General features: G+C 40.8%; 109 protein-coding genes, 1 pseudogene, 2 CRISPR repeat arrays and 1 riboswitch (1 of these 113 running past the window's edge). Of the genes and pseudogenes, 33 read left to right on the forward strand and 77 right to left on the reverse strand.

Translation table 11 applies throughout. The features are described 5' to 3' along the window. From ACO1D1_RS06900 to ACO1D1_RS06930, 7 genes are all read right to left on the reverse strand, one after another. Nucleotides 1-153 carry the beginning of a 3-hydroxybutyrate dehydrogenase gene (locus ACO1D1_RS06900; RefSeq protein ID WP_423335378.1) on the reverse strand. It extends 633 nt beyond the left edge of the window, so the window shows 153 of its 786 coding nt (coding positions 1-153); its start codon is at nucleotides 151-153; its stop codon lies off the left edge, out of view. A 31-nt stretch (nucleotides 154-184) separates the two neighbouring features. Then, complete coding sequence (locus ACO1D1_RS06905) at nucleotides 185-1,624, reverse strand: GntP family permease (RefSeq protein WP_423335379.1); 1,440 nt, start codon at nucleotides 1,622-1,624, stop codon at nucleotides 185-187. A gap of 334 nt (nucleotides 1,625-1,958) precedes the next feature. Beyond that, a complete protein-coding gene (locus tag ACO1D1_RS06910) occupies nucleotides 1,959-3,140 on the reverse strand; it encodes an acetyl-CoA C-acetyltransferase (protein WP_423335380.1) in 1,182 nt (393 codons plus the stop codon). Then, nucleotides 3,133-3,807 (reverse strand): 3-oxoacid CoA-transferase subunit B, encoded by a 675-nt coding sequence (locus ACO1D1_RS06915; protein ID WP_423335381.1) that lies wholly within the window; start codon nucleotides 3,805-3,807, stop codon nucleotides 3,133-3,135. The genes ACO1D1_RS06910 and ACO1D1_RS06915 overlap by 8 nt, the downstream gene beginning before the upstream one ends. Next, a complete protein-coding gene (gene atoD, locus ACO1D1_RS06920; protein ID WP_149868510.1) occupies nucleotides 3,804-4,466 on the reverse strand; it encodes an acetate CoA-transferase subunit alpha in 663 nt (220 codons plus the stop codon). Before atoD ends, ACO1D1_RS06915 begins: the two co-directional genes overlap by 4 nt. A 248-nt stretch (nucleotides 4,467-4,714) precedes the next feature. Next, complete coding sequence (locus tag ACO1D1_RS06925; protein WP_423335382.1) at nucleotides 4,715-6,175, reverse strand: substrate-binding domain-containing protein; 1,461 nt, start codon at nucleotides 6,173-6,175, stop codon at nucleotides 4,715-4,717. Nucleotides 6,176-6,353: 178 nt separating this feature from the next. Further along, nucleotides 6,354-7,586, reverse strand: coding sequence for a Zn-dependent hydrolase (locus tag ACO1D1_RS06930; RefSeq protein ID WP_423335383.1), 1,233 nt, complete (start codon nucleotides 7,584-7,586; stop codon nucleotides 6,354-6,356). 394 nt (nucleotides 7,587-7,980) lie between these two features. Between ACO1D1_RS06930 and ACO1D1_RS06935 the strand changes: the two genes are divergently transcribed. The 4 genes from ACO1D1_RS06935 (at nucleotide 7,981) to ACO1D1_RS06950 (ending at nucleotide 11,123) form a co-directional block, all read left to right on the forward strand. Then, nucleotides 7,981-9,042, forward strand: a complete 1,062-nt coding sequence (locus tag ACO1D1_RS06935; protein WP_149868507.1) for a YeiH family protein — start codon at nucleotides 7,981-7,983, stop codon at nucleotides 9,040-9,042. 106 nt (nucleotides 9,043-9,148) lie between these two features. After that, nucleotides 9,149-9,661 carry a hypothetical protein gene (locus ACO1D1_RS06940; protein WP_423335449.1) on the forward strand — a complete coding sequence of 171 codons (513 nt, stop codon included), beginning with the start codon at nucleotides 9,149-9,151 and terminating at the stop codon, nucleotides 9,659-9,661. Nucleotides 9,662-9,757: 96 nt separating this feature from the next. Further along, on the forward strand, nucleotides 9,758-10,342 hold the full coding sequence (locus ACO1D1_RS06945) for an RNA polymerase sigma factor (RefSeq protein WP_423335384.1): 585 nt from the start codon (nucleotides 9,758-9,760) through the stop codon (nucleotides 10,340-10,342). Continuing rightward, nucleotides 10,332-11,123, forward strand: coding sequence for an anti-sigma factor domain-containing protein (locus tag ACO1D1_RS06950; protein ID WP_423335385.1), 792 nt, complete (start codon nucleotides 10,332-10,334; stop codon nucleotides 11,121-11,123). Before ACO1D1_RS06945 ends, ACO1D1_RS06950 begins: the two co-directional genes overlap by 11 nt. Nucleotides 11,124-11,184: 61 nt before the next feature. On the opposite strand, the gene mglC is transcribed toward ACO1D1_RS06950, so the two are convergent. The 19 genes from mglC to ACO1D1_RS07045 form a co-directional block, all read right to left on the reverse strand. Further along, nucleotides 11,185-12,207, reverse strand: a complete 1,023-nt coding sequence (gene mglC, locus ACO1D1_RS06955; protein ID WP_149868504.1) for a galactose/methyl galactoside ABC transporter permease MglC — start codon at nucleotides 12,205-12,207, stop codon at nucleotides 11,185-11,187. 12 nt (nucleotides 12,208-12,219) lie between these two features. Then, the gene (gene mglA / locus ACO1D1_RS06960; RefSeq protein ID WP_149868503.1) at nucleotides 12,220-13,722 is read right to left on the reverse strand and encodes a galactose/methyl galactoside ABC transporter ATP-binding protein MglA; all 1,503 of its coding nucleotides are present in this window, start codon (nucleotides 13,720-13,722) and stop codon (nucleotides 12,220-12,222) included. A 333-nt stretch (nucleotides 13,723-14,055) separates the two neighbouring features. Continuing rightward, complete coding sequence (gene mglB / locus ACO1D1_RS06965; protein WP_423335386.1) at nucleotides 14,056-15,120, reverse strand: galactose/glucose ABC transporter substrate-binding protein MglB; 1,065 nt, start codon at nucleotides 15,118-15,120, stop codon at nucleotides 14,056-14,058. 226 nt (nucleotides 15,121-15,346) lie between these two features. Continuing rightward, on the reverse strand, nucleotides 15,347-16,936 hold the full coding sequence (locus ACO1D1_RS06970; protein ID WP_423335387.1) for a response regulator: 1,590 nt from the start codon (nucleotides 16,934-16,936) through the stop codon (nucleotides 15,347-15,349). Continuing rightward, nucleotides 16,911-18,392 carry a sensor histidine kinase gene (locus ACO1D1_RS06975; RefSeq protein ID WP_423335388.1) on the reverse strand — a complete coding sequence of 494 codons (1,482 nt, stop codon included), beginning with the start codon at nucleotides 18,390-18,392 and terminating at the stop codon, nucleotides 16,911-16,913. The genes ACO1D1_RS06970 and ACO1D1_RS06975 overlap by 26 nt, the downstream gene beginning before the upstream one ends. After that, nucleotides 18,392-19,393: a sugar-binding protein gene (locus tag ACO1D1_RS06980; protein WP_423335389.1), complete on the reverse strand. Its 1,002-nt coding sequence runs from the start codon at nucleotides 19,391-19,393 to the stop codon at nucleotides 18,392-18,394. The genes ACO1D1_RS06975 and ACO1D1_RS06980 overlap by 1 nt, the downstream gene beginning before the upstream one ends. Nucleotides 19,394-19,520: 127 nt before the next feature. After that, nucleotides 19,521-20,510 carry a LacI family DNA-binding transcriptional regulator gene (locus tag ACO1D1_RS06985; RefSeq protein ID WP_423335390.1) on the reverse strand — a complete coding sequence of 330 codons (990 nt, stop codon included), beginning with the start codon at nucleotides 20,508-20,510 and terminating at the stop codon, nucleotides 19,521-19,523. Nucleotides 20,511-20,513: 3 nt separating this feature from the next. Next, complete coding sequence (locus ACO1D1_RS06990; protein ID WP_423335391.1) at nucleotides 20,514-21,572, reverse strand: aldose epimerase family protein; 1,059 nt, start codon at nucleotides 21,570-21,572, stop codon at nucleotides 20,514-20,516. A 193-nt stretch (nucleotides 21,573-21,765) separates the two neighbouring features. Then, complete coding sequence (gene galT, locus ACO1D1_RS06995; protein ID WP_423335392.1) at nucleotides 21,766-23,253, reverse strand: UDP-glucose--hexose-1-phosphate uridylyltransferase; 1,488 nt, start codon at nucleotides 23,251-23,253, stop codon at nucleotides 21,766-21,768. A gap of 21 nt (nucleotides 23,254-23,274) precedes the next feature. Then, nucleotides 23,275-24,444: a galactokinase gene (locus ACO1D1_RS07000; protein WP_423335393.1), complete on the reverse strand. Its 1,170-nt coding sequence runs from the start codon at nucleotides 24,442-24,444 to the stop codon at nucleotides 23,275-23,277. 164 nt (nucleotides 24,445-24,608) lie between these two features. Further along, nucleotides 24,609-25,325 (reverse strand): hypothetical protein, encoded by a 717-nt coding sequence (locus tag ACO1D1_RS07005; RefSeq protein WP_423335394.1) that lies wholly within the window; start codon nucleotides 25,323-25,325, stop codon nucleotides 24,609-24,611. Then, nucleotides 25,322-26,074, reverse strand: a complete 753-nt coding sequence (locus ACO1D1_RS07010) for a hypothetical protein (protein WP_423335395.1) — start codon at nucleotides 26,072-26,074, stop codon at nucleotides 25,322-25,324. Before ACO1D1_RS07010 ends, ACO1D1_RS07005 begins: the two co-directional genes overlap by 4 nt. Further along, complete coding sequence (locus ACO1D1_RS07015) at nucleotides 26,052-26,954, reverse strand: ABC transporter ATP-binding protein (RefSeq protein ID WP_423335396.1); 903 nt, start codon at nucleotides 26,952-26,954, stop codon at nucleotides 26,052-26,054. The genes ACO1D1_RS07010 and ACO1D1_RS07015 overlap by 23 nt, the downstream gene beginning before the upstream one ends. Then, nucleotides 26,951-27,331 (reverse strand): GntR family transcriptional regulator, encoded by a 381-nt coding sequence (locus ACO1D1_RS07020; RefSeq protein WP_423335397.1) that lies wholly within the window; start codon nucleotides 27,329-27,331, stop codon nucleotides 26,951-26,953. Before ACO1D1_RS07020 ends, ACO1D1_RS07015 begins: the two co-directional genes overlap by 4 nt. 228 nt (nucleotides 27,332-27,559) lie before the next feature. Next, nucleotides 27,560-28,030 carry a nucleoside deaminase gene (locus ACO1D1_RS07025; RefSeq protein WP_423335450.1) on the reverse strand — a complete coding sequence of 157 codons (471 nt, stop codon included), beginning with the start codon at nucleotides 28,028-28,030 and terminating at the stop codon, nucleotides 27,560-27,562. A gap of 216 nt (nucleotides 28,031-28,246) precedes the next feature. Next, nucleotides 28,247-29,674, reverse strand: a complete 1,428-nt coding sequence (locus ACO1D1_RS07030; RefSeq protein ID WP_423335398.1) for an alanine/glycine:cation symporter family protein — start codon at nucleotides 29,672-29,674, stop codon at nucleotides 28,247-28,249. Nucleotides 29,675-29,900: 226 nt separating this feature from the next. Next, entirely contained in the window at nucleotides 29,901-30,500 is a 600-nt protein-coding gene (locus ACO1D1_RS07035; protein WP_149868488.1) for a biotin transporter BioY, read from the reverse strand. Nucleotides 30,501-30,577: 77 nt separating this feature from the next. Then, nucleotides 30,578-30,709 (reverse strand): hypothetical protein, encoded by a 132-nt coding sequence (locus ACO1D1_RS07040; RefSeq protein ID WP_423335399.1) that lies wholly within the window; start codon nucleotides 30,707-30,709, stop codon nucleotides 30,578-30,580. 83 nt (nucleotides 30,710-30,792) lie between these two features. Further along, on the reverse strand, nucleotides 30,793-30,960 hold the full coding sequence (locus ACO1D1_RS07045; RefSeq protein ID WP_423335400.1) for a hypothetical protein: 168 nt from the start codon (nucleotides 30,958-30,960) through the stop codon (nucleotides 30,793-30,795). A 382-nt stretch (nucleotides 30,961-31,342) separates the two neighbouring features. On the opposite strand from ACO1D1_RS07045, the gene ACO1D1_RS07050 reads away from it, so the two are divergent. After that, entirely contained in the window at nucleotides 31,343-33,751 is a 2,409-nt protein-coding gene (locus tag ACO1D1_RS07050; RefSeq protein ID WP_223820967.1) for a M14 family metallopeptidase, read from the forward strand. 107 nt (nucleotides 33,752-33,858) lie between these two features. On the opposite strand, the gene ACO1D1_RS07055 is transcribed toward ACO1D1_RS07050, so the two are convergent. After that, nucleotides 33,859-36,237, reverse strand: coding sequence for a M14 family zinc carboxypeptidase (locus ACO1D1_RS07055; protein WP_423335401.1), 2,379 nt, complete (start codon nucleotides 36,235-36,237; stop codon nucleotides 33,859-33,861). Between the two features lie 393 nt (nucleotides 36,238-36,630). Between ACO1D1_RS07055 and ACO1D1_RS07060 the strand changes: the two genes are divergently transcribed. Continuing rightward, nucleotides 36,631-37,167, forward strand: a complete 537-nt coding sequence (locus tag ACO1D1_RS07060) for a ribonuclease H-like YkuK family protein (protein ID WP_149868485.1) — start codon at nucleotides 36,631-36,633, stop codon at nucleotides 37,165-37,167. Between the two features lie 69 nt (nucleotides 37,168-37,236). On the opposite strand, the gene ACO1D1_RS07065 is transcribed toward ACO1D1_RS07060, so the two are convergent. The 5 genes from ACO1D1_RS07065 to ACO1D1_RS07085 form a co-directional block, all read right to left on the reverse strand. Further along, nucleotides 37,237-38,697 carry a PAS domain-containing sensor histidine kinase gene (locus ACO1D1_RS07065; protein WP_423335402.1) on the reverse strand — a complete coding sequence of 487 codons (1,461 nt, stop codon included), beginning with the start codon at nucleotides 38,695-38,697 and terminating at the stop codon, nucleotides 37,237-37,239. 215 nt (nucleotides 38,698-38,912) lie between these two features. Continuing rightward, complete coding sequence (locus ACO1D1_RS07070) at nucleotides 38,913-39,872, reverse strand: siderophore ABC transporter substrate-binding protein (protein ID WP_149868483.1); 960 nt, start codon at nucleotides 39,870-39,872, stop codon at nucleotides 38,913-38,915. Between the two features lie 20 nt (nucleotides 39,873-39,892). Continuing rightward, nucleotides 39,893-40,654: an ABC transporter ATP-binding protein gene (locus tag ACO1D1_RS07075; RefSeq protein WP_423335403.1), complete on the reverse strand. Its 762-nt coding sequence runs from the start codon at nucleotides 40,652-40,654 to the stop codon at nucleotides 39,893-39,895. After that, nucleotides 40,651-41,601, reverse strand: a complete 951-nt coding sequence (locus ACO1D1_RS07080) for an iron chelate uptake ABC transporter family permease subunit (protein ID WP_149868481.1) — start codon at nucleotides 41,599-41,601, stop codon at nucleotides 40,651-40,653. Before ACO1D1_RS07080 ends, ACO1D1_RS07075 begins: the two co-directional genes overlap by 4 nt. After that, nucleotides 41,594-42,544 carry an ABC transporter permease gene (locus tag ACO1D1_RS07085; protein WP_149868480.1) on the reverse strand — a complete coding sequence of 317 codons (951 nt, stop codon included), beginning with the start codon at nucleotides 42,542-42,544 and terminating at the stop codon, nucleotides 41,594-41,596. Before ACO1D1_RS07085 ends, ACO1D1_RS07080 begins: the two co-directional genes overlap by 8 nt. 215 nt (nucleotides 42,545-42,759) lie before the next feature. On the opposite strand from ACO1D1_RS07085, the gene ACO1D1_RS07090 reads away from it, so the two are divergent. Then, nucleotides 42,760-43,242 carry a hypothetical protein gene (locus ACO1D1_RS07090; RefSeq protein WP_423335404.1) on the forward strand — a complete coding sequence of 161 codons (483 nt, stop codon included), beginning with the start codon at nucleotides 42,760-42,762 and terminating at the stop codon, nucleotides 43,240-43,242. 211 nt (nucleotides 43,243-43,453) lie between these two features. On the opposite strand, the gene ACO1D1_RS07095 is transcribed toward ACO1D1_RS07090, so the two are convergent. The 7 genes from ACO1D1_RS07095 to ACO1D1_RS07125 form a co-directional block, all read right to left on the reverse strand. Continuing rightward, on the reverse strand, nucleotides 43,454-44,134 hold the full coding sequence (locus tag ACO1D1_RS07095; protein ID WP_149868478.1) for a DUF2642 domain-containing protein: 681 nt from the start codon (nucleotides 44,132-44,134) through the stop codon (nucleotides 43,454-43,456). A 30-nt stretch (nucleotides 44,135-44,164) separates the two neighbouring features. Further along, on the reverse strand, nucleotides 44,165-45,526 hold the full coding sequence (locus tag ACO1D1_RS07100) for an arsenic transporter (protein ID WP_423335405.1): 1,362 nt from the start codon (nucleotides 45,524-45,526) through the stop codon (nucleotides 44,165-44,167). A gap of 286 nt (nucleotides 45,527-45,812) precedes the next feature. Further along, complete coding sequence (locus ACO1D1_RS07105; protein WP_423335406.1) at nucleotides 45,813-46,838, reverse strand: DUF418 domain-containing protein; 1,026 nt, start codon at nucleotides 46,836-46,838, stop codon at nucleotides 45,813-45,815. Between the two features lie 180 nt (nucleotides 46,839-47,018). After that, nucleotides 47,019-48,533 carry an acetyl-CoA hydrolase/transferase family protein gene (locus ACO1D1_RS07110; protein ID WP_423335407.1) on the reverse strand — a complete coding sequence of 505 codons (1,515 nt, stop codon included), beginning with the start codon at nucleotides 48,531-48,533 and terminating at the stop codon, nucleotides 47,019-47,021. Between the two features lie 131 nt (nucleotides 48,534-48,664). Next, the gene (locus tag ACO1D1_RS07115) at nucleotides 48,665-49,309 is read right to left on the reverse strand and encodes a LytTR family DNA-binding domain-containing protein (protein WP_149868475.1); all 645 of its coding nucleotides are present in this window, start codon (nucleotides 49,307-49,309) and stop codon (nucleotides 48,665-48,667) included. Between the two features lie 30 nt (nucleotides 49,310-49,339). Next, nucleotides 49,340-49,909 carry a hypothetical protein gene (locus ACO1D1_RS07120; protein ID WP_423335408.1) on the reverse strand — a complete coding sequence of 190 codons (570 nt, stop codon included), beginning with the start codon at nucleotides 49,907-49,909 and terminating at the stop codon, nucleotides 49,340-49,342. A 22-nt stretch (nucleotides 49,910-49,931) separates the two neighbouring features. After that, on the reverse strand, nucleotides 49,932-50,549 hold the full coding sequence (locus ACO1D1_RS07125; protein WP_149868473.1) for a methyltransferase: 618 nt from the start codon (nucleotides 50,547-50,549) through the stop codon (nucleotides 49,932-49,934). Nucleotides 50,550-50,789: 240 nt separating this feature from the next. On the opposite strand from ACO1D1_RS07125, the gene ACO1D1_RS07130 reads away from it, so the two are divergent. Further along, complete coding sequence (locus ACO1D1_RS07130) at nucleotides 50,790-51,608, forward strand: PRD domain-containing protein (RefSeq protein WP_423335409.1); 819 nt, start codon at nucleotides 50,790-50,792, stop codon at nucleotides 51,606-51,608. A 51-nt stretch (nucleotides 51,609-51,659) separates the two neighbouring features. Here the strand turns inward: ACO1D1_RS07130 and nagE are convergent, their stop codons facing one another. The 12 genes and pseudogenes from nagE to ACO1D1_RS07190 all read right to left on the reverse strand — a co-directional run bounded on the left by nagE (nucleotide 51,660) and on the right by ACO1D1_RS07190 (nucleotide 63,224). Next, nucleotides 51,660-53,108 (reverse strand): N-acetylglucosamine-specific PTS transporter subunit IIBC, encoded by a 1,449-nt coding sequence (gene nagE / locus ACO1D1_RS07135; RefSeq protein WP_423335410.1) that lies wholly within the window; start codon nucleotides 53,106-53,108, stop codon nucleotides 51,660-51,662. A 226-nt stretch (nucleotides 53,109-53,334) separates the two neighbouring features. Continuing rightward, nucleotides 53,335-53,823: a PTS sugar transporter subunit IIA gene (locus ACO1D1_RS07140; protein WP_223820872.1), complete on the reverse strand. Its 489-nt coding sequence runs from the start codon at nucleotides 53,821-53,823 to the stop codon at nucleotides 53,335-53,337. Nucleotides 53,824-54,091: 268 nt separating this feature from the next. After that, the gene (locus ACO1D1_RS07145; RefSeq protein ID WP_149868469.1) at nucleotides 54,092-55,009 is read right to left on the reverse strand and encodes a Gfo/Idh/MocA family protein; all 918 of its coding nucleotides are present in this window, start codon (nucleotides 55,007-55,009) and stop codon (nucleotides 54,092-54,094) included. Nucleotides 55,010-55,050: 41 nt separating this feature from the next. Continuing rightward, nucleotides 55,051-55,818 carry a TerC family protein gene (locus ACO1D1_RS07150; RefSeq protein WP_423335411.1) on the reverse strand — a complete coding sequence of 256 codons (768 nt, stop codon included), beginning with the start codon at nucleotides 55,816-55,818 and terminating at the stop codon, nucleotides 55,051-55,053. Nucleotides 55,819-55,977: 159 nt separating this feature from the next. Next, nucleotides 55,978-56,148: a twin-arginine translocase TatA/TatE family subunit gene (locus ACO1D1_RS07155; RefSeq protein ID WP_423335412.1), complete on the reverse strand. Its 171-nt coding sequence runs from the start codon at nucleotides 56,146-56,148 to the stop codon at nucleotides 55,978-55,980. A gap of 22 nt (nucleotides 56,149-56,170) precedes the next feature. Further along, on the reverse strand, nucleotides 56,171-57,088 hold the full coding sequence (locus ACO1D1_RS07160; protein ID WP_423335413.1) for a 4Fe-4S dicluster domain-containing protein: 918 nt from the start codon (nucleotides 57,086-57,088) through the stop codon (nucleotides 56,171-56,173). Nucleotides 57,089-57,144: 56 nt separating this feature from the next. Further along, complete coding sequence (locus tag ACO1D1_RS07165) at nucleotides 57,145-57,972, reverse strand: dimethyl sulfoxide reductase anchor subunit family protein (RefSeq protein ID WP_423335414.1); 828 nt, start codon at nucleotides 57,970-57,972, stop codon at nucleotides 57,145-57,147. A gap of 15 nt (nucleotides 57,973-57,987) precedes the next feature. Beyond that, nucleotides 57,988-58,537: pseudogene (locus tag ACO1D1_RS07170) on the reverse strand (DMSO/selenate family reductase complex B subunit). Between the two features lie 30 nt (nucleotides 58,538-58,567). Then, nucleotides 58,568-61,138 (reverse strand): molybdopterin-dependent oxidoreductase, encoded by a 2,571-nt coding sequence (locus tag ACO1D1_RS07175; RefSeq protein ID WP_423335415.1) that lies wholly within the window; start codon nucleotides 61,136-61,138, stop codon nucleotides 58,568-58,570. An 18-nt stretch (nucleotides 61,139-61,156) separates the two neighbouring features. Beyond that, entirely contained in the window at nucleotides 61,157-61,882 is a 726-nt protein-coding gene (locus ACO1D1_RS07180) for a TorD/DmsD family molecular chaperone (RefSeq protein WP_423335416.1), read from the reverse strand. Nucleotides 61,883-61,909: 27 nt separating this feature from the next. Beyond that, nucleotides 61,910-62,692: a hypothetical protein gene (locus ACO1D1_RS07185; RefSeq protein ID WP_423335417.1), complete on the reverse strand. Its 783-nt coding sequence runs from the start codon at nucleotides 62,690-62,692 to the stop codon at nucleotides 61,910-61,912. A gap of 31 nt (nucleotides 62,693-62,723) precedes the next feature. Continuing rightward, on the reverse strand, nucleotides 62,724-63,224 hold the full coding sequence (locus tag ACO1D1_RS07190) for a 4Fe-4S cluster-binding domain-containing protein (RefSeq protein ID WP_423335418.1): 501 nt from the start codon (nucleotides 63,222-63,224) through the stop codon (nucleotides 62,724-62,726). Between the two features lie 341 nt (nucleotides 63,225-63,565). Between ACO1D1_RS07190 and ACO1D1_RS07195 the strand changes: the two genes are divergently transcribed. The 6 genes from ACO1D1_RS07195 to ACO1D1_RS07220 all read left to right on the forward strand — a co-directional run bounded on the left by ACO1D1_RS07195 (nucleotide 63,566) and on the right by ACO1D1_RS07220 (nucleotide 70,559). After that, complete coding sequence (locus ACO1D1_RS07195) at nucleotides 63,566-64,786, forward strand: PucR family transcriptional regulator (RefSeq protein ID WP_423335419.1); 1,221 nt, start codon at nucleotides 63,566-63,568, stop codon at nucleotides 64,784-64,786. Nucleotides 64,787-64,805: 19 nt separating this feature from the next. Then, nucleotides 64,806-66,812 (forward strand): molybdopterin-dependent oxidoreductase, encoded by a 2,007-nt coding sequence (locus ACO1D1_RS07200; protein ID WP_423335420.1) that lies wholly within the window; start codon nucleotides 64,806-64,808, stop codon nucleotides 66,810-66,812. Further along, nucleotides 66,805-67,341 (forward strand): 4Fe-4S dicluster domain-containing protein, encoded by a 537-nt coding sequence (locus tag ACO1D1_RS07205; protein ID WP_149868459.1) that lies wholly within the window; start codon nucleotides 66,805-66,807, stop codon nucleotides 67,339-67,341. Before ACO1D1_RS07200 ends, ACO1D1_RS07205 begins: the two co-directional genes overlap by 8 nt. 146 nt (nucleotides 67,342-67,487) lie before the next feature. Further along, nucleotides 67,488-68,693, forward strand: coding sequence for an efflux RND transporter periplasmic adaptor subunit (locus ACO1D1_RS07210; protein WP_423335421.1), 1,206 nt, complete (start codon nucleotides 67,488-67,490; stop codon nucleotides 68,691-68,693). After that, the gene (locus tag ACO1D1_RS07215) at nucleotides 68,677-69,357 is read left to right on the forward strand and encodes an ABC transporter ATP-binding protein (protein WP_423335422.1); all 681 of its coding nucleotides are present in this window, start codon (nucleotides 68,677-68,679) and stop codon (nucleotides 69,355-69,357) included. Before ACO1D1_RS07210 ends, ACO1D1_RS07215 begins: the two co-directional genes overlap by 17 nt. Further along, the gene (locus ACO1D1_RS07220; RefSeq protein ID WP_423335423.1) at nucleotides 69,354-70,559 is read left to right on the forward strand and encodes an ABC transporter permease; all 1,206 of its coding nucleotides are present in this window, start codon (nucleotides 69,354-69,356) and stop codon (nucleotides 70,557-70,559) included. The genes ACO1D1_RS07215 and ACO1D1_RS07220 overlap by 4 nt, the downstream gene beginning before the upstream one ends. A 54-nt stretch (nucleotides 70,560-70,613) precedes the next feature. On the opposite strand, the gene ACO1D1_RS07225 is transcribed toward ACO1D1_RS07220, so the two are convergent. Continuing rightward, nucleotides 70,614-71,591 carry a Rieske 2Fe-2S domain-containing protein gene (locus tag ACO1D1_RS07225; protein WP_423335424.1) on the reverse strand — a complete coding sequence of 326 codons (978 nt, stop codon included), beginning with the start codon at nucleotides 71,589-71,591 and terminating at the stop codon, nucleotides 70,614-70,616. A gap of 261 nt (nucleotides 71,592-71,852) precedes the next feature. Here ACO1D1_RS07225 and ACO1D1_RS07230 point away from each other — a divergent pair, with 261 nt between their 5' ends. Beyond that, the gene (locus ACO1D1_RS07230) at nucleotides 71,853-73,196 is read left to right on the forward strand and encodes a uracil-xanthine permease family protein (protein WP_149868454.1); all 1,344 of its coding nucleotides are present in this window, start codon (nucleotides 71,853-71,855) and stop codon (nucleotides 73,194-73,196) included. 62 nt (nucleotides 73,197-73,258) lie between these two features. Here ACO1D1_RS07230 and ACO1D1_RS07235 read toward each other — a convergent pair whose 3' ends face one another. The 4 genes from ACO1D1_RS07235 to ACO1D1_RS07250 all read right to left on the reverse strand — a co-directional run bounded on the left by ACO1D1_RS07235 (nucleotide 73,259) and on the right by ACO1D1_RS07250 (nucleotide 75,083). Further along, nucleotides 73,259-73,621 (reverse strand): fluoride efflux transporter FluC, encoded by a 363-nt coding sequence (locus ACO1D1_RS07235; protein ID WP_423335425.1) that lies wholly within the window; start codon nucleotides 73,619-73,621, stop codon nucleotides 73,259-73,261. A gap of 3 nt (nucleotides 73,622-73,624) precedes the next feature. After that, a complete protein-coding gene (gene crcB, locus ACO1D1_RS07240; RefSeq protein WP_423335426.1) occupies nucleotides 73,625-74,002 on the reverse strand; it encodes a fluoride efflux transporter CrcB in 378 nt (125 codons plus the stop codon). Nucleotides 74,003-74,077: 75 nt separating this feature from the next. Beyond that, nucleotides 74,078-74,584 (reverse strand): DUF2680 domain-containing protein, encoded by a 507-nt coding sequence (locus ACO1D1_RS07245; RefSeq protein WP_190284795.1) that lies wholly within the window; start codon nucleotides 74,582-74,584, stop codon nucleotides 74,078-74,080. 139 nt (nucleotides 74,585-74,723) lie between these two features. Further along, complete coding sequence (locus tag ACO1D1_RS07250) at nucleotides 74,724-75,083, reverse strand: PepSY domain-containing protein (protein WP_149868451.1); 360 nt, start codon at nucleotides 75,081-75,083, stop codon at nucleotides 74,724-74,726. Between the two features lie 192 nt (nucleotides 75,084-75,275). Here ACO1D1_RS07250 and ACO1D1_RS07255 point away from each other — a divergent pair, with 192 nt between their 5' ends. Both ACO1D1_RS07255 and ACO1D1_RS07260 read left to right on the forward strand, forming a co-directional pair. Beyond that, the gene (locus ACO1D1_RS07255; RefSeq protein WP_423335427.1) at nucleotides 75,276-75,716 is read left to right on the forward strand and encodes a hypothetical protein; all 441 of its coding nucleotides are present in this window, start codon (nucleotides 75,276-75,278) and stop codon (nucleotides 75,714-75,716) included. 77 nt (nucleotides 75,717-75,793) lie between these two features. Next, nucleotides 75,794-77,119, forward strand: coding sequence for a cation:proton antiporter (locus ACO1D1_RS07260; RefSeq protein WP_423335428.1), 1,326 nt, complete (start codon nucleotides 75,794-75,796; stop codon nucleotides 77,117-77,119). 51 nt (nucleotides 77,120-77,170) lie between these two features. On the opposite strand, the gene ACO1D1_RS07265 is transcribed toward ACO1D1_RS07260, so the two are convergent. Together ACO1D1_RS07265 and ACO1D1_RS07270 are read right to left on the reverse strand one after the other, a co-directional pair. Next, nucleotides 77,171-78,325, reverse strand: a complete 1,155-nt coding sequence (locus tag ACO1D1_RS07265) for an ABC transporter permease (RefSeq protein ID WP_423335429.1) — start codon at nucleotides 78,323-78,325, stop codon at nucleotides 77,171-77,173. Continuing rightward, the gene (locus ACO1D1_RS07270; protein WP_423335430.1) at nucleotides 78,315-79,067 is read right to left on the reverse strand and encodes an ATP-binding cassette domain-containing protein; all 753 of its coding nucleotides are present in this window, start codon (nucleotides 79,065-79,067) and stop codon (nucleotides 78,315-78,317) included. The genes ACO1D1_RS07265 and ACO1D1_RS07270 overlap by 11 nt, the downstream gene beginning before the upstream one ends. A gap of 163 nt (nucleotides 79,068-79,230) precedes the next feature. Between ACO1D1_RS07270 and ACO1D1_RS07275 the strand changes: the two genes are divergently transcribed. Both ACO1D1_RS07275 and ACO1D1_RS07280 read left to right on the forward strand, forming a co-directional pair. Further along, nucleotides 79,231-79,932, forward strand: a complete 702-nt coding sequence (locus ACO1D1_RS07275; protein WP_423335451.1) for a LytR/AlgR family response regulator transcription factor — start codon at nucleotides 79,231-79,233, stop codon at nucleotides 79,930-79,932. A 13-nt stretch (nucleotides 79,933-79,945) separates the two neighbouring features. After that, on the forward strand, nucleotides 79,946-80,926 hold the full coding sequence (locus ACO1D1_RS07280) for a sensor histidine kinase (protein ID WP_423335431.1): 981 nt from the start codon (nucleotides 79,946-79,948) through the stop codon (nucleotides 80,924-80,926). A 203-nt stretch (nucleotides 80,927-81,129) separates the two neighbouring features. Here ACO1D1_RS07280 and ACO1D1_RS07285 read toward each other — a convergent pair whose 3' ends face one another. Next, nucleotides 81,130-82,827: a metallophosphoesterase family protein gene (locus ACO1D1_RS07285; protein WP_423335432.1), complete on the reverse strand. Its 1,698-nt coding sequence runs from the start codon at nucleotides 82,825-82,827 to the stop codon at nucleotides 81,130-81,132. Between the two features lie 291 nt (nucleotides 82,828-83,118). Between ACO1D1_RS07285 and ACO1D1_RS07290 the strand changes: the two genes are divergently transcribed. Continuing rightward, the gene (locus ACO1D1_RS07290; protein ID WP_423335433.1) at nucleotides 83,119-84,294 is read left to right on the forward strand and encodes an acyl-CoA dehydrogenase family protein; all 1,176 of its coding nucleotides are present in this window, start codon (nucleotides 83,119-83,121) and stop codon (nucleotides 84,292-84,294) included. Between the two features lie 52 nt (nucleotides 84,295-84,346). Here ACO1D1_RS07290 and ACO1D1_RS07295 read toward each other — a convergent pair whose 3' ends face one another. The 8 genes from ACO1D1_RS07295 to cas3 all read right to left on the reverse strand — a co-directional run bounded on the left by ACO1D1_RS07295 (nucleotide 84,347) and on the right by cas3 (nucleotide 95,024). Further along, nucleotides 84,347-85,456: a cell division protein FtsZ gene (locus ACO1D1_RS07295; protein WP_149868446.1), complete on the reverse strand. Its 1,110-nt coding sequence runs from the start codon at nucleotides 85,454-85,456 to the stop codon at nucleotides 84,347-84,349. A 93-nt stretch (nucleotides 85,457-85,549) separates the two neighbouring features. Further along, nucleotides 85,550-86,841: direct repeats of the CRISPR family, unit length 32 nt; unit sequence ATTTCAATCCACGCACTCACGAGGAGTGCGAC. A gap of 167 nt (nucleotides 86,842-87,008) precedes the next feature. Then, nucleotides 87,009-87,299 carry a CRISPR-associated endonuclease Cas2 gene (gene cas2, locus ACO1D1_RS07300; protein WP_423335434.1) on the reverse strand — a complete coding sequence of 97 codons (291 nt, stop codon included), beginning with the start codon at nucleotides 87,297-87,299 and terminating at the stop codon, nucleotides 87,009-87,011. A gap of 9 nt (nucleotides 87,300-87,308) precedes the next feature. Next, complete coding sequence (cas1c, locus tag ACO1D1_RS07305; RefSeq protein WP_423335435.1) at nucleotides 87,309-88,340, reverse strand: type I-C CRISPR-associated endonuclease Cas1c; 1,032 nt, start codon at nucleotides 88,338-88,340, stop codon at nucleotides 87,309-87,311. Beyond that, on the reverse strand, nucleotides 88,337-88,996 hold the full coding sequence (cas4, locus tag ACO1D1_RS07310) for a CRISPR-associated protein Cas4 (RefSeq protein ID WP_423335436.1): 660 nt from the start codon (nucleotides 88,994-88,996) through the stop codon (nucleotides 88,337-88,339). The genes cas1c and cas4 overlap by 4 nt, the downstream gene beginning before the upstream one ends. Beyond that, the gene (cas7c, locus tag ACO1D1_RS07315; protein ID WP_423335437.1) at nucleotides 88,986-89,849 is read right to left on the reverse strand and encodes a type I-C CRISPR-associated protein Cas7/Csd2; all 864 of its coding nucleotides are present in this window, start codon (nucleotides 89,847-89,849) and stop codon (nucleotides 88,986-88,988) included. The genes cas4 and cas7c overlap by 11 nt, the downstream gene beginning before the upstream one ends. A gap of 15 nt (nucleotides 89,850-89,864) precedes the next feature. After that, nucleotides 89,865-91,754 carry a type I-C CRISPR-associated protein Cas8c/Csd1 gene (gene cas8c, locus ACO1D1_RS07320; protein ID WP_423335438.1) on the reverse strand — a complete coding sequence of 630 codons (1,890 nt, stop codon included), beginning with the start codon at nucleotides 91,752-91,754 and terminating at the stop codon, nucleotides 89,865-89,867. Nucleotides 91,755-91,765: 11 nt separating this feature from the next. Further along, complete coding sequence (cas5c, locus tag ACO1D1_RS07325; protein ID WP_423335439.1) at nucleotides 91,766-92,470, reverse strand: type I-C CRISPR-associated protein Cas5c; 705 nt, start codon at nucleotides 92,468-92,470, stop codon at nucleotides 91,766-91,768. A gap of 127 nt (nucleotides 92,471-92,597) precedes the next feature. Continuing rightward, nucleotides 92,598-95,024 carry a CRISPR-associated helicase Cas3' gene (gene cas3, locus ACO1D1_RS07330; protein ID WP_423335440.1) on the reverse strand — a complete coding sequence of 809 codons (2,427 nt, stop codon included), beginning with the start codon at nucleotides 95,022-95,024 and terminating at the stop codon, nucleotides 92,598-92,600. 383 nt (nucleotides 95,025-95,407) lie between these two features. Between cas3 and ACO1D1_RS07335 the strand changes: the two genes are divergently transcribed. Further along, nucleotides 95,408-95,584, forward strand: coding sequence for a hypothetical protein (locus ACO1D1_RS07335; protein ID WP_423335441.1), 177 nt, complete (start codon nucleotides 95,408-95,410; stop codon nucleotides 95,582-95,584). 75 nt (nucleotides 95,585-95,659) lie between these two features. Next, a CRISPR array of direct repeats spans nucleotides 95,660-96,087; the repeat unit is 32 nt; unit sequence ATTTCAATCCACACACCCACAAGGGGTGCGAC. A gap of 263 nt (nucleotides 96,088-96,350) precedes the next feature. Here ACO1D1_RS07335 and ACO1D1_RS07340 read toward each other — a convergent pair. The 4 genes from ACO1D1_RS07340 to ACO1D1_RS07355 form a co-directional block, all read right to left on the reverse strand. After that, on the reverse strand, nucleotides 96,351-97,268 hold the full coding sequence (locus ACO1D1_RS07340) for a ketopantoate reductase family protein (protein WP_423335442.1): 918 nt from the start codon (nucleotides 97,266-97,268) through the stop codon (nucleotides 96,351-96,353). A 253-nt stretch (nucleotides 97,269-97,521) separates the two neighbouring features. Continuing rightward, complete coding sequence (locus tag ACO1D1_RS07345) at nucleotides 97,522-98,349, reverse strand: GNAT family N-acetyltransferase (RefSeq protein WP_423335443.1); 828 nt, start codon at nucleotides 98,347-98,349, stop codon at nucleotides 97,522-97,524. 85 nt (nucleotides 98,350-98,434) lie between these two features. Next, nucleotides 98,435-98,659 carry a hypothetical protein gene (locus ACO1D1_RS07350; RefSeq protein ID WP_149868437.1) on the reverse strand — a complete coding sequence of 75 codons (225 nt, stop codon included), beginning with the start codon at nucleotides 98,657-98,659 and terminating at the stop codon, nucleotides 98,435-98,437. 2 nt (nucleotides 98,660-98,661) lie between these two features. Beyond that, complete coding sequence (locus tag ACO1D1_RS07355; protein ID WP_149868436.1) at nucleotides 98,662-98,982, reverse strand: YbjQ family protein; 321 nt, start codon at nucleotides 98,980-98,982, stop codon at nucleotides 98,662-98,664. Between the two features lie 174 nt (nucleotides 98,983-99,156). On the opposite strand from ACO1D1_RS07355, the gene ACO1D1_RS07360 reads away from it, so the two are divergent. Together ACO1D1_RS07360 and ACO1D1_RS07365 are read left to right on the forward strand one after the other, a co-directional pair. Then, nucleotides 99,157-99,345, forward strand: coding sequence for a hypothetical protein (locus tag ACO1D1_RS07360; RefSeq protein ID WP_149868435.1), 189 nt, complete (start codon nucleotides 99,157-99,159; stop codon nucleotides 99,343-99,345). Between the two features lie 89 nt (nucleotides 99,346-99,434). Then, nucleotides 99,435-99,536: riboswitch (SAM riboswitch) on the forward strand. Between the two features lie 80 nt (nucleotides 99,537-99,616). After that, on the forward strand, nucleotides 99,617-100,741 hold the full coding sequence (locus ACO1D1_RS07365; RefSeq protein WP_149868434.1) for a 5-methyltetrahydropteroyltriglutamate--homocysteine S-methyltransferase: 1,125 nt from the start codon (nucleotides 99,617-99,619) through the stop codon (nucleotides 100,739-100,741). A 124-nt stretch (nucleotides 100,742-100,865) separates the two neighbouring features. Here ACO1D1_RS07365 and yidA read toward each other — a convergent pair whose 3' ends face one another. From yidA to ACO1D1_RS07380, 3 genes are all read right to left on the reverse strand, one after another. Next, nucleotides 100,866-101,678 (reverse strand): sugar-phosphatase, encoded by an 813-nt coding sequence (yidA, locus tag ACO1D1_RS07370; protein ID WP_149868433.1) that lies wholly within the window; start codon nucleotides 101,676-101,678, stop codon nucleotides 100,866-100,868. A 79-nt stretch (nucleotides 101,679-101,757) separates the two neighbouring features. Next, a complete protein-coding gene (locus ACO1D1_RS07375; protein WP_423335444.1) occupies nucleotides 101,758-102,846 on the reverse strand; it encodes a PLP-dependent aminotransferase family protein in 1,089 nt (362 codons plus the stop codon). A 109-nt stretch (nucleotides 102,847-102,955) separates the two neighbouring features. Next, entirely contained in the window at nucleotides 102,956-103,135 is a 180-nt protein-coding gene (locus ACO1D1_RS07380) for a hypothetical protein (RefSeq protein ID WP_423335445.1), read from the reverse strand. A 114-nt stretch (nucleotides 103,136-103,249) separates the two neighbouring features. On the opposite strand from ACO1D1_RS07380, the gene ACO1D1_RS07385 reads away from it, so the two are divergent. Both ACO1D1_RS07385 and ACO1D1_RS07390 read left to right on the forward strand, forming a co-directional pair. After that, nucleotides 103,250-103,969: an AzlC family ABC transporter permease gene (locus ACO1D1_RS07385; protein ID WP_149868431.1), complete on the forward strand. Its 720-nt coding sequence runs from the start codon at nucleotides 103,250-103,252 to the stop codon at nucleotides 103,967-103,969. Continuing rightward, entirely contained in the window at nucleotides 103,960-104,286 is a 327-nt protein-coding gene (locus ACO1D1_RS07390) for an AzlD domain-containing protein (protein WP_149868430.1), read from the forward strand. Before ACO1D1_RS07385 ends, ACO1D1_RS07390 begins: the two co-directional genes overlap by 10 nt. A gap of 65 nt (nucleotides 104,287-104,351) precedes the next feature. On the opposite strand, the gene ACO1D1_RS07395 is transcribed toward ACO1D1_RS07390, so the two are convergent. Continuing rightward, complete coding sequence (locus ACO1D1_RS07395) at nucleotides 104,352-105,542, reverse strand: pyridoxal phosphate-dependent aminotransferase (RefSeq protein WP_149868429.1); 1,191 nt, start codon at nucleotides 105,540-105,542, stop codon at nucleotides 104,352-104,354. Nucleotides 105,543-105,673: 131 nt separating this feature from the next. Then, nucleotides 105,674-106,240, reverse strand: a complete 567-nt coding sequence (locus ACO1D1_RS07400; RefSeq protein ID WP_149868428.1) for a TetR/AcrR family transcriptional regulator — start codon at nucleotides 106,238-106,240, stop codon at nucleotides 105,674-105,676. A gap of 194 nt (nucleotides 106,241-106,434) precedes the next feature. Here ACO1D1_RS07400 and ACO1D1_RS07405 point away from each other — a divergent pair, with 194 nt between their 5' ends. The 8 genes from ACO1D1_RS07405 (at nucleotide 106,435) to ACO1D1_RS07440 (ending at nucleotide 114,313) form a co-directional block, all read left to right on the forward strand. After that, a complete protein-coding gene (locus ACO1D1_RS07405) occupies nucleotides 106,435-107,886 on the forward strand; it encodes a DHA2 family efflux MFS transporter permease subunit (protein ID WP_149868427.1) in 1,452 nt (483 codons plus the stop codon). Nucleotides 107,887-108,079: 193 nt separating this feature from the next. After that, complete coding sequence (locus ACO1D1_RS07410) at nucleotides 108,080-108,415, forward strand: L,D-transpeptidase (protein ID WP_149868426.1); 336 nt, start codon at nucleotides 108,080-108,082, stop codon at nucleotides 108,413-108,415. 664 nt (nucleotides 108,416-109,079) lie between these two features. After that, entirely contained in the window at nucleotides 109,080-109,271 is a 192-nt protein-coding gene (locus tag ACO1D1_RS07415) for a hypothetical protein (RefSeq protein ID WP_149868425.1), read from the forward strand. A 53-nt stretch (nucleotides 109,272-109,324) separates the two neighbouring features. Then, nucleotides 109,325-109,849, forward strand: a complete 525-nt coding sequence (locus ACO1D1_RS07420; protein ID WP_149868424.1) for a hypothetical protein — start codon at nucleotides 109,325-109,327, stop codon at nucleotides 109,847-109,849. Between the two features lie 585 nt (nucleotides 109,850-110,434). Further along, a complete protein-coding gene (locus ACO1D1_RS07425) occupies nucleotides 110,435-111,109 on the forward strand; it encodes a response regulator transcription factor (RefSeq protein ID WP_149868423.1) in 675 nt (224 codons plus the stop codon). Continuing rightward, nucleotides 111,106-112,446 carry a sensor histidine kinase gene (locus tag ACO1D1_RS07430; RefSeq protein ID WP_149868422.1) on the forward strand — a complete coding sequence of 447 codons (1,341 nt, stop codon included), beginning with the start codon at nucleotides 111,106-111,108 and terminating at the stop codon, nucleotides 112,444-112,446. Before ACO1D1_RS07425 ends, ACO1D1_RS07430 begins: the two co-directional genes overlap by 4 nt. A gap of 115 nt (nucleotides 112,447-112,561) precedes the next feature. Next, nucleotides 112,562-113,629, forward strand: coding sequence for a hypothetical protein (locus ACO1D1_RS07435; protein ID WP_423335446.1), 1,068 nt, complete (start codon nucleotides 112,562-112,564; stop codon nucleotides 113,627-113,629). A gap of 21 nt (nucleotides 113,630-113,650) precedes the next feature. Then, nucleotides 113,651-114,313, forward strand: a complete 663-nt coding sequence (locus ACO1D1_RS07440) for a DUF3995 domain-containing protein (protein WP_149868420.1) — start codon at nucleotides 113,651-113,653, stop codon at nucleotides 114,311-114,313. Nucleotides 114,314-114,407: 94 nt separating this feature from the next. Here the strand turns inward: ACO1D1_RS07440 and ACO1D1_RS07445 are convergent, their stop codons facing one another. Next, complete coding sequence (locus ACO1D1_RS07445; RefSeq protein ID WP_423335447.1) at nucleotides 114,408-114,773, reverse strand: VOC family protein; 366 nt, start codon at nucleotides 114,771-114,773, stop codon at nucleotides 114,408-114,410. Nucleotides 114,774-114,886: the final 113 nt, after the last annotated feature.

Genomic DNA, 114,886 nt, shown 5'->3' on the forward strand with positions numbered 1-114,886 from the left:
TAATGCAGCCGCTACCTGTTTACTTTTTTCGGCATGTACATCTGAAATCACCACTTTCGCGCCTTCCTGTGCAAAAGTTTTTGCGATTTCCAATCCAATCCCACTTGCAGAACCTGTAATAAATGCTTTTTTTCCTTCTAATGACTTTTTCATACAAGATCCTCCTTAAATGACTAACGGACTTTTAAATAATTCCAAAGATAGAATAAAGCGCGATGACGAAGAAAACAGCTATTGTTTTAATGATGGTAATAGCGAAAATATCGCGGTACGATTGCTTGTGAGTTAATCCTGTAACAGCAAGCAAGGTAATAACGGCCCCGTTATGCGGAAGTGTATCCATTCCACCCGATGCCATCGCGACAACACGGTGCATGACTTCTGGCGGAATATTAGCTGCCGCTATCGCCTGATTGTATTTATCAGCCATCGCCCCTAACGCAATCCCCATTCCACCGGAGGCAGACCCGGTAATACCGGCAAGGGAACTAGTTGTTACAGCACCATTGACAAGCGGATTCGTAAAGGTATTCGAGATACCATCACTAATTTTCGCAAAGCCTGGAAGTGAGGAAATAATCCCGCCAAACCCGTATTCGGCCCCTGTATTCATGGTGGCAAGCAAGGCACCGGCAATACTTAGATTTAGACCTTCTTTAAAATTCACGGTAACGCGCTTCCAATTGTAAGCAAGTGACGAGACAATCCCGACGACTAGCGCCATTTCTATCGCCCAAATCGCTGCAACCGCCGCTACATCTACTGAATAGGCTTTTAAACCGATCGCTGAAAAATCAAAGCCATTCGGATACCATTTTGGTATGTAGGTAATGAATAGTTTATTTGTCACCCCTACGAGAATCAGCGGGACAAATGCCATTATTTGTTTGAAAACAGATTGACTAGAAGTTAAATCAGGGGCAGATTCATCCTTTTCCTTTGATACTGCCAACTCTACGGCTGCAGCAGTCTCTTTATTGAAGCCATAGTACCCTTCTCCTGCTTTTTCCGCCTTTTTCCTTCTCATCTCCAGATATAGCAGTCCAAGACCTAAGACAAAAATAGCCCCGATGATGCCAAGTGTTGGCGCGGCATAAATATTCGTTTTAAAGAAGGCTATTGGAATGACGTTTTGAATTTGCGGCGTTCCCGGTAAAGCATCCATCGTAAAGGTAAAGGCACCAAGTGCTATGGTCCCTGGGATGAGCCGCTTCGGAATATCAGCTTGTTTGAACATTTGTGCAGCAAATGGATAAATGGCAAAAACAGCTACGAATAGACTTACACCGCTGTAGGTTAAAATAGCCCCCAATAACACAATCGTCAGCATGGCGCGTTTTGCACCAAGCATGCGGACAATGGTCTTGGCAATGGACTCAGCAATCCCCGACATTTCCACGACCTTCCCAAAAATGGCGCCTAATAAGAAGACTGGGAAGTAGGATTTAATAAACCCAACCATTTTTTCCATGAACACACCTGAGAAGAACGGTAAAACATGGCTTGGGTCAACAAGCAGTACCGCCAAAAGTGCACAGAGTGGCGCAAATAAGATAACTGAAAAACCCCGGTAGGCAACAAACATCAGCAGTCCAAGTGACAAAAGAATAATAAATAATTGCATGCAAATCCCCCTTTTTTGTTTTTTGTAAGCTTCACATAGCTGTTAATGGGTAAGCGTTTACAAATTGAAACTTACATAATTTTAGTTGCAATTTTCATGCCAACTTTATCACCTTTTCTGAAAAATAAAAGTATTGCCTCTATTATTCAATTAAAATACATATTTCTAAGTTTATAAACATAATTAAATTAAAAAAACCTACCTGTTATTTTGAAATGAAATTCCGCTTTTCCGGAAAATAACCAAGGTGTAATTCCGAAAAAACGGAATTTTCCGCCTTTTCGGAATCGCTTTCTTGCACGCATGACCCCGGCTGTGGTTAGGAACCCCACAATTATTCCATTTCCACAATGGTCGCAATCCCTTGACCGCCACCGATGCAAAGTGCTGCCAGCCCGAAACGTGCATCCCGGCGTTTCATCTCGTGCAGTAAGGTGACAAGTACCCGTGCACCACTGGCACCAATCGGGTGACCTAAGGCAATGGCACCGCCATTGACATTTAGCTTTTCATTTGCAATTTGCAGTTCACGTTCGACTGCCAGCGACTGCGCGGCAAAGGCTTCGTTTGCTTCGACTAAGTCTATCTCCTCCATTGTCAGTCCTGCCTTTTCCAAAGCCTTTTTAGTAGCAGGCACGGGCCCAATGCCCATTATTTTCGGGTCCACTCCAGCCGTGCCATTGCCGCGGATTACCGCCATTGGTTTAATGCCTAGTTCGCTTGCCTTTTCCCTGCTCATTAGGACTAGCGCGGCCGCCCCATCATTTATACCAGAGGCATTTCCAGCTGTAACGGTTCCTTCCTTTTTAAAAGCAGGCTTTAGTTTTGCAAGCTTTTCGGCTGTTACCCCGGCACGTGGAAATTCATCTGTTTCAAAAACGATAGGCTCGCCCTTTCGCTGTGGAATCACGACGGGAACGATCTCATCCTTGAACTTCCCTTCGTTGATTGCTGCTTCTGCCTTTTGCTGGCTCCAAGCAGAAAACGCATCCTGTTCTTCTCGGCTTAAGCCATACTGCTCCGCGATATTTTCTGCTGTCACCCCCATATGGCAGGAATTCAAGGCACATTGCAAACCATCCTGTATCATACTGTCGATGATTTTCCCATCGCCCATCCTGTATCCAGTCCGGCCATCCGTCAATAGGTAAGGTGCTAGACTCATATTTTCCATTCCGCCGGCGACAACAATTTCAGCCTCCCCGGTTTGAATCGCCTGAGTGGCGAGATGCACGGCCTTTAATCCAGAGCCGCAGAGTTTATTGATGGCCATCGAAGAAACCTCTATGGGCAAGCCTGCTTTCATAGCAGCTTGGCGGGCAGGGCCTTGGCCAAGGCCGGCTTGAAGAACATTTCCCATTATCACTTCATCCACTTGGTCGCCTTTTATGCCCGCACGGTTTAACGCTTCCTTGATTACCAGTGCACCTAACTCTACGGCAGGGGTATTACTTAAAGTCCCCATAAAACTGCCAATGGCTGTCCGAACAGCGCTTACAATTACAACATCACGCATGAATCGATTCCTCCTGTATTTTTAATCTGGGACTAACAATAAACGCTGCCTCTGTTTTTTCCCTTACCGTCGCTAAATCAGCACCCTCTTGAAGTTCTTCTAGAACCAAACCTTCGTCAGTTACGCAAAAAACAGCTAATTCCGTGACAATCAAATCGACAACACCTTTTCCGGTAAGGGGCAAACGGCATTGTTCAAGTACTTTTGACGATCCATTTTTGGCCATATGCTCCATCGCGACAATAACTTTCTTCGCCCCTGTGACCAAGTCCATTGCCCCGCCCATGCCGGGAACCATTTTTCCAGGAACCATCCAATTGGCAAGATTTCCTTTTGCATCTACTTCTAATCCGCCTAGAACAGTTACGTCCACATGCCCCCCACGGATTAATTCGAATGAGAAAAGACTGTCGAAAAAAGCACCGCCAGGAAGAATACTGGAAGGCTGTCCGCCGGCATTGACTAAATCGGGGTCAATCTCTCCTTCCAACGGTCCGAGGCCGATATAGCCATTCTCCGATTGAAGGATCACGTTGACGTCCTCTGGCAGAAAGTTCGGCACCATCGTTGGCAAGCCGATTCCCAGGTTGACTACATCCCCGTCCTTCAATTCCTTCGCTACGCGGGCAGCGATTAATTGCTTTGGATTTACGAGCGTGCTGTTCATGATTGACATCCTCCCTGAACAAAAATTTTATCAACTAGGATTCCTGGGGTCATAACCTCATCCGGGTCAATCTCGCCGACTTCCACAAGCTGCTCCACCTGAACAATCACAGTATCAGCAGCCAACGCCATCAACGGATTGAAGTTCCGAGCGGATCGATGATAAATCAAATTTCCCGCTCTATCTGCTTTAAATGCCTTAAGTAGGGCAACTTCTGCACGCAGTGGTTTTTCGAGCAGATACTCCTGTCCATCGACCATAATCTTTTCTTTCCCCTCTTCAACAACCGTTCCAACACCTGTCGGGGTCAATACCCCACCAAGACCGGCCCCCCCGGCACGTACACGTTCCGCAAGTGTTCCCTGGGGAACAAGCTCCACTTCCATTTCACCAGCAATCATTTGCCGGCCTGTTTCCGGGTTCGTTCCGATATGGGAGGCAATTACTTTCTTTACCCGTTTGTTTACAATTAATGGCCCTACGCCGGTTTCGACGAAAGCGGTGTCATTCGCAATCAAAGTAATATCCTTAACCTCTGCTTCAAGCATGGCATTGACAAGTGCCTGTGGTGTACCCACTCCCATAAATCCACCTGCCATAATGGTCATCCCGTCCGAAAACATTGATGAAGCTTCTTCAATTGAAATGATTTTATTCACTTAAAAGCACCTCCTGAAAAATAAATGAAGTTCATTTTCCTCACACCTATTTCTCATGCAAGATATGTGCCAACCAAATACCCAAGCGAATAAATTATTTTAAAAAAGAGGGGAAGCGTATCTCGCTATGAAGCAGTGAAAAATAAAAAGCGAAGAGCCACAAAAACGCTCCTCGCTTTTTCATTTGGAATAACGCATCATCGTGTCCACCTGAGGAGGACAAATGTACTTTAATGGTGCCTGACACCCTACTCAGCAGCTTTAATGTAGCCAATTCTTTCAACTATCTCTTGCCCTTGTGGTCCCTGCATCCACTCTAGGAATGGTTGTATTGTCTGTTTTGGGTTGCCTTTCAAGGTAATTGCGTAGAGGGAGGCGGTGAAGGGGTATTTCCCGCTCGCAATGTTTTCGGGATTTGGTTCCACCCCATTAATGGCCAGCAGTTTAATGTCTGGATTTTCCTTCATCCCAATTGCAAAGAAACGGAATGAAAAGCCAATTGAATTATCATAATTGCGATAATCTGCTACCTGTTCAATAATTCCGCCCATCCCTTCAGGTACATCTTCCTTTAGAGGCTTCATAATTGGTGTATCACCCATAATTTTTTCCAAAAGTGTTTGGCTGCCGGAGTTTTTTGGACGCTGAAAAGCAATAATTTTCTTATTCTTCCCGCCAACCTCGGACCAATTTTTCATTTTGCCAGAGTAAATCTCTTTAATCTCAGAAACCTTTAAGCTACTAACTTGATTACTAGGATTGACAAAGAAGACAAAGGCTTCCTTGCCAATTGGAGTCATGACAAGTTCTTTCCCATCCTTCTTCGCCATTTCCAGCTGCTCTTTCGACGGAACGGCGCCGAAGTAAATATCTACTTCACCGGATAATAGGCGTTCATAGGCATAAATGGTATTGGTAAAACTGACTACCTCTCCCTTCTCCCCCATCACTTTTCCAATATCCTCATAGGCTGCATTGGCAAATGCCGAGTAAACCGGAAAGGCCGCTTCAGCCCCATCTAAAATCGGCATCTCGCTTGGGTTCTTGATTGTAAATGTCGATGCCTCCGTCAGCTTTGGCAGCTTATTATCTGGATTCGTCACTTCATAAGGCGTTAAGTCCGTACTAGAGTAGCCGCCGCCATATTTAAAACCATAGGATGGCAAAACGGTTTGACTGCGCTGCCATTTAACTGCTTCACCGGTACCCATCGCAAGAAAAAACACAGTCAATACCAGCAGCTGCTGCTTTAAATTAAAAATTGGCCGCATCTTGCTCATTATCATTACAGCCAATACCCCTCCAACAAATGCTAACTCATAAGCGAGCGGTGCCCATAGAAATAATCTTCCCTCACCGGAAAACATCGCGATAAAATAGATAGGTGCCAGTGCCAGGTGAAGAAGGCAATAGAAAAGCCAGGTATTTGCCCCGAAAAACCCGCCGCTGATCAGCATAAACACGGCCCATAATACAGCTGTAAAGGCGAGCGGCAAAAGGAAGAGAGTGAAAAGTTCCGGCAATCTGCCAGACTGAGCCCGCTTCTTACTGATGAAATATCCTGCGAGAAAACCGCCGATAATTAGAGGCAAAAGTGCAGCAATCATAATATCATCCAGTCCCGTGGTCATTAAGGTAAATGCAACGATAGACAACACAAAAGGAATTACACCGAAATTAAATAACAAAAGCAAAAATCTTCCTCCCATGATAATCCTCCCTTTCACAGTAAAATGTATGTATCTTCACTTTATATTTTAGTGTAATTTTACACTTTTCCCATCTATTTTACAATAAAAATATTGTAATAGTTTCATAAATAAAAAAAGACTCTTCCGCAAGTAAAAGCGAAAAAGTCTGCTTGATGAATTTGATTCATGTTGCTGCTTATTTTGATAATAATGTTAAGACTGTATCTAACACTACATTTACCCCTTTTTCACAATCTTCCCAGGTCGTAAGTTCTTCTTCACAATGGCTTTTTCCGTTAATACTCGGAACAAACAGCATCGCTGTTGGGACATAGCCGGCAATAAATTGCGCGTCATGACCGGCGCCTGAGACCATTCTTTTATGAGAAAAACCAAGTGACTCTGCTGATTGTTCTAACGTATCACAAATTTCCGGTGCGAACCAAACCGTATCCCGATCCCATAATTTGGTCGTCTTGACCTCGCAGCCCTCGTTAACGCCTAAATGCGGCAGGCTTTGAATGAAATCCTTCACGGCGTTGACGATTTCCATATCCTTGTGTCGTGCTTCAAGTGTAAACACAACCTTATTTGGAATCACTGTATGGATGCTCGGATATACGTTCACTCTGCCAATGGTGAAAACTAATTCTTCGTCCATTGCGCTTAAGTGTTTGCGGATTTCGTTGATTAAGTTATTGGTCGCAAACAGAGCGTCCTTTCTCATGTTCATTGGAGTGGTCCCGGCATGATCCGATTCCCCGGTTACTTCTATTTCATAACAAGCCATCCCGACAACGCATTCCACAACGCCAATAGTAAGGGCTTCTTTTTCTAAAATCGGTCCTTGCTCAATATGCAATTCCAAAAAGGCAGTCGCTTCTTTCAACCGGTTCTCGGCTTCCCCCTCGTACCCGCTCGCCTTCAGTGCCTCCCCAAAGGTAATACCATCTGGATCTGCTTTTTTTACCATGGCATCCTTATCGAACTTGCCGGAAAGGACACCTGAAGCCATCATTGAAGGTTCAAACCTTGCGCCTTCTTCATTTGTAAAATTTACAATTGTAATTGGAATGCGCGGTTTCAGGTTATTTTCAACGATCGTTCGAACCACTTCTAACCCGGTTACAACTCCCAAAACACCATCAAAGCGGCCGCCCTTTTTTACCGTATCCAGATGAGAGCCAATCAAAATCGGCGGTTTATCCTCGGCACCAGCTAGTGTTGCATACATACAGCCCATATCGTCGACCTTGACCGTCATCCCCAATTCTTCGCAGCAACTCCGGAAGTACTCCCTGACACGGCAATCCTCATCTGATAAGGAAAACCTTGTAACCCCATTATGTTTTGTCCTGCCAAAGTCAGCAAACCTTTCCAACTCTTGTTTCAGTCTTTCCCCATTAATCAATAGTTTTTGTTTTTGCATGACTAAACAACTCCCTCGTTAATATGAGATGAAGAACGGTTTTATGTAAGTTTTAAATCTCATGGAGTAAAAGGCGGATTTAAGTTACTGCAACGGCAACGGCCTTTCATAATGCAAGCCGTTCCGTACCCAAGGTAATCTATAAAAGAATTTATAGAAATATTCAGTTATTTTAATTATATAATACACCTGCTAGTTGTCATTAGACAAAACATAAAATTTTTCAGGTAAATGATTTGATAGTTTGTATGACTCCCATCATTTTGCCCTCATTACTAATCATTGGCCTATTTTATTTATATAGTTTTATTATTATCCCTATTATATATCTTTATTTCCCTTATGTACGTATCAGGAGTATTCTGAGGATAGAAACTTAACTGAGGTGATAGAAATGGGGAGTCAGAGTGCAAGAGCTATCTCATTAAACGAACAGGCAGGCCAGCAGCAAAAAAAGCCGCAGCCCAAACCTTCCTTAGCGTTATGGTTAGGAGGAATCGCCTTTACTGTTGTCATCGCGGCAATCGGTTACGTATTAGCAAAAGTTCCCGGCTTTGATCGTGTCGGCCCGCTTGCATGTGCCATTGTGATTGCAGTCATGTATCGGCAATTTTTCGGTTATCCCGAAAAAATTCGAGCGGGGATTCAATTTTCTTCGAAACGCTTTTTACGTTTTGCAATTATTTTATACGGGTTAAAACTGAATATTGATATCGTGCTTCATCAAGGACTTGGTCTGCTTGCACGTGATATTGGTGTGATTGCCTTTGCGATATTATTTACCGTATGGCTGGGAAAATTACTGAAAGCTGAAAACTCTCTTGTCCTGCTCCTTGGGGTCGGAACTGGAGTGTGCGGGGCAGCAGCGATTGCAGCCGTATCACCAATTATCAAAGCAAAGGATGAAGATACCGCTATCGGTATAGGAATTATTGCACTTGTTGGGACGATTTTTTCCATTACCTATACGATTCTAAGGCCTTTTCTCCCGTTATCAGCGATAGATTATGGCATCTGGAGCGGAATCAGCCTCCACGAAATTGCCCATGTCGCTTTAGCTGGAGCTCCGGCAGGTCCGGATGGATTAGCCATTGCCCTTTTGGCAAAATTGGGCCGGGTGCTGTTACTTGTTCCTTTATGCTTTATCTTAATGTATTGGGTAAAAAGAAAAAGTTCAAGCAGTGCTGGAGATTCGAAAATTGAATTTCCTTGGTTCCTGATTGGCTTTATTTTGATGAGTTTGTTTGGAAGCTATGTTCTTGGCAAATCCATTCCATTTTCAAAAACTGCCATGGATGGCGTTGCCAATGCTACGACCTTTATTTTGACAACTGCAATGGTTGGTCTCGGATTGAATGTAAACTTAAAGGACCTGCGGACTAAAGCGGCCCGGCCGTTGATTGCGATGTTGATTACGTCGGTCATCCTCTCCATTGTTACATTTTTTATTGCTTAACCGTATCCGCTTACTAGATTGAAAATAGTTCATTTTTTTATCGAACCGTTTTTACTCCTCCTTCGTTACCTTTATTGAAAAGATCAGTAAAAGGAGGATTTACATGATGAAAAAGTGGAATTGGATTGTCTTATTTCTTTTAACAGGAGTGCTGCTTGTTGGCTGCAGTTCTAAAGAAAAAGCGGAGGATACACAGAAAAATGATCAGGCAGAAGCAGTGTCAAACGAACCAAGTGACAAGAAAACAAAAGAATCCTCTCAAGAAAAGGTGCCTGCACTACAGCTAATGGAAAATGAAAAGACCGGCAAATATCTGACTGATGCTGACGGTAAGGCACTCTACTATTTCAAAAATGATAAGCCAAATACTTCAAACTGCAGCGGTGAATGTCTGCAAAACTGGCCATCCTTCTATAAGGAAAACTTTGAGGTTCCAGAAGGCTTTAATAAAGATGATTTCGGCACCATTACCCGTGAGGATACAGGTGAAAAGCAAACATCCTATAAAGGCTACCCGCTGTATTATTTTGTTAAAGATCAAGCGTCTGGGGATGTAAACGGACAAGGGGTTAAGGACGTTTGGTTCATCATTAGCAGCGAAACAAACTTTACACCATAAGCACGATACGAAAGGACTGCCCTTTTTGGCAGTTCTTTTTCTCTTTACCTTGTCTTATACTTAGTAAAACTTTTTCATAAAGGAGAGAATTTGGCAGTGAAATCAAAAACGGACGAGGAACTGATTGCATTAATTATCCAAAAACATCGACCGGCGCTTGAAGAACTGTATGATCGATATGTAAAGCTCGTCTACAGTTTCTCCTTTAAATTAACTAAAGGTGATAGAGAGAAAACGAAAGAAATTGTCCAGCAAGTCTTTCTCCGAATTTGGACAGTGAAACGGCCCTACAACCCGCTGCAAGGCAAATTTGTAAACTGGCTGCTCACCATTACCCGAAACATTGCCATTGATAGTATACGAAAAGAACAAAAACAGCCTGGGAATGTCCAGCTTGAGCCTAATGAATGGCGGCAAATGGAGGATCAGGAAACAGAAAGTGTACCTCTGCAAGTTTCAAAAAGTCTATTAAAACAGCAAATTCAAGAAGCCAAGCAACATCTTTCCGAACCACAGCAGCGCCTCATCAATTTATTGTACTGGGAAGGCTATTCCTTAAGTGAAATTGCGAAAATGGAACAAAAACCACTTGGTACCATTAAAAGCCGGCTGCATCAAACATTAAAAATACTTCGTAAATATTTCAGTAAAGAAACAGGAGGTGTTCAGCATGGAAGATAAGTGCGAAAACCTGTCTTTATATATTATTAGTGAACTGTCAGTCCATGAAATGGCACAATTCGAACACCATCTAAAAACATGTAAACACTGCCGGAAAGAAGTAAATTCTTTAAAGGAGACATGGCAGATGCTTTCTTATGATGTCGAAGAAATGGATGTCCCAGAATCACTAAAAGCGGAGGTCATGGATTTTATTTTTCAAGAAAATGGGACAGCATCACCAGTTCAAGTGAAGGCAGCTAATCATCAGTCAACTTCACCTGTTGTTGAAGTCGAACGAAAAGAGCACCATTTTCTTGATAGGTTAAAAGGAGTTCTAGAAAGGCACTTTTCAGCTTTATCTGCGGGTATTACAGCAGTTTTACTAGTAGGAGTGATTGGGCTTTACTGGAGTAACCTTCAATTGAAGGAAAACATAACCGCATTGGAAAACAAAACTGGTTCTCAGATGCAAATTGTCCGGACATTTGACTTAAAGGGGATGAATTCAGCTGCTGCGGCAAGCGGAAACGCCTACCTTCTTCAAGAAAGCAGTGACAGCGTACTTGTTATAGAGTTATCTAAGCTCCCAAGTACAAAAGATGAGGAAGTATATCAAGTATGGCTCTTAAAGAATGGCCATCGGCAAAGTGCTGGCACCCTAAAACCTGACCTAAATGGTAAAGGCATAATCACCAGCCGTCTGCCAAAAGACCTCTCCTTTGATGACATCGGAATCACGCTAGAGCCCAATCCAAACAACACACAGCCCCAAGGCCAAAAAGTCATCGGGACATCCTAACATATTCTAAACGACAGTGTCCACCACCCGTGGACACTGTCCACGAATGGTGCCTGACACCCTATTTTTTCTTAGCGTGTTTGCGCATGTCGAAGGCCACTGCAACGATGATAATTAAGCCTTTTACGATGAATTGGATATATGGGCTTACGCCGAGGAATGCGAGGCCATAGTTAATGACTTGGAAAATTAATACCCCTGTGACAACGCCAGGAACGGTTCCAATCCCGCCGGAAAGGGATACGCCGCCGACAACGCAGGCTGCAATAGCATCGAGTTCGTACATGTTACCAGTGTTGTTCGTCGCACTTCCGACACGGCCTGCCTCCAATGTACCTGTTAAGCCATAAAGAAGACCGGCAATCGTATAGATGATAATCAGATTTTTGGCGACGTTAACACCGGAAACCTTAGCGGCTTCCGGGTTGCCGCCGATCGCGTACATATTTTTACCAAGCTGAGTTTTATTCCAAATCACCCAAATAATGAGAGAGACAATAATGGCATACAAAATGAGATAGGGGAATTCATATGACCCTACTTTAATTCCACGCTGTGCAAAAGTGGTAAATTTTTCACTTAAACCCCCGATTGGCTGGGCGCCATATGGCGGACGGTCAAAGTAAATCGAAGTTAGTCCGTATACCCCAATCATCATACCGAGTGTTGCGATAAACGGCGGCACATGAAATTTCGAAACGACTACACCGTTTAATGCAGCAATTAGACCAGTTGCTGCCATCGCAATTATAATCGGTACAAACAGCGGTAATTCAGGCAGGTTAGGATACATTTTATAGGCATAATCCCCAGCCTGGAGCATCGACGCCGAAATAACAGCGGCAAGACCGACCATTCGTCCTGCTGACAAGTCCGTACCTGCAGTAATTAAGATACCGGCAACCCCAAGTGCGATGATGATCCTTGATGAGGATTGTGCCAAAATATTGATTAAGTTGGTCATCGACAAGAAGTCCGGTGAAGCAATGACAATCCCTACAACAAGAAGGACTAACACTACATATATAACATTATCAACAAGCCATTTAGATACATTCGCTTTTTTTGAAGCCTCCGTGTTCATTTCCGTCGCCTCCTAATACAACGCTGCTAATCGCATAATTTCTTCTTGAGAGGTAGAAGACGTCTCTACGATTCCAGCTGCTTTTCCATTACTCATGACTAAAATTCTATCTGTCACCCCTAAAAGCTCCGGCATTTCGGAAGAGATCATGATAATCCCTTTTCCGGACGCTGCTAATTGGTTAATAAGTTGATAGATTTCAAACTTTGCTCCTACATCAATTCCCCGTGTTGGTTCATCCAACAGTAAAATATCCGGTTTCGTCAACAGCCAGCGGCCGATAATCACCTTCTGCTGGTTTCCGCCTGAAAGGCTACCGATGGATGTTTTTTGGGTTGGTGTTTTCACCTTCATGGAGTCAATAACCCACTGCGTGTCTTCCTTCACCTTACTATCTGATAAGAACGGACCTTTACGGTATTGTTCAATGTTGGAAATGATCGAGTTAAAGCTGATGCTTAATTCTGGAAAAATACCTGTGGACCTTCTTTCTTCCGTTACTAAGGCAAAGCCATTTTTGATGGCATGCTGCGGTGAATGATTCTTGACCACTTTCCCATTCAATTCGATCGTCCCGGATTTCAACGATCTCATGCCAAAAATCGACTCCAGCACTTCTGTCCGCTTGGAACCCACGAGGCCGGCAATTCCTAAAATTTCTCCCTGCCTCAGCTTGAAGTTTACATCGGAAAATGAAGGCTGTGTCTCTGCTGTTAAATCAGAGACTTTCAAAATCATTTCCCCCGGTTTATTGATTTTTTCCGGAAAACGCTGTGACAAATCACGGCCAACCATCAGCTTAATGATTTCATCAGTCGTTAATTCCTTCGCACTTTTCGTCGCAATATATTGACCGTCCCTCATGATGGTTACTTCATCAGAAATCTTCAAAATTTCTTCCATTTTGTGTGAAATATAGATAATCGCAACATGATCACTCTGGAGCTTGCGAATGATGGTAAAGAGATGGTTCACTTCATTCTCTGTCAGGGATGATGTTGGTTCATCCATTACGATAATTTTTGAACCGTACGAGACTGCCTTGGCAATTTCCACCATCTGCATCTCCGAAACGGATAAGGTGCTCACTTTGCTGCGCGGGTCAATATTGATATCAAGTCCTTTAAAAATCGCCTTTGTGTCCTCATACATTTTCTTCTCATCAATGAAAACGCCTTTTTTCGGATAACGGCCGAGCCAAATATTATCCATAACATTGCGCTGCCGCACCTGGTTCAATTCCTGGTGTACCATGGAAACACCGTTTTCAAGCGCCTGCTTGGAATTAGCAAATGCTACTTCTTTTCCTTCAAAAAGAATTTTGCCTTCATCCATCGAATAAATCCCAAACAAGCATTTCATTAACGTTGATTTACCTGCCCCGTTTTCACCCATTAAGGCATGTACGGTTCCCGCTTTCACTTTGAGTGAAACACTATTCAGGGCAATCACGCCGGGAAACCGTTTCGTTATATGCTGCATTTCAAGTAAATTGGTTGCACTAGCCTCAGACATAAGCAAACCTCCCCGCTTAACCATTTAAAAAATATGAGACAATCAAAGCGAGTCTCATTTTTATAGAAAAAATGTTTATAAACAAAAGTCCAGTTTGAAAAGAAATAAAACCCCGAACGAAGGAAAAGCAAGATCTTTTCCTTCGTTCGAAGAGCGCCTTAGGGCTGACTACTTCCAGCCCCCGGACTGGCGGCGCTTCCGCTTTTCTTATTGTCTAGCTCCAGCGCCTAGGGGCTCGGGGTCATAAGCCAATCCGTCAAGAAGGCTAAAAAACAGCCTTCTCGCCGGCCCGTCTTATGCCTGTCGCCCCTAATCAAGGCGCTTCCGCTTTTCTTATTTATAAGCGTCTTTACCAACTTGGATATTATCTTTTGTCACTTCAACATAAGGGACACGAACGGCTTTATTATCGTCCAGCTTCCACTCTGTTCCGTCTAACACGTCTTTCCCCTTCGCCGCGTTTGCCGCAATGTCGATGGTGGCTTTCCCTTGGTTTTTCGCATCATTTAATATCGAACCAACCATTTTGCCTTTTTCAATCATTTCAAGTGCTTCCGGAATTGCGTCTACACCAACTACCGGCATATATTTATCACCGGTGAAGAATCCTGCTTTTTCAAGCGAAGCAATTGCACCTAGTGCCATACCGTCATTGTTGGCAATGACAAATTCAATTTTTTCGCTGTATTTTGCTAACCAGGCATCCATTTTTTCAGTTGCCTTTGTTGCATCCCACATTGCAGTATCCATTGCCAGCTCTTCTACTTGGATTCCTTTTTCTTTTACCGTGTCCACCGCAAATTTCGTACGAGCTTCCGCATCGGGATGTCCTGGCTCCCCTTTTAGTAAAACGTACTGCAGTTTACCATCTTTGTTTTTGTCATATTTATCTTTATTTGCTTCCCAAGCCTTAGCGATTAATTCGCCTTGAAGGATACCTGACTCTGAAGAGGTTGTGCCAACATAGTAAGCTTTATCATAGCCTTTTAACACGCTTGCATCCGGCTCCTTATTAAAGAAGATAACCGGAATGTTCTTTGGCTTAGCTTTGTCAATAATCGTTTGGGCAGCTTTTGGATCAACAAGGTTAATCGCCAGTGATTTTGCCCCTTTGGCAATCAGCGTATCCACTTGCTCAATTTGCTTTGCTTGGTCGTTCTGCGAGTCATTCAACATCAGTTTTACCTTATCTTTTGCGGAATCTTCCATTGCACGGCGCACGTAGGACATGAAGTTATCATCAAACTTGTAAATCGTTGCCCCAACCGCAGGAAGACCGCCGCCGTCCTTTCCCTTGCCGGAATCTGTCCCGCCAGTTGAACTACTGCAGCCTGCCGCTAATAGAATACTAGATGCCACTGTTAAAGATAGAATTAACCCTTTTTTCTTCTTACCCATGTGATCATTCTCCTTTTACTTTTTTAACAAAAGACTTCGGCAAGCTATTTAACCTGCTAAACTAAAGTCCCTTGTAAGCCCTTACACCTATGGTAGCATCCAGAGAAATCATGCAATAGTTCAAACCTCTAGCACATATTTGTGAATTTCTAGACTATTTTGCGAACGGCTTAAAAATAAACAGGCCAACCCGTTATATACGAATTGGCCTGTTTATTTTAAAACCTTAACTTACCGTTATTTTCCGATATTCTGTTGGGGACAAGCCTGTTGCCTTTTTAAACACGCGGCTAAAATAGTTGGGGTCCTTATAGCCTACTGAATAGCAGATTTCCTTTAAGCTTTTTCCCGGAGACATAATTTCCGCTTTGGCATGCTTGATTCTTATTTCCGTCAAGTAATCGATAAACGTCAAACCAAACCGGTCTTTAAATAATTTACTAAAATAATAGGGACTAAGCTCGACATATTCGGCAGCTGATTCCAATGAAATCGATTCGGCATAATGCCTTTCGATATATTCCTTTGCCTTTTGGAGCATGCCTTTTGCATGATTATTCCGCCACAACTGAACATGCTGGACGACCGCAAGCAGATGCGCCTTACCTTTTTCAAACATAAAATAGACTTTATCAGACTCGTCGATTGCCGGAATCCGCTCATAATGGATGCCTAGGTCATGAAGCATACGGGAAAGGAGAATAAACAATTCATCGAATGATTTTTTCACCCATGATGGTGTAATGGTCTTGTTCGACTCAAGCCTTGTAATAAACGAATCAAAGATAAACAAGACCTGATTGACGTCTCCCTGCCTGACGGCTTCTAAAAGTTTTTTCTCTACTTCTAATACTCCTGATTCAGCGGGCAGTTCGAAGGCAGCCCCTTGGCGGTCGCAGAATCCATACCTGCGATTAGGCACTTTCATCAGCTGTTCCAAAGCCAAAACCGCTTCATGATAGGACTTATTCAAATCATGGGCATGACTGTAAGGATGGCCAATCCCAATCCTTATATCACCCCTGAAGCTTTCTTTTTTGAAAAAGTGAATCAAGCTCTCAAGAAACGTTTGCGCGTTTGTTCTAAAATACGTTTTTTCCGTGGGTTTTTTACAAAGGAATAAAACGGGCACCTGTGTGTCCGTTACCGGGCCAATCATAACTTCTTGCTTTTTTACGACATCCTTTAGGGTGTCCTTTAACCAGATATACCAGTTTTGCTTTTCGCTTGCAGTAAGGTCAGCGGACGCTGGCTGCAGTAAAGTAAACAGCATGATATATCCCGAGGTAATTTCTACTCCCAGCAGTTCGCTCCATTCATCAAAGGTAATATCCTGCACTTGGTTCACTATTAAGGAGGAAACCCATTCTTTTTGCGCAATCGAAACCGCACGATCCAAATGATCCCGCAAGCTTTTCTGTTCCTCCTGCTGATTTCTTTCCTCAAGGATTTCGCTCGAAACCCGCTCGATCGCCGCGAGAATATCCTGCTTGCTGCTAGGCTTTAATATATACTCCTTAACCCCCTGCTGCATGACTTCCTTGGCGTATTCAAAAGTATTAAAGGCCGAAACCATAATAAAGTGGATACTGGGATAAAGTTGTTTAATTTCCTTTACTGCCTGGACGCCATCGATACCCGGCATTTTTATATCCATAAAGATGAGATCCGGTTTATGCTCGAGAGTCATTTCAATTGCCTTTCTTCCATTTGCAGCCTCACCAACGACCATCACGTCCATTGTCGAGCTGTTAATCATTTTTGTTAAAGCTTTTCGCTCAAGCACTTCATCATCCACAATAAGAATTTTCAACAAGCTCATTTCTCCCCTTTACCACAGTAGGAATCGTTAGTCTAAAATTGGTTCCCTTTCCTAACTCTGATTCGATTTCGACAATGTCGTTTCGCTGGTAAAACAGCTGCAGCCTCCTAATCACATTTTTCACGCCAATACTTGTAGAGTGACCTTTTGATTTTTCGGGTTCATATGACTCGTCCATTTCGGTGCCCTCGATATAGGTGAGGAGTTTATGTTTAATTGCCTCCTCCATCCCATCTCCATTATCAATAACCTCCACGTGAATCCGTTCTTGATGCCGATAAATATGGAGGCGGATTTCTGCATTTTCTTCATACGATTCAACCCCGTGAATAAAGGCATTTTCAACCAAGGGTTGTAGAATTAAGCTTGGTATTTCAATATCTAAACAATTTTCTTCCATTTCCGTAACAAATTGGATGCGTCCCCCAAATCTGGTTTGCTGGATAAAAAAATACTCCTTCACGATTCGTACTTCCTCTCGAAGCGTCGAGGCCTTATTTAAATCACCGAGGTTGTACCGAAGTATGGCCGCTACCGCTTCAATTAGCCGGGAAGTATGTTCTGCTTCTTCTAAATAGGCCATTTTTGAAACTGTATTTAACGTGTTAAACAGAAAATGGGGATTAATTTGATTTTGCAAGCTGCGCAATTCCAATTCTTTTAAAAGCTTATCTAATTCCGACTTTTGTCTAATTTCCATTACATGCTGTCTCAAATTCGTTCTCATTTGATTGAACGTTTCCGTTAATGGCTTTAATTCGTCCTTTGTTGTGATTCTTATATCTTCTCCGGATAAATTCCCTGTTGAAATTTCCTTCGCCGCTTTCGATAACAGACTAATCGGCTTCGTTATCCCTCCTGAAATCCAAAGCGCTAACAAGGTGCTTAAGAAAAACGCCGCTGTAAACAAGGATATCGACATGAGCTTATAATAATGGTTTTGTTGTTCAATTTGATCATAGAACTTTTGATAATCGGTCAATTTATTATTTAACAGTGCCAGTGTACTCTCCTGTAGGAAAGAGGCAATTTTCAGTACTTCATTAAAATGGCTCGAGTAGTGGTTAATATCGTCCTTTTGGAAGGCCCCCACTGTGGCATCACATTCATCTATAAAACTATCGATCATATTTTTATAATTGATGAGGGTAATATCACTCGTATCCATTTCTTGATATAGTCTTTTTTGATCGTTGATCAGCTTTACTTTTTCTTTTCGATAGTCTTCCAGATAGGATTCTTCTTTATCTAATATATACGCATGCAGCTTTTCGGTAATTAAGTTCGTTTTTTGCGAGATATCATTTAACAGCAAAAATCGCTCGAAGCTATCATCATATTCATTGACTAGTTTTTCACTGCTGTTGTAAAAGAACAAGCCGACGGAAGTTAGCAATACAACCAGGACGATGAAATAAAGGAGCAGTTTCGACCTAATTCGAAATAACATTACTGTCTCTCCTCCATTCGATCAGGATGCCCTGGCGGCAAATCTCCTACCCTCAAAATCTTTGTATTTGTATGAATGACGGAAGGCACTTTCTTCCCTTCGATTAAATCGATCATCATTTTCACTGCTTCATAGCCCATTTCATACGGCTCTTGGACAACAGTGGCATTAATCATTCCTTTGCGAATGTACTCAAGTGTTTCCGGTAATGTATCAAATCCCATGATATAGATTTGGTCGTTCTTTTTATATTTCTTCACCACTTGGGCAATCCCAATCCCATCAAGGGCACTTGTCCCATAAAAGGCATTGACCTCAGGGTGAGCCTGGAGAATTTGATAAGCCTTTTCCGCTGCTATAACTCTGCTAATATCTGATTCTTGTATATCAATGATCTTGATGCCTTTTTCTGCTTTTACAGCATCTTCAAAACCCTTTACCCGTTGGATTTGATGATTCTTGTAAAAGCTGCCTGTTATGATCGCCACATTGGCCTTTCCCTTTGTATCGGCAATCAAGGCCCTTCCCGCTAAATAGCCGGAATAATAATTGTCCGTTCCAATATAGGCCATCCGCTTACTATTGGAGGCATCGGTATCGACAGTAATAACAGGAATCCCCTTCTCAATGACTCGATTAATTAATGGGGTAAATTGCTCATCACTTAACCCCTGTGTCATAATGCCGTCTACTTTAGAGGCCACCGACATTTCGATTGTTTTTAAATGATCATCAATATTGGATTGTTTTGGTCCGACATACTCCAGCACAATCCCGTAATCATTGGCCGCAGCCTTTGCCCCTTTTTCTACAAGCCGCCAATACTCATTATCGAGTTCCTCTGGAACAAGCACAAAATGATAGCGATACTTTTCCAGCGAAGTTTTCTCACTTGGCAAGTCATGGGTCACGACCTTAACACCGTAAAAAATGGAAAATGAGAAACTGACAATAAAGAATAAAGCACCAAACGTATACGCCATAATTGAATACCTGCCCATACCCTACCCCCAATCACTAAGCTTGCCAGCCAGTGTAACCGTTACCAATCCAGATACAAACATTATACGGAACATCCTAAAAATCGACAATAGCAAAACCCACCTAAACAGGAAGGTGGGTTTGTGTTTAAAAGCTGCTATTTCGAATCACAAGGCTGGTTGCGATGAAGATTTTTTTGGCGGTCTTTCGGCCTTCGATTCTTTCCAAAAGTGTGTCAACGGCGGTTTCGCCCATTAGTTCCGTATAGACTTTAACCGTGCTTAAGGATGGGAACACATACTTGGAGATGCTGATATCATTTACCCCAATGATGTTCACCCGCTCTGGAACTGAAATTCCTTCCTCCAAGAGAGCCCGCAGTGCACCTACGGCAATAGAGTCATTCCCGGCAAAGAATGCTGTCGGCAAGTTGTCACCATGCTCTTGTATAGCTTGTTTCATTAGAGAATGGCCATCATCAACGGAAAACGAGCCACTGTATATAAACGCTTCGTTTAATAGCCCTTTTTCCCCTAAAAAGCGCTTGAAAGTCAGTTCCCTTTGGTCATCAAGGATGGAGGTTTTGTCTTTGAAGCCCTCTCTCCCGCCGATATAGCCAATTTTCGCATGACCCTTTTCAATCAAATGCTGGAGCACCTTCTCCGTTGCTTTTTCAAAATCAGTCACAATCGAATCAAAGTGATCTTCGTCCGGAGAAGAGTCAACAAAGACAATATTTTTGGTAAGCGATTGAAGCTCTTTAACCTGCTTGCTGCTAAACTTTCCAATTGCGATAAGCCCTTGAATATCAACGTCCTTTAAGTCTTCGTAGTTGTCCTGGAAGTACTTTCCCATGTGAACCCCGAGGTGGCGGCAGCGAGTTTCCACCCCGAGCCGGATGGACATGTAGTATAAGTCCTCTAGTTCTTCCTTTTCGGTATACCACTGCAATAAGGCAATTTTCCCCGTTTCTTGTTTCCTTACTGGTTTCTTCTTATATGAAAGCTCTTCTGCTGCTTCGAAAATCCTTTTCTTCGTATCATCGCCGACAGAAAGCGTTGTGTCATAATTTAACACCCGCGATACCGTGGCAATCGAAACGCCTGCTAATTGGGCAATATCTTTAATGGTAGCCATAAATCAGTCTCCTAATGTGTTTGCAAAAAAACGATACGTCGTTGTGGAATAGTATACTTCCTCTGGCTTTAAAATGGTAGTTGGAAACTCCGGATGATGAATCGCATCAGGCAGCCCCTGTGTTTCAAGGCAAACTCCCAAATAGTTTCTCGCCCGAACACCCATGATCGAATAGGGAGCTTCTAATTGATTCGCTGTATACAGAACCACGCATGGCTGGTTTGTCGTCACCAATAACGTCCGTCCGCTTTCTTCGTCAGTTAAGACAATCTGATTTTCACCCTTATTCGTGAAAATAAGCGGGTGATCATAACCGTTCCCTACAAGGACATTTTGTGGATGTGTCGAACTTCTTCCAGCATTTAAACGGCGGCCGTGCTGAAAGTCAAACGGGGTATTCTTAGTCTTAAGCATTTGACCTGTGGGAATAAGGTCAGGAGCCAACTCTAAAAAACGATCACTTTCAAGTTGAAGAATATGTTCCGTACAATCCCTTTTTAAATTCCCGCTCAAATTAAAATAGGAATGATTGGTTAAATTAACGATGGTTGTTTGATCTGTTTTTCCTTCAAAGGTAATTTTAAATTCATTTTTATTGTTTAAAAGATAGGTAACATTCGTGTCCAAATTACCTGGATATCCCTCTTCACCATTTGGACTTTGATAGAAAAACTTCACACCCACAGCTTGCTCAGTCTCTATTTTCTCCGCTTGCCAAATCACTGAACTAAAGCCTTTTCTACCGCCATGTAAATGGTTGGGATGTTCATTTTCAGCAAGCAGGTATTCTTTTCCATCCAGTTCAAACCCGGCACCCTTAATTCTTCCTGCCACTCTGCCTACTACCGCCCCAAAGTATGGCGACAATTCCAGATAGTCCTCTAACTCATCAAAGCCAAGGACAACATTTTCAAAGTTTCCGTGACGGTCCGGGACAATAATCTCCGTTATCACACAACCGTAATTCAGAAAAGAAACGGTCATTCCGGAATCGTTAACGAGTGAATACTCGATCACAGGTTCACCAGCATACAGGCCGAATACTTTATCTACTAATTTCAATGACTCTCACTCCCTTATTACATGTTTCTGAGTACTTATGACATGTTTTTTAGTATTTAAAACGTATTTTTAGGCACTTACAACCTATTTTTCAAAACTTACGACATTTACTGGATATCAATTAGGAATTCACCTAAACTTAAGTTACTTTTGACATTCACCTACAACAGTCGATAAATATTTGAGAAGAACGTTATGATAAGGCCTGGATAAACCGCTTGAACGCAGCAGTCCCTGCTTCATCCCGCTTAAATACACCGGCATCCTCTAGTACTCTTAGAAACTTTTTCCCAACTTCTTCTCTGACAAACGATTCCACATTGACCACGTTACCAACATCCTGATAGCATCCCTTTAATTCTTCTGCCCAATTCAAATGGTAATCGGCGACCACCGTTGTTTTTCCTAGGATGAAGTTCGCCACCTCATCAAGTTCCACTTTTAGGCGTGCTGGTAATACTGCCAACCCCATTACTTCAATCAAACCGATATTTTCCTTTTTAATATGGTGAACATCGGCATGTGGGTGGAAGATGCCCAGCGGATGCTCTTCGCTTGTCCGGTTATTGCGAAGAACCAAATCCATTTCAAAAAGGTTTCCATTTTTGCGGGCAATCGGCGTGATAGTGTTGTGCGGGGTCTCGGCCGACTTCGCCAAAATGCCAACCGTTTCATCACTGTAATTTTTCCATTTAGCTAAAATGTGAGCACCAGCATCCACAAGCGAGCTAATTTCTCCTGAACGCAGACGAATCACTGACATTGGCCATTTAACAACGGCACATTGCACATTCGGAAATCCCGCGATGGTAAAGCTCCAATCATTCTTCGCCTTCGCCATCGCAAATTGATAATTTCCACCTTGGTAATGTTCATGTGACAAAATTGAGCCGCCGACAATCGGAATATCAGCATTCGATCCCAAAAAGTAATGCGGGAACTGCTCCACGAAGGATAGGAGCCTTGCGAACGTTGATGGGCTGATTTTCATATCCGTATGGTTTTCCGATAACACAATACAATGCTCGTTGTAGTAAACATAGGGAGAATATTGCAGATACCAATTCTCATCCAATAAATTCACTCGAATCATCCGATGATTGGAACGGGCAGGATGGCCGATTCTTCCTGCATATCCCTCATTTTCTATACATAGCAGGCATTTCGGATAGTTTGTTTTTTGGACTGCACGCTCCAGCGCGATACTCTTCGGATCTTTTTCTGGCTTTGATAAATTAATGGTAATGTCCAAATCACCATATTCCATTGCGGCTTTGTACTCAATATTTTGACGGATGCGCTTCATCTGGATGTAGTTGCTATTTTTACTTAAGTCGTAAAAATACTTTGTCGCCACCTGTGGATTCTGTTCATATTTTCTGTAAAAAAGCTGATTCACACTAGACGGTCGGGCGATAAAACAATTCATAATCTTACTTGAAAAAATTTCCTTTTCATCAAATAGGTCCTCAATAATTCCATGCTTGCAAGCGTAGTCAACGATTTGGTCCAGTAAATCAGGGATTTCTTGAGCAATGCTTTCGGAACCTTCAATTTCCCTATACTCGGCTAATTGCAGCAGTGACAGAACTTGATTCCGGGCATAGATTTCGTCCTCCCGTTCGATTAATTGGACAGAAAGTGCTTGGTTTATCAATTGTTGAACTAATTGGTTAATCATACTATCATCCCCTGTGACAATCTAAAGTTCAATTTCTTTTGCTCCGTCCCCAATGCTGGCTACGTAAAAATCAGCCTTATAACCAATCTTACTAAGGTAATCGGCACCCACATTAGCAATAAAATGTTCCACTTCCTCATTGGCCACAATGGCGATCGCACAGCCGCCAAATCCCGCCCCCGTCATACGGGCACCAATCACTCCCGGCTGGTTCCAAGCGGCTTCAACTAAACAATCAAGCTCGATTCCGGTCACTTCGTAATCATCCCTTAATGATTGATGGGATTGATTCATCAATTGGCCAAACGCCTTTAATTTTCCCGCATTCAGTTCCTCTAAAGCCTTCAATGTTCTTATATTCTCATAAACTGCATGCTTCGCCCGTTTCCGAACGGTTTCATTGGTTATTACATGTTGATATTCATCAAACTCTTTTTCAGAAAGCTGCCCAAGGGCTTCAATCTGCAGTCTTTGCTGAAGCTGTGCGAGTGCAGCCTCACATTCTGCTCTTCGCTCATTGTATTTGGAATCTGCCAGCTCCCTGCGCTTGTTTGTATTCATAATGATAATTTTGTGATTTTCCAGCTCTATCGGTGCATATTCATTTTTAAGACTCTGACAATCTAGTAAAATACCTGCATTTTTCTTACCCATCCCAATTGCAAATTGATCCATGATGCCACTGTTGACACCGATAAATTCATTTTCCACCTTTTTTCCAAGCTTAATTAGGTCTAGACGCGGAATGTTTAATTTATACAATCCATCAATAAGAACTCCTATTAATAATTCGATTGAAGCTGAAGAGGAAAGCCCTGCACCATTCGGTATATCTCCGTGAATGACGCAATCAAAGCCTGTTGGAATTTCATACCCGGCTTCTAGAATGTAGCGAATCATCCCCTTTGGATAATTGGCCCAATTATGTTCTTTATCGTAATCTAGCAGGTTTAAATCCATTTCAATAATCCCTTTGTCAGGGAAGTTAACGGAGTACAAGCGGACTGTTCTGTCCTCACGCTTCCTCGCAACCGCATAGGTTCCATATGTTATTGCACATGGAAACACGTGGCCGCCATTATAATCCGTATGTTCACCAATTAAATTAATCCGGCCCGGGGCAAAGAAAACCCTTTCATGTTTAGCCTGAAATAAGTCTTGGAATATTGTTTTTAATGTAGAAATATTCATTATGTTATCCTCCAATTCACCAGGTATCTAGCAATTGTTTACAAACCCATTTTACCTCCCTCGGTAAAATAATTCAATTATTTTACTAAAAAATTTACTAAAAGTAAAAAGAGCAGAATCAAATTCTGCCCTTCTACCTGTATGGATTTTTAAGAGGAACTCCATTACTCAACATAATTCAGATTGATGCCAGTTTTGTCGATTAGTTCTAAGTCTCTGGGAATTCGCATGTACAAGATGCTTTGATCCCCGGAAAACTCGGAGTGATGTGAAAAAAAGTTCTCTCCGGTAAATTGTTTGACAGAAAATACATTTGTAAACTCTGCGAATTCAAATTTACTGATCTTCGGATTTCTAAGAAACAGTTCATCCTTCGCCATCTCCAGACTTGGTGGATTGGTGTAGTCTGTTATCTCCATTCCATTCACACTTGATCTTGTTTGATAGAAGACCGCTTCGATTTTACCATCATTACTTTTCTTCCTTTCCACGAAGACAGATATATTTACGTAATCATCTTCGACCAAGGCCACGTCAAGCTGGGGTCCGTTGTAATCGAAACTCCATTTTTCCCGGAGAAACTTACTGTCCACGTGAGCAATTTCTCCCGCAAGCGCTGCATCGTACAAGTCACTGCTTTCTTTGTCAAGCTCCTCCGTATCAACCTTTTTCCACCCTTCTACTGTGTTTACGGGATGGACAGTGTCCAAAACGACACAGATCAGCAGGACAGCCATATATCCGCTGAATAGAAAGCGAACGCGACGACTGTAGGAATACTTACCTTTCCTGTTCCCATGTCTGTTCATGATCCTAGCTGTTAAAATTGCCAAGGCGATGACGATAATAGCAGTTAGCATTAGTGGCAGCATTGCCATCATGCTCTGACCTCCAATCTATTCGACAATACAAATGTTCCAGAAAATAACAATCCTGCCGCAACAATTATTTTTACAAAAAATAGTGTTAATGATGACTCGGTAAAGAAAAACTCAAATACATATGCGACAGCCCCCGATTTCCCCCTTAGACCATCAAAGATTAATCCCCCGAAAAAAACCGCCGGTAACAAGACAGTGAATGCCTTACTAATCTGGACAAGCGTGCCAACTAAATAACCTAACGCACAAAAAAGGAAGACGTATAGCAATGTAGAGAATATGCCCAAGAGCAATTCCATTGGTGCAGCTAAAACTGCGGAGCTATTTATCGATACATCACTTATAAAATAATAAACAATCACTTTTAATAAATACGACGACAACATCGCGGTGATCCCGCCAATGACACTAGCCGTTAGTAAAAATACTGCATTGGACAGATTGCTGCTGATCCGATTGGTTACAAATACGAAGTCATCGTATCGATATGCCTTTGTGGTAATAAGGATGGCGGTAATAAACCCCCACAGCATCGTAAAGGCCGCAACATAATCAGGCGAAAAATACTTCACTTGTATTTCAACACTCCCACTGCCGGCGCCCATCCCCCCCACACCGTTCAATGAGAAAAAAACGGCTAACAATTGGAGAAACATCAGTGACATAAATACCTGGCTGTAAGCCTTCATCTTATAAACAAATTGCTTTTTTACTATATCGGTCAGACTAACCCTTGTTAAAGACATCATCAATTCCCCCCTTCGTTTTGCTCGTTAAATAGACACATAGGTCACTTGCTGTAACTGGTGTGAGGTCAATCCCGGCATGACTGGCCCGCTGCAAGTCTGTTTCGGAAAAATGATTCCTTACGACAACGTACGACTGGTCAAGGCCGATGCCTTTTGTATAAATAACTTCCTCGTTCTGTGTCCATTCATTGATAATAGCATTTTTCCCTTGGAGCCCAATTGCCCATTCCTTTAAATCGGCAACAGGCATATGAAGAAGTGCTTTCCCCTCTTTTACGAGTAGAATATCTTCGAGTATGTCCTCGATTTCATTTAAGTGGTGGCTGGAAATAATGATGCTGCGTGGATAGGCAATGTAATCCTTCAGTAAGGCGCGGTAGAAATCCTTTCTTACTGCCGCATCCATCCCTGAAGTCGGTTCATCAAAAAGTGTTAACGGTGTCCGAGCAGATAAGCCTACTATCATGTTAAACGTACTCTTCATTCCTTTTGAAAGTCCGTTATAATGCTGCAGTGGATTGAAGGAGAAATAATCAAAAAGGCGGCCTGCCAACTCACGGTCCCAATTGGGATAAAAGCTTGCTGCCGTTTCTAGTAATTCCTTAAGATTTAAGGCAGTCGGTAAATTCATTTGGTCATGAATAAACATGACATTGGCTGAAACTTGCAGACTATTAAAGGGACTTTCGGAAAAAACCTTCAGTTCTCCAGCCGTTTCTTTTACCAAACCAGCGATCATGTTGAGCAGTGTTGTTTTCCCGGCACCATTTCTGCCGATGAGACCGGTCATTTTATTTTCTTCGATTTTGAAGGAAAGATTGTTTACCGCTTTTGTTCCACCATACACTTTCATCAAACCGTTGCATTCGATTACACTCATTTCTCTGCCTCCCCAGTGTCAGCCGCTTTGATCATTTCGATTAATTCCTCTTTACTTACCTGGAGCCGTCCTGCTTCCACAACAATATCACGTACTAGCCTTTTTAAGGTTTGGTTTTTTCGCTTCGTAAGGATTGTGTCTTTCGCATTGCTTGTAATAAACATCCCAAGCCCGCGCTTTTTATATAAAATCTGCTCATCCGCCAAAATATTCAGTCCCTTCGCGGCAGTTGCCGGGTTAATATTAAAAATCTCTGCAAGCTGATACTGGGAGTAAATCTTTTGATCGCTTTCAAAATTACCGTTCAAGATCTCATTTTCCAGCCACTCCGATAGTTGGATATAGATCGGCTTCGTTCCGTCCAGATTAGGAATCAACCCTTTCCCTCCTTCCTCTAACATAGTACATTAGTGTTGTAATGTAGTATATTATATTTGGAAATAAAAAACAATATTAGTTTGACTTTTCAAACATAATTAGGGGCGGACGTTTGAACAAAAAAGGAACAACAGCAAAAAAAGCATTATCCAAAAGGATAACGCTTTTTTACTCCCTGAATGTCCACATGACAAAGACAACTGTCCACAAGTGGTGCCTGACACCCTCTAATAATTCTTCTTATTCGGCCTGCTGATCCAGGCATTGAATGGTGCATACGTATTCGGAGGGAGCATTCGATACATTGGGATGCTTCGCTGATCCGGAGGTATGTTTAGTTGTTTATAGATAAATTGGTCATCAAATCCAATTTTTGCCGCATCTTCATTTGTACAACCATAGTATACTACTTTTAGTCTTGACCAATAGATGGCCCCAAGGCACATTGGGCAGGGTTCACAACTTGTATATAGCTCACAGCCTGTTAATTGATAGCTATTCAATACCTTACATGCGGTCCGAATAGCTTGCATCTCAGCGTGTGCAGTCGGATCATTTATTAGGGTCACCTGGTTTTGTCCAGTACTAATAATCTGCCCGTTTTTAACCACAATGGCCCCGAACGGACCTCCGCCGTTTGTTATTACGTTTTCGTAGGCAATATCCACCGCCATCTTCATATACATTTCTTCCTTCATGAACTGACTCCAATCCGTTTCAGACATATCCTTATCCTAATGATATTATCCTAATGAAGGAAAAAGAATTGTAAAATCATTACAATAATTACACTCATAACATCCACAAAAAAAGCAAGCACCTTTAGAGCACTAGCTTTTTCACCTGATCATATTAGAAAGGGTGTCAGGCACCGCCAGGCGGTGCCTGACACCCTTTCCAATATTTCCACAATATTAGCCTAGTTTTTTCTTTTGAATTGCTTTTGTTGGGGCTTCTTCCCATGCTTCTAAGTTTGTAAGTCCTTCGATATTTGAGGAATAGAATACTGGGTTCTGGCCATTTGCTTTTTGCTTTTTGTAATCTGCAAGCGCGGCAAATGCTATTTTTCCAAGCAGAATTATCGCGATTAAGTTAATTATAGCCATTAATCCCATGAATAAATCGGCAAGGCTCCAGACAAAGCTTAACTCTGCCAACGAACCGAAAGCGACCATACCAACAACAGCGATACGATATAGGTTTAAGACAACCTTGTTATTTTTCATAAATTCAATATTTGATTCACCGTAATAGTAATTCCCCACAACTGAACTGAAGGCAAATAGGAATACGATGAACGCAAGGAAAATACCGGCCCATGACCCTAATGACCCCTCAAGGGCATTTTGCGTCAAGATAATACCGTTCCCCTCTTTAGACGTATACAGACCTGATAAAAGGATGATAAACGCAGTCGAGCTGCAAATTACGAGTGTATCGACAAATACACCAAGGGACTGAATTAAGCCTTGTTTAACAGGATGGCTGACATTTGCTGTCGCTGCAGCGTTCGGTGCGCTACCCATACCTGCTTCGTTTGAAAACAATCCGCGTTTAATTCCGTTCATCATAGCGGCACCAAGTGCTCCACCCGCTGCTTCTTTAAAGCCAAAGGCACTTTCAAAAATTAATTTAAAGACGCCAGGAATTTCAGATAAGTTTGTTACCATTATATATAAAGCAATTAAAATGTAAGCTCCTGCCATGATCGGAACCATCCACTCAGCCACTTTAGCAATCCGTTTAAGACCGCCAAAAATAATGACCGCCGTAATAACGGACAAGACAATGGCAATCACGGTTTTATTGAAGCCAAAAGAATTATTTAACGAGCTAGTAATTGTGTTCGCTTGTACAGAGTTGAAGGCAAGTCCAAAAGTAAGTGAAATTAAAACCGCGAAAGTGATTCCCATCCATCGAGCGTTCAGGGCTTTTTCCATATAATAAGCCGGTCCTCCTCGGAACGTGTCTCCATCTTTCACCTTAAAGATTTGCGCAAGTGTACTTTCCACAAAAGCGGAAGCTGACCCAATCAAAGCGATCAACCACATCCAGAATACGGCTCCCGGGCCGCCAGTTGTGATGGCAATCGCTACACCTGCAAGATTCCCGGTTCCTACGCGTGAAGCCGTACTAATACAAAAGGCTTGGAAGGAGGATATTCCTTTCTTATCCCCGGTTGCCCCTTCACCCATAAGGCGGAACATCTCTCCTACCATTCGAAACTGGACAAACTTTGTACGAAAAGTAAAATAAAGACCGGAACCAATTAATAAAATGATTAGAACATATGACCAAAGTAAAGTATTTGTCCCATTCACAAAACTTTCAATTATTTTCATTTACTCATCTCCTTTTCTACCTCTTTTTTTGATATACTGATATAATTTAACAAATTCTCAGAAATATGACAATGTATGAACTTTCCAGGTAGTAGAACCCCTGAAAAATCTAGTGTCAATGGGGATAAAAAAAAGAAGCGGCAGCGCCGCTTCTTTTTCATGAGAATTCCATTTCGTGTCCACCCTACGTGGAAAGTGTCTTTTTATGGTGCCTGACACCATTAAGTTATGAAGCACGTTTTATATGTTTGAAATGTCCTTTTGAGAGGACGGTTTTTTCTAGGCGGTGGGCCATGATTCCTGCGAAGATGGCTAGGATGATATCCTTTGGCAGTGGGGCTATCATCCAGAGCCATGCCATTTTGTAGGTAAATCCGTCTGGTGCTGCTGCCCAAAGTTTATAGGCATAGTACATCCAGTTTGTACCGAATAAGTAGTTGACCACCATTCCGATTAGTGATGCAATGATAAAGGCAGACATAGTTTTCTTCTTTTCAACTATTTTTCCTATGATAAATGCAGTGAAAATATAGGAAAGAATAAAGCCAAAGGTAGGCCGGAAGATGATAGAGGGCCCTCCGATAAAGCCAGCAAAAACTGGAACCCCTACAAAGCCCACTAACATATAAACTGTCATTGCTATTGACCCTAAGCGGCTGCCCAAAATCGCTCCTGCTAAAATAGCAAAAAAGGTTTGCAGCGTTATTGGCACACCCCCTACCTGTAAAAAAGGAGCGATTGTTGTAATATTGGCTCCAATGGCCATCAGTGCCACAAACATTCCGGCAAGCGTTAAATCAAGTGCCCTAAACTTCTTCATATTCATTCTCCCACCCTAAAATATTATCGATAGTTATAAATCTAAAATAAAGCGTGAAGAGCAAATTGTCAACTAAATTATTATTAGGTTAACAATCGGTTAAAATTAAATGGAACTTGACGATCAAACAAACGTTTTTGATTTATTTTGGTATGAAAGGCAAGAAAATAATAATCTATTTCCATCGGCACATAAAAGGATTGGGCAATCTTCATCGCCCAATCCTTTTATTTATGACGGCAGTTTTTGCAGACTTTGATGGTTTGGTTTGTTTCTGTTTTGTGTGGGTAGAGAAGCTTTATTCCTGTTCGTTCACACAGCGGGCATGTCCCCCGGCCATTTGAAGGCAGGTAGCTGATTGTTTTTCCCCGGTTTCTTTTTGCCATTCCCCATCATCCCTATTCATAATAAAGTGAAACTTCCTTTCTTTATTTAATGTTGGACTGGCACAAAGGTTGATAGGCATTTAATGGTTTTTTATCAATAGATGCCGCAATCCCTATAAAATGTATGACAACTTTCCTTTTACAAAACTACACATAAAGCAACAATATTTAACAAAAAAAACAGCTAATAATCGATATACATTTTGTGGAAATTATTTTGATATATAATATAGCTATTTTATACCCCTAAAATTATTAGATTTTTCGGATAGCACAGTACTTTTTAAATAGGAAAAACAGCCCAAATTTTAATCTTTTGACATAAAGTATTTTATTTTCCCAATAAAACTTTTTGTAGAGCGAATTTTTTACTGCCTCTGATTTTACGACAAGATATTATGAACATTCCATTTACAATAAGCTTGTATTAAAATTCTATGCATTTTGGGGGTGCAGTTTTTGGTGAAAAAGAAAAAACAGAAATGGAAAAGGAATTTAGTAGTAATGACTGCCATTACCGGACTAGGATTCTCCACTTTTTACCCGGGCCTTAGTATTCCGGTTGCAGCAGTCGAACAGGCTGACCAGCCGATTCCTAAGGAAGAGTCAGTCTCTATTGTTCAACTAGAGGTACCGAATCAGAAAGCAAAGGAAAAACTACTTGAGCTGGGTATTGACCTTACCCACAGAGCCCATGAACACAATGGAATTTTTGAAGTGGATGCAGTTGTCACACCAACAGAGATTGCAATGTTGAAAACCTTTGGCATCAAAGTGAAAGACACCATCATTACTGAAAATGAATGGAATCTCAGAACCTCAGAAAGGCAAACAGCTATGCAGTTAACCTCAAATTTGGCCACCGCTGAGGACACAGTAAAAATTCTTCGTGCCAACCATTTTACAAATCAATCGGGCACATTCCTGTATATCGAAGCGAAATCCAGTGCAGGTACAGCAGCGAGTACTGCGCTCACGGCAACTTGGACCGAGAATGGTGTTGAAAAATCCGCAACACTTACTAGATTCGTTGATTACGGTGAATACATGTATCATTATTTGGAATTACCTGTAAACGCCATTCCTACTTCTGTAAAAATAAACAGTAATCTTGGTGGAACAGCTACTGCTGCAGTTACGGAATGGCTCGGTGCGGACAAGCCTGGTAATCCGAAAAAACACTATGTTAAGGATTTTGTAGACCACTACATGGATCCAACCGAATTATATCAACGTGCTGAAAAGCTTGCGAAAGAGTTTCCCGATTTAGTAGAAATTATCGATATGCCTAACAAAACAAATGGCTACAGACGTCTTGCACAAGGAACAGTGGGAGGTACTCAAGCTTCCGCTGTTGTGGTTACCTCCAAAGCATGGGGGCATGAAGGCGGCAATGATGTGTCGGTAGAATTCAAGAATCCAGGGGCCAATAATGCTTCATTGAAAGTTAACCTAGAAGATAAAAAGATTTTAGTAGATTTGACTACCGATTCAACAGGGAAAGTCACTAGTACAGCAAGCCAAGTGGCTGCAGCACTAAATACTCATGCAAGTAATCTTGTGTCTGCGATTACATATCGCACCACTGGCGGAACCGGAATTGTTTCCCCAACAACAACTGCGGTGAAATTAACGGACGACTTAAGTGCACCAGCCACTATTTCTCGTGACCCGTTTACCGTAAAAGCAATTCGAATCGGGAAGCACCGTGACGGTTCAAAGCCCGGTGTCCTTGGATACGCACAAGAGCATGCCCGCGAGTGGGTAACACCACTAGTAACGATTGAAACAGCAGAACGACTACTACGCAATTACGCCCATGATGGCGAAACGAAGCAACTGGTAAACAACCTTGATATTTTCCTTGTGCCGTCAGTAAATCCTGATGGAGCCCATTACAGTTTCTATGATTTCAATGGTCAACGTAAAAATATGACCAATTACTGTGGTCCCACTGAATCCGATCCAGGATATCGAACTTCCTGGGGAGTTGACCTTAACCGCAATCACACTGTCGGTTCAGCTTTTGATGGATATGTGGGTGCATCGACTACACAATGTAGAAGTGGTACCTACGCTGGTCCTGCAGAGAATTCCGAGCCAGAAGCCAGGAATCTAGTATGGCTTGCTGATCAAAATCCAAATATTAAGTTTGCGATGAATATTCATAGCTATGGTGGATACTTTATGTGGTCGCCTGGTTCATACGATCCAAACCGTGTTACTCTCCCTCGTCCATCTGCAGGGGAGGAAGCCTTCTACTGGGCAGCATCTGATAAAATTTTAAATGACATCCAAGACCACCGCGGAACTGTCATTCTTCCTAGCCGCACAGGTCCAATTCCTGATGTGCTGTACTCTGCAGCAGGTAACTCTGCGGACTACCTATGGTATGAAAAGGGAATATATGCCTGGAACTTCGAAGTAGGGGCAGATTTATGGAATAAGGATACGAAAAGATGGCAAGCAGTTGGTTTCCAGCCAGCATTTCAAGAGGGTCATGAAGAGGCCATGGAATTTGCTAACGGTTTGATCGGCTTGATTAAAGTAGCCTATAATCATTCTAAAGATAAACAGCCGCCTTCCACAAAAGCTGTACCGGGTAATGGTAAATTCTCTGGACCAGTTGAGGTTGCATTTGAAACAAGCGAAGCAGCAACGATCTATTATACACTCGACGGCAGCCGCCCTACCTTCCAATCTGCAAAACTCAAATTAAGCGGAACCCGAGAAAATGCAGAGACTTTAAAAATTGGTAAAACGTCCACATTGAACTGGTTCGCTGTTGACGCAGCAGGTAATATTGAGAAAAACTACAATCCTATTAGCAAAGGAAATAATTTTAACACTGTAACACTGACAATCAAGTAATTCTTTTAGCAAGGAGAGTTGGCTCATAGGGGTCAACTCTTTTTTTTACTATAAAAATTTATATAAAGAAGCCCAGTCCATCACTGAACTAGGCTTTTTCATCGTTCTTATTTTTCAAAAATCGCATTGGATAATAGTCTGAATAAGTAATCCGTATGGTCACGGAAGCCTGCTTCTAAACCAATCAATGTCACATCTTTATCCTGCTCTTTAACCATAACAGCCTGCCCTTTCGCACCACTGTTATTTCTCCAATGGCCGGCCACAAAGAAATCGTTACTGTTTGCATAGGTTGCGACTACTTTATCATTTCCAGTATTCGTATACCATGTTGGGCGGTAGACAAACCCTAGATCATCCTGACCATAGCCGGCAGTTAAACCGGTCCCTTCATAGTTGACCTTCACAATTCCGTTACTGTTGGACCCGCCTGTATTTATGGTATCATCCGTTAGTCCGAGAGTTTTCGTAGCCTGGGATGCACTTGACCCGACTCCAATATATTTGCCGCCGTGGGCAATAAAGTCTGTAATGTTCGCTTTCAACTTAGCTTCTTGTGCCCTGTCTTGTAAACCAAATTCCTTGTTGGCAGCACTTAAGTTTGAGGTTATCAAGCTAGCCGTGCCGCTATAAACAAAGGCATCAAAACCAGTAAGACCGTTTTCCGCCACTTCAATCGGTGTCACTTCGGTTACATCAAAGCCAAGTCGCTTCAAGGCTAGCTTTGTACCGCTATGGGACTGAACTTTCCCCATTCCGCCGTCCTTTAAAATCGCTACTTTTAAGGTCGATAAGGCAACCGCATCCACCGGCACTTTAGCCGTGCTTTCCACCTGCAAACCAGATGTTTTTACAGCTGCTGAGATCGTATTGGCTGCTGCTTCTGTGTAAAAATCACCTTTTGTATCACGTTTAACAGCTACACCTTGTTGAAGCAGCGTATTTACTAGCTCGATAGATTTGACAGAACTGTTCGGAATCAGGTATGGACCTTTGCCCTTAACTGAACCTTGTTCATTAATGTTGTTGACCTTTGTTGTTATCACGTCGACAGAACTTTGTGTCGGTATTGCTTCAAAGCCCCAAAGCTCCGGCAAGCTCCATGCTGAAATATCATACATCGCAGCCGTATCGTTTGAGATGTCTTCCCCGTCCCAAAGCATCGTGTTCGCTAATCCAGCCTTTGCCTGGTCCATCTTTACGATGAACGTTCCTTTAGGATATGTTTTTCCATCGACAACAAATGCTTTCGGCGCTTGAACCACATCAATGTCATTATTCATTAAATGATTGACCGCTTTATGCGTGACAGTAGGGTCTTTTTCATCGACTGGAAGGATATAGGCTTTCGGGAAGAAGCCATCCTTGTGGAATGGATGATCAAAATTAATCCCGCGTTTAAACATTTCAATTTGGTCAGTAATCATTGCCTGCTTGTTCTCCGTCGCGAAATTAAGCGCACCCATAATAGCGTTATACATCCAGCGGACGCCATTCCAATCATTCGTTGGCGTTTCTAAGGTATGTCCATATGCACCATGGTACATCGCGTACATCGGGGTGAAGATTGGCGGATAATCATCCCATCCATCAGCGTCATCACGCTGTGGAACGTAGACTCCTTCCATATTTTGATATAGGCTGCTATCCGAGAATTGACCCTTTTCTTTCATTATTTGGGCTTCCATTGCTTCTGCCTGCTGATAAGCCCACTTGTTATATAAATCATACTCGTAGTTCGGATTATGCGGCGGTGTACATGGCTCGATTAATCCCTGTAGGTTTGGCCCATAATTTTTCACATATCCATGCGTATCAAGGAATACCATCGGGTTCCATTCTTTAATAAGCCCAACGGTTTCTTTCGTTTCTGGCTGGGACTGGGTGATGAAGTCACGATTCAAGTCAATTCCTTCCCCGTTAAAACGGGTGGCATCCACACGTCCATCAGGGTTTTGAACGACGTTAAAAATAAGTATATTATTCTCCAAAATATTCTTGGTCTCTTGATCATTTTCGGTTGCGAAGCGTTCAATTAACTGGAGAATGGCATCAGATCCAGCAAATTCCGTGCCATGAATGGAACCATTAATCATAATAGGCACTTTAAAGTCTGGATTGTTAGCAATCCAATCCTGAGCTTTGCCAGGGTTTTTAAACATTTGTTTTCTAAGTGATTGGATTTTACCAAACTTCCCCTGTGCCCCAGGATCAGCAATCGTCACAACATAAAGAGGATGACCATCTGCAGACGTACCTCGAACCTCAACCTTTACACGGTTAGATTGTTTTTCAATGTCTTTCAACTTAGAGCCAATTTGTGAGAATTTTACAAAGTCATAGTTTTCACTATTAAACTTACTACCATCCTGCTCTTCATATACATTAACATTTGTCCATTTTGGTCCCTCAGCAAACCCGACAGTCCATGGCACAGTGGTAAGTAAACTAACAGCTAAAAGGCCTGCAATCTTCTTCTTCTTCATCCTTAACCCCCGATAATAAATTTGAATTTTCACCCATTTTGATGCATTTTTACTTATTTTAATAGCAAAACTATTAAAATACCATCCATCCTTTCTCCCGGAATCAACAACAAAAAGAAACCTGACCAGGAAAAAAGGACCAATAAGTCCACAAAAAGTCATTTCATGAATAAAACTCCACATTATCACATTAGAAATAGAATAAAGGGTGTCAGGCACCACAAAAAAACATTTGTCCACGGACGGTGCCTGACACCCTTTACACCCTTTACACTTTTATTAGCGGACTTATCGTTTCAATGGCTGCACGACTACAAACTACTTTCCATAAGATAGCAATAAGAATTGCGATTTACCTTTTTCAAATAGAAGGGAAAGATGTGGTGCTTATTTATGAAGAATTCCCCGGATTATCCCCATTCGTTTCAAAATCTGCAGGAGAATGGGCTTTCGTTCGAGCAGGTATTTGAACGGATTGTTGCATTCATGAACAGTGACCCTAAAGGGAATTATCGCCTAATGGTGGGCACAGATTCACAGGTTCATAGAACACAGACTATTTTTATCACTGGCATTGTGATTCAAAATGAAGGAAACGGTGTATGGGCATGCATAAGAAAGTTGAGCGTGCCAAGGAGGATGACACAGTTACATGAGCGAATCTCACTAGAATTGTCCTTAACCGAGGAAATCGTATCTATGTTTACCGAGGAAAGGAAAAATGAATTAATAGCAATCGTCCTCCCTCATATTTACCAAGGAGCAACCTTCACAATGGAGGGACATATCGATATCGGGTCAGGCAAACGAAACAAGACAAGTGAATTCGTCAAAGAAATGGTCACACGAATGGAATCCATGGGAGTAGAACCGAAAATCAAACCGAATGCCTTCGTCGCCTCAAGCTATGCGAACAGGTACACCAAATAAGGGTGTCAGGCACCACAAAGGACAAATGGTCCATAGGTGGTGCCTGACACCCTTATTACGTTAGCCATATTAGATATACTTTAATTCGACATTTACGGTGGTGCCTTTACCGAACTCGCTTTCTACTTTCATGGTGCCGTTATGTTCTTGGATGATTTTGTTGCTGACGGTTAGGCCAAGCCCGATTCCTTTATCTTTCGTTGTATAAAATGGTGTTCCCAAATAGCCCATCAGTTCCGAATCAATCCCAATACCTTCATCAGAAAAACGAATGAGTACCTTCTTTCCTTCTTGTTTCAGGACATCGATATGGACTGTTCCACCATTTGGCATAGATTCAATAGCATTTTTCAGAAAATTCACAAAAACCTGTTTCATTTGGTTTGGGTTGCATAGTAATTCAATCTCGTTTGAAATGCAATGGTTGATGATTTGCACATTATGCAGCAATGCCTGTGGATGAAGTATTTTCACTGTGCTTTCCAAGATTGAACCCAGGCTTTCCCGCTCAAATTGAATGGCTTGTGGTTTGGCGAGTGACATAAATTCATTGACAATCATATCGATTCGATCCAATTCATTCGTGATAATTGATAAATAGTCGTCTTGCTTTTCTTTATTACTGGTATTTTTCATAAGTTTGGAAAACCCTTTTAATGAAGTTAATGGGTTTCGAATTTCATGGGCGACTCCAGCAGCTAATTGACCGATGATGGAAAGCCGGTCTAAATTTCGGAGTACATCATCATTTTTTATCCTGTCCGTAATATTTCTGCCAACCGCCACAAAGGATTCGACCTCGCCCTGCTCACTATAAATAGGAGAAATAGTAGTCTCAGAATCAATTACTTCATTTCTCCCAGTTCTTATTTTTATCTGAAACAACTGAGACTCACCTGTTTCAATCATTGCATTGCAAATACGATCAAAGTGCTCCTTTTCCTCTGGTAAAATAAGGTCATAGACGGTTTTACCGATTAATTGCTCCGGCTTATATCCAATTCCTTTTTCATGTGAAGGGGAGGCATAGACAATCTTCTTGTCCATTGAATAAAGTTTGATCATATCTGCGGTATTTTCGGTAATTAAGCGATACAATTCACGGGTTCTTTTTAATTCCCTTTTAATATTTTCACTCTCTGAAATATCACGATAGATAGCGATAATAGCAATAATCTCTCCCATTGAATTTCTAAAAGGAGAATAGGAGACTGCTATATCTATCCGATTTCCATTTTTATGATTACGTTGTGTATTCATATTATGGAAGGCTTTTCCTAGTTTCACTGCTTCTACTATTTGTACCACTTCCACTGGATTGGGAAATTCTAAGAATGTTCTCCCTAAAATATCCTCTTCGGTATAGCCAAAAATCTTGGTATACATTTGATTGATGCGAATAAACCGATTCTCCATATCGACGATACAGATTCCATCGGCCGTACAATCAAGAAAAAGGTCAATTAATTCATCGGGATTATAGACCACAGATTCATTTTCTTTTCTAAAAATCGGGAAACACTTCGCCATAGAAATCTCTCCAAACACATCAAAAGTACTATCAATCTCCATTTTACAGAATTTTTGGGCGAAAGAAAGAAAATTTTTTAAAAGGGTGTCAGGCACCATTAAAAGACACTTTCCACTCCAGGAGGACACGTTAGGAGGACACGTTTGGTAAAAGGTAAAAACGCTTGAGCCCTGGGAGTAGCTTAAGCGTTTCTGTGGTGCTAATTTTCTATTTTTTATAATGCTTCTTCTATTTCTTTTGCCATTGTTTTTACGGATTTTAAGCCGCCGCCGCTTAGGTACCATGAGTCTGCATCGAGGTAGACGATCTTATCATTTTTATAAGCTTCGGTTTTCTTTACTAGCTCATTTTCTACGATTTCCTTCGCGCCAACTTCGCCGCCGACAGCGGTCGCGCGGTCAATGACGAACAGGACATCCGGATTCTTCTCTCTAATGTATTCAAACGTAATACTCTGTCCGTGTGTGGAGACTTCAATATTCTTATCTGCCGCGCCGAAACCAAACACATCGTGAATGAGTCCAAAACGGGAGCTTGGGCCATAGGCACTTACTTTTCCTTCATTCGCTAAGACAATTAATCCTTTTTGATCAAGTGCAGATGCTTTCTTGTTTAATTTTTCGACACTGGACTCAATATTTTTTAATTCACTCGCTACTTTGTCTTCTTTTCCAAAAATTTCGCCAATTAGATTCATATTTTTTTCAAAAGAATCCATGTAATTGCCATAATCAAGTCCAATATATACGGTTGGTGCAATCTCTGCAAATTGATCATATAATTCTGCCTGGCGTGTAGAGATAAAAATAACATCTGGCTTCAGCGCGTGAATCGCTTCAAAATCTGGCTCCTTTAGACTACCGACATTGGTGTATTTTTTATCTGCATATTTCTCCAAATAGGAGGGAACGGTTGCTTGCGGGACTCCCGTAACTACTATACCTAACTCATCTAGGGTATCTAATACACCAAAATCAAACACAACTACTTTCTTCGGGTTTTTTTCCACAATGGCTTCACCATATTGATGCTTGATTGTCATCTTCTCTTCCGTTACTACCTTATTGGAAGATGCCGTTTTCGCTTTGCCCTCCTCTTTTGATTCCCCTCCACATGCAGCTAAAACCAAGAACATAGTAAAAACTAATCCTAGAAAACTCCATTTTTTAAACATCTGCCATTCTCTCCTTTACATCATGAATTAAAATACACACAGATCCTGCAGTTGTTCATCTCCTGAATGGGAATATCCATATCGTAAATTTCACTCAAAGCTTCCGACTGAATGATCTCCTCAGTCGGCCCATCCTTCACAACCCTGCCATCCTTCATCGCCACAATTCGGTCCGAATAAACGGAGGCAAAGTTAATATCGTGAAGGACAATCACAACCGTTTTTCCGAGCTCATCTACTAACCGGCGCAAAATCTTCATAATCTGAACTGAATGCTTCATATCCAAATTATTCAGCGGTTCATCAAGCAGGATGTACTCAGTATCTTGGGCAATGACCATCGCGATAAAGGCCCGCTGCCTCTGACCGCCTGATAGTTCGTCTAAATAGCTGCCCTGTATATCCGTTAAATGCATATACTCAAGCGATTGCCCGACAATCCGTTCATCCTCTTCGGTTAACCGGCCTTTAGAATAAGGAAACCGGCCAAACGAAACAAGCTCGCGTATCGTAAGGCGGACATTCATGAAATTTGACTGCTTCAAAATCGACACACGTTTGGCGAAATCATTCGATTTCATTTTCCTTACATCCGCCTTGTCGACAAGCACTTCTCCCGTATCAGCATCAAGCAGACGGCTGACCATCGACAAGAGAGTGGATTTACCAGCACCGTTTGGCCCAATAAAAGAAGTAATTTTTCCAGGTTTAATCGTTACTGTTACATCATCCACAACCGACTTCTTCCCGTAAAACTTCGATACTGACTTTACCTGAATCATGCCGTTTTCCTCTCCTTCAATAGTAAATAGATGAAATAAACACCGCCAACAAAATTAATGATGACACTTAGTGTTGTCGAAAAAGTAAACACCCTTTCAACCACCCATTGCCCGCCGACAAGTGCAATGATACTCATAATTACCGCACCGCTGATTAGCACCTTATGTTTGTATGTTTTAAAAAACTGATACGATAGATTAGCGACAATTAAGCCAAAAAAGGTTATTGGTCCAACAAGTGCCGTAGAAATGGAAATGAAAATGGCTGCAATCACCAGCATTTGTTTCACGATTAAATCGTATGGAACACCGAGATTGATTGCCATCTCGCGGCCAAGCGATAACACATCAAGATACTTAATATAGCGCCACGCATAGACAACCACTAACGCAACGATGACAAGAGCAAGCCACACCAAATCCGAATTAATATTGTTAAAACTGGCAAACATCCGGTCTTGAACAATCTGAAACTCATTTGGATCAATCAGCACCTGAAAAAAGGTCGAGATACTTGAGAAAAATGTACCGACGATGATGCCGACCAGTAATAAAAAGTAGACCGACTGGCCGCCTTTTTTAAATAAAAAGCGAGAAAGAAAAAGGGCAAACACAATCATCACAACAACAGAAAGTAAAAAGTTCATCTGTTTATTTACCACAATCAAGTGGCTTGAGCCTAAAAAGAAAATAATCACCGTTTGCAACAGTAAATACAATGCATCTAATCCCATGATGCTAGGCGTTAAAATGCGGTTATGGGTAATCGTTTGGAAGACAACCGTTGCATAGGCAACCGTAAACCCAGTAATCACCATGGCAATCACCTTTACCGCCCGTCTTGGTAAGGCATAATCAAAACTGCCATTTAGATCATGTAATAAGTAAAGCACACAGCACACGGCAGCAACTAAAGCGAGACTGACCATTTTCATCGAGTTACGCATAAGCCTTCCTCCTAAATAGAAGATAGAGGAAAATCCCGCTGCCGATGACGCCAACCATGAGACTGATTGAAATTTCATACGGGAAAATAATCACCCGGCCTAAAATATCGCAAACCAGCAGAAAGTTCGCTCCCAGAAGAGCTGTATGCGGCAAGGTTTTTTGCAGATGATCTCCTTTAGAAATCGAGATGATATTCGGAATAATCAAACCTAGGAACGGGATCATCCCAACCGTTAACACGACCGTTGCCGTAATTAATGCAACAAGCACAAGCCCTATGTTAACGACCCTGCTGTATGCAAGACCTAAATTTTTCGAAAAATCCTCCCCCATCCCGGCTACGGTAAAGCGGTTGGCATAGAAATAGGCAATAACTAATATCGGAATACTTATGTATAAGAGTTCATACCGCCCTTTCATGATCATCGAAAAATCACCTTGAAGCCACGCCGACATATTTTGAATCACATCTGCCCGATAGGCAAAAAATGTCGTGACAGAGGATAAGATATTCCCAAACATCAGCCCGACAAGAGGAATGAAAATGGCATCCTTGAACTTGATTCGATCGAGAATTTGCATAAACAAAAACGTTCCGCCAAGCGCGAATACAAAGGCAATGGCCATTTTTTCGAGCATTGAAGCGTTGGCAAATAGCAACATTGAAACAAGGATTCCCAGACGAGTCGCATCCAGGGTTCCTGCCGTTGTCGGCGAGACAAATTTATTGCGGCTAAGCTGCTGCATGATCAAACCGGCAATGCTCATTCCCGCTCCTGCCAGTAGAATCGCCACAAGCCGCGGCACCCGGCTGATCAGGAATATTTGTGTTTCTTCAGATTGAAAGTCTAGTAGATCCATTGGTGAAAGACTGCTAACCCCAACAAACAATGAACCGGCAGATAAAATCAATAATCCCAATAGTAAATATCGTTTCTTCATGACTGACCCCAATAAAATGTAGTTTTTATAGATGAGATTGAAAATCATTATCATTAACTTACAATTTTGATTATAACAAAGTAAAATACATTGTCAACGGTAAATGAGAACTTTTATCAATTAGAAAAGCAGATTCCAAAAAATGAAAAATATATTTTTCCAATACATAATGGACTTCCTACACCACATAAATTGGGCAATAGGAGGTGAATGGAGTGAAAAAATACCTATTGGTTTTAGTCTTACCGCTCATCTTTTTATTGTCGGGATGTCTTAGCGATCCTGTACAGGATGACTTACTAAACTATGTAAATAAAGAAATGAAGAATGCAGCGAAATTGGAAGTTGAGGCTGTTTCTGCCTACGAAAGTGTGACCGGTGCAAATTATCAGGATGACCAAACCCTCTACGATGTCCTGCTAAACGAGGTGATTCCAACGTATAATGAATTTATTAAGGAGTTGGACTCGGCCAACATTGAAACGGATGAGGTAAAAGAAATTCACGAGATTTATATTAAGGGCGCAGACATCCAGTTTAATGCCTTTGCTAAAATAAAACAGGCCTTAGAAGAACAGGATGCGGGTCTAATCCAGGAAGCCAACGACATGCTGGCGGAAGCCCGCACGCATATCCGCGATTATAAAAGTAAGCTAACCAAACTGGCGAAGGAACATGATGTAAAAATTGAAAAATAATTGAATGCACCTCAAAAATACATGAACATTGTTTTCGGGAAAAACATATTTTAATAATAGAATATCACCTAAAAGAGGACCGTGGTCCCTTAACACCACGGCCAAATAAATATTGTCAGAGATTGAAAGAATAATCCATCCTTTGTCAGCCAAACAAGTGTGGATTATTTTTTTGTTTTCTTTTTCTTAACACTCTGCTCACCCTTCAGATTTAATTCGCCAGATAGATGGTCTTCACATGCTCTAAATTCCGATACACGGTCTCTCTTCCTGCTGTGATTAACGATAACCTTCTATTCACGGCCTTCTGCAGCAAACCTATTTTTTCACTGCTATCCCCGCCATCGATGACAACCAGCTGATTCTCCAACTTTTTACATTGCTCATCGAAGCTTCTTGCCAATGGAATCTTCATTGAATGAACAGGGAGAGATTGATGGTCCAAGGAATACGGCGTTGCATTTTCCGGATATGGGATTAGCCATTTCACATGGTTCATTGAAATAAATACGGTTTTATATACCGACGAGTAAAAAACAAAATAGTCATTCATGATACTTGTTAAATAGCCGTGGATCGACTTATTCCCTGTTACATATACCTCAACAAATCTTCCCTTTGCATTGTTCAGCATTCTCCGAAACGAAATCGCCTGTGAATCCGTTTCAAGCGGCTTTTCAGTGGGTAGTTCATAATAGGTGCTGTTTTCCTCGATTTTCGTTTCTTTCATCCGCTGAATATGAATGGACGGAATATAGTAGAAGTTCCCCGTTCTCCCCACATATAAAACAATGATGTCCAATCCAGCATCAACAAGAATGCCTGAGTAAAAATTCCCGCCTGAAATTTCAATTTCAATATTTTTCCTCATTAAATCGCCAAACTCATTCATATTCATTTCTCCTTCATCTTTTAACCCTTGTTATTGTAGTGCCCCGCCAAAGAGCCATGAAACCCAATAATATAAAACTACTAGCGTAAACAATGTTGCTGGAGGTATAACCACGAAGGTGATTTTTACGTATTCCCACCACGTGATCATGATTTTTCCTTTTCGAACGATATGCATCCACATCAGTGTAGCAAGTGTACCCATCGGGAGAAGTAAGGATCCCATGTCACTGCCAATGACGTTCGCTAAATAGGCTACCTTCAGAGTCAACGTGTCTAGTCCCATATGGGTCAACGTCAGCGTTCCAACCATGAGTGCCGGGTGATTGTTGAAAATATTAGAGAGGATGGATAGGAGTCCGCCCATCATCACACTTGCATGAAGCAGGCTTCCGGATACCATTGGCTCCATAAAGGCAATCAGCCAGTCCGTTAAACCGATATTATTCAATCCGTAAATAATCACATACATACTAAAAGCAAAAACGAGTATATACCAAGGAGTTTTTTTCAGCATATCAGTTGGGGGAATTTTGAGATACGCCCATCTCCACCCCAATAGAATAAGGGAACCGATTACCGCCATAAGTGAAACTGGGATAGCAAAATACGATGCGACAAAAAGGCTGACACGAACAGCAAAAACAAATAGCAGGACATTACGCATGAACCTGGAACGGTCTTTTTCAGAAGAATGTTTTGTTTCAGGCTTTAGCGGGTGATAGGATGATTTAGTTAGTCCCTTAACATTTATCGGAACGGTTTTCGGCAATACTTTTTTAAAGCGAAGGAACAGCAGATAGACCAACAGCAGAAGCCCGAGTGTTGCTGGAACAAACATCATCGCTGTATGCATATACAGGCTCATATCGACGATTTTCAACGCGATTAAGTTAACGATATTACTAACGCCAATTGGGGCACTTGAAGCAGTGGCAATTAAGCCCCCCGATAATAAATACGGGATTTTTTGATGGTTTTTAAGGCCCATATTATTTAGCAGCATTACTAGAATCGGTGTCGTGATTAAAATACTTCCATCATTATTGAAAAAAAGCGTCATGAGAAAACATAATAGGTTAACGTACCAGAAAAGCCGTATACCGGACCCTTTTGCTTTGGCGGCGAGTTTCTCAGCCACCCAGTTAAAGAAGCCAAAGCTTTCTAAGACGATGGCCATGACAATCGTGGCGATAATGGTGATGGCGGCACCGCTGATGGTTTCCGTGATGATACCAAGGTCGGCCAGCGTAACACTTCCGCTGATAAAAACAAGAACCGCGCCAATTGTGGCGGGAATCGCCTCGTTCATTCCGCGCGGTCTCCAAAGGATAAAAATCAGTGTGGCCACAAACGAGAAAATGGTCATCCACACCATTGGTTGAAATTGCATAATGATCTCCTCTCAAATGCTCATAATTCATGATGTCATCATGATGCGGCATTCACTCCCCTAACAGTTCGTCCGCTCCTGTCCCCCCTTCCATTTGTCTCTCTTGTTTCTATGTACTTTATTTATATGTGCCGAGCATAAGACAGGCTCTAGGTTTGTACCCTTTTGGGGAAAATTCCACAAGAATCTAGATACGTTGGATAAAGAAAAAAGGGTGTCAGGCACCATGTGAAAAATTCACATGGTGCCTGACACCCTTTTTACCCTAATAACGTGGCATATATTATTATGTTTGTTTTCTAAGCGGCGGGATTTCAAAATAGGTTACTATTCTCCATATCCATTCCACCGGACCATATCGGAAGAAGCGGAGCCACATCACACTGAAAAAGAGCTGGATGATATAAATCGTTATACACAGGTAAAGGGATTGGATATAAGTTATTTTATTAAATAAATTTAGCGTATTACCAGCTAGAAACAGTAAAGCTGTCTGCGAAATATAATTAGTCAATGCCATTCTTCCATAGCTTTTCAGGGGGGATAATACCTTTTGAAAAAAGGAAGATTGCAACAGGAAAACTAGGAGTCCGACATAAAAGGCTGAGATAACCGGACCAATTGTAATTCCGATGCTTAAGAAGCGCTGTACCGCCTGTAAATCCGCCTCTGAGCCATATCCAATGCTGGCAGGCGCAAATTGATATTGATAAATCAGGCCGGGAACACTTAAAGCAAACATGATACTGGTAAAAAGGATTACCTTATTGCGTATTTTAGAAAGCCGTTCAAACACTTGAAATTGTCCAGCGGCGATTCCTAATAACATCAGCGGAATCACCATAAACAGTTTAAAGGAGAAGAACCCTAAAACAATTAACATCACGGTTCCGAACACAAGATTTACCACTTTATTCGCTTTGTAAAACGGCAAAATAAATAAGCCGCATATGGCATAAACCGTTAAGGCCTCCCCTGGATGAAACTGAACATGGACTAAACCGATAATAAATAACGCAGCCATTCGCCTCAGGAATAAAATATAACCGTTTCTTCCTTTTATATTGGCCCGTGTGATAAAAATATAAAATCCAACCCCAAATAAAAAGGTGAAAATTGTATAAAAGCGCCCTTCCACAAATAAATATAAAAATCTCCAATAAGAGGCCTCCATCGTATGGGGTGATGGCAGCTTCACGGACAGTAGCGGGAGCACATTCACCAAAATAATCCCCAATAACGCAAACCCCCGCAAATAATCCAGCGTATCAATTCGTGTACTTCCATCCATAACCAGTCTTTTATCTTCCATTACTATCTCCTTCATAGTGCTAATGGTGCCTGACACCCTTATTACTATTTCTCCCATAAATATACAACAATTGATTCTCAGGAAAAAGGAAAAACGCTTTGATTCGATGGATCAAAGCGCTGCTTTTGTTTGTTTATTGATTTTATTTGGTAACGGCTGCAGGGATACAGTTTAATCAGGTTAAACGGTTTCTCGCACTGGCTGCAGCATGGTTCCGTTTGCAGCAAAATTTGTGTGCCACGAAAATGCCTTCTCCAGCACATGCGGGGTTTGCCCTCCTCGCGTAAGGGCTTCTTGATAATATTCACGAAGCTGTTCACGATACATAGGATGTGCACAACGTTCGATAATCAATTCTACCCGCTGCCGCGGTGCCAAGCCGCGTAAATCGGCATACCCCTGCTCCGTGACAATGACGTCCACATCATGCTCAGTATGATCCACATGTGAAACAAATGGGACAATACTCGAAATCTTCCCGCCCTTGGCAATTGATTTCGTCACAAAAATCGCTAAGCGGGCATTGCGGGCAAAATCACCTGAACCGCCGATACCATTCATCATTTTCGTTCCCGATACATGGGTAGAATTGACATTCCCATAGATATCTAATTCCAGCGCCGTATTAATCGAGATTAAGCCGAGGCGGCGGATGATTTCCGGATGATTGGAAATCTCCTGCGGCCGCATAATTAATTGGTCGCGGTATTTTTCAAAGTTCCCGTATACCTCTTTCATTTTTTCATCAGAAAGGGTAATGGAACAGCAGGACGCGAATCGAACCTTGCCGGCATCGATTAAATCAAACACCGCATCTTGCAATACCTCAGAATAAACCTCTAAGTCCTTAAACTCTGACTTGAGCATGCCATGCAGAACAGCATTTGCTACCGAACCAATTCCCGACTGGAGTGGGGCAAGGCGCTCCGTCAACCGTCCGGCCTTCACCTCGGTCCGTAAAAACTCAATCAAGTGATTCGCCATAATTACGGTCTCTTCATCAGGCGGAACAATCGTTGATGGCGAATCAAGCTGATTCGTGAACACAATCCCTCTTACCCTCTCGATATCAACTGGAATTCCAATCGTCCCCATTCTGTCATCTGCCTTTTTCAACGGAATTGGGTCTCTCTCCCCCTGCTTTCCAGGGTCGTATAAATCATGTAATCCTTCAAGATTAACTTGGTGTGCTAAATTGATTTCAATAATGAGTGATTTTGCATTTAAAGCAAACGATAAGGAGTTCCCAACCGAGGTGGTTGGAATCACCATCCCATCTTCTGTAACTGAGAACGCTTCCAAAATCGCGAAATCGACAGGATCCATTACACCTGCTCTTACCAACTCAGCCGTGTGTGACAAGTGCTGGTCAACAAACAGCATTTCGCCATTATTGATTTTACTTCGCATCGTCGGGTCCGCCTGGAACGGAAGTCTCTTTCCAAGAATTCCAGCCTCCGCAAACAACTTATCCACATCTGAGCCTAAAGAAGCTCCCGTATACACATTAACTTTAAAAACTTCTGTCTCAGCTCGTTTCACTAACGCAAATGGAACTGCTTTAACATCACCGGCACGTGTAAATCCGCTTAACCCCAATGTCATCCCATCTTCAATCCACGATGCTGCCTCTTCTGGAGTTACTACCCGATCCCAAAGACGCTGATCCCGAATCCGTTCTAATTTATTATCCATCTGTCATCCCACTCCCCTAGTGAAATTTTAAGATAATTTTAACCGATAAAGTTTATCAACTAGAGGTTTCAGAGATACATTACGGAAAATTCAGATAAAACAGCATTTCCGCCGTCTTAAACAGAATATTTCTAAAATCCTAGCAGTCTGCGAAAATAACTGGAATAAGATTGACTTACAGGCACTCGGTCGCCGTTATCCATCGATAGGATAAAAGTTGAATGAGAATCAGGGAAGATCTCCTTAATATGATTGACGTTCACAATAAACGAACGATGGCAGCGGATGAAATAATCTTTGGGCAGCAAGAACTCAAATTCTTGGAGAGAATATTTATGTGTGCCGCTGTGAACTTTAGTATGAACATATGTCTTTTTATCCTTCGCCTCTAAATAAATTACCTGTGCGAAGGGCAGCGGCACCCAACCGTCTCCGGTTTTTATTGTCACTACTAACTTCCCGCTTGTCAGTGCCGGGAAAATCGCCGTCACACAGCCTTCCAGTTTCCCTTCGTGAAAAAACGGCACCGCCATTCCATGATAGGGAACTCCAAACAGTTCACGATTAATAAACTCAGAAATTTTTTGTTTCGAATGAATTGCCTTATAGGCAATCGTCCCTTCCTTCAACGAGTCACCAGGGGTGATTTTCAAATCAATCCGCTTACTCGGCCGATAATAAATATATTCCTTCGTATTCGAAACCGCGATCGAAATCTCCTCCGAAAACAACTCACTAATCACATCCAAAAGCGAAACAACCGTAATACTCTCCATACCAATCCCCCCTCTAACAACAAAACAAACTCAATTGTCCACGCCACACGGACACTGTCCACGAATGGTGCCTGACACCAATAACACCAATAACACTATTATATTAGCAGAAACATGTGTAACAGGAAGGCCGCGAGGAAGAGTCATGGCGGTGATGAGGTGGAATTTGCGGCGGAAGCCAGAGGCTTTTTTGTGTCTCAAGAGGCCGGCAATCAGTGTTATACCCAGCAGCACGATTGCCAGGTAGCCGCTCAGCAACTTTCCATGTCCATAGCCCAGCATTGCTCCAAATTCGTAAATATTAATTAACGCGTGTCCGATAATAACTGTAGTACCAAGCAGTGCAATCTTAATATGCCATTTCATTAAGTACCGGGAAAACTTTGCAAGCCGAATCTTCACCTTCCGAATGGTTGTTCTCCGAATGACCAAAAAGATGAAATACATATTAATATTGATTAAAAAGAGAAACACCGCTGCCTGAGCCAGTACCTGTCCTGTTACAATTAATGTGCTGTCATGCGGTCGGAAAAACCATATATACACAATCGAGACAACAATCAACACAATATTAGCAGCACTCCATAATCGATGGTACATAAAAAAGTCCTCGCTCCTCCCCCTAATATTCCAGCCGATATATTAAAAACCGTTCATTCGGGTCATGTTCATACAAATCCGGCAGGATGACCTCTCCTTTTAATACAAACAAAGTCTGGTTTTCGAGAAAATAAATATAATCCTCGGATGGATAGTATAACACCAGCTCAATCTCCCGTTCCACGTTCTCCACCGACAGCAAAATATGGTTGACTATCTTCCTAAACACTTGAATTGAAAACGGGTTAAAGAAATAAAAGCGATTATCCCTTGGATTAATCTCATACTCCTCTGCTAAGCAGCAATGAAACTGAATTTGCTCAGGCCCTTTTTTCGTTTTCCGTGCATAACTGCCAAGATTTTCAACAGCGGCCTGATAAAGAAGCTCATTCATTTCGATTCCCACTACAGACACATGAAAAAAATAGTGGAGATAAAAATTTAACCGCCCTTTCCCGCAGCCATAATCCACTACCCGGTCACTGCTTTTCACTTCATAATGACGAAATAGCTCCTCCAGTGCACTATAAGGCGTCGGCTCATACGGATGATAATGCAAGGACTTATTTTGGGAGGCCCCCCCATGGTGGTCTCCCTTTGTTTTGATGTTCAATAATTTATCATAATAATGTTCTTTCATCACTTACACCTATACAATTATATTTAAAACAGAAGTAATACCATACTAGATTAAACCATTTTGTGAAAAAAAGACATTAAATCCACAACCGCATCCCCTTTTTGCGATTATCCGCTTGATAAGGAGGAAAAAGTGGTATAATGTCGAAATTTATATACAATAGAAGAATGATTTGGCTAGTACTCATAAGGACAACATCAATTCTTTATTTCTAGAAAGAAAGAGCCGGGAGGTGGATCAGTGAAAATCAAAAAAATATTAAATAACAACGCCGTTGTTGTTACAGATCATAATGAAGAAAAAATTGCCATTGGTGCAGGGATTGCTTTTCAGAAAAAGAAAAATGACATCGTGAACCCCAGCAAAATTGAAAAGCTGTTTGTCATGAAGGAAAATGAGAAATTCCAGCAGCTGCTTTTACAAATACCTGAAGAACATTTTGCACTTTCAGAAGAGATTATTACCTACGCCGAAGAATCCCTTGGCAGCAAATTAAACGAGCATATTCACATTGCCCTGACCGATCACTTATCCTTTGCCATTGAACGAGTGCGGGATGGAATCAATCTTAAGAATAAACTACTTAATGAAATCAAAATTCTATATAAAAAGGAATTTGATATCGGCATGTGGGCGCTTCGGCATATTGAGAAAAAGACGGCCATTAAGATGCCTGTGGATGAAGCAGCCTTTATCGCCCTCCATCTTCACACCGCTAATTTAAATGGCGGGGACATGAAACAGACGCTTCGACAAACGGCCATCATTGGAGATATGGTGCAAACGATTAAGGATTATTTACATATTGAAATAGTTGAAGACGATCTTTCATACCAGCGCCTAATGACCCATCTCCGCTTTGCTATTTCAAGAATCAGTAATGGTGAACCAAATACAATCGATGATGAGATGCTGAAAATGATCACTAATAAATTCCCCATTGCCTACAAATGTGCAAAAAAGGTTGCCAAAGACCTTTCACTAAATCACGAAATCCATCTGCCAGAGCATGAACTTGGATACTTAACACTTCACATCGAAAGACTGCGAAAACGATAAAAAACGCTTGGGCTCTGAAAAAGAGTGTCCAAGCGTTTTTGTCTGCTATTATTATTTTTTCTTTCGGATTTTCACAATCTCATCAGCCACAAATTGTACATTTGTTCCGACAATGACTTGAATGCTTTGCGGACCGACGATATTGATTCCAGGTACGCCTGTTGCTTTAATTTTCTTTTGGTCGACAGCTTTCATGTCCTTTACTTCCATTCTTAGACGAGTGACACAGTTGTCAACAGCCATTACGTTTGCGTCGCCGCCTAAGCCTTCATAGATTTGAGCTGCCATCGCAGCAAATTTGCTTTCTCCCTTAGCAAGAGAAACTTCTTCAGCATCTTCATCATCATCTTCACGGCCAGGAGTCTTTAAGTCGAACTTTTTAATGATGAAACGGAACAAGAAGTAGTAAATAACTGCAAACACTAAACCTTGAACAATCAACCAAAACGGCTGATTTGCCATTGGATTTCTTAGACTTAAGAAAAAGTCAATAAATCCTCCACTAAAAGCAAAGCCTGCTGTCCAATGGAATGCGGCTGCAATTGCCAATGAAAGACCCGTTAAAACGGCATGAACAAGATACAGCATTGGTGCTAAGAACATGAACGCAAACTCAATTGGTTCTGTAACCCCTGTTAAGAAGGATGCAAAGCCTGCTGCAAGCATTAAGGAAGCTACTTGTTTTCTCTTTTTTGTTTTTGCTGTATGAACCATTGCTAATGCTGCTGCAGGTAACCCAAACATCATAACTGGGAAGAAGCCTGCTTGATACATGCCTGTGACTCCTTTTTCACCCTTACCAGATAAGAAGTTCCCAATATCGTTAATTCCGGCAACGTCAAACCAGAACACGGAGTTTAACGCATGGTGTAATCCCGTTGGAATTAAAAGTCGGTTGAAGAAGCCGTAAAGACCTGCGCCAACAGCACCTAAATCACTAATCGTTTTACCAAATGATACTAGTGCAGTATAGATGACTGGCCAAACAAAGAACAACACTCCAGAAACCACTAACATTGCAACCGCTGTCATAATAGGTACTAAACGTTTTCCGCTAAAGAAAGCAAATGCATCTGGCAACTTTACATGACTGAAGCGATTGTACATCATCGAAGCAACAATACCTGAAAGAATACCGATAAAGGCATTGCCGATTTTTGCAAATGCTGGGTCTACCTTTGCTGGATCAATTCCTTGCAGCAATGCAACCGATCCAGTTGAAAGCAGGGTTGTTACGACTAGATAGGCAACCAAACCACTTAGCGCTGCTGAACCATCTTTTTCTTTTGCCATCCCCAGCGCCACACCAACTGCAAAAAGGATTGGGATATTGTCGATGATTGATCCCCCTGCTTTTATTAAGAAGGCGGCTAACGGACTATCTGCTCCCCAGCCCGTAGGATCAATCCAATAACCAATACCCAATAAAAGGGCCGCAGCTGGTAAAATCGCAACCGGTAACATTAACGAACTTCCCAGCTTTTGAAAATACTTTTTCATTTTTTTACCCCCTATAAATTTTTGTCAAACTACTCTTAACAACTACTAAACTACTACTAAACGCCAAACGAGCTAACAATAAAATAAATAATTTCTGAAATTACAGCATGACGAGTAGCAGCCTGGAATCCGTTTTACTATTTTGTCACTCACCTCCTTAAAGGCAAATTTTTTATAAAAAGTGAAGCGCTGCTGAAAATTGTGGCAGCCCTTCACTTCTGATAAATTACTTTGCAGCAGCTGTAAATAAAACCGTCTTACCGGCAGTGCCTTCCTTTTCCTCAGTAAATGTATATTGCTTTTTACCATCTTCACTGTTGGTAATAACAACCGGTGTGATTGTGCTTTTTGCATTTGTACTAATATATTCCCAATCCACTTCAATTAGGAGTTGTCCCGCAGAAACTTTGTCCCCTTCATTAACGGCAACGTTAAAGCCCTTACCGTCTAAAGCTACGGTTTCTAAACCGACATGAATAAGGATTTCTGAACCATCCTCGGCACGAAGGCCAACTGCATGCTTAGTGGCTGCAACGAGAATAACTGTCCCCTTTACAGGAGAAACAATATCCCCGCTTGTTGGCATCACGGCAATCCCATCGCCCATCATTTTTTGACTGAAAACAGGATCGGGAACTTCCTCAAGAGAAACAATCTTCCCATTGACTGGTGTATAAAATTCAACTGGCTCTTTTTTAAAAAAATTAAACTTCATTACAATTACCCCTTTACTTTTTTGTTTATGGTTCCCAAAAGATGTAAAAAAAACAACAAAAAAAGACATGGAGGTACAAATAAATGGACATAAAGATCCATTCATTTTTACCACCATGCCTGATCGTATCAGTAACATGTGATCAATATATAACGTATAACCTTATCATACCACTAATCAGTAATATTTCAAGATGCAAATACAAACATTTTTTATGGGTAAAATTGTCTATCAAAGAAGGCTTCTCCTTTGGTGGAGGGTAGCTTTGTTATATTTCCATACCTTTTGCTAACTCTTCGATTATCTTTTCACAGATTTCATGGGTTTCCAGTGCATCTAATGACGAGAATCTTGGTTTACTGTGTGTTCCGAGTGCATCGATAAAATCTGTAACGAGTTGGTGGAATCCACGTTTAATAAGGGTAGGTTCCCAATCACTGCCGCGAACTTCGGTCGTTTCCATATCTTTCGAAATCACTAACTTCGACACATTATAAACCGTTCTTTTTTCCAAAGGCCCCATGACTTCGGTAACTTCCTCGCTTGTTCCATTATCCCTATTCATAATCCCTATTGCTGTTGCTCCGTTTGAAATAAATTGAACGACTACGTGGTAGAGCTTGTCGCCTTCCATTCTCCCATTTACGATTAGCTCCTCAATTGGGTACGGAAATAAATATCTCATTGTATCGACAACATGAATGAAATCGTCATAAATGAAGGTTCTCGGTTCACCGGGCAGACCTTTCCTATTTTTCTGGACAACCACCATATTTGGGTCGGCAACTTCTTTCAGTTTCGTGTAAGAAGGGGCATATCTTCTATTAAAACCGGTCATGAGAATTAAACCCTTCTCCTCTGCAAGTTCAACAAGCTTTTTAGCACCCTCATAATGATCCGTGATCGGTTTATCCACAAACACATGGATATTGTTCTGTAACAATGCTTGGACTATTTCTTCATGTGAAGACGTGGACGAATGAATAAATGCCCCCTTTATCCCACTGTCTAGTAATGATTCAAGACTTGTATGCAGATTTTCAAAACGGTATTGACTGCCAATGGACTCCAGCTTCTCTTTGTTTCTTGTGTATAAATGAAATTCCACATCTCTTATTTTACTGTAGACAGGCAGATACGCCTTTTGCGCAATATCCCCAAGTCCGATTATGCCTAATTTAAGCATAGGATTCCCCTTCCTTCTTTGCCATCTATTGTTAAACCTTATTAATGAGAATATTTTTCAGTTTTTGACTTCCGAACGGCATGGATAATAAAAGTAATCACAAACGCCATGACCATTACAATAATAAATATTTCATTCGCAATATGAATATTCACAAGCGTGAGTCCCATCTTAACCGCAATAAATGTAATCAAAACATATGCCGTCGTTTCAAGTTCTGGGACCCTGTTCATCAAACTAATGAAAAATGTTGCCACTCCCCGCATTAACAAAATTCCAATCATCCCGCCAAGCAAGATAACCCAAACTTCTTCCGATACAGCTAAGGCAGTGAGAATACTATCCACAGAAAACGCTAAGTCCATTAACTCGACACTAATAACAGTTGCCCAGAAGAATCCGAACGTTTTCGTTAACCAACCCGTTGGCTGATGTTTTGTTTCCTCATCATCATTCTCATTATGTTTATATTTTTCGATAAAGAACTTAACGGAAAGCCAAAGCAAATATAACGCACCAATTAACTTAATAAACCAAAGTTTTATTAAGAACGTTCCAAGTCCAATGAAGATAAAACGAAATACATACGCTCCCCAAAGTCCATAGACTAATGCTTTCTTCTGCTGCTCTTTTGGTAATGGTTTTACAAAGGCCGATAACACTAGGGCATTATCAGCTGATAAAATACATTCCAGCACGGCTAAAGATAAAATCATCCCCCAGGCCTTTGGTGAGGATAATACCTCAGCCCACATATGCCAATCTAACATAGATGAAAAAGTGGATAAAATTTCATTTAACATATACATTTCTCCTTTGTTGATCAAACAAACAATCGACTCTTAGTTTGTCCAATCCATATTAAACAATATAGTACTTTTTGTAAGAATAGAAAAGGAATCTGATATCAGGAAACACAAAAAAGCACCACAAAATCCTTTCGTGGTGCTGATTGTTTTCTTATTGGATTACATTTTTTCTTCTTTTTCCTCATCCATCAATCCTTTAGTGGATGTTTTGAATTCTTTTAAAGATTGACCAACGGCTCTTCCTAGTTCCGGTAGTTTCTTAGGGCCGAATATGATCAGAGCCAGGACTAAAACAATAATTAAACCTGGTATTCCGATATTTGATAACATATTAAATCATCTCTTTTCATTTTTAACATGTTTGGCTACTTAAGTAACCATCCTTCCGACTTGCACAAACCGGACATTTTTCATCATGGTCATGTAAAGTTTGAAAGCTATTTTTGCATAAGCTGCACGTTTTCTGATACACATCTAAGCTTTTCGAAATAGCTGTTGCCAGTAATCTAGTTACACTAACAGCATTTTCAGGGCATAGGTCCTGACAAATCATACAGCCGGAACAGGATTGAAGATTTATAGTGAAATCATTCTCACCCAAGTTAAAGCAGGTTTTAGGACAGGTCACTTCGCACGCCTTACAAAGCGTACACTTCTCGGGAGCAATGGTCACATCAAAAAATTGATAGTCTGGATAGTATCGATTTACATCTAAATCCATATGATTAAAACGCCATTTAGCCGGGGTCACTTGTCTAACAAATGACTGACTTTCTTTCTTCCAAAGTGAAAATAATTCTCTTCTTGAATATGAGTTTTCAAGAACTATTTCCTTCTCGATCATAAAAGGTTTCTTCCCCAGCTGATCTAACACTGAATGAACTTCTTCCAGCGAATCCGTCCATGCCTGGCTAAACTCTTTTTCTTCACAGGCAATCGTGGTGACTCCTTTAGCATGGTAAATCAACAATTCCTTCAAAGGCGGCGGATCCACATTAGTCATGGCGATTAATTTTTTTTGAAAAAAAGATTGCTTTGGTAATATGCCGGCAACCGCTTGAACGGGACAGGCTGCCAGGCATTTTCCGCATGAGGTGCACTTCTGATTATCAATTACCAGTTTTCCTTCTGAAAAGGTAATCGCATCTTCCAGACAGGCGGTCAAACATTTTTCACAAGTAGATCGGGGGCTTATATGGCGCACACAAGCCGATGGTAAAATTTCAAAATCATATGCAAGACTTTCCACCCACTTATCAACAAATCCCACTAACTTCACCCCCGATTATTTTCACAGGCAGAAGCAGGCTGCCTCCACGATATCTCTTATGATCCTAATACGTAAAACACATATCTGCTCATGCCCTCAGCAATTACAAAGAAGATCAGCGCAGCATAGATGAAGGCGTAATTCAATTTATTCTTAAGTGATAGATAGGCCAGCAGCACGAGCCCGGCAATTTCAATCACCCAGCGAACTCCAATCATGCCGGAATATGGCACCATTTTATGTGCAGCTGTTTCCCCCGCAATTGTCTGTATTTCAGGTATATACGCATTGAACATAGCGGAACCAATTAATTGAACGGCAATCCCAATGATACTAAACGTGAATGCCCATTTGATTGCTTTTAGGATTGCTTCACCCTTAAGAGATTTTGCCAGTAGGCTTGCCCCAAGAATTGGCCCCAAGGAAAAGGCTGTACCATAAAAGACAAAATACGTATTCAGATGATTCCAGCCGTTAACACGAGTAACAGTATAGGCTGATGCCATGCAATAAATATCAATCATCCCAACCAGACCGGTGATCAACATAAGCACCGGATTGATTTTCTTCTGAACAACCGCAAGACCTGCTGTTACACACGCTAACGCGATGAATACACCTGTTACAACAATTTCATTGCTCATCCATGACCGGCCAAAGCCTCTGATGGCGTTAAGGGCATGGATCGGTTTGCCAAGATGAAAGAAAGCCCCAAATAAACCAACAATCGCTAAACAGGCAATGACTAAAAGTGGTACTTTCATTACTTTAATAGAATTTGCGCCGCCATCAATCATTTTCCCATTGATAAACCATAGGAACAAGATTCCGCCAACCGCAGCTGGGATAGCGATCGTAAATATTAATAAAGCCCATTCATGCATTTTTCTTCCCCTCCTTTAATTTGATTGACCTAATGAAGTAAGCACGAGGTTTGGTTTTGTGATAGATGAGCTTGGCATCCCTTTAATGTCCGCATTTTTCCCGTATTTCGCACGGAGCTTGTCAATCTCATCAAACTCAATCGCCCGCATCGGACATGAGGTTACACAAACCGGTTCCTCACCCTTATTCCTTAAATCAATACATGTATCACATTTCGTCATCATCCCGAGCTCTTTGTTGTATTGCGGTGCACCATATGGACAGTTCCATTCGCAATAGCGGCAGCCCATACATTTTTCTTGGTCGATTAAGACAACACCATCCTCTGTACGCTTATAAGCTGCACCCGTAGGGCACCCCTTCACACATCCCGGTTCATCACAATGATTGCAGGATATCGATAAATGGTACATAGATACATTAGGAAACGTTCCTTCCCTGAAAATCATATACCCGTCGAAAATTCCGGCCAACTTCTAAATTACTTTTATCCTTACATGCAATCACACATGTTTTACAACCAATACATTCGGCAACGTTAACGTAAAATCCCATTTGAGGCATTTCAGCCAACCTCCTCTCTCGTCCTGTCTGTTAAAATTTGATAATCCGCTGATCCCATTTGTAATCTTCTTCAAGTGGTGTACCATTCCATTTTTCAATATTGCATCGAGCCGTATTATATCCGGAAGTACCCAGTCCTGTTGGGACAAATCCCACTAGCATATTATCTGCACCAGCACGGTCCACTTCATCCTTCTCGTCCAGATCTACCCAGGCTCCATGCGGCAGGGCAACTGTTCCTGGCATTAGTGTCTCGACCACAAGTGCCGGCCGGAGTGTCTTTCCATATTCATTGGCAAGCATCACCGTCTCACCTGTTTTGATCCCCAATTCATCTGCGTCCGCACGACTTATATAGACTGGATTTGGCCATACTTCCCTGAGCTGTGGTACATTGTCAAAGGTGCTGTGCGAGCGGCGTAAGTAATGTGGGTTAAAGACCTGATATGGAAACTTTCCTTTTCTCTTCTTTTTCCAATCTGAAAAAGTAGATTCATAGCCTTCCGCCCTTGGTTCATATTTAGGTATTGGAGAAATTTCGGTAAAAGCTTTCTTGGATGCTTCATTCATCGCTTTACAATAAATTTCAAACTTCCCACTCTCGCTTGATACAGGGTTCTTTACAGGATCATCAATAAAATCCTTATAAGCAATATAGCCTAAATTATCGCCTTTTTTCCTTGGAACCTGATAAATACCTGCATCTAAAAACTTCTGCAACCCGATACGACCTTGCTGTGGTGTTCCTTTTACACCCCACTCTTGAATGCCTTTCGCCGTAATAGTACAAAGTGGTTCGAAGTCCTTTCCGTTTTCTTTTACCACCATGCTTCCGGCAAGCTGATTGAAAAATTGTTGTTTTTCACTAATTGGGTATACTTCTTCAGGGTTCTTTCCAAGTTTCTTAATCAATAATTTAGCAATCTCTTGATCACTTTTCGCCTCGTATAATGGTTCAACGATTTTAGACCAGGCAATTAATATTTCACGATTGCCGCCTGTAACAGATCCATCTCTTTCCCACTCAGTTGTTACTGGGAGAACAATATCTGAATACTTAGCCGTTGTTGTCAAGGCATAAGCGTTTGTGACAACAAATTCAACTTTTCGGTGTGCTTCAATTCCTCTCATAATATTGCTTCGTGTTTGAAGGACAGCGTTATATCCATGATAAATAAATTGAATGTTTACGTTTCTTTCACCTTCACCTTTTTGCAAATACTTCCCTTTCAAAACTGCATCAAAGATTTGATTTTCATTAATCACATTTGTAATCGGATTCGGAATATCAGGTAATCCTTTGCCCCCGGACGTTAATAGTGCCGGACCATTATTCCCGGCATATTCCCAGCAGCTGACACCAGTCATATTTCCGGAACTTCCCATATGTCCTGTCATCATACCGAGTGTGGAGAATGCCTGTACCCAGCCTTCGCCGTTATTAATCCTTGCCGGTGCCCATCCCGTCAATAGGGCGACTCTTTCAGTACCGCCAATTTCTCTTGCAAGATAACGGATTGTACTTGCTTTCACACCACATATTTCTGCTGCCCACTCAGCAGTTTTTGGCTGATTGTCATATGTTCCTAAAAGATAATCCTTGAAGTTTTCCTTTTGATCCACTCCTGCCGGCATATGCTCAGCATCAAAACCAACCGTATATTTATTTAAAAAATCCCATTTCACAAGCGGATTCGTTGTCGGATCATCTTCTTCGAGTAAGGTATGCATAATACCAAGTGCCAGAGCATGGTCTGTGCCTGGGCGTACAGGTATCCATTCAGCCCCAAAGACATTAGCTGAGTCCGTATAAAGAGGGTCAATGGTGATAAAACGTGCCCCGGCCTTTTTAGCCTGCAAATAGTTATAGGTGGCACTTCCCATCGTGCTCCAAGCAGGATTAGCTCCCCATAGGACAATCAGTTGAGAATTCCTTAAATCCACACGGTCATTAATCCCCTGGACATAAAGGCCTTCACCGACACCAAGCATCTCATACGTATAAAGCCATGCGCCCCATGAGATGGTTCCCGTACTGGCAGTATAACCACCCACGGTTGACATCGCCTTCCCCATTTCACTTCCGCCTGTCACCCAAATAGATTCGTTTCCATATTTACTACTAATTCTTTTCGTTTCTGAGGCGATATGTTCAATTGCTTCTTCCCAAGAAATCCGAACCCATTGATCCTTTCCACGGAGCTCCTTCTTGCCTCCGCCAGGCTGCCAATTTTTCCGTTTCATTGGGTATTTTAAACGATCTGCATTAAAGACTTGATGCCGTTGTGACCGTCCCCGTAAACAACCGCGTTGTTGCGGGAAATCCGGCGAATCTGCATGTGTATCATCTGTTTTTTGCCGAATCACAACACCATCTTTGACAAGTACTTTATTTAAGCACCTGCTGCCACAGTTGTGCCAGCAAGCTGCGGTTTTCCATACTCCCTCTCCACTGGGATCATCAGTTCCAATGTTTCCTTCTGCTTTAGCGACAAGACCTCGGGAAACGGGTACTGCCATTGTGGCGGCGGCGGCGGAAGTCCAGCCAATGAACGACCTTCTCGTTAACTTAAAATCTCTAATTTTATTCAATAGATCCATCTTAATAACCCTCCTTATCTATTTGTCCTTAACAATCTCTATCTTCAATAGTTCTTGTAGAACTTCTGAATCCATTTGGATAAAATGTTCCAAGATTGTTGCAAGCCCTTTAAAAAAACCTGTTTCGGCATGTGCAATGACCTTTCCAGCGAATTGAGGAATAAATGCCAGCAAATGTTCATCAATGAATCGCTGCTGTTCTTTAAGCAAATGATTAATTTCTCTGCACACATCAGACTTTTTTTCATCACTTGCCCGAATGCAAAACTCGTTTAGCCGATAGACAAAATCAAGCTCCAGACCAACGTGGTCATCCGGTTCAACATTGAAATCTGATGTTTGAAAGCCGTATTTCTCGTATACCTTTCTTACATCCATGGTTGTCTTCTGGAACAAAAGCTTATCCTTCCTTACATAGACCGATTCCCAAGGCTGCGCTGGTGCTTCAAAAGGCCCAATAAACATCCTCGTATAATCCCAATGCAAATCCTCGAAATGGCTGTCAATACGGACAGGATCATGTTTCGATAGATACCGTTTGACCACCTGCACCCCTTCGTTGATTCCATCCGCCTCTTCCTGGAAGGGGAAGTGTTCAATCATGTTTCTTTGAATAAATTCTTTGATGTACTCCTTTGACGGCTCCTCAATGAAGAATCTTCTTAAAATGTCATATGCAAATTGCCTTGCATAGAAAATATTGACTAGATCCTTGATCATAATCGACTGTTTTACCGTTTCCATATTATCGCTCCTTTTCTGCTAGTAGGATCAAACCTCTTCAAGAACAAACATATTAGGTGTGGTTAATTCCAGCTGCACTTCCCTGATGACCTGCTCATTTCTCTCCATTTCGACCACATTGGATGAAATGACAATATCAACCTCTCTATTTTTCAAAAATGGTATCGCCGCAATTGGGAATTGCAGAAAATTGTAATGATCATTCATCGTAAATGGCACATACTTTTTTTCTAAGACTTTCTTTACCTTTACCTTGTCCTTCCCAAACACCTTTGCTGTCTTAAAATAATAATCCCGTGGGGAAAATTGATACGTCTCATTTAAAATTTGATCATGGTTTTGCTGATAGATTTGCCCGGTAAATTTGTTTTCCAATGAGCAGTAATGAACACCCAGCTTGAGATTCTTCTCCATTGCAAATTTGACGAGATCCAGGCAAAGTTTTTCACTTTCTGCCACAGCCAATCCACCCGCATACCAAAAGTTGTAATACACTTCATATGGTGGATTTTTAAGCTCTAAACCCTTATCCCTGAAGGCCTGTGCATTCCCAAGAGGAAAGCAGAATTCCAATAAATTAATACCAAAAATATCAAGCCGGTCGAGTTCAAGCAAAAGAGACTTCATTTCATCTCCGGTTCCCGGAATAACCGGCATTTCAACCATTACATCCGGTATATATTTCTTAGCCAGAGCGATTTTCGTAAGAATGTGCTTTCTCTTTTGTGCTGAGTCCTCCATTTTGATACTAAAGCGAATTTCATTTAAATGAGTGTCAGACAATGCTTGTAGAGTTTCTTCATCAAGCAAATCTCCTGCTGTATATAATCTTGTATGTGCATCAGGAACTAGTTCGTCTGCAAGTTGGAAAAAGTCCAGCGCTTCTTCCCTTATGCAACAGAGGCTCCCCTCCTGTTAACGCAATGTGTGTCAAGTTGACACCCTGTTCTACTAAACTTTTTAAATCTCCATTTACATTTTTCTTGTTTTGTAAATAAAAGTTGTATTCATCTTGATTCTTGTTAAAGCAAAAATAGCAATCTCGGTGGCATCTTAACGATACGAAGGTGGTATAACTACCAGTCCCTTTTGCACAGGCTTCACAAGCACTTGAAATCCGTTTGTTTGATAGAATACTTTTGTTGTTATTCCGATAAATAGCGCCCATCGAAAGCAATGTTTCGTGTACTGCTGCATTATGGTGCTCCCTTTTGGAAAGCGGCAATCCAAAAGACTCAATCTGTTCAACGGTTGCTGCTTCAATATTTGCGTAAATGTCCGCATACGAAACAAGTGATTTATTGTTTATTGTCCTTAAATTGTCTTTTGAAAGATTGTTCATCTTACCAAACCTCCTTTTCGGATTTTTTCAGCCGATAAGAAAGGTTAACTTTCCTATCAGTCTTAAGTGCAACTACGCCTAATCTCCGCCTTAACGGCTCGCCAATCGGCAAGTTTTCTTCAGTATTGGATGCTTGTGAATGATTTCACATTCACTTTATGATTTTATTATAGTTTTTTAGCTGTTGAGTTGATATGGCCATGCTACACGAATAAGCACGGCTATTTTTGTGCCCTGCATACAAAAGTCTTTAACGATTCTGTGACATTTATTGTTCAGACCATCTGCTTGCTTTAAGATGAATGTAGATACCATTTAAATAGGAGGAAGGTGAATAATTGATGCACACTTCATTTGCTATTCCAAAATTTGTCCAGGAATTATTGACCGTTTCAAGCCAAGGGGTTCACCAGATTATTCAAAAGCTTTGCACCCTTTTATCCCTTCCAGTCCTAGTGGTGGATCCGTTCTATCAGGTTCTTTCTTGTTCAACAGGAAATGATGCAATCGATGAAATTGTGATCATACCAGATCAGCAGCAGGAGTCTCATTCATCCACTCCTGTTTTCAGCTGCCAAATTTCAACCATTCACACTTTAAAGACTGGATTTGCTTGTCCCATAACCTCACATAATAAAAACCTAGGGTATATCGTTATATATAGTAACAACTCGCCATTAGAGGCAGATCTGTATGAAGATACTCTTATGCTTGCTGCTTCTTTATGTGCCGTGCAAATGCAGAAAAATCTAGAAATCAGGCAAGAAAAACAAAAATTTAAGGAAGCCTTTCTTTTTGACCTGCTGTATGGAAACATCAAGCAAAAGAAAGACGTGATTGAATATGGGGACATTTGGGGATGGGATTTTAGTATCCCGCACATTGTCATCGTATTTTCATACAAAGAAGAAAATCACTTTTTCACGAACAAGCACATGGTGAATATGCTGTTGCAAGTTGTAGAAAAAGAGTTGATTTTGCAAAATTTCAAACCAATTGCCATGGCCAAACAAAATCAGGTGGTCACCCTGATTCCGCTGCCAGATGATCATCATAATGAAAACAAAATTATGCTGGAAGCCTTTACTGAGACGATTCTAAAAAAGGCAAAAAAAATGAACTCGGAAGTTGCCATTGCTTGTGGAATCGGGAAAAAGTATATGAATCCCACTGACATCTTTAGAAGTTACCAAGAGGCAAAAGTAGCGCTGGAATTAGGCATCTTATTGAATATTGCAACACCATTATTTACAGATTTGGGCTTAGAACGGATTTTATATAAACATGATCTTCAAGATTTACTGGAATATTACCACCATACATTAGGAAGTTTACTTGAACACGATAAGCACCATGATGGAAACCTCATCGAAACCCTTGAAGCTCTTGCTGCCAATCAATTTGATATGAGTAAAACGGCCAAAGAATCATTTCTTCATCGAAATACACTGCGTTATCGTGTGAAAAGAATTGAAGATATTCTCCAAGTGAAATTGGATGACTTACACGTTCGCTTAGATATTCTGGCAGCTTTCAAAATTAAACAGCTGCGAAAAATATGAGGAATGAAGGTTGTACAAAATGAAAGACGGTATATACAGAAACACCTGTCCGCGCAATTGCTATGGAACTTGCGGCATCTTGTCACATGTTAAAAATGGCCGGCTGATAAAAGTGACCGGGGATCCGAAACACGGGTTTACAAAGGGAAGACTTTGTGCCAAGGGATATGCCTCCACCCAATTTATCTATAATACACAAAGGCTTAAGTACCCAATGATTCAAAGTCCCAGAGGATCTGGAAACTGGAAGAGAATTTCATGGGATGAAGCATATTCTATTATTGCTAGAAAAATCATTGAATTGAATCAGCGGTATGGTTCTAATCTTGCCAGCGGCTACAACAAATTCTCTGGAAATCTTGGATTCCTGCACTATGCGGTTGAGGGGATGTTTAATAGTTTGGGTCCACATACAAAACCTACCGGCAACCCTTGTGCTTTAACAGGTAAACTCGCCGTTAATCATTCCATTGGAGAAAACTACAGCTCTGTTCCCGAAGATATGGCACATGCCAGCCTCATTGTGATCTGGGGGGCGAATCCTGCCGTAACCAATGTCCATCAGATGAAGTTTATTTATGAAGCAAGGCGCAGCGGAGCAAAATTTGTTGTGATTGATCCTATTTTTACGAGAACGGCTGAAAAAGCGGATATCTATATCCAAATCAAACCTGGAACAGATGGATGGCTGGCTTTAGGAATCGCCAAAATCATCATCGAAAAAGGGATTAATGACGAAGAAACCATTCGGAAGCAAACCAATGGCTGGGACCAATATAAGAACTTTATTCAACATCAACTTGATCTTTCTGATGTATTAGAACGAACAGGTGTCCCAATGGAAGCAATGGAAGCACTTGCTGAACTTTACACCCATTCAAAACCTGCGGTCACCTGGAACGGCTTAGGGCTTCAACGTAACGATAAAGGCGGCCATAGTATCAGTGCTATCACCAGTCTTGCGGCTATGACAAATAATCTACGATCTCCAAATGGCGGTTTATACTATATGCATTTTGATATCGACCATTTCCCGCAAAGGCTTGTTAACCATCAAGGGCCTGTTCATCCAACCATTGCTGACTCTAGAGAAGTGGATATTAGTAATTTTTCAAAAAACGCACTTGCTTTAAATGATCCGCCGCTTAAATTCCTTTGGGTAGCGTCAAGAAATATTATTACGCAGGATCAAAACCTTAATACATGGCAGCAATTGTTCAATCAATTAGAGCTCATCGTGACAGTGGATCTTTATTTGACCAAAACGGCGAAACAGTCGGATATTGTGTTACCGGCAGCCTCTCATTTTGAAGAAGAAGATTTAAACGTAGGGTATTGGCATTATTGGTTAGCCCTTAACCAAAAAGCCATCCCTCCTTATTACGAAGCAAAAAGTGATTTACAGATTGCCAGGGAATTGACAAAAAAGCTGAATGACCTCTCCCCAGAGTTTTCTAACTTTCCTTTTGAAAAAGAACCAATTGACTGGATAAAAGAAGAACTTTCACCGGAGATTATGCAACAATATGGACTTACCAGTTATGAGGACTTACTAGAAGGGCCGCAGCAAAAAATAGAAATAAATGACTTTCAGCCGAATCCAGAGAAATTCAAACTTCTTCCGGCAATTGAAGCGCAGTTCCAAGCTGATGACCCTCAGGAGCCATTAACCTATAGACTGTTATCGCCGCAATCATTGTTGAAAATCCATTCTCAATATGAATCGGTATCTTGGTTAGATCATAGAGAGACTGACAATATCATTGAAATCTCTACAAGTGCAGCGAACGAACATGGGATGGAAGATCATACAAATATTGAGATTTACAATGAACACGGGTCCATCTCTGGGGCGCTTAAAATTAATCCAACATTGCCGGCTAATGTGGTGCTATCCTCCCAGGCTGGAAGCAACCCCATTAATCAATTAATCTCCCAAAAGGAAGATAAGGATGCAAGTGGATCTAGTACGTTCTTTTATGACAGCAAAGTGAAAATTAGGAAACGGAGAGATACGCATGTATAAACGGGCCGGATTCATTTTCAATGCGGATGATTGTATCAATTGCAAAGCATGCGAAATTGCCTGCAAAAATGAAAATCAAACCCCTGCCGGCATCCAATGGCGAAGGGTTAAAAAAGCAGCACCTGAACTATATCTATCTATTTCTTGTAATCACTGCGACAGCCCGGAATGTTTCCGTGTCTGTCCGGAAAGAGCATTCACTAAGCGCAAAGATGGCATTGTCCAAATTGATGAAAATCTTTGCACAGGCTGTCAGTTATGTGTCACAGCCTGTCCCTATCAGGCACCACAATTTAATCCTGTAACGCGAAAGGTCAGCAAATGCCAAATGTGCTACCCAAGACAGGATCTCGGAATGGCTCCGGCTTGCGTGGAGGCTTGTACAACAGGCGCGCTCGGCCTGGTAGATTTACAAACGTTTGAAGATGAGCAGACAATCCGTACAATACAAGGTTTCCCTGATATCACCGTTACCTGTCCATCCATCCTCTTCTATCCGTTAAAACCAAGAAAGAGGTATTTTCTTTAATTAAGCAGCTTCTCGTTAATCGCTCAATAGTAAAATGAGCGATTTTTTGATCCCGCTGTTGTAAATAATAGAAAATAATTGAAAAATTCCCCATTTCATTTATAGTAAATGATAGAGATAAATAATAGATTAGACGGGGGTATATTGTGAAGAAAAAGGTTTGGATTTGGGTTGTATCGATAGTTGGATTGCTTGTTATTGGAGGCACAGCTGCCTATTTTATAACCAAAAACGAGGCAAAACCTGCTGGAACTGAAGCCGGTGAAATGGGGATAACCGTTCAAAAAGCTAGTGAACAAGAATTGACGGAAACGATCCTAGTTACCGGAAAAATCGTTCCTGAGAGTGAGCAAAAGGTCTTTTTGGAACCGGATAAGGGAGAAATAAGCGAGTATAAAGTGACAGAAAACCAGATGGTTAAAACGGGTGATCCCTTACTAATCTATGATTCTTCAAAAATAGAAAACGAGCTAAAAAGAGCTGTTCGTGAAAAGGAATTACTACAAAGTAAAGGAAACACGGAAAAAAACCAAATTGCCGATCTAGCGAAACGCATCGCTAATGCGAAAAAGAATTCAGCCACTCCTTCAACCGATGAGGCAGGCGGCGGAACAGATGTAAACCAGCTAACTGCTGAAAAGGTGCAGCTGGAGATGGGATACGAGGGAACAAAAGCAGAGATTGCCTCTGCAGACGACCGCATCAAAGAACTGAATGCCCAGAAAAAAGAAATGACAATTGTCAGCAAGATGGATGGGATTATCGTCAAGGTCAATCAAAACGTGGCGAAAACCGAAGCAGGGGCAGCGGAACCTGTTATTCATATCATTTCAAGCCAGCCATATAAAGTCATTGGTACGATGAGTGAATTTGATGCCGTAAAGATCCAGAATGGACAGCCGGTTATTATCCGTCCAAAGGTTTATAAAGACAGGGAATGGAAGGGTGCCGTTGAATCTGTTTCACAATTTCCAAATGAGGAAGGCGGCGGCGGTGGAGAATTTGGAGGCGCACCCGGCGGCAATGTAACGATGTATCCTTTTAAGGTCGCAATCACTGATGATACCTCTGAGTTACGTCAGGGCTTCCACGTTTCCTTAGAAATTAAAGTCGGCGGATCAGACAAAAAACTGGTAGTTCCACATCCTGCACTAGTTGACGAAGGCGGAATCAAAATTGTTTATATTTTAGCAGATGGAAAGCTTGAAAGACGGGAAGTCAAAACAGGTGCGATGAATGATGAATTCATCGAGGTGGCAGAAGGAGTAAAATCAGGAGAACTTGTCGTCATCACACCTAACGAACAAATGCATGATGGAATGGAAGTGACCTCATTTGATGAAGTTGAGTGAGATCACAAAAGTGTATGGAAAGGGAGCTCTTGAGGTTCCTGTCCTTCATGGAATTGATTTAACGATTGAGGATGGAGAGTTTGTCGCTATTATGGGTCCATCTGGATCAGGGAAATCCACCTTAATGAATATCATTGGCTTCTTAGATTATCCAACTTCAGGTACATTCGAATTAAATGGCAGTCAAGTCGACTCTGCAAAGGAGAGCGTCCTGGCTCGGTTAAGAAATGAACATATCGGATTTGTTTTCCAGCAATTCTTTATGTTTCCAAGAGACAACGCCATCAAAAACGTCGCATCCCCTCTCGTTTATGCAGGTATTTCAAAACGGGAACGGACAGAAAGGGCTAAAAAAATGCTGATTAAGGTCGGCTTGGAAGATCGAATGAAGCATTTACCCAATCAATTGTTGGGCGGACAGAAACAGCGTGTCGCCATCGCTAGAGCCCTCGTCAACAATCCAACGATCATTTTAGCTGACGAGCCTACTGGTGCGCTTGATTCAAAAACAAGTGCACAAATCATGAAGCTGTTTATGCAGCTTAATGAAGAAGGAAAAACAGTTATTGTCGTGACACACGAGGAGGAAATCGCCGCCTATGCCAAACGAATCATTACACTGAAAGATGGCGTGATTACGGATGACCGGAGGGTAGCGCCATGAACATCTTGGAGAGTTTCAAAATTGCCCTTTCGTCGATTTGGAATCATAAAGTTCGGTCGATCTTAACCATGCTTGGGATTATTATCGGAGTTGCCGCTGTTATCATTATTGTTGCGATTGGCCAGGGTACGAGAAAACAAATGACAGATGAATTGTTCGGTACAGATAAAAATGCGATTGATTTGTATTATGAATATGTTCCGCCTGAAGGAGAACCAGAAGCATTTTGGGAAGAGCCGGAATTGACGCAGGAAGATGTCCAAACACTTGCTAATGTTCCAGGTGTGAAGGCTGTCATTGCCATCAACCACGGCTGGGGAACCATGATTCGGGATGATGAGCAGGGGGATATGCAAATTACCGGTGTCGGAGCCGAATTCTTCTCTGCTAAAAGTATTCAGGTTGTAGAAGGACGCGCATTATATGCCGCAGATAATGATGGATTAAATCGGGTTGTCCTGATTGACACTGTGGCAAGAAAGAAATTTTTCAAAGAAAAGGAAAACCCGATTGGTGAAATCATTGACCTAAATGATAATCCCTACAAGGTCGTAGGCGTGTATGAATCACCAATCCCTGAACAATACCGAAATCCTGATGGCGGTGAAATGCTTATGCCCCGTGCGGTGATATCGATGATGTTCGGCAACCGGGAAATCGAACAATTATCAGTGATTGCCAGTGATCCTGAAAAGGTTTCTGAAACCGGGAAACTGGCTGCTAAAACTCTGACAGAACAAAAAGGACTGGAAGATGGGAAATACGCTACAAACGACTTTGCGGATTATGAAAAAGAATTAAACACGATGATCTCCTTGCTGACTTTACTCATTGGCAGTATCGCCGGAATCTCCCTCTTGGTTGGCGGAATCGGCGTGATGAATATTATGCTTGTTTCCGTAACGGAAAGAACGAGAGAAATAGGACTTCGGAAAGCTATTGGAGCGACAAGAAAGAAAATCCTTCTGCAATTTCTAATTGAGGCGATCACCTTAACCTCTTTAGGCGGACTGCTTGGCATAGGACTAGCGGCAATCGGAACCATTTTAGTTTCGCAATTCTCTCCAATTGTGGCAACGGTCAGTCCCTTAATCGTCTTAATTGGCGTCAGCTTTTCTGCTTTAATCGGGATCATCTTCGGAATCCTCCCGGCTAATAAGGCGTCAAAGCTTAGCCCAATCGATGCTCTAAGATATGAATAAGAAAACGGGTCAATCACTCATTGCTTTAACGCAAGAGGGATTGACCCGTTTTTTTTAATCTGTACCTAGAGTTACGCCAAGTTTTTTTAAATATTGTCGATAGGCGATGCTCATCCGGTCACATTTCAATGATAGTTCTACCTGTAAATCAAGCGGCAGGTCCTCTGGTTTCTGATTTTCAACGATAGGCTTGTCCTGGGCGAAAATCATATCCTGGAATTCGATGATTTCTTGGTCGCTTGTTCCCGTCTCATAGTTAAATGACATAATTCCATAGGCAATCGACTTGCGTTCTGCAATTGGCAGGATGGTTAGCAGGATGGTCATCTTGTTTTCCGTATCCGGATCTCTTTTTGTGAAAAGAACGGTCAGCGGTCGAACGATTTCATAGGTATAAAAAACATCCTTCGATTGTCCGGACCCATCCGGGTCGGGCTGGAAAATGGCGATTTCATCTGAAAAAATCCGTTCCCCTTCCATATGAACATCGTAATCTCCAATGACAGGGTGTTCCTGTACCCCAAGAAACCCTTCATGGATAAATGAAAGATGGCCGACATCCAAGAAATTCTCGACAATTCTTGGCGGATTAGCATTTACCTCCTGCGGACCCCACAAGACAGTACGATAATTACCATCCGCATATTGAGGGTAATCAAAGAATGCCGGGTTATTGTTGTTTAGATTAATCCACACAAATCCATATGCTTCCCTGCATGTATACTTTATTGCCTTTGCTTTTAATGGAATCGATCTTCCTTCAGGGAGCTGCGGTATTTTTGTACATGTACCGGCAGAATTATATTCCCAGCCATGGTAAGGACAAACGAGATTTCCGTCCTTTACGCAGCCTAAAGATAAAGCCGCGCCTCGGTGAATACATAGATCCTTAAAGGCGTGTATTCCTTCTTCATTGCGGAAGAAAACAACCCGCTCTCCCAAAATCGTTACCTGCAACGGCTCTTCTTTGACATCCTCTATCTTACAAGCAACGATCCAGTCACTGCGTAAAACATTGTCTTCCAAAATCATCTTTACGATACCATCCCTTCAAATTCCTAATATTACTTATATTTTATGAAGCATTTCCGTTAAAGTCAACCCAAAACACGAACATTATATAAAAATAATATATAATTATACGTAAATTACTGTTTACAACCACTAAATAATTATTTATAATTCAAGTGAAGTTTCTAACATAACTGTAGTGAAAAATGCTATTTTATCTAATCTTACATTCTTTTATTGTTTAATGGTTTCAAACAAATTTAAAGTAGAGGAGAATATTACGTGGTCCAAAAAGAGCAAAACACGAACATTGCCGTAGGCATCGATGAAAAAATCAGCTGGGGAAGGGCTTTTTTACTTGGCATGCAGCATGTTCTCGCGATGGATTTATATATCGCCCCAATCATCATTGCTGGTTTACTATCATTGGATTCGATGAATACTACCTTTTTCATTCAAATGTGTTTTTTAGCGGCTGGACTGGCAACACTGATCCAAACCATTGGCGGTCTTCGGCTGCCCGTTGTTCAGGGTCCCTCTTATGTCCCAATTGGTGCGTTGGCAGCAATCGGCGGCAAGCTTGGATTAGGTGCTGTATTCGGCAGTCTTCTTCCAGGGGCATTGATTATTGCACTAATTGGGTATCCATTAAAATGGTTTGCTAAAGCCGTACAAAAAATTATTCCACCGCTTGTTGGAGGAACGGTCATCGTCATTGTCGGAATCTCATTAATGCCTAATGCTTTTAATAGTATTTATCACGCACCTGGAAATGTTGGGCACAATGTAATCATCGCCTTTGTTTCCGCTGCGGTATTAATCATCTGTATTCTTCTTGGACGTAAAACAAAGGGGTACGGTACATTTTTCCGCCTAGTGTCTGTTATCCTGGCGATTATCGCTGGCACGATTACTGCAACACTATTTGGAACCGTTGATTTCTCTACTGTAAAACAAGCATCTTGGATTTCGTTTCCGAGCTTTTTCCCATTCGGAAAACCAGTATTTAATTTACAAGCGATTTTAACCATGGTATTTATTTATTTGGTAATCTTAATTGAAACAACAGGCACTTGGTTCGTCGTATCAACCGTTACTGACAGTAAACTAGATGAAAAAAGATTGAACCGGGCATCTGTCGGCGAAGGTCTAGGCTGTTTCGTCGGATCTCTTTTCGGGGGTACACCTATGACAGGTTATTCTTCTAATGCGGGTATTATTGCGATTACGGGGGTTGCCAGCAGAATGGCGATTATCGCTGCAGGAATTATTTTGGTCGCATTAGGACTCATTCCTAAACTATCGGCCATCATTACATGTGTCCCAGAACCTGTCATTAACGGGATCTTCGGGGTTGTCTGTGTGGCGATTGTCATGAACGGTTTAAAAGTCATTCAGCATGTTGTCATCGATGACCGTAATATGATGGTAATCGGAGTGCCAATCCTCTTGACTGTAGGAACAATGGTTCTTCCAAAAGAAATCTTAAACAGCGTTCCTGATTTTGCAAACTATATTCTCTCTTCCGGAACTGCGGTTGGCGCGATTGCTGTCGTCATTCTAAATTTAATTATCCCGAAAGAACGAGAGAAAACCGTTCCGACAGGGAAAGAATCGTTAACATAAGTGTGATAAAGAAGAAGGATTAGTCCAAATCAGGACTAATCCTTTCTTCTTTATTTGATCTGCTAGCTGCTCCCGAACAAATATCCCCAATGGGCAGCAAGAATACACGCCACATACATGGAAGCACCGTATAGAAAAAAGCGGGAACATTTTCCTCCATTTTCAAGCTGCAGCAACTCGTAATTAAAGGTGGAAAAGGTCGTAAATGAAGCTAGAAAACCGACCGAAAGAAAATTCATTTGATCCGCAGAAAAATAGTTTGCGCCATAAATGAATCCTAGAGTAAAGGAACCTGAGACATTAATCATAAATGTAGCAGTTGGAATCGAAAGGACTGTCCACTTCGAGAACAAATTGCTAAGGAAGAAACGAGAAATGGCACCGAAAAATCCTCCTGCACCTATTATCAGTAGAAATTTCATCATGACTTAATACGGCCCTTTCTCGATTTTCATTGCAAGGGCATGTCCAAGATGAACAAAACAATAACCGCCAATGATTGTCAAAAGCGTATAAATAGCGCTTGTTTGAAGTCCCCAATTTCTATATAAGTCCAGCACTTTCACACTAAAGGTAGAAAAGGTAGTATAGGAACCCAAAAAACCTGTGGCAAAACCAATTCTTATTACAGGTGAAAAACGCTCTGAGTTCAATGATAAGAAAAAGCCAATCATAAAACAGCCTGAAAGATTGACAAGTAAGATACCTGAGGAGAGAGGAAGAACGGTTCGGGAAAGGAAATCATCTAAAAAAAACCGCACAAAAGTACCTAAAACCCCTCCCAAGCCCACAACAAAATATACCATATTTATCACTTCTTTTTTTCTACTACTATATTCCAAGGGTAATAAAGAAATGCTAATATGGCATGAAAAAGTGCTTTAATCACGGTCAATATTATACCATTCTTCCTCCCACTCATCTTCTTCCCACTCACTGCACCATTTATAGTTTCTTTTGGCAAAGGTCAGTATGTAGTTCTTCAGCATGCTATGGCGAACAGCTGCTTGCTCGTCTGTTAAAGCCCCAGCCCATGCATACGTTTCTATTAAAGCGTGATAATCCTTATAAATACGATGGTAAATCTGGTCAAGGCGCTTTTTTTGCTCTACTGTATACTGCATATCCTTTGTACAGTTCAGATCATCTTCCAAATTTTCTGGTTTTAGTTCAATGTCATCGTCATCTTCCACTTTCTGCTTTTTCGACTTCCCTTTTGTAACCGATTTATTCTCTTTTTTAGTATTTTCAGTAGTAACAGGACTGGGCTTTGTCTTTCCCTCATTTCCTTCTATTTCCTTACTAGTAGACGCTTCCGCTAAAGCTGGTATTTCATATGTCAAATAGCAACTGAAACATAATAAAATAACCACAAACTTTTTTATCATCAATCTGCTCCTTTTTTAAAATATAAGAATTTATAAGTTTCGGCTTTGATAAATGTCTAGCTACAGGGCGCTTTCGCCTTTCTTATAAATAGCTAAAGTTGCATATCAAAGGTGACATGCAACTTTTTGTTAATTTCTTTTAATCATCACCGTGATCATCATCATGATCATCTCCATGGTCATCATCATGATCATCGTGATCATCGCCATTGCGTGATCCTTCCTGTTCTACCTCAATCACTTGGCCAGTCTTAGCGTCAATTTCCACTTCATACATGGAACCGGATTTTTTTATGATGACCTCATAATATTGGCGTCCATCATCCTCTTCCAGCTTAACCATGACAACTTCCCCTTTTACTTTACCCAATGCAATTTCTTTTGCTTGCTTTTCAGAAATATGGGTTTGTTTCGGGGCTGCCTTGGCAAGACCCCCCTGAAAATAGGCTCCATACCCCAGTGGAATTACTAGCGCTAACAATAAGATTAGCTTTTTCAATCTCTACCACTCCTTTTTATTTTTTTATATTTTGTGTATTAGTAATAGTCTTCATTCATCTCGATGAACATTTTTTTAAAATGCTGCTATGCACCTTGTCCTAAAAATGGGCGTTTAAACTGGGACAAAGCCGTTACATAACAGATGCGGAATGCACTTAATACAGTAATATCTATTTTTAGTTGGAGGAGAATGAAAAATGGGATAAGCACGTGGTTTATTCTTAAAAAAATTAAAGAATGGTATCGGGACAGATGGTTCAATCACATTAACAAAAATGGAGACGACTATATAAATTGGGGTTTGGGAATTGAGGTGCCTTTTTTTTCAAGTTCAAAGTTTACAATAAAAAATAATACAGTCACCATCATTGGTTCGCAAATTACACATGATCGTTCATGGCCAATCAAATACTCGATTGTAAAAATGAGCAAATTAGGTACTTCGATAAAATACTTTGACAGTGTCACTGTGTATGGAGATCAATCAGATACAGAATTCTTCCACAATTTCCATCTTCCGAATGGCTCGGGCTATCAATTGCTCATCTTTAATTATTATCAATATCATTCAATCGGGCGATTACGAATGCTTCAAACGAATGAACAAATAGAAAATGAACCCATTTTGTGACAAACCTTCATTCGCCCACTACCTTAGGACAACTTCTGCATACCTTAAACTAATCTAACTAGGAGTTGACCATAAAATTGTTTAGTTTGACTAGCGCTGAAATAAGTCATTTTCTCTTAGCAATGGGTTGTTTACTCGCAATGGCACATTTATTAGGATATTTAGCTGAACGAATCTATATACCCCGCGTCATTGGGGAAGTGGCTGCAGGCTTAGTACTTGGACCTACTTTACTAGGACATGTTTTCCCCGAGGCGTTTAAATGGCTGTTTCTTGGTTTTCCGACAGAGGAAAAGTTATTTGGGTTATTATATCAATTTGGTTTATTGATGTTGATGTTTTGTTCGGGGCTAAAATTTCAAACTAGATTTAATAAGGAGGATATCAAAATCACCACTGCTTTAGCAGTCGGTGCAACCATTCCAGCCTTTATTGTTGGCTGGTTTGCTGCTGATATTTTTAATATTTCCCCTTATCTAGGTACGGCCAATAATCCTTTAGCCATAAAAATCGTCATCGCTATTTCCATTGCGATTACCTCTATTCCAGTTATTTCCAAAATATTTAACGATCTTGGCATTATGCATACAAGGTTTGCAAAGATAGTGATTGCATGCGCAGGATTCCATGATATTCTGCTTTGGGTTGCCCTTGGTTTCGCCACTGCCATTGCCAGTAATGGGGGTGCTTTCACCGTTAGTACAGCCCTGAAAAGTGTGGGGATATCGCTTGGATTTATTATCGGAACCTTTATCTTAGGTTATGTTCTTTTTAAGCGACTAACCGTCATTAAACAAAACCTGTTATTTCGATCCTCTAACCTTGGATATTTCTTGTTTATCATGTTTATGCTTGCATCACTTGCCGGCACTCTTCATGTGGAAACCATTTTCGGTGCACTTTTGGCAGGAATTATTGCGAATGTTGCTTTGCCAAAAGCATTATCGGGCCGACTGGAGCAAGGGGTCAGCAATATTTCCTTCTCTTGGTTTATCCCCATCTATTTTGCAACGGTGGGATTACAATTAGACCTTATCAGACACTTTAACCCACTTTTCTTCCTTGCCTATTTCTTATTTGCAACCTTAACACAAACATTGGCCGTCTATATCACCTCGCGTACGATTAAACAGGATCGTTTAACCAGCTTTAACTTAGGGGTTGCGATCAATGACCGTGGAGGCCCCGGAATAGTCCTTTCCTCCGTTGCCTACGCCGCAGGAATTATTAATCAGGAGTTTTTTGCTATCCTTGTTATGTTAGCGCTTATTACTTCCTGGATTCCTGGAACCTGGCTTCGAATCGTAGTCAAAAAGAAATGGAGACTGATGCCTGGAGATGAAAATCTAACTCCACAGCCAAGAGATGATGGAAAAATTAAATCGATTAATAAATATGTATAGAAGAGGCACAGTCCCCCGCCCGTTACTGTGGCAGAGGACTGTGCCATTTACTTAGTTCATTACCCATTTATCTTTCAAAAATAAAATTCTCCCTACAATAAAGATGATAATCAGGCTGGCCAAATTGCTTGTGAGTGCGACGAGGATGTGCTCATAATCGATTATGCCAAAAACTAATTCTTTCAACAGGCTGAACAGGTTCATGATTGGAATGGCAAAGTGCTGAAAGGATAATTCGTTTACACCGATACCTGATAGAATCATCGCTGGGAACATAGAGAGCATCATAACTGGAGTACTGTAGCTTTGTGCCTCCTTTACCGTCTTACCGATCACACTTGTAAGCATGAGAAGAGATGCAGTAAACATCGCATAGATAGAAACCAACACAGCTAAAGTGATAATAACACCCGCGTTATCTCCTAAGGAAACAGACTTTTTCAGATTCTCTGTTAATAAACTGATCTCTAATGCAACTACCACTAAGGTGATAATTCCAGTAATTGAACCGACCGAGGCAATTGTCAGCCATTTCGAGATCATTAGTGATGACCGCTTAACCGGCGTCATTAATAATGCTTCCATCGTCTTCTTCTCTTTTTCGCCGGCAAATAGATCGGCTGCTGCAGGGCTCGATCCGACCCCTATGGCAATAGCTAGCATTAATGGAATAAGCATAGCGAGCAAGTTGGCATTGGGATTTTGATCTGACATTTCCTTTTGTTCAATTGTAAACGGCTCAACTACGTTTGGATCGGTTCCCTGTGACTGGAGCCGGTCTGAAATAATCGTCTTCTCATAAAAACTAAGTGCATTTTGGACAATGCTCTGCAAATTAGATGACTTTTGACTAAAGGAATCTCCGATTATCGTTACAGTTGCTTTTTCCCCATTTTCAATATGGCTGTTAAAATTAGGGTCAAGAATCAGCGCCGCCTGGACTTTCCCCTCCTTCAAAACCGCATCAGGATTTGCCGCTTTGACAAGTTCAATATTCTTAAAGCCTGCAAAAATCTCTTCTATCTCGTGACCAACTGAATCATTTACCGCAAGTTTATAATTTTCACCTTCCCCATCAGAAATTAATTTTTCATAGAAAAAGGTTAATCCAGACATCATGATGATTGGCAGCAGCACGGTCAGTAATAGTGTTCTGCGGTCGCGGAAGCAGTCTTTTATTTCTTTTAAATAGATTTTAAGAAGCATAGTGTTCGTTCCCCCTTACAAGCTTGCTCATAAAGATATAATTTAAATCCCGGCTGCCCTCTGACTGATATAATGCTTCAAGGTTGCCATGATAGACTAATTCACCTTTATGCATCATCGCAACGGAGTCGCACAAAAGCGAAACTTCCTCCATAATATGGCTTGAAAAAATGATCGTCTTACCCTCACGCTTCAGCTGATGAACAAGCTGGCGGAACACATTGGAAGATGTAATATCTAACCCGGTTGTCGGTTCATCAAAAAGAATAATCTCCGGATTATGAATCAGTGTTCTCGCAATCGCCACCTTCTGGCGCATTCCTTTTGAGAAGCCGCCCACTTTCCGATTGAGATAATCTCGCATGCCGAACATCCGTGACAAATCATCAATGCGTACCTTTGTTTCATGCTTGCTTAATCCATAAAGCGCGGCAAAGTATTCTAGATTTTCTAATGCGGTTAATCGGTCATATAGCCCTGTTTCACCACCAAATAGGACCCCGATCCTTTTTTTCACTTCATCTGGACTCGTAGTCGTGCCGTGACCAGCAACGGTTATCAACCCTTCTGTCGGCGTCAGCAGTGTAGCAATCGTTCGAAGTAACGTTGTTTTACCAGCTCCATTCTCCCCAAGCAGTCCGACTACCTGCCCTTCTTTTATAGAAAAAGTAACATTCTTCAGTGCTGTGACAAATTTCTTTTTATCTTGAAATTTCTTTGTTACCTCATGGATTTCAATCATTTCGTTCCACCCCATCTGTTCTTGTTCTTGATGTCATCATACAAATAATCTTGAGGGAAATCTGCACTTATGTCGTGAATCGTCCATTTCCTGTCGCGAAAATGCCAAATCCACCATAAAAGTGGTAAAATAAAGAAGATTCTAATTAAAGGTGTGGCGAATGATGATGAAGGTTGGTCTCGTGGATGATCGATATATAGACTTAGATAAATTAAATGGGATTGTCGCGGGAATACCAGACATAGAGATTGTTTTTTCGACTACCTCCGCGGAGGAAGCCTATGAACAAATAAAAAAGGAAACCATTGATTTATTAATTGCCGATATCGAGATGCCAAGTTTATCCGGTTATGAACTGGCTGACATTATTCATTCACATGCCCTGAGTATTTCAGTTATCTTCGTAACGGCCAATAGCGGCTATGCGGTACATGCCTTTGAATTGAATGTTCATGATTACATCATGAAACCTTATCCGAAAGATCGTTTAATAAAATCAATTGAGCGGTTAAAGGAGAAAACGAAGTCGGCTGATATTGCCGGCAGGCTGTATTTAAAACAAAAAAACGATATTCATATCATTCAGAAGAAGGATATTATTTTTATCGAAAGATCCGGCCGGTCCTCCACGATTTATACAAAGTCCGAATCAATCAAAACCTATCAAACTCTTAACGAACTAGAAGGTGAACTACGGGAACGCGATTTTATCCGCTCGCACCGGTCGTTCATAATCAATATCCACTATGTAAAAAACTTTTCCCTTTATGCGAAGAATTCTTATATCGTGACGTTTGAAGAAATCGAGGAACAAGCGATGATTACGAAGGAAAAGGTAGAATTTTTACAAGAAAATTATTTTTAAAGGCGGGAAGCGATTGAAGCCGGAAAATTTATATTGGGCCGCGTTAGCCGTGCTGGGTATGGTACATCTTTACATGCTCACGCTAATGCTGCCGTGGAAAATCCCAATCTATTTAACTTGTTTGCTTTCCATCATCATAGTCTATTGTTTTTATAAAAAAAGCATCCTTTATGTGTCTGTATTAGGCATAAAGTGGAACACCGTGCTATTTGTTCTGCAACTGTTACTTGCAGTGCTTTATATTTCCTTTAAGCCTTCGTGGGCATATCTCGTGTTGTTAATCATCTTTGTTGGGATTGAAATCATCAGGCTGACAGGCTCACGAAAAGTAATTGAATTAACCCAAGAGAATCATCTTTATAAGGACCAATCAGCCCATTTTAATGAAACATTTCGGATTGTCCGCAGTGAACGCCATGATTTTCTTAAACATGTTTCGGCTATCCACTTCATGCTGGAAAATGGAAAAAATGATGAGGCAAAAGCCTATCTGGACGATTTAGTCGACGGCTATGAAGAAACAAATCTTTCAATTAAAGGCGAACGCGGTATCGTTGCCGGGATCTTGCATCAAATGTACCGAAGAGCCAAAAAAGCCGGAATTGCGATTGTTTATGACTTCGATCTGCCGGTCTCAACCTTACCGCTCCCTGATACCGCCATGGTGCAGCTGCTCGGAAATCTGTTATCAAACAGCATTGATGCCAGCGAGGATTGGCAAAAGAAACAAGAAGAACAAGCAGTCATCACATTGCAATTTTTTAAAAGAAGCGGGCTATATTTGCTGATTTGTAAAAATAACAGCCCGGCCATTTCCACTGCCATACTGGATGGATTGTTTCATGTTTACGGTAAGTCGACAAAGGGAGAAGGGCATGAGGGTCTAGGAACAAAAGTGATACAAGATATCGTGAATACTCATCACGGCTTTTTAGACTTTGTCTACAAAGACCAAGAATTTACCGTCAAAATAAAAATCCCGGCAATACAGTAAAAGGAAATAGCCCATCTGCTTTTTGTAGTTGGGCATTGGCGCAAAAATGTGGGGAATTGTGACCGCTACAATGAAAATTTGGCTTCGATGGGCACAAATAGGATTGAATTTTCCACTGAACTCCTCTAATGCAGGAAATTCGAATAAGGACGATACTTTAACTTCCAAATTGAAAGCAAGAGTACCGTCCTTTTCCATTCGAATTAATTACTTCTAACTGTAAAGGTCGTTTCAGCTACAGCATCATAGCCGCTGCCATAGAAGTAAATGAGTTTATAGGTTCCGCCTTCTTTATATCGGGCTGGGTAAGAATTATTTTTGGGATCAAACGTGAATGTACAGGTTCCATCCGTTACTTTCGTATACATCCACCATATGGAGCCGACGTTTCCCGGATTTTCATTTACTTCATAAACACCAACCCAGTCACCATTCGCAACCCTGACATTTTCCACAACGACATCCATTTTATCCTCGATTCCATTCAACTCGGTTTTGGAGAGTGTTATAGCAGGCCCTTGCGAGGTTTTACCCAATACCTTCAAGGAGTTTGGACTTTGATTCGCAAATGCATCAAGAGCATATACCTCTATCTCATAAAGAGTATTGGATTTTAATCCATTGACCTGTAGTGTTAAAGGATTTGGAATCGGATCCTTATAAAATTCCGAAAACGCGAGGACTTCCTTCTCCACCTGCCCTGTCTCCATATTCTTAGCCTTTAGCTTATAATCATGGACAAGCAGATTATCCTTTGCTTGAGTGAGCATAACCGTGAGACCCGCAGCTGCCGTATCGTCATGAACGATAGATATCATCGCATCATGAGTAAAGTAAGGTGCTTTTTTGTCACGATTTTCTGTGTAGGTAAATTTATTTTGCTTAGCAGGATAGCTGATTTCAAACGGCTCTCCCGTCCAATCGTTGTTATGAATATCACGGCGCTTAATCAATACCTTGTTATGGTGTACCTCAACTATTAGCGCCTGATTCAAGATATCTGCTCCTTCCGGAACTTCCCCCTGAATCCTGCCTGTTTCCAGCCATAAATAGGCCCCCGTCGAGGTCCCGATCGAAGTAAAATCCTTTTGATGAATGATTCTCGGGTCATCTAACGGATAATGGGTGTGGCCGGAAAAAGAAATCACTTGCGGATAAGCTTTTAACGTATCATAGAAGAGATCTCTATTTTTCGAAAAGCCCCACTCGCTTCCATAGATGGTTCCCATGATTGGCTGGTGATGAAAAACAAAAATCGGTTTATGCGGATCCTCAGCAGCCGCTTCTCTAAGCTTTTCACCCAGCCAGCCAATTTGCTTTTCCGAAAAAGTTCCTTCTGTTAGTCCATCCTCCGTACCAAGAATAATAAAGTGATAGCCTTTAATCACTCTATGAAAATAAATCGATTCCATTCCCGTTTTCTCAAGGAACCGTTGCTGCGCATTGGCAACTGATAAGCCATTCCAGTAATCATGATTGCCAATGGCAAACATCGAAACAGCCTGTGTCTGCTTTTTCGTGTTATAGGCATTGAAAAATTTATCATATTCCTGTGTGTAGCCGTTATCCGTTAAATCTCCGACTACTACAAAAGCATCTTGCCTTGGGGCAGCCAAATTTAATTGCTCTAAAGTTGTGACAAACTTGTTCAATGTTTGATTATTGCTTGCCTTTATATGTACATCACTGATCACCGGAAAGATCAAATCCGGCTTGTTTCCACTGGAATTCATTATCGACGAACTTGATACGGCACTGACAGGTAAACCAGTTATTGAGTTTACTAGTGTGGCCCCCACAGCTGCACCAACAACCATCGTTGTCTTCTGCAAAAAAGTGCGGCGGTTCATTTCCTTTTGTTGATACGGTGTTACTTCTTCGATCACTGTTTTTTCTTTCATAATCTTATTCTCCTCTCCATACGAAGCTATAGATTCATTTTTTGAACATTTATATTATACAATTAATTCATATTTTGAATCTATCAAATTATTTTTCTTTAATTAATACAATACATCCTATTCATTGAGACAATGTTAAGACTGGGTAGTTATTATGTAAAATCTTAAAAGGATGACAAATTAAGGTCTATCAAATCTCTTGACAGTCCCAGTAAGCTTCGCTATCATTAATTCCTATATAATAAGTCGGAATTATCATAAAACAATCGATAAAGAATTAGGAGGGAAACTATGCTTACCTTATTCATAAAAACGGAAAATCAAAAGAAATGGCTGCAGAAATTACGAGAAAAAGAGGAAAAATTTAAAAATAAGTCGGCGGAAATTGATGAATTGGCGGTTTTCCCAAAAGAAAATATTCAAGATTTAGTGGAGATGGGTTATTCAAGCATCACCCTCCCAGTTGAATTCGGCGGAGCAGGATTAAAGGTCTATGATATGGTCCTCCTGCAAGAAGCACTGGCGAGTTTTGATGGAACGACTGGACTTGCAATGGGTTGGAATCTCGGGGTGGTAGGCGAACTCTTTGAAACAAAGCTTTGGAATCAGGAAAAATTGAACTTTTTCGCGAAAGAAGTTCTTAACGGCGCTTTAGTGAACCGGGCAGTAAGTGAAGCGCAAACAGGCAGCCCAACAAGAGGGGGGCGTCCCGGAACAACCGCAGTCAAAAAAGACGGGGCCTGGGTGCTGACAGGGCGGAAAACATTTACCACCATGTCTCCTGTATTAACTTATTTTCTAACATCGGCATGGATTGAAGAAAAGCAGAAGGTGGGATTTTTCCTGCTTCATAAAGACTTAGAGGGATTAGCAATTGATGAAACATGGGATGTCATTGCTATGAGAGGGACAGGGAGCCACAACCTTGTTTTGGATCATGTCATCGTCGAAGATTCCAACCTTGTCGAACTGCCCGATTTTCCAAGGGGCGGCAAAATAAACGGCTGGATTCTGCATATCCCTGCCTGTTATCTCGGCATCGCCCAAGCAGCACGTGATTATGCTGTCCATTTTGCTAACCATCATGCACCAAACAGTCTAAACGGACCCATCAGCCAATTACCGAATGTACAGCAGCTTTTAGGGGAAATTGATCTAGAATTGATTCGGGCTAGACATCTGATCTACAGTGTTGCTGAAGCATATGATGATGAAGAGCGCAGGGGTTATATCGATCATGAACTTGGCGTCGTTAAGCATACGGTAACAAACTCGGCGATTACGATTGTCGATAAAGCCATGAGGATTGTCGGCGCACAAAGTCTTAAGCGTAGTAATCCCCTGCAGCGGTATTATCGCGACGTAAGGGCCGGTCTGCACAATCCGCCAATGGACGATATGACGATTAAAAAATTAGCGCTAGCGGCTATTGAACAGGACAAAAGTAAATATAGTAAAAAAGAATAAAGGGTCAGCCTCCCGTTGAATAAAATCAACGGGAGGCTGACCCTTCCTGCGTTTATTTTTGATATTTTGATAACTTCGATGAAATGCTTCCCGTTTTTCTTTCTTGAGGTTTTGCTTTTAAGTTGGAGGCCCATGAAATTCGTGACTCATACTTCTGGGTATGCTCCTTGTTAACAAGTTTTTGTAACCGATCTTTATTTTTCTCCAGGGATTCCTCAAGCGCCAACATCCGCCGGCTCGGAAACGGCATTCCCGCTAGGATTGTCGTTATAGTCGGGTCAGATTCAGTGATATAGGTTCCTTCGAATAATTCCAGCGGTTCCCCTACCCTTTCGAAAATTCCAGGAACATTAATCAAATTCGCCATTTTCTCTGGCCCTTCATAGATTACCCCTGCGCGAATGACACCCGATGCTTCGACAGGACAAAAGATGGAGTTAACCCAAGATTGCTGGATTTTATTCGTTACATCCGAGGAAGTCTTAGCATCTGTTATTGCAGTTGAAGCAATAATCGTGACGCCTCTAGTCCAGAGTATATTCATTAGATCTGTTTCATCAAAGTTTCCATAAAAGGAACTCTTTTTCGTTACCTGAAGCACATTATTTATCGCTTCCACGGCTTGGTGATTAGAGGAAAGGTAGATTTGATGTTTACTAGATTGTGGGTTTAATTTACGCAACTGATCATTGTCGACTAGGAACACCGATGAAAGCGAGTCTATTTTCGATATCTCCTCCATACACTCAGCGGCATTTATTCGATTTCCAGCTAATACGTTTCGATCGGGTACAACCGCGATTGCCCCCACCTTGATACCTGGCAGATTATCTAATAATAGATCAATCAATAACGGACTCATACCAGAGCCCGTACCTCCATCAGTAGAAAAAGCTACTAATAAAAGCTTAATGTTTTTAAAAGCACCCTGGACAAATTCAATTAGTTCTCTATAATGATCATTCACGGCGCGTAATCCAATTGAGCGATCTTGCCCAGCGCCATTATACCCCGGAACAAAATATTTCTTTTCTACTCTTGTATTCACTATTCCATCGCGCTGGTTCGTATTAATAAGCGCAGTTTGAAAGCCCATACTTGCCGCAATTTCCGCAATATTCCCGCCGGCTTGACCGACTCCCAAGATTCCAATTGATTTCACCCTATCGCCTCCTTTTCTTATTAAAATAATACTCAGGTTTTGTAAATTTAGACTTTTTCAATTTAATACTGTATGAATAATTTGATTCTTAAGGTTTCCATCCACACACTCTCGAAGAGTGCGACGATAGATCATAGACTTTGTCCAGAAATCATTTAAATTTCAATCCACGCACTCACGAGGAGTGGACCCTTTCGATGAAATTGCTTGGGCGGCTGGTGACGATTTCAATCCACGCACTCACGAGGAGTGCGACTGATTTTAGTTAGGTGTGAGTCGAGTGAAAAATAATTTCAATCCACGCACTCACGAGGAGTGCGACAAAAGGTCAGCCTATTCCGATGCAGTTTGGATAAATTTCAATCCACGCACTCACGAGGAGTGCGACTTATTGTACGCTTGGATTGGTAGTTTTTTGTGTCTATTTCAATCCACGCACTCACGAGGAGTGCGACCTGATCAGTACAGCCGCGTACCAAGAACGCGAGATATTTCAATCCACGCACTCACGAGGAGTGCGACCTTTCACGTTCCTTACCGTTATTCTTCCTCCATACATTTCAATCCACGCACTCACGAGGAGTGCGACACCTCCACGATTTACACCATTAGGTATTACGAATATTTCAATCCACGCACTCACGAGGAGTGCGACGGTTGCTGTATTTACAGAATATATTACTGGTATTATTTCAATCCACGCACTCACGAGGAGTGCGACACAATCAGATCCATATGATACACACCAGTATTATATTTCAATCCACGCACTCACGAGGAATGCGACCCTGTTGGGATTGGCATCATGGCAATTATGGTAGATTTCAATCCACGCACTCACGAGGAGTGCAACGCCTGCAATTCCTCATTTGCTTCACTAGAGATCAATTTCAATCCACGCACTCACGAGGAGTGCGACGTTTTGCACCTCGTCTATTGCTATGATAGAAAACATTTCAATCCACGCACTCACGAGGAGTGCGACCGAAGCCTTGCACGGCGTCTCTTGTCTCGAAAATATTTCAATCCACGCACTCACGAGGAGTGCGACACGAATTTACGAGTTACACCAGCTGCCGCACTTACATTTCAATCCACGCACTCACGAGGAGTGCGACGTCTAGGATTGTGGGATTGGCTTCAAAAGTTATGGATTTCAATCCACGCACTCACGAGGAGTGCGACTTAACAAGGGTGTTGTTCCTGATGTTACACAATCAATTTCAATCCACGCACTCACGAGGAGTGCGACTATGACCCGCCGTAACACAAAAAGGACCAGTTTAGATTTCAATCCACGCACTCACGAGGAGTGCGACCTCACGAGGAGTGCGACGATAACCCTTCATCCTTATTTCAATCCACGCACTCACGAGGAGTGCGACAGCGATTTTTGACCAAAACAACAAAAAAATACGACATAATTGATCAAAAACACACCATTTTCTTTAATAAATAAAGAACACACTATTATTATACCTAATTTTGGTAATTAACCGCACGAAATGTGGTGCGAACCTAGTAGGGTTACCATGTTCGCTTTACATTCGCACTAAAAAATTAAAGGGTTTTCCAAATCGATAGATTCTTTCACTCCAATATGCTCAACCTTGGTCTTATAATTATTACCTAGCTGATAGAACCTTAGACTATCTTCTGCTTCATCAATAATTTCAGTTAGTTTTATCTTTAAAGTAGCAAATTGAGTGGCATCTACATTACATTCAAATACTGAATTTTGGACACGAAGCCCATAATTTTGACACGCCTTTGAAACCTTCCGAAGTCTTCTTTTTCCACCACTACTAACGGTACTTACGTCATACGTAACTAACACTAACAATTATTACACCTACTTCCACAAAAAGGGCGGATACTCATCTAGATCATTACGTAAAAACCGAGCCAATAGTAAAGCCTGTGCATGTGGTACTAACCCCCAAGGTATTTTTTCACCCAAATAGGGATGCGTTATCTTTTCTTGTTTTTTATTTTGCCAGGCTGATAAAAACTTCTTTCTTGCCTCATCCGACATAATTACAGCGCCATTTTCCTTTTTTAAAAAGTCATCTTTATTTACAACCTTTTTATTAATTAATGACAAGACAAACCTATCTGCATAAACACCACGCAGCTCTTCCATAACATCTAATGCCAGCGAAACTCTTCCAGGGCGATCTCGATACAAAAAACCGACATAAGCATCCAGCCCAACACCTTCTAATGCAGATGCCATATCATTGGCTAATAACGTATAAGCAAAAGACAGCATAGCATTTACGTTATCTAACGGCGGTCTCCTTGAACGCATCTTAAAATAAAAATCTTCTTTTTGCTGTAATATCATTTGATCGAACAGTTTATTGTAACTGATAGCCGCTTGACCTTCTAAACCTCTTAATCTTTCTAAATCCCCACATTCCCTAACTTCTAAAATTAGAGACGATAAATGCTTAGAAATCTCTTTAAATTGCGCCACATTTACTCGTAGGGGATAATCTCTAGTCATTCTTTCGATGATCCATTTATTATTATAAATCTTACCAACAATAAAGTTACGTGCAATTTTCGCAGACACACCTTCATCATCTGATACACGATATTGTTTCTTTCTAAGAACGACGTTCCCCTTGCTTTTTCCAATTACCCGAGCAAGATATCGTCCATTCTTCGTAAAAAATATTAAAGAAATATTTCTTTCTGCACAATAACCCATTAGTGCCGGGCTTGCACCAGTATAACCAAACGAAACCACTGATTCCAGGTTATGAAGCGGGAGCCTGCCCAGTGTTTCCTGTTCCTTAAGGAGGACAATGTTATCCCCGTCTAAAGATAAATAGACGTCTGTTTGATTAATAAACATGGTATTCAAAAGCTTCTTCATTCAGCAATCTTCCCATCAATATAACTTTTTACAGTCCGTTTATTCATTAATTCAGGTAAACATATATTTTGTAGGGAACAGCTTTTGCAAAAAGCACCTGTTTTGACTTTAGGTGTATGTCTGCAATTGTAATAGTCGTTCATTTCCGATACTATTGATCTGACTTTATTTTTATACTCTACTGTTAGGGGAACTTCGACTCTATGCTTTATTTCGTTATAAAACATAAAACCTATATTTATTTCACAGAGCAACATTTCCTCTAAACATACAGCTTGTGCGGTTAATTGCAAGATATCTGAATCGTCCATCTTTGGTTTCCCACGTTTATATTCAATTGGATACACTATATATTTACCTTCAGCACCACTTATCTCTACACCGTTTTTATCTTCAACAAACTCTACCACATCACAAATACCCGAAATTTTAAGCTCATTTGATTTAACAGGCATCGCACGAACAATTAGTTTATTCCCTCGTTTTTCTCTAATAAAGGGCTCATCCGTCTTTCGATGGAGATATTGCCCTTCTACAGTCCTCACGTTCTCTTCCCATTGCTGCTCGATATGTATGAGTGCCCATTGGCGACGGCAAAATTGAAAATGCTGAATGCCGGACAACATCAAATAATTGTCTTCTTCATTATAGTCCATCTATGACATCGACCTTTAAACCTTCTAATCCGTTTAAGATGATGGAATAATCGTCAAACCTTTTAGGTTCTTCAACATTATGTTTAATATCTATTAAACGATGAACTTTAGCAGATGAATATTGACCTAGTTTAGAATTATGTTCCCACCAATAAACCTTATTCACTTCCATACTTCCATCAGGTCTAGCAGCTGATGAATCATTTTCGAACAATGTAACAAGGGCCTGTTTAATTTTTTCTGCATCCTCATTTGTAAATCTGGTTTTTTCCGCCAGCTGTGTATTAATGCTGCCGTAAAAAACATAAACTCCAAAATCCACACGGTGTTTCATCCCCATTGTGTCTGATCCTTTTTCCTTTCCAGGCTCTGAGTTAACACTTTTTGTAATTTGCATGCTTGTAATGTCAATGGGGTCAACACTTGTTGCTGTATGAATAGATACAGGTCCTCTTACCCCAACGGATACACCCGCTCCAGAACCTGAACCTTTGAAGGCAAAGACCTGTCCGAAGCTTCTAACATCAATCCATTGTTCACACGCTATCGCCGCAAATTCATCACTAGAACTATTTTTAGATTTTAATATTTTTTGAAGTGCTATATTAGACTCAGCACGTTCTCTTAAACTTTTTAAATCATCTATATTTCTATCATTAGATTGGACAAAAATAGATTCCCCCATATCCTGAAGACGATTTCTAATTTTTCTCTTTATTGCTACATCAGATATTTCACCATGACCATCGTAATTTTGTCTTGGACGATTTCCGTTCAACGGATCTCCATTTGGATTAGCCTTCGTTACAGATAATACAACAGCAAAATCAACTTTGTGGTCTAAAATTGTCATGTTCCTTTCCCCCTCTTAATTTGATACTTCCTCAGTCGCATTATTTTTTTCCTTTTTCTGATATAAATCATGCCGTTGACTATAAAACCCTAACAAATACTTACCTGATAATGGTTTATTATTAAAATCATCAACATCTATTCTTGAAGCCACTTCATCAATTAGGCTCGATAAATACCAAGCTTTTGTACCGAGTCGTGCTTGATACGGCTGCAGGCTCTCCTGAATCGTTTTCCATGTTCTTGCGGGATTTTTAGAAAATGAATTCATATAACGAATTGCATTACTGGAACGTGTTTCCTCCGAACCTAAGGCACGTCTTTCTAAAACATCAGCAACTGCTAATAAACGTCCAAACAAATAATCACGGTCATTATTTTCTATATTAAGCGCCACATTATATCCCTCCTTTTGGTTGATGAGTGCACAGGCTATGCTAAGTGTTTTTTCCCATTCCCACTTCTCCATTGACACTGGATTTGAGGCACGATAAAAAGCACTTTTAACAATATCAAACGGAATCTTTTTATCATCAATAATACAAGGAATTATACGCTCCATTAGCCCTTTGACTACTTTGTCATTCACTTTTGTTCCATATGCTGCAAAGGCAATATCCTTCGTTGCTGGCGCTCCATAAAATTGAACATGTTCACCTTGGTCATCTTTACGGTAACGATGAATCCATACACAAGTTGAATGCCACTTCGTAAGCTGGTCCAAGTATATTTCCTTATCCAAATTTCGATAATAAAGCACTGCCATACGACCCGTAGTGGCTGAATCTAAAATCATAATATTGACATTCGATTTTGTTGATAATTTATTTTTATATCCTTCTAAAGCCTTAGCCACTTCATTGGCAAATTCCGGATTGGTAAAGGCTTTTCTTTCCCTTTTTTCAACGGGAATAGGATTAATCGAAAATGTATCTTCTATTGGATCAGGGATGGAAAGCTCATCGTTTCCCCATACAAGGAACACACGCTGATCAATGGTTTTACCTTGACGATTAATTAGCCATTTCAGTGCATTATGAGCTTTTTGTGATACTTCATAACTAATACTTGCGACTTCGTTACTTTTGTTAAATCTACCTCTAAAGGTAAATCCACTGGTGTCATTCGCCGAGATTAATTTTGCCTTATCTGCAGCATTCCGAATTTTATTAGCATGCTTATCAGTACTGGGCTTCTTTTTTCCAGTTACATAACAAAGATCCTCGTCACCCAATAAATCCTGATAAAAAAGAATAAAGGATTCATACATCTCATTATCCTTCCATACCTTTTTCAAAATTTTATTTGGTGAATAAACATTAAACCTAACGAAAGCGCTCTCTTGTCCACCGGCCACGGCACCAAATATAGCTGGCTTATCACCGTGCAAAGCTTCAAACTTTTTGTCCCATGTTTCTATCAGGTGATTATTTGCATCCAAATATAAAATCTTTTCTTCTACAAGGTCTTTGATTAACTGTTTCTTGCTTAAATATTTATAAATACTTTTTACTTTGTTGGTAGCAAATGGAGATTTCGCCCATTTTCCTAATTGTTCAAGGTAATATGAAAAGGGCTCCTCTCCTTTTATTTTTCCACCAAAAGCTACGAAATCCCCTGCTACATAACTTAATTTATCATGAAGTGGGTATGGTGCTATTTTTGCTCCAGCTCTACTTGCCGATCCTTCTGTACATGGAATTAATGTACTAAAATCCGTCTTATCTATGACTCTAGCAGAATGGTATTCGCCTTCTTCCGTAATATCCACTTCAATATGAGCATTTTGAGTAGTATGAGAAATAGGTAATAGGGTAAATTCCTGGTCGTTATGCTTTTTTTCAAGTTCACCAACACGGTCTACATTAGATTCATAGGTTTCATATAAATTTAATAACCAGCTCATATATTCACCTCCTATTCTAAGTGGCTTAGTAAATCGTCTGCGGATTCCACATTTGTATCATCAAACTTCTTCATTTTCATATCTGTAATTTTTCGTACTTGCTTGCACTGATCAGGTCTAATAAACTGGATAATGCCATTCTTCAACACTGGACTCCATAAACGTATTTCCATTTCGTTTCTGCCTGTTTCATCCGGATAACTGATTCCATGAATCATGGTACCAAGATGAATATCACCATAATTATCGTAAAATCCTTTTCCTTCACCAAATACACATGGTTCCACATATGCTTGGCATTCCCTAGTGCCAAGGAAAATATCTCTCCTCCCTCCTGCATTAAGAGAGCGTAACAAAATATTGTGGTGCTTGTGTTCGTTACGGTCAAAGGCCATATCCGGCCGGTGAGGATTAAATATAAAATGAACGCGAACTTGGTAGCGAACGTCTTTCAAATACGTGTAGTTGGCCAGCGTATTCCCTCCACCATATTCAATCGGACGAATCCCCTTTGACTCCATCCGGATTGCATTCATAACACGGACCTCATCCACTACCATTAACAGCGTTGGCTTCCAGTAAATACTTTCAACAATTCCTTTTAATGCCTGATAAGTTGGCACTTGGTAAGATAGCTTTTCCCCGCCCATCTTTGTTAAGGGATCGGTAAATAAGGCATAATTTCCATAGACTTCAAATTCAATCGAGTTTCTCATGTACTCACCTCCTTCCGGTTTGTATTTACCTAAATTTAAATATGTTATGATTGGGTGTCGCTACTTAAGCGTGGATTGAAAAATATTTATGTTATTTGAAAATCTTTCTTTAATTGAAGATAAAGTTTTAAACCATAAGAGAATCAAAAGGACTGTCATTTTCAATATTAAGCCCAAACTCCTTGTTATACACCCCTTCTTTTAGAGCTAATATTTCCCCATCCATAAGGCTTACCAAGCCCTCATTTTCAGCTAAACGTTCCTTTTCATATTTAAAAAGGTTAATAGTATACTGCTGTGCTTTCTTTAATAACCTTGAAAGGTCTTCAATTGATCCATCTCCATTCAGCTCGGCAATAATATCCTTCCCTGCTCCATAAGGAACAAGCACTGCTGTGGTGATATCATCAATCACACGAAAATGTTCCGCTGCTGTTCTATAACTATTAGTTATGAATAATGGAAGATGCTTTTTTTCATTATTAAAATAGGCTTCATGATAACTATATTTGGTTTTTGTTTCTGTCAATAACTCAGTCATTTCCTTTTTTAATTTTGGTACAAAATAATTTAAATTTGATTCAAATTCGGTATAAAACTCTTTAAAATACCTGTCCATCGCCTTAGTTGATAAAATATGTCCCCCGTGGTTTGATTTGTCTTTTTTTATATCAATGAGAATTTTACGTGAGACCTGTTTTCCTACCTTAATCTCTTTTAAGCGGTCAAGTTTTTCTTCTTCATGATCAATCACATAGACATTTTGAATATTTCTTTCACCATGCCGATTACATCTGCCAGCTGCTTGAGCAATAGAATCCAAGCCGGATAAGGAACGAATCACACAATCAAAACTGACATCGACTCCAGCTTCAATCAGCTGGGTGCTAATACAAATGATCTTATTGCCCTCTTTAAGCTGGAATCTTACTTCCTCTAGAATCTTATTACGATGTGTAGCACACATCGATGTGCTCAGATGGTATATAGGAATAACCTTCTCTTTTTCTAGTAATTGTTCATATAGTTTTTTTACGACTGTTTTTGTATTTAAAATGACTAAGATACTCTGAACTTCTTCCATTTTTTCTTCAATAAATTCGGCAAGTTTTTCAGTATTAAATAATTTATCAGTTGCTTGATCAATAATTTCCACCCGTTTAAAAGCCTCAATTACACGCTCCAGATTTTCAACAATTTCTGCATCCGTATTTATTTCTAGTTTATGTTCAACAAAATCTAATGCAGGTTGGGTGGCAGTACATAGCACCATGCTGGAATGTGCATATATTTTTAAAAAATTTAATGCCTGATTAAATAATGACACGCATGAAATCGGAACCTTTTGGACTTCATCAAAGATAATCACTGACTCACTTAAGTTATGCAGCCTTCTAATATTCCTGCTTCCTTTGGCATAAAATACATTCAAAAATTGGACCATCGTTGTGAAGATAATCGGGGAATCCCAATTATCCTTTGCTAGTTTTAGCTTTTGCTGGACACACATCTTGCCAGATTGATGTTCATCATTATCATTCACATCTTCTATAACGTTGGAATGATGTTCTAAAATGTTTGCTTCATCCATTAATATTTTTCTAACTTCTTCTGCATTTTGCTCAATAATCGTTGTATAGGGAACAACATAAATAATCCGTTTTTTGTTAAATAGTTTGGCGTGTTTTAATGCATAGCGTAAACTAGCTAAAGTTTTCCCGCCGCCGGTTGGAATGGATAATGTATATATTCCTGATGGATTCCCCCCAAAATGATCACATTGATCTGACATCTCTGTTCTTAGAAGATTAATAGGAGTATTAGCATTCGGATATTGATTAAATGAATTGATTTTTCCCATAAGTCTTTCGTAATAGGTATTAAATAATACTTTATGATCCTCTACAGATTCATTGCAATTATTTTCTTCAAATAATCTTGTATTTGTTCGATCAGCGTCAATTAATGTACTAAAAATAAATTTTGTTAAAAACATTAATTGCTTTTCATTATTCTCCGGGGATTCTTTCGCTAAAAAAGTCTCTAATTCTTCAGCAGCCTTACCAACATAATTGTAAAAATCCTTTTGGTTCATGACATTTTCAAAAAAAGCTTGCTTTGACCTATCAAACTCACTCAATTCTTTATCTCGAACCCTTTTTAAATAATTTGATTCTAAGTCAGGATTTAAAAAGTCTTGGAGATATGAATGATGGGATATAATTGCATTTCCTACCACTTCGGCCACTAGCGCTGTGTTGCGAACGATTTTCGATGAATGAAACATTTCATATAATAGTTTTCCACCCGCAGTAGAATGATCAACACTTCCCCTTTTTGGCGGTGCATCAGGATTATTTATGGCTTCTATTATGTAATTCCTAAATTCATTGGAATACTTACCTAAATCATGTAAAACCCCAGCAAGTCCTGCTAAATGTTTTACACCAATTTTTTCACCATAGGATTCTGCTAATTCTTTTACATCAAGTAAATGCTCTTCCACTGTTTGTATCTGATTATCACTTTCACGGATGTGAGCAATGTAGCTCATTTTATACCTCCTAGTTATTTAATTCTCAAAATTTCTTTCACCTGCAACTTAGGATTCATTATGTTTAAGGGTTCATGCAGAAAAAGACAAAAAAAGCAGAAGCCTCCCTTTAAAAGGGTAAATCTTCTGCACTTCTTGTTGTATCTCAATTGGGAGTCATTCTTTAAAAATGAATAATTTCTTCAGTCAATAATTTTAAAACATCATACTATAGTACTATATTGTCTTTAATTTCCAATAATGTCAATGGATAACACACTTCTGCCCTACTTTTATCACATTTATGTTCAGTAAATTAATTTTTTGATAACCACATGCCGGTGCTTGTCACATCCCTGTTGATCAAGGTTTGTCTGTTTTCTCCACTATAGGAAGTGTCCTAGATGTTAAAAAGCGATAAACACGAAGTGACCTTTAAGCATGTCAATTATTCCGATGATGGGATCCATAAACAAACATTACAGAATCCTTTCCTGAAGGAACCATTACCCTTTAGCCGGGCCTTCGGAAGTGTGAAAGACGACATTACTCAAATTATGCAATGGGCTTCTATCGCCTGATTCGGGAGATTTATATTATCGAATCAGGAGACTGGCCCTTTTCAGCTTAAAATAACTCCACAGCAGTTTATATTTATTTCAATCCACACACTCACAAAAAGTACGACCACATGGGTTTGGACTTATGTCAACTTGCTTTGGTATTTCAATCCACGCACCCACAAGGGGTGCGACAAAACCATAGATCCACGATTCGCCATTCATTTCGATTTCAATCCACACACCCACAAGGGGTGCGACTGCCACGTCATCCACGTTGATGATCTCACGGGCAATTTCAATCCACACACCCACAAGGGGTGCGACGCTGGACGAGCCAGAACAAAGAAGAAATCTAGCGATTTCAATCCACACACCCACAGGGGGTGCGACTTAATGATGATTATGACTATTCCTAGATTAATTAATTTCAATCCACACACCCACAAGGGGTGCGACAAAAAAGAAGTCTTCACTAACTCCTACGAAAGTATTTCAATCCACACACCCACAAGGGGTGCGACAGCGATTTTAAACCAAAAAGTCCAAAAAATATGAAATAATTGATCAAAAGATCACTATTTTCTTTAAATAATTAAAGAACACAATATAATTATACCAATCTTTGGTAATAAAACACACAAAAACAAGTGCGAATCTAACAGGAAAACAATGTGCACTATACATTCGCACAAAAAATTTTAGGCTGCTACACTTCTACTCTATTACAATAAGCGACAGATCTTCCACTCCAAATTAAAAGCAAAATATCTGTCCTTTTCCATGTCTAATATTGACTTTCCATACTCGTTATCCTACGGTACAGCTCATTATTTGTAGGCGTAGGAACAACATGTTTTTCACCTAATTTCACAACGGTCCCCGCAAATAATTCCACTTCGCTGAACCGTCTCGCTTCCACATCTTGGGCCATGGACGGTTTTCCTTCTGGGCTCAAAGTGCCCAATACCTGTAACCAATATTGTAAATCTTCCTCGGTTAAACATACCCCTTCTTTTTCCGATAATGCCATTACCTCTCTCATTGCTGAAATCATCCTATCCCGAGCTTGGCCTTCGCGTTGTACTTCACCATAATTACTTTTATGGACAGCAACCGTTTGGTTGACCCCGACATTCAGCATAAATTTCCCCCACTGTCTCCTGTACATATTGGGGTCCACCTCAAATGGAACATCCATTTTTTCAAAAAACGAGGCCACCGTCTTTACCTTTTGGGAGTTAAAGCCGGGTTCCCTTTCTCCAAAGCAAATCATGCCCATATGGTCATACGTCAGTTTATTTTCTACTTTAACGGCGTCCATTCCCTGTGCCACACTATATAAGACTTTACCCATTCCGTAAGTTTCACCAATAATCGTTTCACTTGATATGCCATTCAATAAGGATAAAATAATCGTGTTTTCGTCAACATGATGCTTTACCGCTTGGATTGCATCTTCCAAGCCATTAAATTTCACGGCAAAAATAAGCAAATCCGCAGGTTCGCAGCCTTCCTCAGGCGTAACATAATGAAAATGACACGGTTCACCATTACAATACACATTGTCCGCCTCATATCTTTTGATTCGATCTTTATCAGCAATGATTCGTAAATCCTCTTTCGGCATTCTCTTAGATAAATAATTTCCGAATAAAATCCCCAATGCCCCAAGCCCAATTATAGATACCTTTTTTATGGTCATAACGCCAACCCCTTTCTTCGTGTTTCAAAACCTTCTATTTTCCATTTTAGCACAAGTATTTTGCCTTGCTATAAAACACAAAAAAGCAAGCAGACTTATCCCAAAATTGGGCTTGATCTGCTTGCTGTAATTATGTTTACTATGCCTAATCTATTTAAACCGTCGAATTAATACATACCTAATTTAAAGCTTTAAAATATCATTCCAGTAACAAATAAATCGTACCTTATTAATGAATTTGCCACTTTCCGATCTACATTTGATATTCATAATAATCTTGCGAATGGTAGCTTTTAAATCCGCATGATTCATAGAGTCCCAGGGCATGGGCATTTTTGGCCTCTACCTCCAGAAAAATAGGCAATTCTTTTTGATCCTCCATTTTTACCACTTTGGATAATGCCTTTCTTCCGATTCCTTTCCCTCGAAGTTCAGGAAAAATAGCGAAACCATAAATCCATGCTTCACCATTCGATTCAGAGATGCGGATTTTACCAGCTGTTTTTTCATTAGCTACAATAATGTACCTTTGATCACTGCTATTCTCCACAATCTCCTGATGCATCTGCCGTGCTTCCTTATCATACAACCCAAAACCCAATACATCGAGCTTAATTTCCGCTTCCGCATCTTCATTTGAAACAGACGGTCTTACGGTAACAGCCGGATCCTCCGTCAATTCCGTTTGCTGCCACTTCATTTGATATTCCGCAACGGTAAATGAACAAGGTAATGTTTTTAAAAATTCCTTTGCACTTTGGGAATCTGTTGGGGCATTTAACAAAATCGTCCTGAAATTTTGGCTGTTCACTTCCTTAAGTCCCACTTCCAGCAGTTTAGAAAAAATGCCTCTTCTTCGGTAATCCGGATGCACCATTCCACAAAGCTCTACTTTACTTCCAAAATAATAGCTTCCAAGAAAGCCCACGAGTTTGCTGTCTTCATAATGGAACAAATCTTCCTTACTATGTTCCGCCCGATTTTTCAGCATATCGAAATTCAGCTTCAGGTGAAATCCACCTTCTTGCTCGCAAATCTCCTGAAGTGTTTTTATTTCATTTAATTGAACCTCTGTTAACATTCTTTTCCCCCTTGGCCACATAGTCACTTATCCGATTCTAAGCAAAAGATGTGAATGTACGAAGTGATCTTTCTTCCGGCTTCTCTTATTCTTCCTTATAAAATCGCTCTCCCGTATCCGGGTTAAAATAAACAACTAATCTTTTCTTTGTTGTCGGATCAATTGACACTTCATTTGTACGAATGAAGCCTTCTGGCACTTGCTGCCCATGTCTTTTTTTAAAGCGGCGGTCCCAGATAAACCAAGAGCCGATGATTAATATAAGGAGGAGAGCAATTTGGATACCGAAATAGCCAAAAATCCACTTCATGGCTATTCCTTTTCTGCCGTAACAGCCGTGCCATAAGCAACAATTTCACTCATATTTTGACCGATTTCACCAGAGTCAAAACGCATCATGATAATGGCGTTTGCCCCCATCGCCTGAGCATTCCGCACCATCCGATCCATTGCTTGCTTTCGGGCATCCTCGAGCATTTCTGTATATTGATTGATTTCTCCGCCCACAAGACCCTTCAGGGAAGCGACGATATCCTTTCCAATTCCGCGTGCTCTAACCGTTAGCCCGAATACCGGACCCTTAATTTCAGTAATTTTATAATTTGCTATATTTTCCGTGGTCACAATGATCAATTTACAATTCCCTCCTTCTAAAATGTATGGTCTATATGTACATTTTACTTGGCACTAGTAAAATATACCATTGTTTTTCGAAAAAAATTCGGAGTTTGAATTTTGTATAAGCTATGAAAAAAATGGCCATCCTATAGCTATAAATATAGCTTAAGAGAATGAGGGGGATGATCTATGAGCACGGAAGAGTTAACTAAAATTATCTCGGTGAAAAAAATGGATTTAGAGGAATGTGAACAGGAGCTTAACAATCGATACTATCCATCTGTGGTGAGAATGGCAATGATGCGTTACATATCGGATCTGCGGCACCAATTAGAAATGTACAATGGTGAGGATTTAAATAAGATTGAAAATGGATAAAACCCTTACATGACAGTCACCTATTTGATTCTATTTGACAGAATAGCAGAACAGGTGTAAGGTAACTTATAGTTAAATATTTTAGAATATTCTTATCAAGAGAGGTGGAGGGACTGGCCCTTGGATACCTCGGCAGCAGACTTATGTGAGTACTGTGCCAATTCCAGAAGCGATTTGCTTAAAGATAAGAAGAGAACCGATGCCGGTAATATTTCCTCTTCTTATTTTATGAGAAGAGGTTTTTTATTTTTTACGAAAGAAGGAATTCTTCATGACAAAAACAGCTGTGAAAGCTCCATTTAAAGCCGATCATGTCGGCAGTTTTCTAAGAACAGAACCAATCAGAGAAGCAAGAAAGGCTTATGCAAATGGGGAAATCGATAAAGATGCCCTAAAGGCGATAGAGGATCAAGAAATTGAGAAACTTGTCCAAAAACAAATTGAAGTTGGCCTTAAATCGATTACAGATGGCGAGTTTAGACGTGCATGGTGGCACTTGGATTTCCTAGCAGGCTTAGAAGGCGTCGAAGAGTTTGAAACGGAATATATTAGTAACTTCCAAGGGGCCAAAACAAAAAATAAGGCCATTAAAGTGACAGGTAAAGTAGACTTCAATGATCATTATATGTTAGAACACTTCAAATTCTTAAAACAAGCAGTCGACCGCTATGGCGATGGCAGTCAAGTGGCTAAGTTCTCGATTCCAAGCCCTAATATGTTATTTACAAGAATTCAAGGTGATGAATATTACCAAGGGAACAGCGAGCAGTTCTATCATGATACAGTAGCAGCGTACCAAAAAGCGATTCAAGCATTCTATAATGCAGGGTGCCGTTATTTACAACTCGATGATACGTCGTGGATTGATTTTGTTTCGGAAGAACGAATCAAAGCTGTCGTTGAAAAATTCAACATGGATGTTACGGATATCATCGATACAAGAGTCCGCTGTTTAAATGAAGCCATTTCGAAGAAACCGGAAGACATGATCATCACGATGCATATTTGCCGTGGAAACTTCCGTTCAACCTATATCACAAGCGGCGGATACGATCAGATATCTGATGCCATCTTTGCTAATTTACATGTTGATGGACTCTTCCTGGAATATGATGACGGGCGTTCAGGCGATTTTGAACCATTAAAAAGCTTTAATCGAGCCGATCAAACAGTTGTACTAGGGTTAATCACATCTAAATTCCCGGAACTGGAAGATCCAGAAACGATTAAAGAAAGAATTAAAGAAGCAAGTCAATCTATTCCTTTAGGAAACTTAGCCTTAAGCCCTCAATGCGGATTCGCCAGTACGGAGGAAGGAAACAATTTAACCGAAGAGGATCAATGGAACAAGATCAGACACGCGATTACGATTGCTGAGAGTGTTTGGGGTAAATAACTAAAAACAGATAGGTTATAATTCCTATCATGTAAATAAGCCGGAAATATATAAAGATGAATAAAATCTTGTCTATTTTCGGCTTATTCTTTAACAGATTGATTACTCCTTATATGAGTTTCTATTATTTGTTTAATATCAATTTTTCGATGGCATATGCTACTCCGTTTTCATTATTAGAAAATGTTTCAAACTCAGCAGCCGCTTTTACACTTGGAACTGCATTCCCCATTGCTACGCCGCAGCCTGCATATTCCACCATACTTAAATCATTTTCACCATCACCGATGCAAATCACTTCTTCCCGTTTAATGCCTAGTTTCTCTGCAAGTTGTTTAACTGCATTCCCTTTACTGACGCTTGGGTGAAGGATTTCTAAAAAGAAAGGGGTGCTTTTGACCATCGTATAGTTTTCCTTGAAGGAATTTGGTATAGCATCAATGATTTTATCTAAACGTTCTGGTTCATCAATAAACATAACCTTTGGGAGCAAAAAATCTTCGGGTATTTCCTCAATCGTCCGATAATGAAGAGGAATTTGATTGAGATGAGATTCATGAACAGTGTAAGGGCTAATGTCTTTATTCGGTGTATAGACATTTTTCGAATCAAAAAAATGCATCGGTGAATCAAGCTGTAAACTCAATCCATACAGCACCTTTAAATCTTGATATGATAAGGAAATTTCAGAAACAACTTCATTCGTATGGGTATTTTGCACAAGTGCACCATTAAAGGTAATCACATATTCATCTTCATCCGTTAATTTCAATTCCTCAATAATAGGCTGAGCCCCGACTATTGGCCTCCCGGTAGTAATAACGATCTTTACACCGTTTCCTTTTGCGGCTTGAATTGCCTCATTTACTTCCTTCGTGATTTCTTTCCGATCATTAAACAGCGTACCATCTACATCGATTGCCACTAATTTATACAAATTTCCACCCTCTAATCTTGTTGTGAAGTCTTGCACATTAAGATTACCTTACCTGTAACCAATTCAAAATACAATCTCTCTAGCAGAAATCTTTTAGGATGCTAAGGCCTTTCTCCAATTCATCGGAGTCCTTAGGCGATGTTAGTGAAATACGAACGAATTGGGGAGATTCAGCTTTTTTGACCAAGAAACGATGTGAATGATATACAAGGATACCCCGAGTTAAAGCAATATGCTCAAACTGGTTGAGCTGCCATTCCTTATGCAATGGTAACCAGCGAAAAAAACTAATAGGATTTTCGCTTGAATGATCGATTTGAAAATATTTCTCATAAATCCGGTTCCGTTCTTGTGACATTTCCCTCTTTTTCTTAATGATTTGTTCTGCATCCCCTGTATTAATTAACTCTGTTATAATTTCTGCATTTAATGCAGATGTTTTTACGTTGAGATTGAAAATTCCATACGTAATTTTTTCAACAAACTGATTGGCATAAGCAATAAATGCAACCCGAATACCAGAGCTGAGTGATTTAGCAATACTAAGGATATAAACAAACCTGTCCCGCACAAAATGGGAAATTGGGAAATAGCCATTTGGTGCCAGGAAAGAGTATACATCATCCTCTATTAAGATAAGCCCATGTTTATTGATGATCTCTGCTATTTCCTTTCTGCGATTCATATTCATTGTGACAGCAGTAGGATTATTGCAGGAAGGACTCAAATAAATTCCCTGCAATGGATTTGTTCTGCAGACAGCATCTAATCTATCAGGCTTGATGCCTGACTCATCCCCCTCTATAGGGATTAATTGGATATTCAACATTTTTGCCAGTTCAATAAAATTTGGATACGTATATATATCCACCGCTATTTTATCTCCTGGATGAAACAAGGCCATCAGAATCAGCGAAAACGAATTTTGCCCTCCTGAAGTGATCGCAATATTTTCAATAGGTACATCCATGTTAAAACATTGCATCCACTTTTTAGCTGCCATTCGATGATAAGGCATTCCCAACGGGTGTCTGTAATCTAATAAATTTTCCAAATAATCTTTGGAGGCAATGCTTTTAATCGCTTTGGCGACAAATGGGGTTGAGCTGTCAAGGGGCTTGATGATTCCCATCTCTATATAATTCTTATTCTCTTCACTGTCTGCCATGAAAATAGCATTTTTTATATTGGGAGTAACAAAGGTTCCCCTTCCGGTAACAGCATAGATTAACCCTTTCACTTCGCATATTTTAAATGCCCTAGTAACAGTGCTGAGGTTAATATCGAGATAATCTGCTAATTCCCGTTGAGGAGGGAAGTCTCGTATTGGGTGCGAGAAAGCCATTGAGAATATCATATTCCAGCAAGCTAGCAATTGACCGATATAATGGAGGGACAAGCTGTGTTTTATCCGGCTTCCACGTCATAGGATAATTTTCAAATGAATTAACTGGCATATAACACCCTCCTCGGAAAATTGTATTGCATACAATTATATCATTGAAGCCATACAATGAGGATGGTAATGTTAATTTATATACAAATTACTCTGAAAAAGTGGGTGAGGGAGAATGAACATAAGTGAGAACACCTTTTTGCGGGAAGAAAGCAGCTTCCTTGCCGGTGTACGGGATTGCCTGCCCACTGTACTTGGTTACTTAAGTATTGGATTTGCGGCAGGAGTTGTGGAAAAAACAGCAGGACTTTCGATTGTTGAAATTGGACTAATATCCTTGCTTTTATACGCAGGTTCTGGTCAATTTATTGCTGCCGCGATGATTGGGGCTAACAGTCCCACTCTGGCGATTATCTTTACTATTTTCTTTGTTAACCTGCGCCATCTTTTAATGAGTGCGGCAATATCGCCGTATTTCCGTCATCTTACACCCTTCAAGAATGTATTAATCGGTTCCTTACTTACAGATGAAACATTTGGTGTAGCAATGAACGAAGCAGCAAGCAAGAAATGGCTCAGCGAAAAATGGATGTATGGCCTAAATATAACTGCTTATTTAAATTGGTTCATTGCCAATATTGCAGGAGCCTTTTTCGGAGAATGGATTTCGGATCCGGAAAAATTCGGTCTTGATTTTGCATTGCCGGGAATGTTTATTGGCCTTCTTGTCCTACAATTGGCCAGCCGAAGAAAATTGATGAAAGATATTCTTGTTGCACTTAGTGCTGTTGCCATTGTTGTAGGGGTAAGTTTAGTGACATCCGGAAGTGTGGGTATTATTGTGGCGACAATCATTGCCGCTAGCCTTGGAATGGTGGTGGAAAAATGGAAGTAAGATGGTCCATTTTTTTAATTATCTTAGGCTCAGCCCTTGTAACTTTCATTCCAAGAGTGCTCCCCATTGCTATCTTAAGTCGTGTTGAACTGCCAGAATGGGCCATGCGCTGGTTGAGCTACGTCCCCATTGCTGTTATGGCAGCATTAGTGGGGCAAGAATTGCTGCTGCCCAACGGAAGACTGGCACCTTTGCAAAATAATCTTGAACTAATCGCCGCGTTACCTGCTTTTATTATAGCCATTGTAACACGCAGTTTATTAGGTACTGTTGTAGCTGGAATCCTTTCCTTAATGGTATTACGTTTTGCGTTTTAAATGGGTCCCCTTTAATAAGACTCAATGAAAAAATGCTTCAGCTGGCTGAAGCATTTTTTTGTTCTCTATTCTCCGTACTCAGTCATTACGAATTTTTCCAATGCTTGCAGGGAGCGTTCCACTTTTTCAGTGTCAATGCAATAAGCCATTCGGAAATAGCCCGGACATCCGAACGTGTCACCTGGGACCAGAATCAAATCATATTTTAAGGCCTTCTTGCAGAAGACATTGGCATCTTCCTCCAGTGCCTTTGGAAAAATATAAAAGGTTCCGTCGGGTTTTACAACGGAAAATCCCAATTCGATTAATTTGTCATAAAGTAAGTTCATATTGGTTTCATAGACAGACATATCGGCCGTCATATCCACCACTTCCGCCACAGCAAGCTGAATCAGGGAAGGCGGGCAGTTGTGGCCGATGCCTCTGGAAATCTGTCCGCACATGCTGACAATCAAGTCTGAATCTACGCACGAAGGATTTACTGCAATATAGCCAATCCGTTCGCCCGGCAGTGAAAGAGATTTAGAATAGGAGTAACAGGACAGTGTGTTGTCATAATAATTAGACACATAAATGGAATCTGCCCCTTCAAATAAAATCTCTCTGTAAGGTTCATCGGAAATAATAAAAATTTCGTGCCCGTATTCCTGCTCCTTTATACGAAGAAGCTCGGCCAGTTTTTGAATGGTCTCTGCAGAATAAACAACCCCCGATGGATTGTTGGGAGAATTAATTAATACGGCAGCCACCTTCTCCGAAAGCATTTCTTCAAATAAAGTAAAGTTAATCTGAGAATCTTCTGTATTGGGAGGAACCACTTTCAGTACGGCCCCTGTTAAATCAATATATGGATGATATTCAGGGAAAAATGGAGCAAATGTCAGCACTTCGTCTCCAGGTTCCGTTACGCAGCGTACGGCATGAGCGATCGCACCGGCAGCCCCTGTCGTCATAAAAATGTGGTTTTCCGTATAATTCATATCAAACCGCCGGTTCAATGAGTGAGCAATTTTTTTCCTGACCGATGGTATGCCTAAACTTGGACTGTATCCGTGGAGCTCTGCGGGACTTTTACTGGACAGGAGATCCATCATTACCTGAGTAAATTCTTTTGGAACAGGAACGGACGGATTTCCTAAACTATAATCAAATACATTCTCATATCCGATTTCTTTCCCGCGTTCTGCGGCAAACTCAGACAGCTCCCGGATGACCGATTTCCCCGCTAACATGTTCTTATATTTTTGCGCAATCATGTTCTTCCTCCAGACGATTTAAAGTATATAAAAATACTATAAACCTTCCGGCGGCTAGAGTGCCAATTAAATTTTTTATTCCTTTTAAAAATTATGAATTTCCTTTCCTAAGGTACCTATATTTAACCATTTCAATAGTTGAACCTATGTATGATAAGCTCTGCTAAGTAACTCGGGCTGTATGGCGTCCCTTCTTGTATCCACCACGTTATGATGCCAAGGGACGAGGAAACTAGAATCTCTTTGGGCAATTGGAACGACTTCCCTTTCTCTTTTCTATTCTCTTCCGAAATTGTGACGATATCTAACAATATCCCGAACACCCTTTTGCGGAAATCCTTATTTTCGAGCATCACATTGTAGAGCTTGGCGTTACGATAAAAATGCTCAAGAAGAGAGACCAGCCTAGCAGGTGGTGTTTGAGATCCTTTCAATGTCTGATGAGCCCCTGGCGGAGATTTCATCGTCTTATTCAAATCTTCAAATACTTCATCTATCATCTGTTCCATTAGATCATTGATATCATGATAGTGTAAGTAGAAAGTTGCTCTGTTTAATTCGGCTCGGTCAGCAATATTTTGGACCGTTAATTTGCCTATATCCACATTTTCTTGAATCAATGAAACAATCGCTTCCTTAAACATTTTCTTTGTTCGTTTGATTCGAGGATCCACCTTCAACTTTTCTTTCTTAGACATCTTATCAGCCCTTCGTCTATAATTCCTGACTTTCTCGACATACATTTATCTATGTGTCAATTAGTTGACACTTAACTTAAAAGTGTAAATGGCATTTATCCTTATTCTCATGATAGTATTTTATTCATTGACACGTTATCAATTAATAGACTCAATGTCAATTAAGTAAAATATGAAAGGAACATGAATCAATTATGAATCAACCAATAAAAAAAGGGCTTCTTCTTTTCATCTTACTATTAGGTTCATTTCTATCTGTTCTGAATCAAACGATACTAAATGTGGCTTTACCAGATTTGATGAAAGAATTTGAGGTTTCTGCCACAACCATTCAATGGCTGTCAACAGGTTTTATGCTGGTGAATGGGATTTTAATTCCGGTAACAGCCTTTTTAATGCAGCGCTTTACAACAAGGCAGCTTTTTATCAGTTCGATGGTTTTACTGTTGGCGGGCACTTTCCTCAACGCCATTGCCCCGAACTTCGCTCTATTATTAACAGGCCGGCTGATTCAAGCTGCAGGTGCAGGTATTATTATGCCTCTTTTGATGATGGTAACCCTTGTAGTGTTTCCTGCGGAAAACCGGGGAACGGCAATGGGAATGCTCGGACTCGTAATGATTTTCGCACCAGCGATTGGGCCGACCTTGGCAGGATTCATTATCGAGCATTTTTCATGGCGATGGTTATTTATCGGCATGTTCCCGCTTGTCGCCATCGTAATTGCTTTAGCATTTAAATATCTAGTCAATGTATCAGAAACATCCAAACCAAAACTTGATATCAACAGTATTATTCTCTCCACCATAGGGTTTGGCGCGGTACTTTATGGGTTTAGTAATGCAGGTGATAAAGGCTGGGGAAGCGCATTGGTGTTGACCTGCCTAGCTGTCGGTGTTCTTTTTCTACTACTATTCTGCAGGCGTCAGCTGACTTCAAACGATCCTCTGTTAAATTTACAAGTCTTCAAAGACAGAGTGTTCACGATGACAACCATCGTGAATATTTTGGTGACGATGGTCATGTATGCGGATATGATTTTACTACCTATCTACCTACAGTCAAGCAGAGGATATACAGTCCTTGAAACGGGATTATTGTTACTGCCTGGTGCCTTAATCAATGCTCTCATGTCTCCTGTATCCGGCCGTTTATTCGATAAATTCGGCGTAAAACCGCTGGCGATAATCGGTCTAGTCTTTATTATCGCCGCATCATGGGGGGTTACCGATTTAACTGAAACAACCACTTATAACTATCTGATGATTCGGACCATCATCTTGCGGATTGGCATGTCTTTCATTACGATGCCTATTACGACTGCCGGACTGAATGCCCTTCCGAAACACCTGCATTCCCACGGTTCAGCCGTATCCAACACCGTCCGCCAAGTAGCCGGTTCGATTGGAATCGCACTAGTGGTCACTATTATGACAACCAGAACGAAAAGTCATGCCGTTGAGTTAATCCATTCCGGACACGTTCATTCAAAATCTCAGCTATTGATTGATTCCTCGATACTTGGAACGAGTGATGCATACATGTTTACAGTCATTTTAGTGATCATCGCCATACTTGTGACTTTATTTATGCCTGGAAAGGGATTAGCGAAACAAGAGAAGATCATAATGGAACGGCAGCATTGAGTCGCAAAAAACGCATGACTTTTTTCTTGTCATGTGTTTTTTTATATGGCGTGATGGAACCGTTATGAAAGAAAATTAAAGGCTTTGGTGAAAGGATTTGTTCATTAAGCCTTTTAACTCCCTTTTTCATTACTTGTGTATCACAAATACCTATTTTATTTCATACACTATTCAAAAAATGGGAGTTGTTTTCATGGCACAATGGATTAACGTCTCGACGGCGAAGCATCAATTAAAACTGTTTGATGGAAATAGGCTAATAAAAACTTATCCTATTGCAGTTGGAAAAATATTGACCCCTTCACCTCCTGGGACTTACACGATCATCAATAAACAACCTAATCCAGGCGGACCTTTTGGAGTGCTATGGATGGGCTTGTCTAAACCGCATTACGGAATACACGGAACCAATAATCCAGCATCCATCGGTAAAAATGTCTCACATGGATGTATTAGAATGTTTAACCATGATGTCCTCGATTTATCATCTAGAGTTTCGATTGGTACTCCTGTAGTTATTCATAAATGATTCTGTAACTCCCGCTCGCTTTACTACATAGTTGGAGGAAAGTGCGACGTAGAGTGATTCTACATCGGGATTTGGGCTTAAAAATTCACGAAACCCCTACGTAGACCACTTCTACATCAGGGTTTGGGCTTAAAAATTCACGAAACCCCTACGTAGACAGCTTCTACATCGGCATTTGAGCTTAAAAATTCCCCAAACACCTACGTAGGCCGTTTCTACATCGGGGTTTGGGCTAAATATTCACTCAAACATCAAAGTAGACGGGTCCTTCCCTCAGTGAATCCACTTTAAAAGTGCCTATTTTATAAGTTCCCTTGAATTTTTATTTCTAACTTCTTATTACAAATAACACCCGTCATTTTGAATTGAAGTAATACTTTTGATTAAACAAGTGAATCACTTCTTCATTGATCTCAACAACCGTAATGCTTTCAACCATTTCCAAAATAATGCTGTTAGTTCATACCCTCGAAATTAAAGTAACATTTATACAAAAGTGTTTACTTTTATGTTATCTTTGTTTATCCTTATACATAGAATAACTATATACATAATAGTTCTATGCACGTTAGCTAACGGTACATCGAGGTCCCTCTCCTGGGCGTTGAACTAAAGTGAGCCTATTTTCAAAAGTGTCTGTTCAATAAATCAATGAGGTGATTGCGTGGGCTTTTACTATTTACTATTACTCTTTATTGGAGTTGTTCTTCTTATCGCGGGTGCACTAAAAAAAGACGTATCTCTTTCAGTTAAAATAGTCATATTCCTGTTTGTTATTGGAATTCTATTCATTGTTTCGTCGCTGATTTTATTGATGCCCGGCAGTTCCGATCTTATTGCCGAATTAATGAAATAAACATAGTTTTTCCAAAATTAGAGACAGGATCAAAGGTTTAAGGGGGAAATGGTATGTCTTCGTTTTTATTATTTGGACTTATTGGTGTAATACTTGTGATGTTCCTAAAGAATCCCATCATAAGTACATTTGGTGATACCAACAAGCTAGTAAAGTATCTAAGAAGCATAAAATGGTTCCAAAACCATTGGGTATCGGGAATATTCCTTTTTTTCTTGAATGGCTTTCTATTTTTTTCGACGTGTCTTGTTCTTTATGTGTTCATGCATTTCATGATTCCATATATCCATTTACTAGTGATGTTCTTGGCAGTAATCGGGAGCATCTTTTTATGGGTATTAATCAATAATGCATGGCAAGGAACAAGAAGAAATCGTTTGAAAATGGGCGTCGTTGGCAGCAGTTTTTATATTTTCTTAACGATTATTTTCATTTATATGTTTGTAACTCTTAAGCCGTCCTATCCAGGTGAAGATACATTTATGAGGGCATTTGGAATATTATTCGCAATGATCGTGACAACCGTTGCGTTCATTACGTGTTTTGTCATGACGGGATTTTCAAAAAAGAAAATATAAAAAGATCTCATCATTCAATTTCCAACAAATTTTTCAGCAGTCTTAGTAAATAAAGTCCATTGTACCAATGGTTATTAGCATTTTTAATCAAATGATTGATTAGTAAAAAATAAACTAATCAAATGTTTGATTAAAACGACAGCTAAGCCCATGAATAAAGGGATGACCCCATAAAACAATAGAAAACGCTGTCGAAAATAGGGGTGAATCCTCTCCTTTCATTCGAAAATCATGGCGAATAACAGCCCATTTTGGCTAATTCTTTATTCTTCGACAAGAACACCTAAATTTCTCTTTCAATTAAACATTTGATTAAAACAAGGAAAGTCTTTCTAGCATTTGATTTTCCCCAGGAAATTAAAAAAAAGAATGTCGAAATTCGCTCGACTTTTTTCCTCAAAAACCCAATATAGGATATAAGAGAGCTAGTAAGTCCGAAGAAGGAAAATCCACTTAAGCGTGGAATGGATTACTAATAGGATAGATTGACGAATATTTTTCAAAAGGAAAATTTCTTTATTTGGGACGGATGAGGTTAGCATCTCTATTTGATCCTTTTTTAAAAAAATCCATTGGGTGGGGAAAATGATAAATAAACTTTTATACATTGAAGACGATAAGGAAATCGGCACTTGGGTCAGCGAAGATTTAACTGGTCGGGGCTATCATGTGACCTGGCTGACCTCGGGGGATGGCGCGCCCGATCACATGGAGGGCATCGACCTAGTCATCCTTGACATCATGCTTCCTGGACTGGACGGATTCTCCATCGGCCAGCGGTTAAAAAAAGAATATCCGCTGATACCAATTCTTATGCTTTCTGCTAGAACCTCTATTGACGATAAATTGCAAGGCCTTCATTTTGCCGACGATTATGTGACGAAACCTTTTCATCCCGAGGAGTTGGCGGCACGTGTGGAAGTGCTGTTAAGACGGCTCGGAAAGATGTCACCACCGCTCATTCAACTTTCACATCTTAGCATTTATTTAGACCAAAATCGCATTGTCGATACAAGATCGAATCGTGAAATCGTCCTAACGGCAAAGCAATTTCAAATTTTCACTTATTTGCTTCGTCATCCGAACCAGATTCTTACAAAGGAACAAATCTACGAAGCGGTATGGGAATACCCCTATATAGCGGGGGATAAAACGTTGATGGTACATATTCGCCATTTACGTGAAAAAATAGAGGAGAATCCGAGCCAACCGCAAATTATTGAAACGATTCGGGGAATCGGATATAGGGTGAAACAATGAGATTTCGACATTCTCTGTTGGCGAGATATTTACTGATCATTATGGTAGCACTTATCCTATGGCCGTTTGTTTTACCTGCCTATTTCATACCGTCCTATCTTCTGGACGAGGAACTTCAACAAAAAGCTCAGTATGTTGATACGAACATTTTAAAGCAAATGTGGCATTATGAAGCGGCAAAGCTGGACGGAGCCAATCCAGAACAGGTAGATAAGAAGCTCCACACATTAAAAGAACAATATCCGCTCGCTTCGATGTTCTGGGTGGATGGAGCAGGAAAAACCAAACTAGTACTTTCCAAACAAAAGAATATTCCGGCTCAATGGACCTTAGAGAACAGTATTGAGTTTATGAATCAAAGCGATGGTGATCCCATTACCTTTGTGTCACATATTGGCAAAGGCCAGAGCAACGGTTTTATGGTTTTCCAAATACCACCTTCAGTTTCAAAACTTCCGACCCTGTCCTTTATAGATGACAAGTTTTTGGCGATATATGCTTTTCTCGTATTTGGTCTCTTTTTATTTGTCTCCTGGTTATTTTTCTTCAAGATCCGTAAACGACTTGTTCACCTTCAAACCGCCATGACGGAAACAAAGGAAAACGGGATTCCTGAAAAAATCATTGTCAATAAAAAAGACGAAATCAGTGAATTAGGCAAAGCGTTTAATTATATGATCGATGAACTGACAAAAAGCAGGCAACATGAACAAGAAGAAGAAGCACTGCGCAAACAGTTGATTGCTAATATATCCCATGATTTACGGACACCTCTCACCGCCATTCGCTGGCATGCCTATTCATTACAAGCAGAACCTTTATCTCCCAAAGGGAAAGATTCGCTTCATTTAATTGAAAACAAGGTAGATCTCTTAAGCCATCTACTAGAAAATCTCCTATCCTACACGCTATTATCGGCGCGAAAATACACATTGCAAAGAAAAGAAATAGATATTATACGGTTCATTCGTGAATCAATGGCAGGATGGTATCCTGTATTTGAAAAAAAAGGCTTTAAAGTAGATGTTAGTCTGCCCGAAAAAGCTTTGATCTGGACTATCGATCCCCATTGGTTCATGCGCATCCTGGACAATCTTTACCAAAACGTGGTGAGACACGCTAACTCGGGATTGTATGTCAGTGTCCGAATCGTGGATTATGACGGGAAAACAGCCATTCTGATTGAAGACAGAGGCCCCGGCTTGGATGTAACAACCGACAAAAAGGGAGCCGGCATCGGCCTCTCCATCGTGTCACTCATGCTACAGGAAATGCAATTAGGATGGGAAATAACAAGTTCGTCAAAGGGTACACAAATATATCTGTACGAAAATTAATAACCGGAATAAGAAAACCAACAATTAAACAAAAATTAAACGAAACCTCACCTTCATTTTAACCTTTACTGATTAGGATGAAAGTGAGGTTATTTCTATTGAAAAAAAAGAAAGGATGATTACGTTGAATTTCACATCGTTATTACGGAATAAAGAGGATAAAAGCGGGTATCGTTGGCCCGCATGGATTGGTTATGCTGCTATGTTATGGTCGGCGCTGTATGGAACATTACATCTTTATTGGTTATTAGGTGGAGCTGGATATCCTTTTAAAAATGAAGGTATGGGATTGTTCGCAGCAATAGTTACCCATCTTCCAGCAGAAGTTGGCTCTATTGTTTTCGTCACTCTATGTCTCATGGGCATTGGAATAGGTCTTTTCATGCAAAAGCCACAATTTAAGGCATTTTCTCGGTGGTTTGCTATAGCCTATTCATGGGGTTTCTCTGTTGCGCTGCTCCTCTTTGTTCCTGATACCAAGTTAATTGCAGCCATGGCATACGCTTTTTTATTTAAATTCGACTTTAACTGGCAAATGATGAATCAAATTTTTTGCATTATTGGCGCGCTTCTTTGGATGATGACCGCTGTTATCTACCAAAGAAAAACTCGTCATGCATGTGAATATTGCGGGCGTAATAAGGACAAAAAACCCTTTTTCTTGGTACGTTGGGGGCGTTTATTAACCGTTATCGCAGCCCTGGCGCCTGTTCCCTATGCCCTCGTTCGTTTCGCGTGGGCACTCGATATCCCATTAGGGGTTGATCCGCAATTCCTTAAGGATTTCTCGAGCGCAAATCCGATGGCGCAAGTGACGGAATGGGTTTTTGGATCTGTTTGTATAGGTGGGGGGATCCTTACACTTGGTTTAGTCCAAAAATGGGGGGAAGTCTTTCCTCACTGGTTCCCGTTCATTGGCGGCAAAAGAGTTCCCATCCTGCTTGCAGTGATTCCTGCTTCTATTGTTGCCATTGCTGTAACCGCAGCAGGTTTTGTCTTTACATTTGGGATATTCGCCTTGGCACTTCAACTCGTGGCGGTGGACAATATCATACTCAGTCAGGGCTGGGGTACTATGGGACCGATGATTTTTTGGGTGCCATGGGGAGTGGCTCTCGGGCTGGCTGCGATCGCCTACTATTATCGTCGGCGTGGCCGATGTTCCAGGTGTGAACGAGGTTAAAAAGAGGAGGATTATGTGACCATGAACGAAAAAACAAACAAAGTGGAAGATCTAACGGAAAGGCTGAATGCCTTTGAAAAATTGACAAAGAAAGCGGTATGGCCAGCTTACCTCGGTTGCCTTTGGGCAGTCATGTATGCCGTTTTCGTCCGATTTTATCAAGCTGCAGGTGGAACTTTAGGTCTCCCGGGGCAGCTAGAGGATCCTAAAGGAATGTACATGGCAAGTTATGTTGCAGGCGTCTTAATCATGACCTGTGGGTTCATTTTAATTGCCCTTGTCAAGCCATGGGGACGAGTGGTCCCGACATGGGTGCCGTTAATTGGCGGAAGACATATCCACCGTCTCATTATATTAATCCCTACCCTTTCCTGTACTGCTTATTTACTTGCACATGGAATCAGTGGAATCATTACAAAAACCCTTCTTCTAGCAGATGTCATTACCATTCATTTCACTGGCTGGATTTCACTTGATGTACAAAGCCTGGCGTTATGGAGTCTTTTATTTTATGAGCCGTGGTTTGTTATCATGGGCATTTTGTCCGGCTTAACAGCTTCCCATTATACACAAGCTTCCGGCATTTCTCTCTCTACATTTAGACGGAGCATGGTAATCTATCTCATTTTCGTTTTTCTACTAACCGTGTTTTGTGTATTCTATATCATTTTTAAACTCGCCTAACGGGAATGCCACAGGGACGGTGCTCATGCCTTTTTTATTCACTTTTCCTTGTCCAAAAAAGCCACTAAAACCGTCCTCATGTTCTACCCTTGGTCTATTTTGCGTTGGCATCTGGTTGATGAATTCCAAAGACATTTCCTTCGGTATCCACATAGTATCCCTGCCAGGCCATGCCAGGCAGGGCGTATTTTGGCATTACAACCTTGCCGCCATTCTCAATAATTTTCGTTTCCGTTGAATCGTACTCTTCTACTCCCATTGTACAGGCATATCCATTTATAGCCTGGTTTGTTACAGGCGGAGCACTTTGGCGCTGCATCAAGGCACCGTTGATTCCAGGCTCATTTTCATCACCGGTCACTGCTCCAAAGTATGGCATTCCTGCATACTCACTCCAATCTTGAAATGACCATCCGAATACCTCTCCATAAAACTTCTTAGCACGTTCCATGTCATCCACTGAAGCGGCGCACGAAAAACGCGAAAGCGTTTCACGATAAATGCGAAAACGCCTATCTAGGTTGTTACCTTCTGGAAGTTAGTCGGTTTTCATAACTGAACGAGTAGGGTTAC

This window comes from Neobacillus sp. 19 (assembly GCF_049463095.1).
Classification (GTDB): domain Bacteria; phylum Bacillota; class Bacilli; order Bacillales; family Cytobacillaceae; genus Neobacillus.

What these genes read in the sequence shown, in the direction of transcription:
- ACO1D1_RS06905 (WP_423335379.1), bottom strand. Translation starts at nt 1,624, where the DNA reads ATGCAATTATTTATTATTCTTTTGTCACTTGGACTGCTGATGTTTGTT.
- ACO1D1_RS06910 (WP_423335380.1), bottom strand. Translation starts at nt 3,140, where the DNA reads ATGCGTGATGTTGTAATTGTAAGCGCTGTTCGGACAGCCATTGGCAGT.
- ACO1D1_RS06915 (WP_423335381.1), bottom strand. Translation starts at nt 3,807, where the DNA reads ATGAACAGCACGCTCGTAAATCCAAAGCAATTAATCGCTGCCCGCGTA.
- ACO1D1_RS06925 (WP_423335382.1), bottom strand. Translation starts at nt 6,175, where the DNA reads ATGGGAGGAAGATTTTTGCTTTTGTTATTTAATTTCGGTGTAATTCCT.
- ACO1D1_RS06930 (WP_423335383.1), bottom strand. Translation starts at nt 7,586, where the DNA reads ATGCAAAAACAAAAACTATTGATTAATGGGGAAAGACTGAAACAAGAG.
- ACO1D1_RS06935 (WP_149868507.1), top strand. Translation starts at nt 7,981, where the DNA reads ATGGGGAGTCAGAGTGCAAGAGCTATCTCATTAAACGAACAGGCAGGC.
- ACO1D1_RS06940 (WP_423335449.1), top strand. Translation starts at nt 9,149, where the DNA reads ATGAAAAAGTGGAATTGGATTGTCTTATTTCTTTTAACAGGAGTGCTG.
- ACO1D1_RS06950 (WP_423335385.1), top strand. Translation starts at nt 10,332, where the DNA reads ATGGAAGATAAGTGCGAAAACCTGTCTTTATATATTATTAGTGAACTG.
- mglC (WP_149868504.1), bottom strand. Translation starts at nt 12,207, where the DNA reads ATGAACACGGAGGCTTCAAAAAAAGCGAATGTATCTAAATGGCTTGTT.
- mglA (WP_149868503.1), bottom strand. Translation starts at nt 13,722, where the DNA reads ATGTCTGAGGCTAGTGCAACCAATTTACTTGAAATGCAGCATATAACG.
- mglB (WP_423335386.1), bottom strand. Translation starts at nt 15,120, where the DNA reads ATGGGTAAGAAGAAAAAAGGGTTAATTCTATCTTTAACAGTGGCATCT.
- ACO1D1_RS06975 (WP_423335388.1), bottom strand. Translation starts at nt 18,392, where the DNA reads ATGTTATTTCGAATTAGGTCGAAACTGCTCCTTTATTTCATCGTCCTG.
- ACO1D1_RS06980 (WP_423335389.1), bottom strand. Translation starts at nt 19,393, where the DNA reads ATGGGCAGGTATTCAATTATGGCGTATACGTTTGGTGCTTTATTCTTT.
- ACO1D1_RS06985 (WP_423335390.1), bottom strand. Translation starts at nt 20,510, where the DNA reads ATGGCTACCATTAAAGATATTGCCCAATTAGCAGGCGTTTCGATTGCC.
- galT (WP_423335392.1), bottom strand. Translation starts at nt 23,253, where the DNA reads ATGATTAACCAATTAGTTCAACAATTGATAAACCAAGCACTTTCTGTC.
- ACO1D1_RS07000 (WP_423335393.1), bottom strand. Translation starts at nt 24,444, where the DNA reads ATGAATATTTCTACATTAAAAACAATATTCCAAGACTTATTTCAGGCT.
- ACO1D1_RS07005 (WP_423335394.1), bottom strand. Translation starts at nt 25,325, where the DNA reads ATGATGGCAATGCTGCCACTAATGCTAACTGCTATTATCGTCATCGCC.
- ACO1D1_RS07010 (WP_423335395.1), bottom strand. Translation starts at nt 26,074, where the DNA reads ATGATGTCTTTAACAAGGGTTAGTCTGACCGATATAGTAAAAAAGCAA.
- ACO1D1_RS07015 (WP_423335396.1), bottom strand. Translation starts at nt 26,954, where the DNA reads ATGAGTGTAATCGAATGCAACGGTTTGATGAAAGTGTATGGTGGAACA.
- ACO1D1_RS07025 (WP_423335450.1), bottom strand. Translation starts at nt 28,030, where the DNA reads ATGAAGGAAGAAATGTATATGAAGATGGCGGTGGATATTGCCTACGAA.
- ACO1D1_RS07030 (WP_423335398.1), bottom strand. Translation starts at nt 29,674, where the DNA reads ATGAAAATAATTGAAAGTTTTGTGAATGGGACAAATACTTTACTTTGG.
- ACO1D1_RS07035 (WP_149868488.1), bottom strand. Translation starts at nt 30,500, where the DNA reads ATGAATATGAAGAAGTTTAGGGCACTTGATTTAACGCTTGCCGGAATG.
- ACO1D1_RS07040 (WP_423335399.1), bottom strand. Translation starts at nt 30,709, where the DNA reads ATGAAGATTGCCCAATCCTTTTATGTGCCGATGGAAATAGATTATTAT.
- ACO1D1_RS07045 (WP_423335400.1), bottom strand. Translation starts at nt 30,960, where the DNA reads ATGCCTATCAACCTTTGTGCCAGTCCAACATTAAATAAAGAAAGGAAG.
- ACO1D1_RS07055 (WP_423335401.1), bottom strand. Translation starts at nt 36,237, where the DNA reads ATGAAGAAGAAGAAGATTGCAGGCCTTTTAGCTGTTAGTTTACTTACC.
- ACO1D1_RS07060 (WP_149868485.1), top strand. Translation starts at nt 36,631, where the DNA reads ATGAAGAATTCCCCGGATTATCCCCATTCGTTTCAAAATCTGCAGGAG.
- ACO1D1_RS07065 (WP_423335402.1), bottom strand. Translation starts at nt 38,697, where the DNA reads ATGGCGAAGTGTTTCCCGATTTTTAGAAAAGAAAATGAATCTGTGGTC.
- ACO1D1_RS07070 (WP_149868483.1), bottom strand. Translation starts at nt 39,872, where the DNA reads ATGTTTAAAAAATGGAGTTTTCTAGGATTAGTTTTTACTATGTTCTTG.
- ACO1D1_RS07075 (WP_423335403.1), bottom strand. Translation starts at nt 40,654, where the DNA reads ATGATTCAGGTAAAGTCAGTATCGAAGTTTTACGGGAAGAAGTCGGTT.
- ACO1D1_RS07080 (WP_149868481.1), bottom strand. Translation starts at nt 41,601, where the DNA reads ATGCGTAACTCGATGAAAATGGTCAGTCTCGCTTTAGTTGCTGCCGTG.
- ACO1D1_RS07085 (WP_149868480.1), bottom strand. Translation starts at nt 42,544, where the DNA reads ATGAAGAAACGATATTTACTATTGGGATTATTGATTTTATCTGCCGGT.
- ACO1D1_RS07095 (WP_149868478.1), bottom strand. Translation starts at nt 44,134, where the DNA reads ATGAATGAGTTTGGCGATTTAATGAGGAAAAATATTGAAATTGAAATT.
- ACO1D1_RS07100 (WP_423335405.1), bottom strand. Translation starts at nt 45,526, where the DNA reads ATGCAATTTCAACCAATGGTGTGGATGACCATTTTCTCGTTTGTGGCC.
- ACO1D1_RS07105 (WP_423335406.1), bottom strand. Translation starts at nt 46,838, where the DNA reads ATGGAAGATAAAAGACTGGTTATGGATGGAAGTACACGAATTGATACG.
- ACO1D1_RS07110 (WP_423335407.1), bottom strand. Translation starts at nt 48,533, where the DNA reads ATGGATAATAAATTAGAACGGATTCGGGATCAGCGTCTTTGGGATCGG.
- ACO1D1_RS07115 (WP_149868475.1), bottom strand. Translation starts at nt 49,309, where the DNA reads ATGGAGAGTATTACGGTTGTTTCGCTTTTGGATGTGATTAGTGAGTTG.
- ACO1D1_RS07120 (WP_423335408.1), bottom strand. Translation starts at nt 49,909, where the DNA reads ATGTACCATCGATTATGGAGTGCTGCTAATATTGTGTTGATTGTTGTC.
- ACO1D1_RS07125 (WP_149868473.1), bottom strand. Translation starts at nt 50,549, where the DNA reads ATGAAAGAACATTATTATGATAAATTATTGAACATCAAAACAAAGGGA.
- nagE (WP_423335410.1), bottom strand. Translation starts at nt 53,108, where the DNA reads ATGAAAAAGTATTTTCAAAAGCTGGGAAGTTCGTTAATGTTACCGGTT.
- ACO1D1_RS07140 (WP_223820872.1), bottom strand. Translation starts at nt 53,823, where the DNA reads ATGAAGTTTAATTTTTTTAAAAAAGAGCCAGTTGAATTTTATACACCA.
- ACO1D1_RS07145 (WP_149868469.1), bottom strand. Translation starts at nt 55,009, where the DNA reads ATGCTTAAATTAGGCATAATCGGACTTGGGGATATTGCGCAAAAGGCG.
- ACO1D1_RS07150 (WP_423335411.1), bottom strand. Translation starts at nt 55,818, where the DNA reads ATGTATATGTTAAATGAAATTTTATCCACTTTTTCATCTATGTTAGAT.
- ACO1D1_RS07155 (WP_423335412.1), bottom strand. Translation starts at nt 56,148, where the DNA reads ATGTTATCAAATATCGGAATACCAGGTTTAATTATTGTTTTAGTCCTG.
- ACO1D1_RS07165 (WP_423335414.1), bottom strand. Translation starts at nt 57,972, where the DNA reads ATGCATGAATGGGCTTTATTAATATTTACGATCGCTATCCCAGCTGCG.
- ACO1D1_RS07175 (WP_423335415.1), bottom strand. Translation starts at nt 61,138, where the DNA reads ATGGATCTATTGAATAAAATTAGAGATTTTAAGTTAACGAGAAGGTCG.
- ACO1D1_RS07180 (WP_423335416.1), bottom strand. Translation starts at nt 61,882, where the DNA reads ATGGAAACGGTAAAACAGTCGATTATGATCAAGGATCTAGTCAATATT.
- ACO1D1_RS07190 (WP_423335418.1), bottom strand. Translation starts at nt 63,224, where the DNA reads ATGAACAATCTTTCAAAAGACAATTTAAGGACAATAAACAATAAATCA.
- ACO1D1_RS07195 (WP_423335419.1), top strand. Translation starts at nt 63,566, where the DNA reads ATGCACACTTCATTTGCTATTCCAAAATTTGTCCAGGAATTATTGACC.
- ACO1D1_RS07200 (WP_423335420.1), top strand. Translation starts at nt 64,806, where the DNA reads ATGAAAGACGGTATATACAGAAACACCTGTCCGCGCAATTGCTATGGA.
- ACO1D1_RS07205 (WP_149868459.1), top strand. Translation starts at nt 66,805, where the DNA reads ATGTATAAACGGGCCGGATTCATTTTCAATGCGGATGATTGTATCAAT.
- ACO1D1_RS07220 (WP_423335423.1), top strand. Translation starts at nt 69,354, where the DNA reads ATGAACATCTTGGAGAGTTTCAAAATTGCCCTTTCGTCGATTTGGAAT.
- ACO1D1_RS07225 (WP_423335424.1), bottom strand. Translation starts at nt 71,591, where the DNA reads ATGATTTTGGAAGACAATGTTTTACGCAGTGACTGGATCGTTGCTTGT.
- ACO1D1_RS07235 (WP_423335425.1), bottom strand. Translation starts at nt 73,621, where the DNA reads ATGATGAAATTTCTACTGATAATAGGTGCAGGAGGATTTTTCGGTGCC.
- crcB (WP_423335426.1), bottom strand. Translation starts at nt 74,002, where the DNA reads ATGGTATATTTTGTTGTGGGCTTGGGAGGGGTTTTAGGTACTTTTGTG.
- ACO1D1_RS07245 (WP_190284795.1), bottom strand. Translation starts at nt 74,584, where the DNA reads ATGATAAAAAAGTTTGTGGTTATTTTATTATGTTTCAGTTGCTATTTG.
- ACO1D1_RS07255 (WP_423335427.1), top strand. Translation starts at nt 75,276, where the DNA reads ATGAAAAATGGGATAAGCACGTGGTTTATTCTTAAAAAAATTAAAGAA.
- ACO1D1_RS07265 (WP_423335429.1), bottom strand. Translation starts at nt 78,325, where the DNA reads ATGCTTCTTAAAATCTATTTAAAAGAAATAAAAGACTGCTTCCGCGAC.
- ACO1D1_RS07270 (WP_423335430.1), bottom strand. Translation starts at nt 79,067, where the DNA reads ATGATTGAAATCCATGAGGTAACAAAGAAATTTCAAGATAAAAAGAAA.
- ACO1D1_RS07275 (WP_423335451.1), top strand. Translation starts at nt 79,231, where the DNA reads ATGATGAAGGTTGGTCTCGTGGATGATCGATATATAGACTTAGATAAA.
- ACO1D1_RS07285 (WP_423335432.1), bottom strand. Translation starts at nt 82,827, where the DNA reads ATGAAAGAAAAAACAGTGATCGAAGAAGTAACACCGTATCAACAAAAG.
- ACO1D1_RS07290 (WP_423335433.1), top strand. Translation starts at nt 83,119, where the DNA reads ATGCTTACCTTATTCATAAAAACGGAAAATCAAAAGAAATGGCTGCAG.
- cas1c (WP_423335435.1), bottom strand. Translation starts at nt 88,340, where the DNA reads ATGAAGAAGCTTTTGAATACCATGTTTATTAATCAAACAGACGTCTAT.
- cas4 (WP_423335436.1), bottom strand. Translation starts at nt 88,996, where the DNA reads ATGGACTATAATGAAGAAGACAATTATTTGATGTTGTCCGGCATTCAG.
- cas7c (WP_423335437.1), bottom strand. Translation starts at nt 89,849, where the DNA reads ATGACAATTTTAGACCACAAAGTTGATTTTGCTGTTGTATTATCTGTA.
- cas8c (WP_423335438.1), bottom strand. Translation starts at nt 91,754, where the DNA reads ATGAGCTGGTTATTAAATTTATATGAAACCTATGAATCTAATGTAGAC.
- cas5c (WP_423335439.1), bottom strand. Translation starts at nt 92,470, where the DNA reads ATGAGAAACTCGATTGAATTTGAAGTCTATGGAAATTATGCCTTATTT.
- cas3 (WP_423335440.1), bottom strand. Translation starts at nt 95,024, where the DNA reads ATGAGCTACATTGCTCACATCCGTGAAAGTGATAATCAGATACAAACA.
- ACO1D1_RS07335 (WP_423335441.1), top strand. Translation starts at nt 95,408, where the DNA reads ATGTTAAAAAGCGATAAACACGAAGTGACCTTTAAGCATGTCAATTAT.
- ACO1D1_RS07340 (WP_423335442.1), bottom strand. Translation starts at nt 97,268, where the DNA reads ATGACCATAAAAAAGGTATCTATAATTGGGCTTGGGGCATTGGGGATT.
- ACO1D1_RS07345 (WP_423335443.1), bottom strand. Translation starts at nt 98,349, where the DNA reads ATGTTAACAGAGGTTCAATTAAATGAAATAAAAACACTTCAGGAGATT.
- ACO1D1_RS07350 (WP_149868437.1), bottom strand. Translation starts at nt 98,659, where the DNA reads ATGAAGTGGATTTTTGGCTATTTCGGTATCCAAATTGCTCTCCTCCTT.
- ACO1D1_RS07360 (WP_149868435.1), top strand. Translation starts at nt 99,157, where the DNA reads ATGAGCACGGAAGAGTTAACTAAAATTATCTCGGTGAAAAAAATGGAT.
- ACO1D1_RS07365 (WP_149868434.1), top strand. Translation starts at nt 99,617, where the DNA reads ATGACAAAAACAGCTGTGAAAGCTCCATTTAAAGCCGATCATGTCGGC.
- ACO1D1_RS07375 (WP_423335444.1), bottom strand. Translation starts at nt 102,846, where the DNA reads ATGGCAGACAGTGAAGAGAATAAGAATTATATAGAGATGGGAATCATC.
- ACO1D1_RS07380 (WP_423335445.1), bottom strand. Translation starts at nt 103,135, where the DNA reads ATGCCAGTTAATTCATTTGAAAATTATCCTATGACGTGGAAGCCGGAT.
- ACO1D1_RS07385 (WP_149868431.1), top strand. Translation starts at nt 103,250, where the DNA reads ATGAACATAAGTGAGAACACCTTTTTGCGGGAAGAAAGCAGCTTCCTT.
- ACO1D1_RS07390 (WP_149868430.1), top strand. Translation starts at nt 103,960, where the DNA reads ATGGAAGTAAGATGGTCCATTTTTTTAATTATCTTAGGCTCAGCCCTT.
- ACO1D1_RS07395 (WP_149868429.1), bottom strand. Translation starts at nt 105,542, where the DNA reads ATGATTGCGCAAAAATATAAGAACATGTTAGCGGGGAAATCGGTCATC.
- ACO1D1_RS07400 (WP_149868428.1), bottom strand. Translation starts at nt 106,240, where the DNA reads ATGTCTAAGAAAGAAAAGTTGAAGGTGGATCCTCGAATCAAACGAACA.
- ACO1D1_RS07405 (WP_149868427.1), top strand. Translation starts at nt 106,435, where the DNA reads ATGAATCAACCAATAAAAAAAGGGCTTCTTCTTTTCATCTTACTATTA.
- ACO1D1_RS07410 (WP_149868426.1), top strand. Translation starts at nt 108,080, where the DNA reads ATGGCACAATGGATTAACGTCTCGACGGCGAAGCATCAATTAAAACTG.
- ACO1D1_RS07420 (WP_149868424.1), top strand. Translation starts at nt 109,325, where the DNA reads ATGTCTTCGTTTTTATTATTTGGACTTATTGGTGTAATACTTGTGATG.
- ACO1D1_RS07425 (WP_149868423.1), top strand. Translation starts at nt 110,435, where the DNA reads ATGATAAATAAACTTTTATACATTGAAGACGATAAGGAAATCGGCACT.
- ACO1D1_RS07430 (WP_149868422.1), top strand. Translation starts at nt 111,106, where the DNA reads ATGAGATTTCGACATTCTCTGTTGGCGAGATATTTACTGATCATTATG.
- ACO1D1_RS07435 (WP_423335446.1), top strand. Translation starts at nt 112,562, where the DNA reads ATGATTACGTTGAATTTCACATCGTTATTACGGAATAAAGAGGATAAA.
- ACO1D1_RS07440 (WP_149868420.1), top strand. Translation starts at nt 113,651, where the DNA reads ATGAACGAAAAAACAAACAAAGTGGAAGATCTAACGGAAAGGCTGAAT.